The 94,508-nt window shown below is 64.4% G+C and carries 95 protein-coding genes and 3 pseudogenes (1 of these 98 running past the window's edge); 64 read left to right on the forward strand and 34 right to left on the reverse strand.

Going from position 1 to position 94,508, the window contains the following annotated elements; translation table 11 throughout:
• From AC27VQ_RS20130 to AC27VQ_RS20145, 4 genes are all read left to right on the forward strand, one after another.
• Positions 1 to 275, forward strand: partial view of a LysE family translocator gene (locus AC27VQ_RS20130; protein WP_488717687.1) — the end only. 361 nt of this gene lie to the left of the window's left edge; only the last 275 of its 636 coding nucleotides appear in the window; the start codon falls outside the window, past its left edge; the stop codon is at positions 273 to 275.
• A 122-nt stretch (positions 276 to 397) separates the two neighbouring features.
• The gene (locus AC27VQ_RS20135) at positions 398 to 841 is read left to right on the forward strand and encodes a c-type cytochrome (protein WP_421592619.1); all 444 of its coding nucleotides are present in this window, start codon (positions 398 to 400) and stop codon (positions 839 to 841) included.
• Between the two features lie 121 nt (positions 842 to 962).
• The gene (locus AC27VQ_RS20140; protein ID WP_488717688.1) at positions 963 to 1,871 is read left to right on the forward strand and encodes a c-type cytochrome; all 909 of its coding nucleotides are present in this window, start codon (positions 963 to 965) and stop codon (positions 1,869 to 1,871) included.
• Between the two features lie 113 nt (positions 1,872 to 1,984).
• A complete protein-coding gene (locus tag AC27VQ_RS20145; protein WP_488717689.1) occupies positions 1,985 to 2,458 on the forward strand; it encodes a VOC family protein in 474 nt (157 codons plus the stop codon).
• Between the two features lie 65 nt (positions 2,459 to 2,523).
• Here AC27VQ_RS20145 and AC27VQ_RS20150 read toward each other — a convergent pair whose 3' ends face one another.
• From AC27VQ_RS20150 to AC27VQ_RS20185, 8 genes are all read right to left on the reverse strand, one after another.
• Positions 2,524 to 3,348: an arginase family protein gene (locus tag AC27VQ_RS20150; protein ID WP_488717690.1), complete on the reverse strand. Its 825-nt coding sequence runs from the start codon at positions 3,346 to 3,348 to the stop codon at positions 2,524 to 2,526.
• 62 nt (positions 3,349 to 3,410) lie between these two features.
• Complete coding sequence (locus AC27VQ_RS20155; RefSeq protein ID WP_488717691.1) at positions 3,411 to 3,989, reverse strand: DJ-1/PfpI family protein; 579 nt, start codon at positions 3,987 to 3,989, stop codon at positions 3,411 to 3,413.
• 27 nt (positions 3,990 to 4,016) lie between these two features.
• Positions 4,017 to 4,517 carry a GNAT family N-acetyltransferase gene (locus AC27VQ_RS20160; protein WP_298100015.1) on the reverse strand — a complete coding sequence of 167 codons (501 nt, stop codon included), beginning with the start codon at positions 4,515 to 4,517 and terminating at the stop codon, positions 4,017 to 4,019.
• Positions 4,518 to 4,744: 227 nt separating this feature from the next.
• Complete coding sequence (locus AC27VQ_RS20165; protein WP_488717692.1) at positions 4,745 to 5,197, reverse strand: hypothetical protein; 453 nt, start codon at positions 5,195 to 5,197, stop codon at positions 4,745 to 4,747.
• A gap of 70 nt (positions 5,198 to 5,267) precedes the next feature.
• Positions 5,268 to 7,601 (reverse strand): glucose/quinate/shikimate family membrane-bound PQQ-dependent dehydrogenase, encoded by a 2,334-nt coding sequence (locus tag AC27VQ_RS20170; RefSeq protein ID WP_488717693.1) that lies wholly within the window; start codon positions 7,599 to 7,601, stop codon positions 5,268 to 5,270.
• A 145-nt stretch (positions 7,602 to 7,746) separates the two neighbouring features.
• Positions 7,747 to 9,228 carry a protein adenylyltransferase SelO gene (locus tag AC27VQ_RS20175; RefSeq protein ID WP_488717694.1) on the reverse strand — a complete coding sequence of 494 codons (1,482 nt, stop codon included), beginning with the start codon at positions 9,226 to 9,228 and terminating at the stop codon, positions 7,747 to 7,749.
• 91 nt (positions 9,229 to 9,319) lie between these two features.
• Complete coding sequence (locus AC27VQ_RS20180; RefSeq protein ID WP_488717695.1) at positions 9,320 to 10,462, reverse strand: GNAT family N-acetyltransferase; 1,143 nt, start codon at positions 10,460 to 10,462, stop codon at positions 9,320 to 9,322.
• Between the two features lie 43 nt (positions 10,463 to 10,505).
• A complete protein-coding gene (locus tag AC27VQ_RS20185; RefSeq protein WP_488717696.1) occupies positions 10,506 to 10,640 on the reverse strand; it encodes a hypothetical protein in 135 nt (44 codons plus the stop codon).
• A 57-nt stretch (positions 10,641 to 10,697) separates the two neighbouring features.
• On the opposite strand from AC27VQ_RS20185, the gene AC27VQ_RS20190 reads away from it, so the two are divergent.
• Complete coding sequence (locus tag AC27VQ_RS20190; protein WP_488717697.1) at positions 10,698 to 12,734, forward strand: caspase family protein; 2,037 nt, start codon at positions 10,698 to 10,700, stop codon at positions 12,732 to 12,734.
• A gap of 82 nt (positions 12,735 to 12,816) precedes the next feature.
• On the opposite strand, the gene AC27VQ_RS20195 is transcribed toward AC27VQ_RS20190, so the two are convergent.
• The 5 genes and pseudogenes from AC27VQ_RS20195 to AC27VQ_RS20215 all read right to left on the reverse strand — a co-directional run bounded on the left by AC27VQ_RS20195 (position 12,817) and on the right by AC27VQ_RS20215 (position 17,344).
• Complete coding sequence (locus AC27VQ_RS20195; protein WP_488717698.1) at positions 12,817 to 14,910, reverse strand: S9 family peptidase; 2,094 nt, start codon at positions 14,908 to 14,910, stop codon at positions 12,817 to 12,819.
• Between the two features lie 61 nt (positions 14,911 to 14,971).
• A complete protein-coding gene (locus AC27VQ_RS20200) occupies positions 14,972 to 15,427 on the reverse strand; it encodes a DUF6691 family protein (RefSeq protein WP_488717699.1) in 456 nt (151 codons plus the stop codon).
• Positions 15,424 to 15,830 (reverse strand): annotated as a pseudogene (locus tag AC27VQ_RS20205) (YeeE/YedE family protein). Before AC27VQ_RS20205 ends, AC27VQ_RS20200 begins: the two are co-directional and overlap by 4 nt.
• Complete coding sequence (gene bigR / locus AC27VQ_RS20210; protein WP_488717700.1) at positions 15,827 to 16,120, reverse strand: sulfite-sensing transcriptional repressor BigR; 294 nt, start codon at positions 16,118 to 16,120, stop codon at positions 15,827 to 15,829. The pseudogene AC27VQ_RS20205 and the gene bigR overlap by 4 nt, the downstream one beginning before the upstream one ends.
• 96 nt (positions 16,121 to 16,216) lie before the next feature.
• Positions 16,217 to 17,344: an AI-2E family transporter gene (locus AC27VQ_RS20215; RefSeq protein ID WP_488717701.1), complete on the reverse strand. Its 1,128-nt coding sequence runs from the start codon at positions 17,342 to 17,344 to the stop codon at positions 16,217 to 16,219.
• 149 nt (positions 17,345 to 17,493) lie between these two features.
• On the opposite strand from AC27VQ_RS20215, the gene AC27VQ_RS20220 reads away from it, so the two are divergent.
• On the forward strand, positions 17,494 to 17,919 hold the full coding sequence (locus AC27VQ_RS20220; RefSeq protein WP_117369061.1) for a DUF930 domain-containing protein: 426 nt from the start codon (positions 17,494 to 17,496) through the stop codon (positions 17,917 to 17,919).
• Between the two features lie 183 nt (positions 17,920 to 18,102).
• On the opposite strand, the gene AC27VQ_RS20225 is transcribed toward AC27VQ_RS20220, so the two are convergent.
• Together AC27VQ_RS20225 and AC27VQ_RS20230 are read right to left on the reverse strand one after the other, a co-directional pair.
• Positions 18,103 to 18,387 (reverse strand): GIY-YIG nuclease family protein, encoded by a 285-nt coding sequence (locus AC27VQ_RS20225; RefSeq protein ID WP_488717702.1) that lies wholly within the window; start codon positions 18,385 to 18,387, stop codon positions 18,103 to 18,105.
• 156 nt (positions 18,388 to 18,543) lie between these two features.
• Positions 18,544 to 19,410 carry a VOC family protein gene (locus AC27VQ_RS20230; protein WP_488717760.1) on the reverse strand — a complete coding sequence of 289 codons (867 nt, stop codon included), beginning with the start codon at positions 19,408 to 19,410 and terminating at the stop codon, positions 18,544 to 18,546.
• 303 nt (positions 19,411 to 19,713) lie between these two features.
• Between AC27VQ_RS20230 and AC27VQ_RS20235 the strand changes: the two genes are divergently transcribed.
• The gene (locus AC27VQ_RS20235; RefSeq protein ID WP_488717703.1) at positions 19,714 to 20,037 is read left to right on the forward strand and encodes a TraR/DksA family transcriptional regulator; all 324 of its coding nucleotides are present in this window, start codon (positions 19,714 to 19,716) and stop codon (positions 20,035 to 20,037) included.
• 101 nt (positions 20,038 to 20,138) lie between these two features.
• Complete coding sequence (gene trhA / locus AC27VQ_RS20240; protein WP_313531723.1) at positions 20,139 to 20,804, forward strand: PAQR family membrane homeostasis protein TrhA; 666 nt, start codon at positions 20,139 to 20,141, stop codon at positions 20,802 to 20,804.
• A 4-nt stretch (positions 20,805 to 20,808) separates the two neighbouring features.
• Here the strand turns inward: trhA and AC27VQ_RS20245 are convergent, their stop codons facing one another.
• Positions 20,809 to 21,342, reverse strand: a complete 534-nt coding sequence (locus AC27VQ_RS20245) for a hypothetical protein (RefSeq protein ID WP_488717704.1) — start codon at positions 21,340 to 21,342, stop codon at positions 20,809 to 20,811.
• 100 nt (positions 21,343 to 21,442) lie between these two features.
• Between AC27VQ_RS20245 and AC27VQ_RS20250 the strand changes: the two genes are divergently transcribed.
• Entirely contained in the window at positions 21,443 to 21,943 is a 501-nt protein-coding gene (locus AC27VQ_RS20250) for a GNAT family N-acetyltransferase (RefSeq protein WP_421592925.1), read from the forward strand.
• Between the two features lie 12 nt (positions 21,944 to 21,955).
• Here the strand turns inward: AC27VQ_RS20250 and msrB are convergent, their stop codons facing one another.
• The gene (gene msrB / locus AC27VQ_RS20255; RefSeq protein WP_488717705.1) at positions 21,956 to 22,363 is read right to left on the reverse strand and encodes a peptide-methionine (R)-S-oxide reductase MsrB; all 408 of its coding nucleotides are present in this window, start codon (positions 22,361 to 22,363) and stop codon (positions 21,956 to 21,958) included.
• Between the two features lie 119 nt (positions 22,364 to 22,482).
• Between msrB and AC27VQ_RS20260 the strand changes: the two genes are divergently transcribed.
• From AC27VQ_RS20260 to AC27VQ_RS20325, 14 genes are all read left to right on the forward strand, one after another.
• The gene (locus AC27VQ_RS20260; protein WP_117369711.1) at positions 22,483 to 22,734 is read left to right on the forward strand and encodes a type II toxin-antitoxin system VapB family antitoxin; all 252 of its coding nucleotides are present in this window, start codon (positions 22,483 to 22,485) and stop codon (positions 22,732 to 22,734) included.
• Entirely contained in the window at positions 22,731 to 23,126 is a 396-nt protein-coding gene (locus tag AC27VQ_RS20265; protein WP_421592927.1) for a type II toxin-antitoxin system VapC family toxin, read from the forward strand. Before AC27VQ_RS20260 ends, AC27VQ_RS20265 begins: the two co-directional genes overlap by 4 nt.
• Positions 23,127 to 23,175: 49 nt before the next feature.
• Positions 23,176 to 25,506 (forward strand): putative monovalent cation/H+ antiporter subunit A, encoded by a 2,331-nt coding sequence (locus tag AC27VQ_RS20270; RefSeq protein WP_488717706.1) that lies wholly within the window; start codon positions 23,176 to 23,178, stop codon positions 25,504 to 25,506.
• A complete protein-coding gene (locus AC27VQ_RS20275) occupies positions 25,503 to 25,922 on the forward strand; it encodes a Na(+)/H(+) antiporter subunit B (protein ID WP_488717707.1) in 420 nt (139 codons plus the stop codon). The genes AC27VQ_RS20270 and AC27VQ_RS20275 overlap by 4 nt, the downstream gene beginning before the upstream one ends.
• Entirely contained in the window at positions 25,922 to 26,299 is a 378-nt protein-coding gene (locus AC27VQ_RS20280) for a Na+/H+ antiporter subunit C (protein ID WP_421592930.1), read from the forward strand. The genes AC27VQ_RS20275 and AC27VQ_RS20280 overlap by 1 nt, the downstream gene beginning before the upstream one ends.
• Positions 26,300 to 26,316: 17 nt before the next feature.
• Positions 26,317 to 27,858: a Na+/H+ antiporter subunit D gene (locus AC27VQ_RS20285; protein ID WP_488717708.1), complete on the forward strand. Its 1,542-nt coding sequence runs from the start codon at positions 26,317 to 26,319 to the stop codon at positions 27,856 to 27,858.
• Position 27,859: 1 nt separating this feature from the next.
• Positions 27,860 to 28,333 (forward strand): Na+/H+ antiporter subunit E, encoded by a 474-nt coding sequence (locus AC27VQ_RS20290; protein ID WP_421592932.1) that lies wholly within the window; start codon positions 27,860 to 27,862, stop codon positions 28,331 to 28,333.
• Positions 28,333 to 28,695 (forward strand): cation:proton antiporter, encoded by a 363-nt coding sequence (locus AC27VQ_RS20295; protein WP_488717709.1) that lies wholly within the window; start codon positions 28,333 to 28,335, stop codon positions 28,693 to 28,695. The genes AC27VQ_RS20290 and AC27VQ_RS20295 overlap by 1 nt, the downstream gene beginning before the upstream one ends.
• Positions 28,695 to 29,051, forward strand: coding sequence for a monovalent cation/H(+) antiporter subunit G (mnhG, locus tag AC27VQ_RS20300; RefSeq protein ID WP_488717710.1), 357 nt, complete (start codon positions 28,695 to 28,697; stop codon positions 29,049 to 29,051). The genes AC27VQ_RS20295 and mnhG overlap by 1 nt, the downstream gene beginning before the upstream one ends.
• A gap of 422 nt (positions 29,052 to 29,473) precedes the next feature.
• A complete protein-coding gene (locus tag AC27VQ_RS20305) occupies positions 29,474 to 29,908 on the forward strand; it encodes a Ros/MucR family transcriptional regulator (RefSeq protein ID WP_313531748.1) in 435 nt (144 codons plus the stop codon).
• A 458-nt stretch (positions 29,909 to 30,366) separates the two neighbouring features.
• The gene (locus tag AC27VQ_RS20310; RefSeq protein ID WP_488717761.1) at positions 30,367 to 30,645 is read left to right on the forward strand and encodes a helix-turn-helix domain-containing protein; all 279 of its coding nucleotides are present in this window, start codon (positions 30,367 to 30,369) and stop codon (positions 30,643 to 30,645) included.
• Positions 30,638 to 31,426: a DUF6456 domain-containing protein gene (locus AC27VQ_RS20315; protein ID WP_488717711.1), complete on the forward strand. Its 789-nt coding sequence runs from the start codon at positions 30,638 to 30,640 to the stop codon at positions 31,424 to 31,426. Before AC27VQ_RS20310 ends, AC27VQ_RS20315 begins: the two co-directional genes overlap by 8 nt.
• Positions 31,427 to 31,580: 154 nt before the next feature.
• Positions 31,581 to 32,717, forward strand: coding sequence for a cache domain-containing protein (locus AC27VQ_RS20320; protein WP_488717712.1), 1,137 nt, complete (start codon positions 31,581 to 31,583; stop codon positions 32,715 to 32,717).
• Between the two features lies 1 nt (position 32,718).
• Entirely contained in the window at positions 32,719 to 33,801 is a 1,083-nt protein-coding gene (locus AC27VQ_RS20325) for a hypothetical protein (protein ID WP_488717713.1), read from the forward strand.
• Here the strand turns inward: AC27VQ_RS20325 and AC27VQ_RS20330 are convergent.
• Both AC27VQ_RS20330 and AC27VQ_RS20335 read right to left on the reverse strand, forming a co-directional pair.
• Positions 33,798 to 34,217 carry a SufE family protein gene (locus AC27VQ_RS20330; RefSeq protein WP_488717714.1) on the reverse strand — a complete coding sequence of 140 codons (420 nt, stop codon included), beginning with the start codon at positions 34,215 to 34,217 and terminating at the stop codon, positions 33,798 to 33,800. The two genes, AC27VQ_RS20325 and AC27VQ_RS20330, sit on opposite strands and share 4 nt — an antisense overlap.
• Before the next feature lie 133 nt (positions 34,218 to 34,350).
• Positions 34,351 to 34,776: a DUF5330 domain-containing protein gene (locus AC27VQ_RS20335; RefSeq protein WP_421592939.1), complete on the reverse strand. Its 426-nt coding sequence runs from the start codon at positions 34,774 to 34,776 to the stop codon at positions 34,351 to 34,353.
• Positions 34,777 to 35,280: 504 nt separating this feature from the next.
• Here AC27VQ_RS20335 and AC27VQ_RS20340 point away from each other — a divergent pair.
• From AC27VQ_RS20340 to AC27VQ_RS20360, 5 genes are all read left to right on the forward strand, one after another.
• Positions 35,281 to 36,807, forward strand: a complete 1,527-nt coding sequence (locus AC27VQ_RS20340) for a sensor histidine kinase (RefSeq protein ID WP_488717762.1) — start codon at positions 35,281 to 35,283, stop codon at positions 36,805 to 36,807.
• Entirely contained in the window at positions 36,779 to 37,510 is a 732-nt protein-coding gene (locus AC27VQ_RS20345; RefSeq protein ID WP_488717715.1) for a peptidoglycan-binding domain-containing protein, read from the forward strand. Before AC27VQ_RS20340 ends, AC27VQ_RS20345 begins: the two co-directional genes overlap by 29 nt.
• 64 nt (positions 37,511 to 37,574) lie before the next feature.
• Positions 37,575 to 37,949: a DUF1491 family protein gene (locus AC27VQ_RS20350; protein WP_488717716.1), complete on the forward strand. Its 375-nt coding sequence runs from the start codon at positions 37,575 to 37,577 to the stop codon at positions 37,947 to 37,949.
• Positions 37,950 to 38,048: 99 nt separating this feature from the next.
• Positions 38,049 to 39,701, forward strand: coding sequence for a hypothetical protein (locus tag AC27VQ_RS20355; RefSeq protein WP_488717717.1), 1,653 nt, complete (start codon positions 38,049 to 38,051; stop codon positions 39,699 to 39,701).
• Positions 39,702 to 39,791: 90 nt separating this feature from the next.
• Positions 39,792 to 39,923 carry a hypothetical protein gene (locus AC27VQ_RS20360; RefSeq protein WP_488717718.1) on the forward strand — a complete coding sequence of 44 codons (132 nt, stop codon included), beginning with the start codon at positions 39,792 to 39,794 and terminating at the stop codon, positions 39,921 to 39,923.
• Between the two features lie 65 nt (positions 39,924 to 39,988).
• Here AC27VQ_RS20360 and AC27VQ_RS20365 read toward each other — a convergent pair whose 3' ends face one another.
• Together AC27VQ_RS20365 and AC27VQ_RS20370 are read right to left on the reverse strand one after the other, a co-directional pair.
• Positions 39,989 to 40,966 (reverse strand): DUF2336 domain-containing protein, encoded by a 978-nt coding sequence (locus tag AC27VQ_RS20365; RefSeq protein WP_488717719.1) that lies wholly within the window; start codon positions 40,964 to 40,966, stop codon positions 39,989 to 39,991.
• Between the two features lie 254 nt (positions 40,967 to 41,220).
• A complete protein-coding gene (locus AC27VQ_RS20370; protein ID WP_488717720.1) occupies positions 41,221 to 42,033 on the reverse strand; it encodes a M10 family metallopeptidase C-terminal domain-containing protein in 813 nt (270 codons plus the stop codon).
• A gap of 478 nt (positions 42,034 to 42,511) precedes the next feature.
• Here AC27VQ_RS20370 and AC27VQ_RS20375 point away from each other — a divergent pair, with 478 nt between their 5' ends.
• A complete protein-coding gene (locus tag AC27VQ_RS20375; protein ID WP_313532207.1) occupies positions 42,512 to 42,700 on the forward strand; it encodes a hypothetical protein in 189 nt (62 codons plus the stop codon).
• Positions 42,701 to 42,836: 136 nt separating this feature from the next.
• On the opposite strand, the gene AC27VQ_RS20380 is transcribed toward AC27VQ_RS20375, so the two are convergent.
• The 3 genes from AC27VQ_RS20380 to AC27VQ_RS20390 form a co-directional block, all read right to left on the reverse strand.
• Positions 42,837 to 43,388, reverse strand: a complete 552-nt coding sequence (locus AC27VQ_RS20380; RefSeq protein ID WP_488717721.1) for a DUF1254 domain-containing protein — start codon at positions 43,386 to 43,388, stop codon at positions 42,837 to 42,839.
• On the reverse strand, positions 43,381 to 43,974 hold the full coding sequence (locus AC27VQ_RS20385; RefSeq protein ID WP_313532204.1) for a DUF1214 domain-containing protein: 594 nt from the start codon (positions 43,972 to 43,974) through the stop codon (positions 43,381 to 43,383). The genes AC27VQ_RS20380 and AC27VQ_RS20385 overlap by 8 nt, the downstream gene beginning before the upstream one ends.
• Positions 43,975 to 44,056: 82 nt before the next feature.
• Complete coding sequence (locus tag AC27VQ_RS20390) at positions 44,057 to 46,231, reverse strand: transglycosylase domain-containing protein (protein ID WP_488717722.1); 2,175 nt, start codon at positions 46,229 to 46,231, stop codon at positions 44,057 to 44,059.
• A gap of 178 nt (positions 46,232 to 46,409) precedes the next feature.
• Between AC27VQ_RS20390 and AC27VQ_RS20395 the strand changes: the two genes are divergently transcribed.
• Positions 46,410 to 46,895, forward strand: a complete 486-nt coding sequence (locus AC27VQ_RS20395) for a YcgN family cysteine cluster protein (protein WP_488717723.1) — start codon at positions 46,410 to 46,412, stop codon at positions 46,893 to 46,895.
• 1 nt (position 46,896) lies between these two features.
• On the opposite strand, the gene AC27VQ_RS20400 is transcribed toward AC27VQ_RS20395, so the two are convergent.
• Positions 46,897 to 47,229 (reverse strand): MmcQ/YjbR family DNA-binding protein, encoded by a 333-nt coding sequence (locus tag AC27VQ_RS20400; RefSeq protein WP_488717724.1) that lies wholly within the window; start codon positions 47,227 to 47,229, stop codon positions 46,897 to 46,899.
• A gap of 240 nt (positions 47,230 to 47,469) precedes the next feature.
• Between AC27VQ_RS20400 and AC27VQ_RS20405 the strand changes: the two genes are divergently transcribed.
• The 31 genes and pseudogenes from AC27VQ_RS20405 (at position 47,470) to AC27VQ_RS20555 (ending at position 77,260) form a co-directional block, all read left to right on the forward strand.
• A complete protein-coding gene (locus AC27VQ_RS20405) occupies positions 47,470 to 48,015 on the forward strand; it encodes a hypothetical protein (protein ID WP_488717725.1) in 546 nt (181 codons plus the stop codon).
• A 430-nt stretch (positions 48,016 to 48,445) separates the two neighbouring features.
• Positions 48,446 to 49,672, forward strand: coding sequence for a DNA-packaging protein (locus tag AC27VQ_RS20410; protein ID WP_488717726.1), 1,227 nt, complete (start codon positions 48,446 to 48,448; stop codon positions 49,670 to 49,672).
• A gap of 2 nt (positions 49,673 to 49,674) precedes the next feature.
• Positions 49,675 to 50,286 (forward strand): hypothetical protein, encoded by a 612-nt coding sequence (locus AC27VQ_RS20415; protein WP_488717763.1) that lies wholly within the window; start codon positions 49,675 to 49,677, stop codon positions 50,284 to 50,286.
• 209 nt (positions 50,287 to 50,495) lie between these two features.
• Entirely contained in the window at positions 50,496 to 51,635 is a 1,140-nt protein-coding gene (locus AC27VQ_RS20420) for a phage portal protein (protein WP_488717727.1), read from the forward strand.
• 379 nt (positions 51,636 to 52,014) lie between these two features.
• Entirely contained in the window at positions 52,015 to 52,323 is a 309-nt protein-coding gene (locus tag AC27VQ_RS20425; RefSeq protein ID WP_488717728.1) for a DUF6107 family protein, read from the forward strand.
• Between the two features lie 95 nt (positions 52,324 to 52,418).
• Positions 52,419 to 52,979: an HK97 family phage prohead protease gene (locus AC27VQ_RS20430; protein WP_488717729.1), complete on the forward strand. Its 561-nt coding sequence runs from the start codon at positions 52,419 to 52,421 to the stop codon at positions 52,977 to 52,979.
• Between the two features lie 14 nt (positions 52,980 to 52,993).
• A pseudogene (locus AC27VQ_RS20435) lies at positions 52,994 to 54,198 on the forward strand (phage major capsid protein).
• Positions 54,199 to 54,309: 111 nt separating this feature from the next.
• Positions 54,310 to 54,879 (forward strand): head-tail connector protein, encoded by a 570-nt coding sequence (locus AC27VQ_RS20440; RefSeq protein ID WP_488717730.1) that lies wholly within the window; start codon positions 54,310 to 54,312, stop codon positions 54,877 to 54,879.
• On the forward strand, positions 54,879 to 55,217 hold the full coding sequence (locus tag AC27VQ_RS20445; protein ID WP_488717731.1) for a phage head closure protein: 339 nt from the start codon (positions 54,879 to 54,881) through the stop codon (positions 55,215 to 55,217). The genes AC27VQ_RS20440 and AC27VQ_RS20445 overlap by 1 nt, the downstream gene beginning before the upstream one ends.
• Positions 55,214 to 55,615: a DUF3168 domain-containing protein gene (locus AC27VQ_RS20450; RefSeq protein ID WP_488717732.1), complete on the forward strand. Its 402-nt coding sequence runs from the start codon at positions 55,214 to 55,216 to the stop codon at positions 55,613 to 55,615. Before AC27VQ_RS20445 ends, AC27VQ_RS20450 begins: the two co-directional genes overlap by 4 nt.
• Before the next feature lie 25 nt (positions 55,616 to 55,640).
• Positions 55,641 to 56,048, forward strand: a complete 408-nt coding sequence (locus AC27VQ_RS20455) for a phage major tail protein, TP901-1 family (protein ID WP_488717733.1) — start codon at positions 55,641 to 55,643, stop codon at positions 56,046 to 56,048.
• Positions 56,048 to 56,404 carry a gene transfer agent family protein gene (locus AC27VQ_RS20460; RefSeq protein WP_488717734.1) on the forward strand — a complete coding sequence of 119 codons (357 nt, stop codon included), beginning with the start codon at positions 56,048 to 56,050 and terminating at the stop codon, positions 56,402 to 56,404. The genes AC27VQ_RS20455 and AC27VQ_RS20460 overlap by 1 nt, the downstream gene beginning before the upstream one ends.
• Positions 56,401 to 56,604 (forward strand): rcc01693 family protein, encoded by a 204-nt coding sequence (locus AC27VQ_RS20465; RefSeq protein WP_488717735.1) that lies wholly within the window; start codon positions 56,401 to 56,403, stop codon positions 56,602 to 56,604. The genes AC27VQ_RS20460 and AC27VQ_RS20465 overlap by 4 nt, the downstream gene beginning before the upstream one ends.
• 3 nt (positions 56,605 to 56,607) lie before the next feature.
• Positions 56,608 to 57,150, forward strand: coding sequence for a phage tail tape measure protein (locus tag AC27VQ_RS20470; RefSeq protein ID WP_488717736.1), 543 nt, complete (start codon positions 56,608 to 56,610; stop codon positions 57,148 to 57,150).
• A gap of 27 nt (positions 57,151 to 57,177) precedes the next feature.
• Positions 57,178 to 57,813 (forward strand): phage distal tail protein, Rcc01695 family, encoded by a 636-nt coding sequence (locus AC27VQ_RS20475; RefSeq protein WP_488717737.1) that lies wholly within the window; start codon positions 57,178 to 57,180, stop codon positions 57,811 to 57,813.
• Complete coding sequence (locus AC27VQ_RS20480; RefSeq protein ID WP_488717738.1) at positions 57,810 to 58,700, forward strand: DUF2163 domain-containing protein; 891 nt, start codon at positions 57,810 to 57,812, stop codon at positions 58,698 to 58,700. The genes AC27VQ_RS20475 and AC27VQ_RS20480 overlap by 4 nt, the downstream gene beginning before the upstream one ends.
• Positions 58,693 to 59,136 carry an NlpC/P60 family protein gene (locus AC27VQ_RS20485; protein ID WP_488717739.1) on the forward strand — a complete coding sequence of 148 codons (444 nt, stop codon included), beginning with the start codon at positions 58,693 to 58,695 and terminating at the stop codon, positions 59,134 to 59,136. Before AC27VQ_RS20480 ends, AC27VQ_RS20485 begins: the two co-directional genes overlap by 8 nt.
• A gap of 3 nt (positions 59,137 to 59,139) precedes the next feature.
• Positions 59,140 to 62,977, forward strand: a pseudogene (locus AC27VQ_RS20490) (baseplate multidomain protein megatron).
• Positions 62,978 to 62,992: 15 nt separating this feature from the next.
• The gene (locus tag AC27VQ_RS20495) at positions 62,993 to 63,202 is read left to right on the forward strand and encodes a hypothetical protein (RefSeq protein ID WP_421594545.1); all 210 of its coding nucleotides are present in this window, start codon (positions 62,993 to 62,995) and stop codon (positions 63,200 to 63,202) included.
• 93 nt (positions 63,203 to 63,295) lie between these two features.
• A complete protein-coding gene (locus AC27VQ_RS20500; RefSeq protein ID WP_298100716.1) occupies positions 63,296 to 63,547 on the forward strand; it encodes a hypothetical protein in 252 nt (83 codons plus the stop codon).
• Between the two features lie 53 nt (positions 63,548 to 63,600).
• Positions 63,601 to 64,272 carry a response regulator transcription factor gene (locus AC27VQ_RS20505; RefSeq protein ID WP_298100715.1) on the forward strand — a complete coding sequence of 224 codons (672 nt, stop codon included), beginning with the start codon at positions 63,601 to 63,603 and terminating at the stop codon, positions 64,270 to 64,272.
• Positions 64,262 to 65,680 carry an ATP-binding protein gene (locus AC27VQ_RS20510; protein WP_488717740.1) on the forward strand — a complete coding sequence of 473 codons (1,419 nt, stop codon included), beginning with the start codon at positions 64,262 to 64,264 and terminating at the stop codon, positions 65,678 to 65,680. The genes AC27VQ_RS20505 and AC27VQ_RS20510 overlap by 11 nt, the downstream gene beginning before the upstream one ends.
• Before the next feature lie 106 nt (positions 65,681 to 65,786).
• Positions 65,787 to 66,215, forward strand: a complete 429-nt coding sequence (locus tag AC27VQ_RS20515; protein WP_488717741.1) for an RT0821/Lpp0805 family surface protein — start codon at positions 65,787 to 65,789, stop codon at positions 66,213 to 66,215.
• 113 nt (positions 66,216 to 66,328) lie between these two features.
• A complete protein-coding gene (ccmI, locus tag AC27VQ_RS20520; RefSeq protein ID WP_488717742.1) occupies positions 66,329 to 67,456 on the forward strand; it encodes a c-type cytochrome biogenesis protein CcmI in 1,128 nt (375 codons plus the stop codon).
• Complete coding sequence (gene ccmE / locus AC27VQ_RS20525) at positions 67,453 to 67,902, forward strand: cytochrome c maturation protein CcmE (RefSeq protein ID WP_298100707.1); 450 nt, start codon at positions 67,453 to 67,455, stop codon at positions 67,900 to 67,902. The genes ccmI and ccmE overlap by 4 nt, the downstream gene beginning before the upstream one ends.
• Positions 67,899 to 69,884, forward strand: coding sequence for a heme lyase CcmF/NrfE family subunit (locus AC27VQ_RS20530; RefSeq protein ID WP_488717743.1), 1,986 nt, complete (start codon positions 67,899 to 67,901; stop codon positions 69,882 to 69,884). The genes ccmE and AC27VQ_RS20530 overlap by 4 nt, the downstream gene beginning before the upstream one ends.
• Positions 69,881 to 70,339, forward strand: coding sequence for a cytochrome c-type biogenesis protein (locus AC27VQ_RS20535; RefSeq protein ID WP_488717744.1), 459 nt, complete (start codon positions 69,881 to 69,883; stop codon positions 70,337 to 70,339). Before AC27VQ_RS20530 ends, AC27VQ_RS20535 begins: the two co-directional genes overlap by 4 nt.
• A gap of 134 nt (positions 70,340 to 70,473) precedes the next feature.
• Complete coding sequence (locus tag AC27VQ_RS20540) at positions 70,474 to 72,051, forward strand: Do family serine endopeptidase (protein ID WP_313522790.1); 1,578 nt, start codon at positions 70,474 to 70,476, stop codon at positions 72,049 to 72,051.
• A 116-nt stretch (positions 72,052 to 72,167) separates the two neighbouring features.
• Entirely contained in the window at positions 72,168 to 72,851 is a 684-nt protein-coding gene (locus tag AC27VQ_RS20545) for a response regulator transcription factor (protein ID WP_064329523.1), read from the forward strand.
• 4 nt (positions 72,852 to 72,855) lie between these two features.
• Positions 72,856 to 74,280, forward strand: coding sequence for a sensor histidine kinase (locus AC27VQ_RS20550; RefSeq protein ID WP_488717745.1), 1,425 nt, complete (start codon positions 72,856 to 72,858; stop codon positions 74,278 to 74,280).
• 31 nt (positions 74,281 to 74,311) lie between these two features.
• The gene (locus tag AC27VQ_RS20555; protein ID WP_488717746.1) at positions 74,312 to 77,260 is read left to right on the forward strand and encodes a bifunctional [glutamine synthetase] adenylyltransferase/[glutamine synthetase]-adenylyl-L-tyrosine phosphorylase; all 2,949 of its coding nucleotides are present in this window, start codon (positions 74,312 to 74,314) and stop codon (positions 77,258 to 77,260) included.
• A gap of 145 nt (positions 77,261 to 77,405) precedes the next feature.
• On the opposite strand, the gene AC27VQ_RS20560 is transcribed toward AC27VQ_RS20555, so the two are convergent.
• The gene (locus tag AC27VQ_RS20560; RefSeq protein ID WP_488717747.1) at positions 77,406 to 79,760 is read right to left on the reverse strand and encodes a PAS domain-containing sensor histidine kinase; all 2,355 of its coding nucleotides are present in this window, start codon (positions 79,758 to 79,760) and stop codon (positions 77,406 to 77,408) included.
• 183 nt (positions 79,761 to 79,943) lie between these two features.
• Positions 79,944 to 82,592: an aminopeptidase N gene (gene pepN / locus AC27VQ_RS20565; protein ID WP_488717748.1), complete on the reverse strand. Its 2,649-nt coding sequence runs from the start codon at positions 82,590 to 82,592 to the stop codon at positions 79,944 to 79,946.
• Positions 82,593 to 82,849: 257 nt separating this feature from the next.
• Here pepN and AC27VQ_RS20570 point away from each other — a divergent pair, with 257 nt between their 5' ends.
• Both AC27VQ_RS20570 and AC27VQ_RS20575 read left to right on the forward strand, forming a co-directional pair.
• Entirely contained in the window at positions 82,850 to 85,276 is a 2,427-nt protein-coding gene (locus tag AC27VQ_RS20570) for a hypothetical protein (protein WP_488717749.1), read from the forward strand.
• A 244-nt stretch (positions 85,277 to 85,520) separates the two neighbouring features.
• Entirely contained in the window at positions 85,521 to 86,459 is a 939-nt protein-coding gene (locus tag AC27VQ_RS20575; protein WP_488717750.1) for a DMT family transporter, read from the forward strand.
• Here the strand turns inward: AC27VQ_RS20575 and AC27VQ_RS20580 are convergent.
• The 7 genes from AC27VQ_RS20580 to AC27VQ_RS20610 all read right to left on the reverse strand — a co-directional run bounded on the left by AC27VQ_RS20580 (position 86,450) and on the right by AC27VQ_RS20610 (position 93,286).
• A complete protein-coding gene (locus AC27VQ_RS20580; RefSeq protein ID WP_488717751.1) occupies positions 86,450 to 87,736 on the reverse strand; it encodes an MFS transporter in 1,287 nt (428 codons plus the stop codon). The genes AC27VQ_RS20575 and AC27VQ_RS20580 overlap by 10 nt on opposite strands.
• A gap of 369 nt (positions 87,737 to 88,105) precedes the next feature.
• Positions 88,106 to 88,249, reverse strand: a complete 144-nt coding sequence (locus tag AC27VQ_RS20585; protein WP_158565446.1) for a hypothetical protein — start codon at positions 88,247 to 88,249, stop codon at positions 88,106 to 88,108.
• 52 nt (positions 88,250 to 88,301) lie between these two features.
• A complete protein-coding gene (locus AC27VQ_RS20590; protein WP_244760394.1) occupies positions 88,302 to 88,475 on the reverse strand; it encodes a hypothetical protein in 174 nt (57 codons plus the stop codon).
• Between the two features lie 211 nt (positions 88,476 to 88,686).
• Positions 88,687 to 89,544 (reverse strand): uracil-DNA glycosylase, encoded by an 858-nt coding sequence (locus AC27VQ_RS20595; protein WP_488717752.1) that lies wholly within the window; start codon positions 89,542 to 89,544, stop codon positions 88,687 to 88,689.
• Positions 89,545 to 89,588: 44 nt separating this feature from the next.
• Positions 89,589 to 90,881 carry an Hsp70 family protein gene (locus AC27VQ_RS20600; RefSeq protein WP_488717753.1) on the reverse strand — a complete coding sequence of 431 codons (1,293 nt, stop codon included), beginning with the start codon at positions 90,879 to 90,881 and terminating at the stop codon, positions 89,589 to 89,591.
• Positions 90,882 to 91,069: 188 nt separating this feature from the next.
• Positions 91,070 to 91,858: an SDR family oxidoreductase gene (locus AC27VQ_RS20605; protein ID WP_488717754.1), complete on the reverse strand. Its 789-nt coding sequence runs from the start codon at positions 91,856 to 91,858 to the stop codon at positions 91,070 to 91,072.
• A gap of 27 nt (positions 91,859 to 91,885) precedes the next feature.
• Positions 91,886 to 93,286, reverse strand: a complete 1,401-nt coding sequence (locus AC27VQ_RS20610; RefSeq protein WP_488717755.1) for an FAD-binding oxidoreductase — start codon at positions 93,284 to 93,286, stop codon at positions 91,886 to 91,888.
• Between the two features lie 262 nt (positions 93,287 to 93,548).
• On the opposite strand from AC27VQ_RS20610, the gene AC27VQ_RS20615 reads away from it, so the two are divergent.
• The coding region (locus AC27VQ_RS20615; protein ID WP_488717756.1) for an NAD(P)/FAD-dependent oxidoreductase at positions 93,549 to 94,508 on the forward strand (960 nt) is incomplete at its 3' end.

The raw sequence follows: 94,508 nt of genomic DNA on the forward strand, positions 1-94,508 counted from the left end.
TGATGAACCCGAAGGCCTATCTCTTCATGCTCGCCGTCTTCCCGCAGTTCCTGCGCCCGGAATTCGGCCCCGTCTGGCGCCAGGCGACGATCATGCTCCTGGTGATCTGGGTGACGCAGCTTGCCGTTTATGGCGGGCTGGCGCTGGCGGCGGCCCGCAGCCGCGATGCGCTGACCGGCAACCCGGCGATCACGCGCTTCATCGGCCGCGCTGCCGGCGTGCTCCTGGTCGTCATCGCCGTCGTCACCCTGTGGCGGGGCTGGGCCAGCGTCTGATCCGCCAAGATTTCGGCCGTCAAAAAGATTTTACTTTCATCGGGTTCCTAAAATGCAATCATGCCGGTGCATCGTCAAATCGGCGCGCGGAGGCAACCGCCTGCCATAATCGGGAGCAATCGATGAAGTTCAAAACCTTGGCGGCCGCGGCCGCGCTTGCCGTCATCGGCGCCGGCGCCGTCGTGGCGGCGGATGAACCCCAGGTCGTCCGCCAGGAAATGATGAAGAAGGTCGGCGGCGCCATGGGCGCGCTCGCCGGCATCGCCAAAGGCGAAAAGCCCTATGACGCCGAGATCGTCAAGGCATCGCTGACCACGATGAGTGAAGTCGCCAAGGCTTTCCCGGAACAGTTCCCGGCCGGCTCCGAAACGGGCCACGAGACGGAAGCAAGCCCTAAGATCTGGGAGCAGATGGACGACTTCAAGGCCCATGCCGCCAAGCTCGGCACGGATGCCGATGCGGTGCTGGCAAGCCTGCCGGCCGACCAGGCGGGCGTGGCGGCCGCGCTCGGCACGATCGGCAAAAATTGCGGCGGCTGTCATGAGGTCTACCGCGTCAAGAAATAAGCGGTAGACCGGACCATCCCTCACCAAAACGCACACTGTCCCGGCGCCGGCCGCCGGGGCGGTGCCTTTCCGTTACGGCGCGGCTGGAGGCGGATTTCGGATCAGCGAGAGGAAACGGCGCATGGCTCTCAAGAAACTCATCGGCGGCATCGTCGTGCTGGGCGCGATCGGCGCCGGCGCATTCCTGTTTATCACCAAGCCTGAGCGCCTTCCGGCCGAAACTTGGCTTGCTGCTGGCGAACCGGATCTGGCGAATGGCGAGCGCATCTTCCATGCCGGCGGTTGTTCCAGCTGTCATGCCGCACCGGGCGCGAGCGACGACCAGAAAACCGTGCTGACCGGCGGCCTTGCGCTGAAGAGCCCCTTCGGCACCTTCTACGCCCCCAACATTTCCCCCGACGAGACCGCCGGCATCGGCGCCTGGACGCTCGCCGAATTCGGCGACGCCATGAAGCGCGGCACGGGCAAAAACGGCGAGCACCTCTACCCGTCCTTCCCCTATGCCTCCTATGCGCGCATGACGGCGAAGGATGTCGGCGACCTCTACGGCTACCTGAAGACCCTGCCGAAGAGCGCGAATGTCGCACCCGAACACGACCTGCCGTTTCCCTTCAACATCCGCCTGTCGCTCGGCGGCTGGAAGTTCCTCTATCTCAACGACGCGCCGCGCGTGACGCTCGCCACTGCCGACGAGGTCGTCAAACACGGCCAGTATCTCGTCGAAGGCCCCGGCCATTGCGGCGAATGCCACACGCCGCGCAATGTTTTGGGCGGCCTGAAGGTCGACCAGTGGCTCGCCGGCGGGCCGAACCCGGAAGGCGAGGGGCGCATCCCCAACATCACGCCTGCCGAAGGCGGTTTCGGCAGCTGGAGCGCCGGCGACATCGTCAACTATCTCGAAACCGGCTTCACGCCTGATTTCGATAGCGTCGGCGGTGCGATGGTCTCCGTGCAAAAGAACATGGCCCAGCTGCCGAAGGAGGACCGCGAGGCGATCGCGGCCTATCTGAAGGCCATTCCCGCGCATTGAACGACAGGCCGCAGAATTTTTTCGGCTGGATGTCGGATCAACGGCAGCGCCTGCGTCTTCAAGCCATGGGATCGTCGCCGACGACCTGGAAACCAGAACGAGAGGATGCTGAAATGGCCAAGAACACGATCTGCCTGTGGTTCGACAAGGACGCCGAGGAAGCTGCCCGCTTTTATGCGAAAACCTTTCCGGACAGCGCGGTCGGCGCCGTCGTGCGGGCGCCCGGCGATTATCCCGATGGCAAGCAGGGCGAAGTACTCGTCGTGGACTTCACGGTCGCCGGCGTGTCCTGCATCGGCCTGAACGGCGGCCCGACCTTCAAGCACAACGAGGCCTTCTCCTTCCAGATTTCCACCGAAGATCAAGCGGAGACGGACCGCTACTGGGACGCGATCGTCGGCAATGGTGGCCAGGAAAGCGAATGCGGCTGGTGCAAGGACAAGTGGGGCATCTCCTGGCAGATCACCCCGCGCGTCCTCATGGACGCCATGAAGGCCGGTGGTGCCGAGGCCAAACGCGCCTTCGACGCGATGATGACGATGAAGAAGATCGATGTTGCCGTGATCGAGGCGGCGCGGCGCGGCTGAGCATCTTTGCGACTATTGCAGCCTCCGCCTCCTCAGGGGGGCGGAGCGTTTATTCTTGGCGGTGATCAGTCGCCGGCTTTTTCCAGAACCGGCTCAAGGGCATCGAGCAGCGCCGCCGGCGAGACGGGCGGGCCGTCCATTTCCCAGGCGTTCTGGAACTCCGCGATCTCGATCCCGACAAAATCGTGCTCTGCGATGACGGCGCAGCAGGCCCGAAGGTCGTCCAGCGAAAGCCCGCCGTCATGTCTGTAGTCGGTCGGGACGATGCCGGGCTCCAGCACATCGCAATCGAGATGCACATAGACCGGACGACCGGCAATCGCGGCTCTCAGTGCGTGCGAAAGGCCGGCGCCCGGCTTGATATGCGGGATGCCGTGCTGCGTGATGAGGTCTAGCTCGTAGGGATCGAGGTCCCGCTGGCCAACGAGGACGATCTGCTCGAAGCGCAGGCCCGCGCCCAGCCCCGACTCCCAAAGGCCAAGCGGTCCCGCTAGAGCGAGCCCGCCGAGATAGCCGGTCGGGCTTGCCTCGGGTGGATTGAGGTCACCATGCGCATCGAACCACACGATGCAGGCCGATGGATGATGTTTGGCGACGGCTGGAAGCGTCGCCAGCGAGACGGCGCATCGGCTCGTCGCGGCGATCGACACGGCGCCTTCCTCCAGAACGGCGTCAAACCGCGATTGCACATCTCGAAGCGCGGGAAGGGCGGCATCCAACTCCTCCCGCCAGCCGGTGTTCAGGGCGGGTTCCGGGGTGCCGATGGTGACAGGAACAATGCCGGTCCGGCGCTGCAACTCAGCGCCGATCGCCTTGGCGCCCGGCATGGCCAGATCATTGTGGTCGCCTGCGCGTCCTTGGAAGACGGTATATTCTGCGTTTCTTGCCACGCCTCGACCCTACGTTTGATGGTGACAAAGTCTCTAGCCGATTGTTCGGCGGGAGGCGAGGATCAGCCCTTGCGGTGCTCTTCGCCATACATGCCGAGATACTCGAACAGCTCCGGCGAGCCGAGCCCGATGGCGTCGAGGATTTCCCGCGCGAATGTCACGGGTGCGGCACCCGAAGCGCTGATGACGCCGCTGTCGCGCACCGCCTGCGGCTGGTCGCGGTAAAGCGCCGCGCCGCGATAGGTCGGGACGACGTCCTTGAGCTGGCTGGCATAGTTGCCGGTATGGGCGCGTGTATCGAGCAGGCCGAGGCGGCCAAGCGGCAGTGTGGCGTCACAGATGCCGGCGACCGGTTTGCCGGCTGCGATGAAGCGCCCGATCGGAGCCGAGAGGTCGGGCACGTCATCGCTCTGCCAGATCGTGCCGCCGCACAGCACCAGCACGTCGAAACCGGCGGGATCGGCATCCTCTGCCGCGCCCGCGGACTTGATGGAGACGCCGCCGAGCGAGGTGACGTCCTTGCCGCCGGGGGTGAGGATAACAGTCTCGGCGCCGCATTCGTGGCGCGCGGTTGCCATCAGGAGCCCGCATTCCCAGTCGGCGTAACCCTCGGTCAGCACGATTGCCAGTCGCTTCGTCATATCGGTATCCCCCTCGTATGTGGCGCCTTAGCCCAGCGCCTGCACGTAGCGCATGCCGGTGACGGGACCAGCGCGGAAATTCATCTGCTCGTAGAAACGGTGCGCGCCGAAATTGCCGGTGGCGGCGCTGACGGTGAGGTAGCCGCAGCCGGCAATGCGGGCATGTTCGCGGGCGCGGGACACGAGATGGCGGCCGATGCCGTGGCCGCGATGGTCCTTGCGCACGAAGAGCTGGTGCAGCTCCATACCGCGCATGCCCTCGGCGGCACGGTACATCGGCACGAGCAGCGCATAGCCGATCAGCCGTCCGCCGGCTTCGGCGACGAGCGCGGTGATCCAGGGATTGGTGCCGAACAGGTCGCGGTCGAGATCGACGGCGGAAATCTTTGCGGTGTCGCCATGGCATTCGGCGTGCAGCGCGATCATGTCGAGGATCTGCTGGAGATCGCCCTGGCGCGCGGCGCGAATGGTCAGCATCGGCGGTCGTTCGAGGGCGGCGGGTTCAAGCTTGATGACGGTATTGTGCATTTCGGGCTCCTTGGTTTTCTGCCATCAGGTGCCCTTAAAACAACAAAGCCGCCTGATGGCGGCTTGTTGACATGATCAAACAGCCGCTCCTATCGGAACAGCCAAAAATACGTCGCGGCGATGTGCGTGCTCTTGATCATGGTCGCGATATTCTCCGTTTCGCGGCGATTGTCAATCGGTTTAATCGCGGCCGTGAAAAAGAGAAGAGGAGATGAAGCGGAGGGCGGTCAGGCCTCCGCTTCCTCCGGTCCGGCGGTGGCTTGCCCTTCCACGGCGCCGGCATGTTGGGTTTCGTCGATGCCGAGCTGTTCCTTGATGGCGCGGCGGATATCCTCCTCGATCGCTTCGCGCTGCTCGTCGGGCAGGGCGGCGAGGCTCGTTTCGTCGAGGCCCATGCGGTCGAGGATTTCCTTCCGCAGACGCTCGGCGGGCGTCATCTTGGACAGTTCCATGAATTCTGCGATCAGGCTGTCGCTCTCGTCCTGCGCCTTTTCGAGCTTGGCATTGGTTAGCCACAGCGCATTGGCAAGGCCCGACGGCATCGTGCCGGCAGCGCTGACGGTCGGGATATTTTTGCGCGCGGAGGATTGTCCGTCCGTGCCCGAATAGACACTCTCGTCGCCGGTCGTGCGCTGTCTGGTGGTCGCATAAGCGGAAATGAGGCTGCCATCGATCTTCATGGAAAAGGTCTCCCTGAAAAATATTCAGGGAGACCTTTAGCGGTTGCAGCTTTTGCGAGACTTGTCGACGCTACGGCAGCGTATAGGCGATCACGTAATCACCGGGCTTGGTGCCGACGGAGCCATGGCCGCCGGCGACGATCAGCACATATTGCTTGTCGCCGGCCGTATAGGTCATCGGCGTCGCCTGGCCACCGGCGGGAAGGCGGCCTTCCCAGAGCTGGCGGCCGGTCGTCACGTCATAGGCGCGGATATAGTTGTCCACGGCCGCCCCCAGGAAGGCGACGCCGCCCTTGGTGAGCATCGGGCCGCCGATGCCGGGCACGCCGACCTTGAAGGGCAGCGGCAGCGGCGTCATGTCCATGACCGTGCCGTTCTTGTGCTTCCAGGCGGTCTTGCCGGTGGCGAGATCGGCACCCGCGACATAGCCCCATGGCGGCGCCTGGCAGGGAATGCCGAGCGGGCCGAGGAACGGTCCCATGAAGACGCCGTAGGGCGCGCCGTCATTGCGGTTGAGGCCCTGTTCGGAACCCTTCTCGTCCTGCCCTTTCGGCGGCACCTGATCGCGCGGCACCAGCCTCGAGGTGAAGGCGAGATAGGTCGGCATGCCGAACATGATCTGCCGTTCCGGATCGACCGCGACGGAACCCCAATTGAAGGTACCGAAATTGCCGGGATAGACGATCGTGCCTTCCAGCGACGGCGGCGTGTAGCGGCCCTCGTATTTCATCGACAGGAAGTCGATGCGGCAGGCGAGCTGATCGAACATCGTGACGCCCCACATGTTCTTTTCCGTCAGCGGCGGCGGCGAGAAGGTGAGGTCGGAGATCGGCTGGGTGGGCGCGGTGAAGTCTTCCGGGATCGCCCCGGTCGGTGCCGGTATCTCCTTGACGGGGATGATCGGTTCGCCGGTGCGCCGGTCGAGCACGTAGATGTCGCCCTGCTTGGTCGGGCCGACGAGAGCGGGAATAGTCGCGCCGTCCTTGGTGATGTCGATTAGCGCGGGCTGGGCCGGCACGTCCATGTCCCAGAGGTCATGGTGCACGGTCTGGCGCACCCAGCGCAGCGCGCCGGTCTTGATGTCGAGGGCCACGATGGAGGATGAGAACTTCTCTACATGCTCGCTGCGGCCCATGCCGAGCTGGTCCGGCACCTGGTTGCCGAGGGGGATGAAGACCAGGCCAAGCGCTTCGTCATAACTGAAGACCGACCAGGAATTCGGCGAGTTGACGGTATAGACCTGGCCGTCCGGCAGCGGCGTGGTGCTGTCCGGATTACCCGAATCCCAGTTCCAGATCAGCGCGCCGGAATTCACGTCGAAGGCACGGATGACGCCGGACTGTTCCTGTGTCGAATAGTTGTCGTTGACCGCCCCGCCGATGATGATCTTGCCGTCGGTGATGACGGGCGGCGAGGTGGAGTAATAGTAGCCGGCCGGATTGTAGGGCATGCCCTTTTCCAGATGCAGCACGCCGTTTTCAGCGAAGGTCGTGCAGACGTCGCCGGTGGCGGCATCAAGCGCGATCAGGCGGGCATCGGAGGTGGGCAGGTAGACGCGGGCGGCGCAGGCCGTGCCGGCAGCGGCTGCCGGGTCGGCGTAGTAGGTCACGCCGCGGCAGGTCTGGTGCTGGCGATCCGGGTTCATGCCGGAGTTGGAATCGTATTTCCATTTCTCCTTGCCGGTCGCCGCATCGAGCGCGATGGCCCAATTGTGCGGCGTGCACATGTAGAGCGTATCGCCCACCTTCAGCGGCGTCACCTGATAGGTGGTCTCGCCGACGTCGTCAGGCTTCTTCACATCGCCGGTCTGGTATTGCCAGGCGACCTTCAGCGTCGAAACGTTGTCCGTGTTGATCTGGTCGAGCGGTGAATAGCGCTGGCCGTATTGCGTGCGACCATACTGGTGCCATTCGCCGGCCGGCACATTGCCGCCGAGCACGGGCGTGGCATTGACGACATCCGTCGGCAGCGCGCCGGAGAGATCGTGCGGATCCTGCGTCATCGAATAGCCGGCGACGACGATGGCGACGAGGGAGGCTACCGCGAGCGGCAGGGCCGAGGCCGGATAGCGTATGCCGGTGGGGCTGGCAAAACCGAGCGGCCGGCGGATGGCCGGCAGCATCAGCCACAGGCCGATGAGCACGATGACGCCGCCGCGCGGGCCGAGCTGCCACCAGTCGAAGCCGACTTCCCAGACCGCCCAGCCGAGCGAACCGAGCACGATGAGTGCATAGAGCCAGAGCGCCGCGCTGGAGCGGCGGAACAGCAGGATGGCCGTGACAAGAAAGGCAAGGCCGGTAACGAGGTAATAGGGGCTGCCGCCGAGCGACAGCAGCCATCCGCCCCCGCCCGTCAGCACCAGACCGATGAGGGCGACGAGCGTGGCAGTGAGTGAAAGCAACATGATGGTCTCCGTGGCAATGCCGGCGGTGAGGGGCCGACATGACGTCCGGCTCAAGGAGGGACGAAGGAGAAATTAGGGCGGAACCGTGACGCTTCAATGCGCGCGGCCCCGCGATTTTGCATGGCTGCGATGCTCTGGATGCGTTTCAGGTGCCGCAGAATGTGGCCGTGATCTCCTCGCCGGGCTTCGGCGGCGCGGCATAGGCGGCAAAGGCCGGCTGGTCTGCGTAAGGCTTTGAAAGAACGTCGTTCAGCGCCGAAAACAGCGAGAAGTCGCTATCATCGATCGCTGCCGTCAGCGCTTCCTCGACCTTATGGTTGCGCGGGATGAAGGCGGGGTTGACCTTGCGCATCGCCGCCGCGCGGGCTTGAGGCGTCGTCGCATCTTGCGACAGCCGCTCGCGCCAGCCCGTAAGCCAGGGGCTGAGCGCTGCCGGGTCTTCCAGCAAGGCACCGATTGCGGCATCCGCGCTTGCGTCCTCGGCCGCATCGGCAAGGCGCCGGAAGGTCAGCGTATAGTCGGCTTTCTGCTCGTAGAGCGTGACGAGCAGGTCGCGGATCAGGTCCTGATCGCTCTCGCGCTCCGCATCCTCAAGGCCCAGCTTGGCGCTGATCACGGTTTTCCAATGGATCTGGAAACGCTCCATGAAACGGGTGACCGCTTCGTTCGCCGCTTCCAGCGCCTTGTCCTCGTTGTCGTCGAGGATCGGCAGCAGGGCCTCGGCAAGGCGGGCGATGTTCCACTGGCCGATGGCCGGCTGGTTGCCGAAGGCATAGCGGCCGTGCTGGTCGATGGAGGAATAGACGGTGCGCGGATCGTAGCGATCCATGAAGGCGCAGGGGCCGAAGTCGATGGTTTCGCCTGATATCGTCATGTTGTCGGTGTTCATCACGCCATGGATGAAGCCGACGCCGAGCCAGCGTGCGATGAGGCTCGCCTGCCGGTCCGCCACGGCGTCGAGCAGCGCGAGATAGGGTTTTTCGGCGCCCTTCAGCTCGGGATAATGCCTGCTGATGACATGGTCGGCGAGGATGCGCAGATTGTCCGTCTCGCCGCGTGCCGCAAAAAACTGGAAGGTGCCAACGCGGATATGGCTGGCCGCGACACGGGTGAAGACGGCACCCGGCAGCACGCGGTCGCGATAGACCGGCTGGCCGGTGGTGACAGCGGCCAGTGCGCGCGTGGTCGGAATGCCGAGCGCATGCATCGCCTCGCTGATGATATATTCGCGCAGCACCGGCCCGAGCGCCGCGCGCCCGTCGCCGCGGCGCGAATAGGGCGTCTGGCCGGCACCTTTCAGCTGGATGTCGCGGCGCTTTCCCGCCTGGTCGATGACCTCGCCGATCAGGATCGCCCGCCCGTCGCCGAGCCGCGGCACGAACTGGCCGAACTGGTGGCCGGCATAGGCCATGGCGAGCGGCAGCGAGCCGGGCAGGGCCACGTTGCCGGAGAAATAGCCGGCACCATGCCGCTCCAGCAGATCGGCATCGAGCCCGAGTTCCTCCGCGAGCGCCCGGTTAAAGGTGATCAGCTGCGGCGCCTCTACCGGGGTGGGATCAACAGGTGCGAAGAAGGCGTCCGGCAGGCGCGCATAGCTGTTGTCGAAAGGTATCGTCGCGGCGCTCATGATCGTCGGTCCCTGCTGGCAGTCCCCTAGAGATAGGGTCTTGCCGGCGGAAACGAAAGGCTCGTTCTGCGTCAGGACGGAAACCGAGGCTCTAACCGCCCTTGGCGAGCCGGCGCAGCCGGAAGGGCAGGCCGTAATAGAGCTTCTTGAGGCCGGGGCGCAGCCGCGCGGTCCAAAGGCCGGCATACGCCCTTCCGGCAAGGCTCGCGGGCAGGGCATAGGTCTGGAGGCCGAGCGTGCGGTTGCTCCAGTTCTCCTTGTAATCGGCCGGATTGCCGAGCAGATCGTAGGTTTTCACGCCATTTTCGATCAGCCAGCAGACCGTCATGTCCATCTGCACCTTGCCGGGCGAGGCATCGCGCAGCGCCCAGTCGAAGGCGCCAAGATAGGCGTGGTAATGGCCATGGTGCAGGAAGCCGATTTCACCGGCGATCACCCGGTCGCCGGCCTTCAGCATGGAAAGACAGGCGCCGGATAGCGCTGTGCGGTCGCCGGAAAGCGAAGCGAGAAAACGGTCGAAGCCTTCGAAGGCAAGCCCGGTGCCGCGCCGGCCGGTCTCGTGCAGCCATTGGCGCTTGTGCGCCACGCAGGCCGCGACACCCTCGGCAAAACCGGCATCGCCGGGAAACAGCATGGCAAAGGAAAGTGCGCCTTCACGGGCAAGCGCATTGCGTCGCCGGTTGCGGTTGCGGCGCTGCGTCTTGCTGAGCGTGGCGGCATAGGCCTCCGGCGTCACGAAGGCCGAGAGATCCAGCATGGCGGCGCTGTTGGCAAGCGAGGACAGCGGCGATGTTTCGCCAAGCAGTGCAGCGAGCGCGGAACCATCCGGCACGCCGTCGAGCACCATCAGGTCGTGGCCGGCAAGACCGGCCAGCAGCCGGCGCGTCGCCGTCACGCCATGGGCAGGATCGACCAGCAGATTGGCATATTGGCCGTGCGGCGCGCCGAGCGGTTCGAGCCGCTTGAGTACACCACCGGACAGCATCAGCGGCCATACGGCGATCAGCCGCCCGTTCTGCCAGAGCGTGTGCACCTGCGGCCGGCATTTCGGGCCGCCAAAGACCGCGATCCATTTCACGCACCAGTCGGCGCTCTGGAAATAGGTGAGGGGATCGCCGGCTCGGGCTTCGAGGTCGCGCCAGGCCGCCGCCGCACCGGCCATGGCGGTGCTGTCGCGGAGCACGCGGTGCTCCACGCCGGCCTCGCGGGGCTCGGGGCGCGTCAGAAGGGTCATGGCGCTTCCATTCGGTTCTGCGCGCGACGCTAGCAGCGGCGTCTCAACAAAACCTTTCGCTCCCGCTTTTGTCCCCGCCGCAGGCCTTGCCGGCCGGCGAAAGATGGAATTTCATCATCCCCTCAATAAGCAGCTGAATAAGCGGGCGGTTTCGTCCGTTCCCTTCTTCAGCAAACATGCGTGCATCCGGTCGGCAGGGCCGGCGCACCATGTCGTTTCCCGGAGGGAGGATAACGTGCAGCGCAGTGTTTATCGCATGATTTCGGCACTCGCCGGTTGTCTTCTTCTCCTCGCTGCCCCGGCAGCCTTCGCGGCAGAGCGTTATGCGCTCCTCATCGGCAATGCCGAATACGAGGATGCCGAGCCGCTGGACAATCCGCTGAACGATATCGACCTCGTCGGCGAGGCGCTGGAGCGGGCGGATTTCGACGTCACCCGCGTCACCGATGCCGATAATCTCGCCATGCTCTCGGCGCTCAACAATTTCACGCGCCGCGCGGAGAAGGCTGAGGACCCGGTGCTCTTCGTCTATTTCTCCGGCTATGCCGTGCAGCTCGACGGCGACAATTTCCTGCTGCCGACCGATGCCTCCGGCCGCACCTTGACGGGGCTTCGGAACCGCTCGCTGCCCGTCTCCCAGGTCAGCGATGCGCTGCGCGAGATCGGCAAGGGCCTGAAGGTCGTGCTGTTCGACGCCGCCCATGAAAACCCGTTCCTGACGCTGCGCGACATCCCCGAGGGTCTCGCCGAGCCGAAGAGCGGCACCGGCATCCACTATGCCTACGCCTCCGCGCCTGGCACGAGCTACGATTACGAGGGCACGCCGATCAGCCCCTTCGCCTCGGCTTTCGTCGACGCCATCAGCATTCCCGGCATCGCGCTGGAGGATGCCTTCCGCAAGGTCGGCGAGATCGTCAAGGAGCGCAGCAAGGGCAAGCAGCAAATCTGGCAGAGCGATGCCGATTACGGCAAGTTCGCGCTGAGCCCCAAGGACGAGAAGGTCGACGAGGCCGAGATCGCCTTCTACGAATTCGCCGCGCTCTCCGACAATCGCGAGGCCTATGACCGCTATCTCAGCCGCTACCCGCAGGGCATCTTCTCGTATATCGCGCAGCGCAAGATCGACCTGCTCGGCAAGCGTTTCGAGAGCACGCACGAAGACACCGGCAATCTGCCCTACCTGACCTTCTCCAACGACCAGCACGATCCCTGCGGCCGCTTCTCCTTCAACGACAGCGACCGGCGGCTCGGCGATCTCTACAAGGACGGCCAACTCGTTCTCGTCGATTTCCGCTTCTGGGCGCCGCCGGAAGGCTGCGACACCATTTCCTACTTCACGACGGTCTATTCGCATGAGCGGCTGCGCAACATCATCACCTCGGCCGGCATTCCCGAGCGTCGGATCTATGTCGCGACGCAGGATGACCTGAGCCCGAGCGAGGAACGGTCGATCTACGACTATTTCGACGAGGATCGCCATGGTTACGCGCAGTCGCTGATGTTCCGCGCGATCAACGACGAGCGCCGCCACGGCTTCGGCGTCGCGGTGAAGACACCTGACGACAATGCCCGCGAATATGTCGACGAGATCGACTGCGGCGACGGCTGCCTGCGCTTCCGCGGCCTGATGCGCCTGCGCGACAACAGCGTGCGCTCGCTGGAAGATTACGAGCTGGAATTCGTCGACGTGCGCCGCCTCGGCTATTTCGACCGCTACCGCGATCTGCTGCGCGATTTCCCGGTCGACGAGCATGCCTCCAGCGATCATTCCAACCAGTCGAGCCACGAGACGAAAAGCGACGCCTATGCCGACAACGGCAGCAGCACGAGCCACGACGACGGTTACGGTTCGGATGCCGATCCCTACCGCGCGTCGCGCTCGGTCGGCGGCTGGGATATCGTCGCCGATTTCGGCAGCGACCGCCGCTTCGTGAACTGCCGCGCCACCCGCCGCGGCGATGGCGACCGCACGGCGGCGTTCCGCTGGTACGACGACGGCCACGTGACCTTCGGCTTCCAGGACACGGCCTATGATTATGCCGACAGCTATGCGAGCGATGCGAAATACTGGATCGACGACGGCAAGGGCTACGATGTCAGCGGCAAGGCCTATGGCCGCCAGGAGATCGCCTACGATCTCGGCAGCGACCGCTCGGTCATCGAGGCCCTGAAACGCGGCAGCCGCCTGCGCATTGGCGATATCAGCACCAGCCTCAAGGGCTCCACCGCCATGCTGAACGACCTGCAGGCCTGCGTCGGAGCCTTCCGCTGATCCCAGTCAGGACACGACCCCCTGACTGGAAACTCGAAGGCCGGCGCGAACGTGGCGCCGGCCTTTCTTTTGCTTTTCAAATTTACATCTTCCCCGCCACCTTGATCGCAAACGCGTATTCGAAGGCGATCTCCTCCAGGCGCTGGAAGCGGCCGGAAGCGCCGCCGTGGCCGGCGCCCATGTTGGTCTTGAGGAGGATCGGCTCGGTGCCCGTCGTATTCTCACGCAGCTTCGCCACCCATTTTGTCGGTTCCCAATAGGTGACGCGCGGGTCGGTCAAGCCGGACAGAGCGAGGATGGCGGGGTAGGACTTGGCCTCGACATTGTCATAGGGCGAATAGCTCGCCATCAGCTGGTAGAAATCCTTGCTGTCGATGGGGTTGCCCCATTCCGGCCATTCTGGCGGGGTGAGCGGCAGCGTGTCGTCGAGCATGGTGTTCAGCACATCGACGAAGGGCACGGCGGCGATGATGCCGCCGAACTTTTCCGGCGCCATGTTGGCGATCGCTCCCATCAGCATGCCGCCGGCCGAGCCGCCCTCGGCGACGATGTTGACGTAGGACGTGAACTTCTCCTGATTCAGATAGTCGGCCGCGGCGATGAAGTCCTTGAAGGTGTTGGTCTTCTTGTCCATCTTGCCGTCTTCGTACCAGGCGAAGCCCTTGTCCTTGCCGCCGCGGATATGGGCGATGGCATAGACGAAGCCGCGGTCGACCAGCGACAGGCAATTGGTGTTGAAGGACGCCGGAATGGTGATGCCATAGGCGCCGTAGCCATAGAGCAGGCAGGGCGCGGAGCCGTCGAGCGGGGTGTCTTTGCGATAAAGCAGCGTGACGGGAACGGTCTCGCCGTCCCAGGCCGGCGCGAAGACGCGGCGGGTGACGTAGTCGTCGGGGTTGTGGCCTGAGGGTACTTCCTGCGTTTTGAGAAGCGTGCGCTCGCGCGTCGCCATGTTGTAGTCGAAGAGCTGTGAGGGCGTCGTCATCGAGGAATAGGAGAAGCGGATGACGTCGGTGTCGTATTCCGCAGCACCCGACAGGCCGAGCGAATAGGCTTCCTCGGCAAAGGCAATGGCATGTTCCTCGCCGCTCTTGCGGTCGCGCACGATGATGCGCGGCAGGCCCTCGTGGCGCTCCAGCCAAACGAGATGGCGGGCGAAGGCCATGTGGTTGAGGATGAGCGTGCCGGCGCGGTGCGGCACGACATCCACCCAGTTCTCGCGGCCGGGCGCCGTCACCGGCGTCTGCATGATCTTGAAGTCCTTGGCGCCATCGGCATTGGTCAGGATGTAGAAGACGTCGCCGCCCTCCGTCATCGAATATTCAAGGCCCGTCTGGCGCGGCGCGACGAGAACCGGGGTGGCCGTGAGATCCTTGGTCGAGAGCAGGCGGTATTCGCTCGTCTCGTGGTCGTGGATGTCGATATAGATGAAATCGTCGATCAGCGAGCCGCCGACCGATAGGAAGAAGCCCGCATCCTTCTCCTCATAGACCAGCCGGTCGTTTTCCTGGCGCTCGCCGAGGATGTGATGGAAGATCTTCGACGGGCGATGGTTCTCATCGAGCGCGGTATAGAAGAAGCTTTTCGCATCCGGCGCCCAAACGCCGTCGCCGCCGGTGTTGACGAGCGTGTCGTGGCGATCCTCGCCGGTCGCGAGATCGCGCACCTTCAGCGTGAAATATTCCGAGCCCTTGTCGTCATAGCCCCAGATGCCGATGGAATGATCAGTGGAATGGTCGATGCCGGAAAGGCGGAAGTAATCCTTGCCTTCGGCTTCCTTGTCGCCGTCGAGCAGAATGACGCGTTCGCCGCCGTCGCGCGGCTCGCGGAAATAGCGCGGCTGCTCGCCGCCGGTCACATAGGCGGTGCCATAGGCGAATGGGCCGTCCTTGACCGGCACGGAGCTGTCGTCCTCCTTGATGCGGCCGCGCATCTCGGCAAACAGCGCCTTCTGCAGCGCGTCCGTGTCGGCCATCGCCGCGTTCATATAGGCGTTTTCGGCCTCCAGATGCGTGCGGATTTCCGGCTGGAGGATCGAGGGATCCTTGAACATCGCCTGCCAGTTGTCGTCGCGGAACCAGGCATAGTCGTCGGTGCGGGTGATGCCGTGACGGGTATCCGTCATCGGCTTCTTGGCGGCGACGGGGGCGGTGGGCAGGGTCTTGAAGACGGGCAAGATGTCACTCCGGGGAAAATGCTAGGCGGGACACCAGAGATAGAGAGCCCCGCCGCTCGCATCAAGCCGGAAGCTTGCCATCATCTTGCGCGCGAGGCGCGAAAAGGCGGTCGTGCACGATCATGCCTGTGAGCATGAAGGCGACGAAGAGCAACGGCTCGAGGCGGCCGAGCGACAACGCCGCCACGGCCGGGCCGGGGCAGAAGCCGCCGATGCCCCAGCCGATGCCGAAAAGCGCGGAGCCGAGCACCAGCCGCCGGTCGATCACGCGGTTCTCCGGCAGATGGAACCGGTCGTCGAAGGCCGGGCGCTTGAAGCGAGCGATCAGCCGCAGGCCGAGAAACATCACGCCGACGGCGCCGCCGAGCACGAAGGCGAGGCTCGGATCCCATGCACCCGTCACATCGAGAAAGCCCTGCACGCGGGCGGGATTGAGCATGCCGGACAAAGCAAGGCCGAGGCCGAAGAGGGCGCCCGAGACGAGGGCGGCGAGCATTTGCGGGACAGAGCGGGTCACAGGCCGAACCCTCGCAGGATTGTCACGGCGAGAGCGCCGGCGACGAGAAAACTCGCAACGGCGGCAAAGGCGCGGGGCGATAGCCGGGCGAGGCCGACGACGCCGTGGCCGCTGGTGCAGCCCGAGCCCATGCGCGTGCCGAAGCCGACGAGCAGGCCGGCAAGGGCGATGAGCGGCAGCGGCGTGGTGACGGTCAGCGCCGGCCATCCGCCGGCAAAGGCGCGGTAGAGCAGGGGCCGGCGAGCAGACCGGTGACGAAACTCGCATTGATCGCGATGTTCGCGCCCTGCGCCAGGCGACCGAGAATGCCGCTGATGCCGGCGACGCGGCCGTTGAGGGCGAGCAGCAGAAAGGCGGACAGGCCGATCAGCATGCCGCCGAAGAGCGAGGGAAGATAGGTCATGCCGTGGCGGGCTCCGCGCAGAAAATGCCATGCAGGGCGGCGACGAGTTGGGCGGCCTTCTCCCCGGTCAGGCGGTAAAAGATCTGCTTGCCGTCGCGTCGCGTTTCGACGATGCCGGCCTCGCGCAGCACGTTGAGCTGCTGCGACAGGCTGGGCTGGTGCAGGCCAAGCACCGTTTCCAGCGCCCCGACGGAAAATTCGCCTTCGACGAGCGTGCAGACCAGCATGAGCCGGGCAGGGTGGGCGAGCGTCTTCAGCAGGCCGGCGACTTCGGCCGCTTGTGCTGCCATCGCTTCCGCGGTTCTTGGTTCAGGGGTAGGCAAGGGTGGCTCCGGCACGAACATTATACATTTTCATATAATGTATAATGTTCGTGCGCAAGCCCCTCAGCCCGGCAGAGTGCGCTTCGCCTTGCGCTTGGCGGGGCGCAGTTCGTCGGCGATGGTCATGCCGATGATGGAAAGCGGCAGCGCCAGCATGGCGCCGGCGGCACCCCACATCCAGGTCCAGAAGATGATGGCGGTGAAGATGATGAAGGCATTGACCTCCAGCCTTTTGCCCATCACGGCCGGCATGACGAGGTTTTCCATCGCGAGGTGCACGATGAAGAAGGCGAGCGCCGGCAGGAGGCCCATCATGACGGTCTCGTGCGTCAGCAGGCCGGCGGTGGCGAGCGCGATCGTCATCAGCGTCACGCCGAGGAACGGCACGAAGCTGGAGAGGAAGGCAAACAGCCCCCAAAGCGCCGGCATGGCGAGCCCGCCGCCCCAGGTGATGAGCGTGGTGACGACGCCAAGCCCGCAATAGACCAGGGCGGCGGTGGCGAAATAATAGCCGAGCGCGCTGTCAATGGCATTCATGATGCGGATGGTGGTGAGCCGCTGGCCGCGGCGCGGAAAGGCCATGATGATCATCTGGCGCAGCTTCAGGCGGGCCGAGAGAAAGAGCACGAGCGCGGCGAAGAAGATCATGCCCTGCAACAGCGCCGGCGTCAGGCTGGACGAGACGATGCCCAGGATGCTGCCGGTGTTTTCCAGCACTTTTTCCATCGACATCTGCCCCGACTGGAAGGTCTCGGGGTGAATGCTGAGCCAGCCGAGGCGCGAGAACATCGGCGTGATGCGATCATAGGCGCCACGCACCAGATCCGGCGCATTGGAGGCGAGCTGGGCGATGGGATCGGCAAGCACGCCCGCGATCAGGAAAAGACCGAAGCCGAAGGCACCGGCCAGAAGCAGGGCTGTCGGCAACGGCGGAATGCCGAACTCGGTGAGTTTCTCCGCGGCCACCCCGAAGATGAGGCCGGTGACGACGGCAAGACAGAGCGGAATGAGGATCGGCGCCATCAGGTAGACGATGCCCATGCTCATGATGAAGAAGATGCCGATGATCGCCCAGTCCGCGGCGATGCCGAGGCCCGGACGCCGCGGCGCATCCTCCACAAGCCCTTTCTCGATGTCGATGCCGCCTCTCAGAAGACGCCGCTCGGACGGTTTTGCCGACATGTCATGCATGATGATCCCCAATTCTCGCCCCAATTCCCGCGGTGAACGCGTGATGATGAGGGAAGTTCCATCAGCATGTGCCGTTGAAACCGCAGGTGGGTTGCGGGGTGTCTTCAAATCGACATATTGCGCGTTAACCCCGAATTAAGACGTCGGAAATGACGGCAAGAAGAGGAGCCACACCTTTGAAACGGCAGCTAACCGGGCTTTTGACCGCCTTCTGCGCCTTGACGCTGGCAACACCCGCCTTCTCCATCGATGCCCGCATCCGCGGCCAGCTGGAGAAACTGGCCCCGGACGAGCGGCTGGAGCAGCGCTGCGACATGGAGGCGATGGACAAGATCGGCGCAGCCAGGGACGGCTTTCGTCCCGACAAGGTAATCGCTTACGCCTTCGGCGATCCCAAGCTCGACGGCACCACCTTCAAGACGAAGGGCGCGGTTTTCCGCAGCAAGGGCGAATGGTACCGCCTGTCCTACAAATGCGAAGCCAGCCCCGACCGCCTGGAGGTCAACGCCTTCAAGTACAAGATCGGCGACCAGGTGCCGCACGAGGACTGGGCGGCGCACTATTTGTATGATTGAGCGGGATTTGTAAGATTGAGCGAATGGGCGCAGTGCGCCGGTAGATGGAGCGTTCTAAGCTCCAGCCTCTTGTCAGCCTCAGCTTTCTGTGAGCCTCTGCTATAGACGGATGGCCCGTGCGCGCCTTCCTCTCCTTCGTCATCCTCGGGCTTGACCCGAGGATCCACGCGACACGGCACACCCTCACCAAAGCTCCGGATACAGGTCCCGCCACTCGGGATTGATCGTCTTGATGAGATCGATCTTCCACTGCCGATACCAGCGCTTCAACGACTTCTCCCGCTGGATGGCGGTGCCAATGCTGTCGTGCTCCTCGTACCAGACGAGGCGCGTGCAGCCATAGGCCGAGGTAAAGCCCTTCGTCACGCTTTCCCGATGCTCGTAGATACGCCGCTCCAGATCGGAGGTTACCCCGATGTAGAGCGTGCCGTGCTTTTGGTTAGTGACGATATTGACGTATCCCGCCATGCGCGCAGAGTGCGTGGCGTGGATCCTCGGGTCAAGCCCGAGGATGACGGAGGAGGGTGGGGCTGCGTCACGCGTGAGCCCACGGATATCACCTCTTGCCCAACAACGTCGCCAAATGAAAACGGCGCTTTTTCACGCGCCGTTCCTGCTTAAACTTTATGCCGAAAGCTTCAGCCCGATCCCCCAGGGATCGATCAGCGAAACCGTGTCGCCCGAGCGGGTGGTGGGCAGTGCAAGCTCGTCCAGCTTGGCGACGGCGGCGTCTAGCTTGGCCTTGTCGTTGAAGCGGATCGTGTAGTCGGCAAGGCCGGTCATGCCGGTCTGGCGCTTGGGTTGACCGCGGGAATTCCAGACATTGGCCGCCACATGGTGGTGATACTTGCCGGTGGCGAAGAAGCTCGCGCCCGGATAGCTCGTCATGATGTCGAGGCCGAGCACGCCGTTGAAGAAGGCGTTGGCTTCCGGAATGTCGGAGACCTGCAGGTGGATATGGCCGATGACGGTGCCGTTCTCCTGATGCGTCCAGCCGTCCTTCGGGGCCTCGTCGTAAAGCGCCTGCAAATCGAACCGGTTCGTTGCCATCTTCACGGTGCCATCGGGCACATAGCTCCATTCCGAGCGGTCACGGTCGCGATAAATCTCGATGCCGTTGCCCTCGGGATCGTCAAGATAGATCGCCTCGCTGACGAGGTGATCGGACGCGCCGGTGAGCTGGACATTGTTGTGTGCGGCATGCGCCAGCCAGCGGCCGAGCTCCTTGCGGTTGGGCACGAGGAAGGCGGTGTGGAAGAGGCCGGGCGCATTGCGCGGCGCGCGGGCGGCATTGCTGCCCGTCGTCAGCGTCAGGAGCGGCCGGCCGGCGACGCCGAGCGTCTCGCCGGAGGCCGAGGTGTCGAGAACCGTCAGGCCCATGACCTTCTGGTAGAAGGCCGAGGTCGTCGGCAGGTCGACCACCGTCAGGTGCGAGTGATCGACGAAAGCCGGCATGTCGACGGCGTGGGTCTTGGTCGTTGCATCGGTCATAGAGGCGGTCTCCGCGTGCGTGGGGCCGGCCTTGGCGACGGCGATGCCGGCGGCGGCTGCGCCGAGGAACGTGCGTCTGTCGAGGTCCGTCATGATATCCATCCTGTAATCGGTTTCCCTCGGAAACCGCTGTGTTGGGGTGAATATGGCGGAAGCGCCGCGTTCACGAAAGAGGACGTTTCGGCGATTTACTGTCAACGCAGTGTTGACGATGCGCGCCCGCAGGCTTGATTCCGATCAATGCCGTTTGACAATGCCGATGCCATTTTCCGGGCAGGCTTTCCAACAAGGGAGACGGCAATCGTGACGGACCTGGCTGACTACAAGGACATTCTTCTCACCCGCAAGCGCGAGCTCCACCACCGCCTGAACAGGATCGAAACCGATCTGGATACGCTGAAAAGCGGCGACAGCGCCGACCGCGCCATCGAGCGCGAGAACGACGAGGTGCTGGAGGAGTTCGGCTCGACGGGTCTCAAGGAACTGAAGGCCATCGAAGCCGCCCTCGACCGCGTCGCTGCCGGCACCTTCGGCACCTGCGCCAAATGCGGCAATCCCATCGCGCCGGCGCGTCTTGCCGCCGTGCCGCATGCCGCCCTTTGTGAGGAATGTATCGCGCAGGCGTAAAGAACGGCAACCTTTCGTGATCCGCCGACGGCGCCGAAGGCCTTGTTTCAGAACGCCAAACACGCCACCATGGCCCGACGGACAAAACACGGAAGGCCAGCGTGGAAATCAAGGGCGTCAAGTGGACCTATGACCGGTCGGAAGTGATCGCCGATGGCATCGTGCATGGCGTCGGCGTGGTTTTCGCGTTGATCGGCGTCACCGCGCTGATCTTTTACGCCACGGTATGGGCGACGAGCGGGCAGCTCGCCGCGGCCTGGGTCTATGGCGTCGGCCTCGTCGTGGCGCTCGCCACCTCCTTCGCCTACAATCTCTGGCCGGCCTCGAAGGTGAAGTGGCACCTGCGCCGCTTCGACCATTCGGCGATCTTCGTTCTGATCGCCGCCACCTACACGCCCTTCCTGCAACGCGGCATGGACGATCCGCTGCTTGCCGGCATGCTGGTCTTCATCTGGGTGATGGCGGCGGCGGGCGTGGCGCTGAAATTCCTGTTTCCCGGCCGCTATGACCGGCTGGCTATCCTCATCTATCTCGCCATGGGCTGGAGCGGCGTCTTTGCCGCCGGCCCGCTCGCCACGCATCTGCCGATCGCCACGCTGGTGCTGATCGTCGCGGGCGGCGTGCTCTATTCGGTCGGCGTGATCTTCCATGTCTGGGAGAAGCTACGCTTCCAGAACGCCATCTGGCACGGCTTCGTCGTGGCCGCCGCCGCCGTGCACTATTCCGCCGTCGTTACCAGCGTGGTGATGGCCGGGCCCGGCGCTTGAGCATTTATTGCGCGGCGGGTGCCGCGTCCTGCGCCGTGGTGCAGCCTTCCGCCGGGTGCAGCGATTTCACCAGCTTGCCGACGAAGGGCGAGATTTCCGCTTTCATCGACACCGGATATTCCAGCACGAAGGATGCCACGGCGTCGTCACAGAGCCGGATGGTGCGGTGATAGAGGATGCGGTCGCCGCGCGTGCCCGAAAGGCTCGCCCAGCCCGCCTTCTGCCGGTCGTAGCTCAAATCCCAGCCTTCCTGCTTGTAGGTCGCGCGCCGGTCGGCGACGTCAAGCTCGAAGGGGCCGGCCGCAAGGTAGTGGCCCCAGACGGCCAGCGTCGCGCCACCATTGGCATAGGTGCGACCGTCGCCGTTGTCGGCTTCGCTCGACAGCGCAAAACCCGGCGGGATCTCCACGGCATAGCCGAAGCGGCCGTTGACATAGGGCTCCCAGCCGGCCGCGAAGGCGAGGGTCGGAAGGAGGACAAGGAAAACGGAAAAAAGCAAACGCTGCACGAAAAAACCCTTGAATGCCTGTGCTTTCATGACGGCTCAGCGCCGCGGTTTCATCGACCATGACAACACATGACTGGACAGGTTTCCCGCTCCTCCTGTAAGCGAAGGCAAACAAGTGGGGGGAACCACCATGGACATAACGATACGCGACGCCGTGGAAGCGGACCTCCCCGGCATTCTCGACATCTACAACGATGCCGTTGCCAATACCACGGCGATCTGGAACGAGGCGGTGGTCGATCTCGACAACCGCAAGGCCTGGTTTGCGGCCCGCCGCGAGCGCGGTTTTCCCATCCTCGTCGCGGTGCGTGGCAAGCAGGTGATCGGCTACGCCTCCTATGGCGACTGGCGCGCCTTCGACGGGTTTCGCCACACGGTGGAGCACTCCGTCTATGTGCGCGGCGACGTGCGCCGCACCGGCAGCGGCCGCAAGCTGATGAAGGCGCTCATCGAGCGTGCCACCTTCAACGGCATCCATGTCATGGTCGGCTGTATCGAGGCGGAAAACGCCGCCTCGATCAAACTGCACGAGCAGATGGGCTTTCGCATGGTCGGCCGCTTCAGCGAAGTCGGCATCAAGTTCGGCCGCTGGCTGGATTTGGCCTGCATGGAGCTGAAGCTCTCCAAGTAACGAGCCTGACGATCAGTCCGGGTCGAAGCTCAGCGCCACGCCGTTCATGCAATAGCGCAGGCCCGTCGGCGGCAAGCCGTCCGGAAAGACGTGACCGAGATGGGCATCGCAATCCGTGCAGCGGATTTCGGTGCGCGTCATGCCGTAGGAATGGTCCGAATGGTCCGTCACGGCGCTCGGCGCGATGGGCTGGTAGAAGCTCGGCCAGCCGGTGCCGGAATTGAACTTCGTCTCCGACCGATAAAGCGGCGCGTTGCAGCAGATGCAACGGTAGGTGCCCTTCTTGGAAAGATCGAAATCCGGGCTGGAAAAGGCGCGCTCCGTGCCGTGTTCGCGCGTGATGCGGAACTGTTCCGGCGTCAGTATCGCCCGCCACTCTTCCTTGGTCTTGTTGACCTTCAACGTCGTCGTGTCGCTCATGACGTCCTCCTGTTGGACCATAGATAGGATGCGGGGCGGGGGAAGACAATCGGCTCTGCGCGGCTTGAAAGCGCCTCGGTTTCCTCCTATCCTCCATATTGATGCAAAAGGAGGAAGTCATGCCTTTAAACATCAAGGACAATGAGGCCCACATCCTTGCCCGCAAGCTCGCGGAGGCGACGGGCGAGAGCCTGACCCAGGCCGTCAAGGTCTCCCTTGAAGAGCGGCTGGCGCGCATTCAGGTTGCCAATGCGCCACGCCTTGCCGATCTGTTGGACCGGATCGCCCTCGACTGTGCAAGCCTGCCCGTTCTTGATCCGCGCTCGCCGGAAGACATCATCGGCTATGACGAAAACGGCTTGCCGCGATGATCGCGCTGGACACGTCGGCGCTCGTCGCCATCCTCACGGACGAACCGGAGCGGCGTGCCTTCAATGAAGCCATCGAAGGCACCGCCGAACGGATCATGAGCGCGGCGAGCCTGCTGGAAACCAAGATGGTGCTGTTCGCCCGTTACGGCAGCGGCGGCGTGAACGCGCTCGATGCTTTTCTGCTGCGGGCAAATATCCGGATCGAGGCTGTTACGGCGGCACAGGCCGAGATCGCCTTCGATGCTTTCCGCCGTTTCGGTCGCGGCACCGGTCATGCCGCACATTTGAACTATGGTGATTGCTTTTCCTATGCATTGGCGCGTGAAAACGCCGCGCCCTTGCTGTTCAAGGGTGGTGATTTCGGTTTGACCGACGTAGAAAAGGCGCTCTGAATTCTTGCAAGACCAATGACGGGCGAAGCCTGCACATGAGGGGAGGGGCATGACAGCGGACACGATGGGCCTGACCTTCCTCGCCTTCTGCCTGCCGTTTCTCGGCGCGCTGATCGCACCCGCGTTGACGCGGCTCCTCGGCCATCGTGCCGCCTGGCCGCTGGCGCTCGTCCCCTTCGCCGTCTTCCTGCATTTCCTCGGCTTCAACGCAAAAATCGCAGCCGGCGAGGTCGTCACCGGCGGTTATGTCTGGGTTCCCTCGTACAATGTCAGCTTCTCCTGGCTGATCGACGGCCTGTCGCTCGCCTTCCTGCTGCTGATTTCCGGCATCGGCACGCTGATCGTGCTCTATGCCGGCGGCTATCTGAAGGGGCATGTCCATCAGGGACGGTTCTTCTCCTTCATCCTGATGTTCATGGGCTCGATGCTCGGCCTCGTCGCGTCCGACAGCTTCTTGATGCTCTTTGTCTTCTGGGAGCTCACCTCGATCACCTCCTTCCTGCTGATCGGCTTCGACCATGCGCGCGAGGCCTCGCGCCGCGCAGCCCTTCAGGCGTTGATCGTCACGGGCGGCGGCGGGCTCTTTCTTCTGGCGGGCCTGCTGCTGCTGTGGGACGTCACCGATGTCACGCAGTTCTCGCTTTTGATGTCCTTCGGCCCCGAACTGCGCACCAGCCCCTATTATCTCGCGATCCTCTTCCTCGTGCTCGGCGGCGCCTTCACCAAGTCGGCGCAGTTTCCGTTCCATTTCTGGCTGCCGAACGCCATGGAGGCGCCGACCCCGGTCTCGGCCTATCTGCATTCGGCGACGATGGTGAAGGCCGGCGTCTATCTGTTGATGCGGCTGAACCCGGTAATGGGCGCAACGCCCGCCTGGGAAACCATCCTGCCGGCTGTCGGCGGGCTGACGCTGCTTGTCGGCGCCGTGCTCGCCATCCGCCAGACAGATCTCAAGCTGATGCTGGCCTATACGACGGTTGCGTCGCTCGGCCTGCTCGTCATGCTGACGGGCTTCGGCTCGGAGCATGCGCTGGCCGCCGCAGCACTTTATCTCGTCGCCCATTCGCTGTTCAAAGGCGCGCTCTTCATGGTCGCCGGCCTGATCGACCACGAGACGGGCACGCGCGACGTCACGAAACTCGGCGGCCTCAGGCGCGCTATGCCCGTCACCTTTCTCGCCGCTCTTCTCGCCGCCTTCTCGATGGGCGGCCTGCCTCCGTTTTTCGGCTTCCTCGCCAAGGAGGAGGTCTATGCCGCCTTGGCCGGCGGAAACCTGCGGCAGATCGCCTTCACGGCCGCCGCCGTCATCGGCAACGGCCTGATGTTTGCGGTGGCCTTCGCCGTGGCGCTGAAACCCTTCCTCGGCGCGCCGGTGGAGACGCCGAAGCATGCGCATGAAGGTCCGGCACTGCTGTGGATCGGCCCGATGCTGCTGGCGGTCAAGGGCCTCGTCATCGGCCTGTTCTCCGCCGTCACCCATGCCCTGCTGATATCGCCGCTCGCCTCTGCCATGTCGGGCGCGCCGCAGACCATTACGATTTCCGCCATGCCGCATCTTAGCCTCGCCTTCGGCCTGTCGCTTGTGACGGTCGCCTTCGGCATCGGCGTCTTGCTGATGCTGGACCGCGCGCGGCAGGCGGCGAACCGGCTGATCGAGGATATCGGCTGGGGGCCGGATCGCGGTTTCGACCAGGCGATGACCGGGCTCGTGCGCGCCGCCGCCGCCATTAGTCGGCTCCTCCAGCCGGGCCGCATCGAAATCTACATGACCGCCACCTTCGCGGTGATCGCGCTGGCGCTGCTGGTGCCGCCGGTGGTCTATGGCGAATGGCCCCGCCTGCCGGTCTGGCCGGCCGGCATGCTGTTGCATGAACTGGCGGTGATGCTGCTCGCCGTGCTGGGTATCGGCGCGGTGCTGACCGCAAGCAACCGCCTGACGGCCATCGTCGCGCTCGGCATCCAGGGGTTCTGCGTCGCCCTGCTCTTCCTGCTGTTCGGCGCGCCGGATCTCGCCTTCACCCAGTTCATGATCGAGACGCTGTCCGTCGTCATCCTCGCTCTGGTCATGACACGCCTGGAACTCACGCCGCGCGACCACCGGCCGCTCCGGGAAAAGATCCCCGATGCGGTGATCGCCATCGCCTGCGGCCTCGGCTTCGCGCTCTATCTCCTGAAGGTCACGCAGGGTCGCTTCGATACCGCGCTGACGGATTTCTTCAATCTCTATTCGAAGACCATCGCGCATGGCGCCAATGTGGTGAACGTCATCATCGTCGATTTCCGCGGCACCGACACGCTCGGCGAAATCGCCGTGGTGATGGTCACGGGTCTCGCGATCCTCTCGATTATCCGCATCCGCAAGGGGAGGGCCGGCGCATGAACACCCTCATCTTCCGCACCGTCGCGCCCTTCCTCACCGCCTTGATGGCGCTGTTTTCCATCTTCGTGCTGCTGCGCGGCCATAACGAGCCGGGCGGCGGCTTCATCGGCGGGCTGATTGCCGTGTCGGCGCTCGCGATCTTCGGCATTGCCAATGGCATTGCGGCGGTGCGCCGGGCGCTGTGGTTCCACCCGATGGCGATTTCGGCCTTCGGGCTGTTCATCGCCTGCATCGCCGGCTTGCTTTCGGCGGCCTTCGGCGTGCCGTTCATGACGGGGTTGTGGATTTACCCCGTCGTACTCGGCGTCGAGATCCCGCTGTCGTCCGTGATGCTGTTCGATACCGGCGTCTATCTCGTCGTGGTCGGCGCGATCACCTCGATTGCGCTGGCGCTGGAAGCGGGGGACGACGTCTGATGGAATTTCCCTTCGTCCTCTTGATCGGCCTGTTCTTCGCCGCTGCCGTCTATCTGATGCTGTCGAAATTCCTGGTGCGCGTGCTGCTCGGCGTTGTGCTGCTCGGCAACGGCGTGAACCTTCTGCTCTTCACCAATGGCCGCATCCTGCGCGAGGTGCCGCCGATCATTCCCGCGGGACATGACGTGCCGGCGACGCTGACGGCCAATCCGCTGCCGCAGGCGCTGATCCTCACGGCCATCGTCATTTCCTTCTCCTTCTTCGCCTTCCTGCTGGTGCTGGTCTACCGTGCCTATCAGGACCTCGGCACCGACAATGGCAACGAGATGCGCCTGGCGGAGCCGGAGAACGATCCCCTTCCGCCGACCGGCTACTGACAGGAACCGCCCCGCCAATGGCCGCAAATCCCGCCGATCTTTCCGCAGCCCTCGTCCTGACGCCGCTTCCCGCCGCCGACTGGCTGGTCGTGCTGCCGCCCGCCTGGTGCATCCTTGCGGGCGCGGTGCTGCTGATGCTGCGCAAGTCGCTCCGCCTTCAGGCGCTGATCGCCATTCCCTCGCTTGCCGTGCTCGTGGTGGTCGATGCGCTGCTGCTTGCCCATGTCGCGGCAAACGGCCCGGTGACGATGGTGATGGGCCGCTGGCTGCCGCCCTTCGGCATCGCCTTCACGGCGGATTTGACGGGCGTGCTCTTTGCGCTGGCCGGCGCGGTCGTCGCCTTTGCCGGCAGCGTGCATGCGCTGGCCGATATCGATGCGAGCGGCCGGCGCTACGGCTTCTATCCGTTCCTGCTGCTGTTGATGGCCGGCGTCTCCGGCGCGTTCCTGACGGGCGACATCTTCAACCTCTATGTCTGGTTCGAGGTGCTGCTGATCTCGTCCTTCGGCCTGATCACGCTGGGCTCCGAGCCGCGCCAGATCGACGGCGCGATCAAATATGCCTTCCTCAACCTCATCGCGACGACGCTCTTCCTCGTCACGACCGGTTATCTCTACGGCCTGTTCGGCACGCTCAACATGGCCGATATCGCGGTGAAGGCGGCGGCGGGGCGTGCCGAACTGCCGCTGATGACGCTGGCCACGCTGTATTTCCTGGCTTTTGGCATGAAGGCGGCGGCGTTTCCGGTGAATTTCTGGTTGCCGGCCTCCTATCACACGCCGCGTGTCGTCGTGTCGGCGCTGTTTGCCGGCCTGCTCACCAAGGTCGGGATCTATGCGCTCCTGCGCACGCTGGTCATGCTGTTTCCCGTCGAACGGGAGGAACTGAGCTTCCTCATCGTGCTCGTCGGCGTCGCCACCATGCTCTTCGGGGCGCTGGGCGCGCTCGGCCAGAGCGATATCCGCCGGTTACTCGGCTATGTCGTCATTTCCGGCATCGGCGTGATGCTGGCCGGCTTGTCGCTCGGCAGTCCCGGCGGCATCGGCGGGGCGATCTTCTATGCGCTGCATTCCATGGTGGTGATGACCGCGCTCTATATGGCGGCGGGACTGGCCGGCCGGCTTGCCGGTTCCTTCGATCTCCATTCCCTCGGCGGGCTCTATGGCCGCTCGGCACTGTTTTCCGCCCTGTCGCTGGTGCTGTTCTTTGCCGCCGCCGGCCTGCCGCCGTTTTCCGGCTTCTGGCCGAAGGTCATGGTGGCGAAGGCGGCAATCGACATCGGCGCCTGGTGGCTGGCGGCGGCGGTGCTCGCCACCGGCTTCCTCACCACAATCGCGCTCGGCCGCGTCTTCGCGCTCGCCTATTGGCGCCCCGCGCCGGCGGCGCTGCCGGCACAAAACATTCCCGCCGGCGCGCTTTTGCCGCTTGCCCTGCTGACCGCTTTGACGGTCGGCTTCGGCCTCTTTCCGGAGCGGCTGATGGCGCTCGTCCAGCATGCCGCGCAGGGGCTTGCCGATCCCAGCGCCTATATCGGTTCCGTTTTTCCGGGGGTGAAGTGATATGCGTCCCGCCGTCATCATCGCCGTCTTCACGCTGGTCTGGCTTGCTGTCTCCGGCAGCTTCACCATCCCGAACCTGTTGCTCGGGATTGCCGCGAGCGCGCTGTCGCTCCTGCTCATCCGGGGCCATATCCAGCCGGACGGCCGGCGCTTCCGGCCGTTGAAGGCGCTGTCGCTGCTCGTTCTCTTCTTCAAGGAGCTGGCGCTTTCGGCCTGGAAGGTCGCGGTGCTGGTGGCAAGTCCGAAGATGAACCTGAAACCCGGCATCTTCGCCTTTCCGCTGACGGTCGACCGGGATTTCGAGATCACGCTGCTCGCCAATCTCATCACCCTGACGCCGGGCACGCTCTCCGTCGATGTCTCCGACGATCGCAAGCTGCTTTACGTGCATGCTCTCGACTGCTCCGATCCGGCCGGCACGCGGCGCGACATCGCCAATGGTTTCGAGAAGAAGATTCTGGAGGCCTTCCGCTGATGGCTGCTGACACGATCATTTCCGGCGCCTGCGCCATCGCGCTCTTCCTGATGTGCGCCGCCTTTTTCCTCACCGCCTGGCGCGTCATCAAGGGGCCGACCCTGCCGGACCGCATCGTCGCGCTCGACATGCTCACCGCCATCGCCATCGGCTTCATCGCCGTGATCGCGATCAAAACGGGCTTCAATCTCTATATCGACATCGCCATCGCGCTCGGCCTCGTCGGCTTCCTCGCCACGGTCGCCTTTGCCCGCTTCGTGATGCATCGCGGCATGCAGGCGGGCGAGGAGGGCGCGCCGGACGACGCACCGGCCGGCAACAGGACGCGGCGCAGCGGCGGCCATGCAAGGAGGCTGCACTGATGCTGGATCTTCTCTTCGCGCTCGTCGTTGCTGTCATGCTCGTCGCGGGCGGTGCCTTCACCTTCCTGGCCGCGCTCGGCATCGTGCGCCTGCCGGATGTCTATACCCGCATGCATGCGGCCTCGAAGGCCGGCACGGTCGGTTCGGGGCTCATGCTGCTGGCGGCCGGCATGCATGCTCTCGATGTGGCGATTTTCACCCGCGCGCTGGCCGGTTTCGTCTTCTTTGTGCTGACGGCCCCGGTGGCGGCGCATCTTGTCGCAAAGGCCGCGCATGCGGCCGGTTATCGTCTGACGCGCCTGACCGTGATGGATGAATTGCGCGAGCCGCGCGAACGGGCGGCCAAGAAGCGTTGAAAATTCGTTGAGGCCTACCCTTAAAATTTACAGTATCCCGTGTTTTCCAGTGGATTGTTTCCTTACTTGAAGCTCTCAAGTTTCTTTCCCAAAATATTTCTGGACTTTGATTTGCGGAATGGTATTTCAAGTAAAGTAAAGCATTCGGGTTGATTTAGCTTGTATGCGGATTTCCTGTTTAAGTTGAGTTGGTGGCGTATTCGCGCTCATCCGGTATATAAGCCGGTTCCGACATAACTGGTGCGGAGGCCGCAATACCAAAAAGTTATATTGACGCAAAATGTCCGTATTTCGTGGCGAAGCGTGTCTATAGACATTGATCTGGCCGCTCGATCTCCCGGAATGGTTGCTTTGCGCGAAATTCAATGCCCCCGGCCGATGGAGAGAGACATCGGCTTCCTTTCGTCCGACAGGAGAAACACATGACTGAAACAAATCTTGGCACCAGCTCCAATCTGCTTGTGGAGCTGACGGCCGATATCGTTGCCGCCTATGTCGGCAACCATGTCGTGCCGGTTGCCGAACTCCCGGGCCTGATCGCCGACGTGCATGCCGCGCTGAACAACACGACGCAGCCTTCGGCCGTCGTCGAAGCGCCCGTCGTCGCCGAAAAGCCGAAGCCGCCGGTTCCGGTCAAAAAGTCGGTTCAGAACGACTACATCATCTGCCTGGAAGACGGCCAGAAGTTCAAGTCGCTGAAGCGCCACCTGATGACCCACTACGGCATGACGCCGGAAGAATACCGCGAGAAGTGGGATCTGCCGGCAGACTATCCGATGGTCGCCCCGGCCTATGCCGAAGCTCGCTCGCGTCTCGCCAAGGAAATGGGCCTCGGCCAGCGCCGCAAGGGCAAATAAGCCTTCAAGGCTGGACAAGAATTGATGAAGGCCGGAGCGGTGACGCTCCGGCCTTTTGCTTTTGAGCGTGGTTGTCGCGGGTGCGGCCCGATTCGGCGCTCCTGGCTGGCAACAATCCGACGTGGTTTTCGCAATAAGGAATATAAGCCTACAAAGAGGATGCCGACGGCAAAATTTTAAACGTATTCAATGAATGGTTGCGGATTGGTGCTTCATTCATCCTCGCTTGTCCTCTAGGGTGTATGAATAAATTCCTATCAACGGAGCGGCCAGTCATGCATCAGTTCATCGTATCCCAGAGGCGGGCATCCCGAAACACCCGGCCGGCGGCGCTGGAAACAAAGGGAGAGGAGGCCGGGAGGGAGGGGCATGGGGTGCGACGGGTCATCGCCGGCCTGGATACGCCCACCGTGCCGTCGGGCACCGCCTGCCGTATCGTGCGCCAGCTCGTGCTCGAAATGACGGCGATGGCGAGCGAGCGGCCGCTCTGGCGCCGTGACAGCCGCCGCTCCACCTGCCATGTCCGCCAGATCTCCATGTATGTCTGCCATGTCGTGTTGCAGCTCTCCCTGTCGGATATCGGCGTGGCCTTCGGGCGGGACCGCACAACGGTCGGCCATGCCTGCAATGTCGTGGAGGACCGGCGCGACGATGCCGCCTTCGACGCCTTCGTTTCGGCGATCGAGCGCGTCGTGCTCTCGGTCTTCGGCCCGGCGGGGATCGGCAGCCATGGTTGAGGCAAAGAAGGATGCCGCGCTGGCAAAGGTTTTGCGCTTTTTGCTGACGGTCGGGTATGCGTCGTTCGACGGGGAGGGGTTTCTGGCCGCGAACGGCCGGAAGGAGGCGGCGTCCCGCGCGGTGCTCGAGGAGGCCGTGCGGCTCGGCCTCGTCACCCCCGTTGGCGACCGGTTGCGGGCGACGCCGGAGGCGAAGTCCCATCTCAGGCGCCGGCTGTGCGAGGCCGAAACGCCCTTCGCCGCCCAGCATCGTGATCTGGCGCCGGTCGTGGTGCTGCGCGAGGGAGGCCGGGAGACGGCGACGGCCAACCGGCTGGAATCGCCGCTGGCCGCGCTCGCCCGGCTGAAGGAGAAGACCGGGGAGGCCTGGCTGCCGCAGGATGCCCTTGCCGCCGGCGAGCGGCTCCATGCCGATTTCACGCGCGGCGGCCTGCAGCCGAAGATGACCATGTCCTGGGAGCCGCGCATCGCCACCCGCCAGAAGGGCGAGGCGGGTGCGGCGCGCGAACTGACGGACACCGCACTGGCCGCCCGCCTGCGCGTTGCCCGAGCCATCGCGGCAATCGGGCCGGAACTGTCCGGGGTTGCGCTCGATGTCTGCTGTTTCCTCAAGGGGCTGGAGACGGTGGAACGCGAGCGGCAATGGCCCGCCCGCTCGGCAAAGCTCATGCTGCGCGCCGCCCTGATGGCGCTTGCCCGCCACTATGCGCCGCCTGCGCCGCCGCCGCGCCGGACGCATGCCTGGGGTGGCGAGGGATATCGGCCGGACCTGCCGCGCTGACACTGCCCCATCGTGAAGGCTCCGGCCAAAACGGGGTCTTCACTCCGGATCGATGATCAAAAATGGTCGTCGAAAATCCTGCTATCCCCAGTTTAGAAAATGCTGTTAACTCCGCGTCAACCATTTCAGCTTTCTCAATTATTGCAGGCCGTTCATGACCTTCCGGCGCAGCGCTCCCGTTGCTCTCATCCTGGCTGTCGTCATCGTCGTGGCCGCCGCCGCGCTGGTGACCAGCCGCCTGTTTTCCGGCATGACCGATGCCGTCGAAAGCAACCAGTTCCAGACCATGCAGGCGATCGTCGAAACGGCGATCCGCGATTCGGAAAACAAGGCTTTGGCGCGCGCCGAGCTGATCGCCGAACTGCCGACCGTGCGCCGGCTCTTCGCCGCCGGCGACCGGGCGGGGCTGAATGCGGAACTCTCGGCGATGTTCGCCGGCCAGAAGGCGCGCCACGGCGTCGACCAGGCGCAGTTCCACACGGCCGACGCCATCTCGTTCCTGCGCCTGCACGATCCCGCGAAATTCGGCGATGATCTGACCCACACCCGCCCGCTTGTGGTTGCCGCCAACAAGGAGCGGGTGCCGATGAAGGGGGCCGCCGTCGCGCGCAACGGGCCGGGCATTTTCGGTGTTTCGCCGGTGCTGGACCCGGCCGGAAAACATATCGGCACCTTCGAATTCGGTATCGACTACGGCAGCGTGCTCGCCAATCTCAAGACCGCCTATGGTCTCGATCTCGCGCTGTTCATCGATGAAAGCATCCTCAGGGACTATGGGCAGGGCATCGATCCCGAGCGCATGGGCGAGCAGAACCGCGTCGGCAAATATATCCGCATCGAGGCGACCAATGCGCAGCTGATGGCCGAGCTTGCCGGCCCCGGCGATATCGCCGTCGTCAACGAGCCGTCGCATTATGTGCGCGAGGCCCAGGGGCTTGCCCGCGGCGTCGTGCTTTTGCCGGTCAACAGCGGGTCGGGCACGCCGCTCGGCGTCATTGCCGCGACGCAGGATTTCAGCGCCTCGCGCGCCGCCGTCAGCCGGTTGCTGATCTGGCAGGGGGTCGTCACCCTCGTCGCCATCGTGCTGCTCGCCGCCTTCATCCTCATCGTGCTGCGCGGCTTCCTGCTGCGGCCCTTGGCGGTGCTCGGCGATCGCTTCGAGGCGGTGAGCCACGGTGGGAAGCTGGCACCGATCGAAGGAGCGGAAAGCTTCCCCGCGGAAATGCAGCCGATGGTCCAGCTCTACGACCGTATCCGAAGCCGCCGCGCCGAGCCGGAAAAGGCGCTGTGACATGGGGATTTTCCGTTTCACGGCCGCCGGCCTCGCGGCACTGATCGCGCTCCTCGCCGCCTTCTGCACCCCGGCGCTGGCCAACCCCACCCTGCCACGCGACAAGGGCCTGCCGATTGCCGTGCAGGCGGCCGCGACCATATTGTCGATCGAGAGTTTCGACGAGAATGCGGGGAAATTCCGCGCCACGGTGGACCTGCGCCTGCGCTGGTCCGATTCGCGTCTGGCGAGCGGCCAGGACGGCAGCGGCACGCCGGAAACGCTGCGCGGCAGTGCAGCCGAGGCGCGCATGAAGGAGATCTGGACCCCGCCGGTGCGCATCGCCAACCAGGTCGGCGCGGCTGAGCGCTCAGAATACGGGCTGAAGATCTACCCGACCGGCCAGGCGGAACTGCTGCATCGGGTGACGGCCGATTTCACCGTCGACGTCAATGTCGAGCGCTTCCCCTTCGACCGTCAGAAACTCGCTGTCGAGATATCAGCCTACGGGCTGACGACGGCGGAGATGATCCTGCGTTTCGACCAGTCCGACATCGATTTCAGCCGTCCCTCGGCCCATGCGGAACTCGGCGGCTGGACCATCGGGTTGATCGACCTGAAGAGCGCGCCGCAGCCGGGCTGGTACAACGGCACCCATGCGCGCGTCGTCGCCTCACTGGATGTCCAACGGAAGCTCGGCCTCGTCGTCGCCTCGATCTTCATTCCGCTGCTTGCGTCGCTGCTCATTCCGCAGCTGGCGATTTGGCTCAACACCATGGAGGACGGCGTCTTCCAGGTGGATACCTATGAGATGGTCAACATCATCATCGGCGGCCTCTTCGCCATTATCGCGCTGAATTTCACGGTCTACAGCAGCTATACGGTGCTGTCGGTGGGCGACAACACGGTGAACCGGCTGTTTGCGCTCAACTATATCGGGCTCGCCTCTGCGCTCTTCGTGAACGTCGTCTTCTCGCGCTTCAATGTGGTAGCGCGGCTGTTCGGCCCCTATGTACAGGAGCAGGCCTATATCGCGATCATGTGGGCGATCCCGACGCTGATCTTCGTGCTGGCAATATCTTTCCTGTTCGCTGCCTATGTCTAGGCGGCGACCTTGATGGCGGCTTCCTCGCGGATGCGCTTGATCATCGAGCGCAGGCCGTTGGCGCGCTGCGAGGAGAGGTGCTCGACGAGGCCGATCGTGTTGAATGTTTCGATAGCGTCGAGCGCCGCGATCTCGGAGGCGCGCTTGCCGGAATAGATGGCGAGCACGATGGCGACGAGGCCGCGCACGATATGGGCGTCCGAATCGCCCTCGAAGGTCATGACGGGATCCGCACCTTCGCCGGTATGGCTGACGAGCCAGACCTGGCTGGCGCAGCCCTGCACCTTGTTGGCCGCCGTGCGCTTGTCTTCGGCGAGATCGGGCAGCGCCTTGCCGAGTTCGATGACGAAGCGGTAGCGGTCCTCCCATTCTTCCAGGAAGGCGAAGTCGTCGATGATCTCTTGCAGCGTGGCCATGGCGGGTCTCTCGAAGTTTGCCCTGATATAGGCGAGACCGGCACAAAAAGAAACGCCGTAGGGACAGGGTCCATACGGCGGTTGCAGGGCAACGAGTCAGGCAGGCAGTAAACTTTGAAACTTGGATCCGGCGTCAGCCTTTGTGGTCGGGGCGGCGGGTCGGGATGGCGATGGTGCCGGTGATGACCTCGGCGTCGGCATCGACATTGGCCGCCATCTTCGGCAGCGGCTGGTCGAGGGCTTCGCCTTCCGCCGGCTCGGCCTTGGCGACGGCGTCGTCTTCGGCAAACTGGGTATCGAGGAACTTGTAGGCGATATGCGCGCCTTCCCGTGCCCGGTGGCCGAGCGCCACGAAGGTTTCAGTCCCCTTCTGGCAGACGTCAGGCTTTTCCAGGCACATGGCCGTCACATAATTGAGCGCTTCGGTGGCGGCGCTGAACGTATCGCCGAGCTCGACGCTCGGCCCCTTTTCCAGTTTCGCGGACGAGGCCGGATCCAGGAAGGGCAGCAGCACCAGCACAAGTGAGAACCAGAACGTTCCCTTGATCAGAAACCACATCGCTTGCCATCCTCATTATACGCCTTGGCTCTTGGCGGCCTTCGGCTTGATTGGTCCTTGGCGAACCGTTGATGCGAGAATAGGGGCCGGAAGGAAATTCCCCTTTGCAGGAATCAGTCAGGTTTTGCCCAGTTTTAAGTAAAATTCGAACGATCGGCAGCTTTACCGGCATTTGAGGCAGATTTTAGCGATCCCCGTTAAGGATGAAGGCGGCCCCTCTGACCCCGAGGTGCCGGAATGCCGGGAGGCGGCTTTCGCGACCCTTGCCCCAGAAGTTAATACGAACAGAAAAATGCCGCAAAATGAGGCGCTTACGCCCCGTTAACCACGCCGGACGAATGGCCGTTGGATTGCCCCGAAATGGGACTTTTGGGGCTTTTTGCCCCCCTTTCAGACCCCTGCCGTTTATCCTTTCCTAAGTCGCCGGTGCGATTTTGGGCTCACAGAAAAGAACATGAACGACAGGGTTTTGCGTTGCGCCAATTGACCATCATCGCTGACAGAATGGCCGCCCGCCTGGGCGCCGTTGCTGGCGTTGCTGGCGTCGGCGCCGACGCGCGCCCGTCCGCTTCCCTTCGCGCGACGACGCTCGCGTTGATCGCCGCCGTTCCCGGCCTGCCGCTCGCCCTTTCCGCTGTTATGCCCGCCTCCGCCGCCCTGCCGGCCGGTGTCGCGCTCGCCGGCGCCGGTGCGCTTCTGGCCGCCGCCGTATCCTCCGTGCGCGCGCCGAAGCTCTCGCCGGTCAAGAGTTTTGCCGATGAGCTGGCCGCAACGGCGCCGCCCGCAATCTCTCCTTATGATCTCTTCGCAGGCCTCGTGACGCTGCATGATGCGCGCGGTTTCGTCACCGCCGTGCATGGCCGCGACCGCGCCGACATGCTCGCCTGGATGCGCGACCCGATGGGCCGCGGCTATCTCGACCAGATCCATGTTTCCGACCGCATCGGCTTCGTCGCGGCGATCGATCGCCTGCGACAGGGCGGCGCGCGCGAGACCGTCGATATCCGCATCGACCGGCCGCGCCTTGAGGCCCATGCCGAGCAGTTCATGCATATGCGCGTGGAAATGACGGCGATGACGGCGGCCGATGGTTCGCTTGCCGCCGTCGTTGCCCAGTCGCGCGATATGTCCGAAGAGGCGCTGCTGCGCAGCGAGACGGCCCGCAAGGCCGCCGAAGCCGAATCGGCCAACGACGCCAAGACGCGCTTCCTGGCGGCCGTCAGCCATGAACTGCGCACGCCGCTCAACGCCATTCTCGGCTTCTCGGATATCCTCACGGGCGAATATTTCGGCAAGCTGGAGAACGATCGCCAGCGCGAATATGTGGCGCTGATCCACCAGTCGGGCTCGCACCTGCTGTCGGTGGTCAACACCATGCTGGACGTTTCGAAGATCGAGGCCGGCCGCTACGAGCTGCTGACGGAACCCTTCGCGGTGGCCGACAGCATGCGCGCCTGCGAGCAGATGCTCGGTCTTCAGGCCCGCGACAAGGGCATCAAGCTGACGAGCCGCGTGCCGCGCGCCATCGGCGAGGTGGTGGCCGACCAGCGGGCGATCCAGCAGATCCTGATCAACCTCGTCGGCAACGCCATCAAGTTCACCGACCGCGGCGGCATCGTCACCATGGATGCGGCGCGCGAGGGGCGCGACCTGCTGCTCACCGTCAGCGATACCGGCATCGGCATTCCCGCCGACAAGCTGGCGTTGATCGGCCAGCCCTTCATGCAGGTGCAGAACGAATATACCCGCAAGTATGAGGGCACCGGCCTCGGCCTGTCGCTGGTCAAGGGTCTCGTCGCGCTGCATGGCGGTTCGTTCGTGATCCAGAGCAAGCCGGGTGAGGGCACCGTCATCACCATCCGCGTTCCCGCCGATGGCGCTGGCATCGCGCGCGAAAACGATCTCGCCGCCGCCGGCGCATCCACCGTGGATTTCCCGCCGCGCCTTGCGCCTGATATGGAGACCGTTTACCAGCCTTCGCTCGATGGCAAGGACAGAAAAGATGAACGCGCACGTCAGAAAACAGCCTGACCGGCGGCCGCAGGGCCAGGCCCGCAAGGGCCGTTCCAGCGCGCGCGCGCCCGCACCGCCGCCGCGCCGGCCGAACATCGTCATCACCGGGCTGGTTGCGCTCGGCGGGCTTGCCGCGCGCAATCCCACCCTGATCGGCGGCACCTGCGCCTTCATCGTCGTCTTCTCCTTCGTCGCGGCCAATGCGCTGTGGTATCAGCCGGGCGGCCATCCCTCGCCCTTCCTGAAGACCCGCTCGGCCGACAATTCCCTCGGCTTCACCGCCACCAATCCCGAGCCGCACGACGTGACGACCTTCGTCATCGAGCGCCAGGAGGAGGGCGAGGAACTGCCTGAAATCACCGACGTGACGCCCGGCGAGCGCCCGTTCGACGAGGTGGCGAAGGTCATCGAGCAGAAGCCGGCGACGACGGCCAAGCCCGTCGCCGAGGAAGAATCCGACCCCGTTGCCGCCGCGATCCTGCGGGCCGAGGCCGATCCGGCGGTCACCTCCGCCGTGGCCAAACCCGCGCCGAGCGACATGGTGATGAAGATCCAGAAGGGGCTGAGCAACATCGCCTATACGGATATCGCCGTCGACGGCCTGATCGGCGAGAAGACCCGCGTGGCGATCCGCCATTTCGAAAAGCACTATCGCCTGCCGGTGACGGGGGAGCCCAACCAGCAAGTTCTCGCCAAGCTCAAGGACATCGGCGCGCTGTAACGCCGGCAAGACACCCCAGACCTCGCGATTGCCCTTGAGGCCTGCGCCGTGTAGGAGGCGGGCCATGCGTCTTCGTACCGACATCTTCGTCTCCGCCCTGCTGCGCCGCGTGTTTGCCCGTGGCGATTTCGCGGCCGTCGAGGCGAAGGGGGCGGAAGAGGCCGGCGCGGTGTTCGTGCGGCAGATCTTTCGCGATGGCGCGGAGAGCCTGTTTGCCCCGGCGCCGCAAAGCTTCTTCGGCGAGGGTGACAGCAACCGGTCGCGGCTGTTCGAAACGCGGCTGGAGCGCGTCGAGACGGCGGCGGTGGCCGAGGCGATTGCGCGGGAACGGCGTTTCGACAGCGACCTCTGGGTCGTATCGGTCGAGACGGACGATCTCGGCGATCTCCTGGAATTCGCCGGGGTTGAGCCTGACGACGACGGATTTTTCCGCCGTTAACCTTGCAGCAAGGCTTTGCCGGCCCGGCCGCAATGGAAACGAATTCTTTGCCGATAAGGCGCTAGGACGTGGCTACGTCAATGATGGACGGCCGATAGAATGACCAAATATGTAATCAAGATCGACATGACGTCGACGCTTGTGGCCCGTAAGGCCAACAGCCAGTGGATCGTGGATCCCGGCGTCAAGATCACCACCAAGGGAACGGCCGTGGATGCCGGCGGTGTTTACACCAGCCGCTCGCTGGCCATTGATGGCAGGGTCACCTCCACGGCCGGCAATGGCATCGTCTTCGGCGATGCCGCGATCACCGCCAAGCCCGGCGATGTCACGATCAAGGCCGACGGCGTGGTTTCCGCCAAGCTGGTCGGGCTGACGACGTCGGGAACCGGGCTCATCCTCACCAATCTCGGCAGGCTCTCGGGCGGCACTGCGGCGGGCATCTTTGCCGGCGCCGGCATCAATTTCACCAATCGTGGCTCGACGCTTTCTTCCACCGGCCTCGGCATCAAGGCGACGGGTGACAAGGCGCTCGTCACCAATCACGGGACGATCAAGAGCGGCGGCGATGCCGTGACCGTTTCCGGCACGGCTGCGATCATCACCAATTACGGCATGATCAATTCGACCGCCGACGATGGCATCCGCAGCGCCGGCACGAAGGCGATCGTCACCAACAGCGGCACGGTCGATAGCAAGCTGGATGCTATCGTCGTGACCGGCAAGAGCGCCGTCATCACCAACAACGGCAAGCTCTTGTCGCGTGGCGACGAGGGGCTTGTGGTGACGGGCGCCAGTGCGGTCATTTCCAACAACGGCACGATCAGCGCCGCCAAGGATGCGGTGCGGCTCGATGGCAGCGCGGTCAATTTCGCCAACCACAAGACGCTGACCTCGACTTCCGGCGAGGGCATCGATGTCGGCGGCGCGAATGCGCAGGTCACCAACAACGGCACGATCAAGGGTGCCGCCGGCATCCTGATGGACGGCGCTTCCGCGACGCTGACCAACAATGGCAACGTGACGGCGACGAGCGGCATCGCCGTGGCGCTGCTCGGCAGCGGCAAGAACATCCTTTCCAACAACGGCTCGATCACCGCCACGGGCACCGCGCTCAAGGGCGGTAGTGGTGTGGAGATCATCACCAACAACGGCACGATCCGCGGCAATGTCGATCTCGGCGCCGGAAACGACAGTTTTGACACACGCGGGGGCAAGGTCATCGGGACCGTGGCCGGTGGCGCGGGCAACGACACCTATCTCGTCGGCGATGCCGCTTTGAAGCTCATTGAGAAGGCGAATGGCGGCACGGACACGGTGCAATCCACGGTGAGCTACACGCTCGGCGCCAATATCGAAAAGCTCGTGTTGCTCGGCACGGCCGGCATGAGCGGCACGGGCAACGGGCTTGCCAATGTGCTGATCGGCAACAGCGGCGGCAACACGCTATCGGGCCTTGGCGGCAACGACATCATCGACGGGCGCGCCGGCAACGACACGCTGACCGGCGGCGCCGGCGCCGATGTCTTCATCTTCTCCAAGGGCTCGGGCAAGGACATAGTGACGGATTTCGTGGCCGGCACCGACCGGGTCGATTTCTCCGGTCTCGCCGCCATCACGAGCTTTGCCGACCTCATGAAAAACCATGCGGTCCAGAGTGGCGATGACGTGCTGATCAAAGCCGGCACCGATGTGCTGACGCTGAAGCATGTCGATCTCTCGGATCTGTCGAAGGCGGATTTCCTGTTTTGACCGCCTGTTCCGGCGGGAACAGCGGCGAGAGCGGGCACATGGGAAAAGGGAGGCACAGGCAACGGCCTGTGAACCCTTGGAGAAACGCCCATGTTTATCGTGCTGCCCGCCCTTGCACTGCTAATTTCGGGAATGTTCGTCGTGACCATGCTGGCCGCGCTCTCCGCCGAGCGCCATGAAGGCACGGCTGTTCGCCTGCCGGCCAAGCGCCCAGTGTTCTGAAAAGCGTTCTGAAAACCGTTTCCGAAATCGATCGGTTCCGCGCGACGGAACCTTGAAGAAGCCGATCAGCCGGCGGCGCGATGCCGCCCGTCCCCAGAGGACCTGCCGTGGTAATCCTGCCCGTCCGCATTCGTGCTTTCACTGTTGGCCGCCTTCGGCAAGCCATCGCCGTTCGTGTAGCTATCCGCCCGTTGCCAGCTTTCGACCCTGAGGGTCGATTGGGCGGGGTCTAGCGACGCGATCAGCGCTTCAGCGCCACCCTCGGCCAGGTGCGGGTAGATTTTTCCCAGCACGAACAGGCAGTCTTGCGCCGGCACGGCGAGCGCCACCAGCGTCTCGGCCAGTTGCCGGCCGGAGACGTCGAGCAGGATGCGCTCCGACAGCCACTGGCTGGAGGCGAGCGCGTCGGCGAGCGTGACGGCGATCATGCCGATCTCGCCGGCGCGCGCAAAACGCACAAACAGCGCCTGGTGGACCTCGGTCGCGGCCTCGAGCTTGACCGGTATCTCGGCGGCGGGGAGCGCGGCCCGCATCAGCGCGCGCAGTTCCGCGCGCATGTCTTCTTCCCGCTCCAGCCGTGCAGCTTCGGCAAGGGCCGCGGCGCGGTCCTCGCCGGTGCGGCGGCTTGCATGATCCTGGTGGCTGCCGACGAGCGCCTCGATGACGGCGGGCGAGAGATCGTCGCGCTTGCCGATGGCGCGGGCATGCTCGGGACCGGCCACACGCAGGATCCGCATCAGAACGCCATCGGCGATCGCCTTGGAGCCCATCAGGAAGATGGCGGCGATGCTGATCGGCTGGCCGGCGATAAACAGGGCGATCTCATCGGGGATCTGCGGGCAGCGGGAGAGGGCGGCGACGGCCTGGCGGCGGGCTTCCTCGGTGGAGGCGGCGTAGAGCGGCTCGAAGAGTTCGCCGAACTGGCGCAGATCCGACTTCGACGGAAAGCGCAGGCTCTCGAAGCTCGACACCGTGGCCATCAAGACGATGTCCTTCGGCCGCCCTGCCTGCGGTCTCTCCAGTTCGCGAAACCTGTCCGCCACGAAACACCCTATCCCCGAAGCGGCAGCCCCTTGCCGCGTCCATCTGTCCTTGGCGAAACCAGCAAAACCCGAGCGGATCGCGGTATCTCCGCAATCAATCGGTTCTCGCTGCTTGAGCGCCTGTCGCGCGGGGCGACCGTAAACACAATCCTAACGGCGGTATGATTAACAGCCGGTAAAGGTGTGCGTCGCCTGTGCCAATAGAAGATGCCCGGTTGAGCCTGAACCGGGCATCCGCTTTTCCCTGACAAACTCTAGAAGATGAAGTGATCGGCGGTCAGATCGATCTTGCCGGTGAGGCGGATCATGATGTCGGCCTTGCCGTCGCCGTTCGTGTCGCCGGTGATGTGGGTCTCCGCGCCGACCTTCTCGTAGCGCAGCTCGCCGACGACCTTAGAGAACTTCTTCGTGCCGATGAATTTGAAATCCTGCACGCCGACAAAGTTGGAATTGCCGTCGTAGCGGCTGAGATCGATGACGTCGAATTCAGCCGGCTTGAAGTCCTTGATGAGGTCGGCGGCGGCTTTGGTTCCGCCGGTGTCACCGGTGGAGAAGATGAAATGGTCGGCACCCGTGCCGCCGGTCATGGTGTCTGCGCCGCGTTTGCCGAAGAAGAAATCGTCGTATTTCGTGCCCTTGAGCGTGTTGTCGGCGTTCGTGCCGTTGATGGGGTCGTACTGGAACTTCACCTTGATGAGCACATAGGTGTTGGTGTTGAACGACGTGCCGCGCCAGTCGATCCGCAATTCGTTGTCATAGACGGTGATGTCGCTGGCCGTGAGGCCCTTCATATTGGTCTGCAGGCTGAAGCCGATCATGCGGTTCAGCGTGTCGTTATAGTCGACGAAGGCCGGGCCGTTGCGCGAATAGTTCGAGAAGGCGCCGATATCCTGGAAGCGGATGGCGATCTCCTTGTCGGCGAAGTCGATCGAATAGATACCGTTCGTCTCGCCGAAGTCGATTTCGGTGCCCTTGCCGATGGTGACGAGGCCCCAGTCCCAGATATGCTTCGGGTCGAACGCCCGGAAATCGTAGCGGGTGTCGATGGTCTTGCCCCAAAAGCTCATGGCCAAATCCTTGCGTAAAACAAACGCTCACAGTCTACGCCATGCATGCTTGTCCATGCGTTAACGGAAGGCTTTGGCGGAGACCGGCCTCGTCCTGTGCCGCCGGGAACAGCGTGACGCGGCGGATCACGCTAGTGTTAACAGCATGTTAACCCAATCGTCGTTAGTTTTAGGGGTAAGGGTCTGCTCGTCTATTATTTGAGACGTGCTATGATTCGAGCATGGGAACGGTGGTTCGCCGAAACGGCTGCCGTTCCTGATGGGAAAGGTGCGATGTTCCGGATACCGGGCGGTCGCCAGACACATTCCCGTGAATGGGAAACTTCTGGCCCCCTATCGCCGTTTTCCACCCGTATGCGACTGGGATGACAATGTGCGTCGCAGCCGGGTGACGGAACCGGATGCACCGGCCCGAACAGGGCAGGGTGAGATTTGTAGGAGTGCTTCATCCGTCTCGATTCTTCTTTTGGAGGCGAGAATGGCAGACGTTGTTAGATTGAAGGAATGGCTTGCGCGCACCCCGAAACGTGCGCCCGTTCCGCATACGGCTCCGGCCCAGGTGCTTCTCTTCACGGGCGTGCGCTACGAGCGCCTGACCCCCGCCATGCTCGCGGCCCGCGGCAAGGCGGCGAAGGCGAGCGCCCAGGATGCCGCCAGCCGGCCCTGATCTATGATATCGCGCGCGGCGCCGCGATTGACGGCGAACACATGCGCGGCCGAACGACAGCATTCAGGCTGGGTGCACGATTGCGCCGCCCAGCGACATATGCTCTTGAGAGCACGATTTCCCACTTGAGTTGGCCCTATTGGGCAGGCGAGAACGTCTCGCAGCCAGCCTCGGCGAGGAAGCCGACGGCGGCCGGCTGGCGGCTTTGGGTGGGCACGAAGGTGCGCAGCACTGCGTAACCCTCGTTGCCGCGCATTTCGACGAGGATCGACTGTTCCAGCTCCGGCGGCAGCGCCTTGCGGATGCCGATGAGCTGGATAGGGGTGGCGATCAGGGTGTCGAGCGCGCCCGTCACGGAGGTGCGGTCGTTCATGCTGAACACCTCGTTGGAGGCGTCGTCATAGACGGCGAGCGACCAGAAGGGCACCTCGCCATCGGCGAAGAGGCGGATCGGGCCGTTTTCGACGGAGAAGGTGCAGACGGCGGTCTTCATTGCCGGGTCGTCGTTGAGCGGCGCGAGTGTGTCGCCGACGCTGGCGAGCGGGAAGAAGCGGTTGTTTTCGCCGAAGGTCTGGACGCGCGTATAGGCATCGCGGCCGGTGAAGCTCGGCAGCGAGAGGATGATGACGATGTGCAAGAGAGCCGCGCCGACAAGGCCGATGGCGATGGCATAGAGGAAACTACGCATCGGTGCAGTCCAGCCTTGTGATGCCGGGCATGGCAAGATCGATGACGCCGGAGCTGCCGGCGGTCGGCGTGTCGAGCAGCGTCATGACAAGGAGGAACTGCGCGTTGCCCTCGGGCACGGCGAGCCAGTTGCCGGAGGTCGCCGTCGCGGCGATGCGGATGACGAAATCGCTGTCGGCGCTGCGCAGGACCGACCAGGCGTTCAGGCCATCCGGCAGGCCGGGGCGCGTGCCGAGGAGCGGATTGCCGTTGCGGTCGGCGGCGTGCAGCGTCCAGAGGCGGGCGGGCGGCGTGATGCCCTCGATCTCGTAGCGGCAGTTTGCCGAAAGGCTGCGGTTGTCGCTGTCGGTGGCGGCGGTGAAGGTCAGGCCCTCGGCACCGCCGAGCAACAGCTTACCGTCACGGGCGCGGTGGGCCTTGGCATAGGGATCGGCATCGATCGTCTGGGCGCTCGGGAAGGCGGTCCAGGGGCCGAGCGCGATGGCGCCGAAGCCGACAGTTGCCCGCAGCGCATAGATCGAGCTCAGGATGCCGAGCCCGAAGGCGACGGCGAGCGCGGTGGCGATGACGAGGGGCGTTCGGAACAAGGCAATCGACCGTTGGAGTTGTGTCGAAACGAAGAGATAGAGCGTTTTGGCGATTCGGAGAAACGCGGAAACGCTTTATCGCTCACTCTGTCCGGTTGACCGGAGCCGCGTCAAGCGCAGCCACCCGGCCATCGGCCTTGAGGGGCTTGGCCTCGTTCAGCTGGCGGGCGACATCCTTCAGGAGTTTCGTGACATCGGTGGAGAGCGAACGAGGACGCACCAGCGCGGGCAGGGGATTGTTCTCATCCGTCGTCGCCGCCGCGACCTCCGTCGCCTTGGTGCCATCCGGCAGGGGGTTCTCGATGCCGGGAATGGGGCGCAGCTCGATGCCCTGATGGGCATAGTCCATCAGGCGCTTGAAGGTCATGGCGGGCAGCGAGCCGCCGGTCATGTTGTTGGTCGAGGTATAGTCGTCGTTGCCGAACCAGACGGCGGCGGTGTAATTGCCGGTGAAGCCGACATACCAGGCGTCGCGATAGGCCTGGGTCGTGCCCGTCTTGCCGCCCGAGACGATGCCGCGGTCGAGCGCGCCGCGGCGCGCCGTGCCGCTGACCGGGATGGTGACGAAGATGCGGTTCATCGACGAATCCGCTTGCTCCGACAGGATGCGCTTGGCCGGCGGCTCGTCGCGGCCGAAATCGTAGAGGATATCGCCGTCGTAATTGAGGATCTGGCTGATGCCGTGGCGGCGCGACTGGGTGCCGCCCGCCGGGAAGACGGCGTAAGCCGTGGCCTGATCGAGCACGGTCACTTCCGAGGTGCCGAGCGGCATGGTCTTGTCGGTGCGGATCGGCGTTTCGACACCCATGTCCTTGGCCATCTGGGCGATGCGCTTGGTGCCGAGCTTTTCCTTGGCGAGCCGCACCGGCACGGAGTTGATCGATTTCGCCATTGCCGTCATCAGCGTCATGCGGCCGGCGAAGCTGCGGCCGTAATTCTGCGGCGACCAGCCACCCCAGCTGATGGGGGCGTCGACGATGGTCGTCTCGGGCGTCATGCCTGACTCCATCGCGGCGGCGTAGGTATAGGCCTTGAAGGAGGAGCCCGGCTGACGCAGTGCGCGGGTGGCGCGGTTGAACTGGCTTTCGCCATAATCGCGCCCGCCGACCATGGCACGCACGGCGCCGCCGTTTTCGATCATCACAAGCGCACCCTGCTTGACGCGGTAGCTCTCGCCATACTGGCGCAGGCCGCTTTCCACCGATTCCTCGGCCGCGGCCTGCAGGCCCATGTCGATGGTGGTGCGCACGACGAGGGAATGCTGGGCAAAGGGTTTTGCGATGCGCTGCACTTCGTCGAAGGCCCAGTCGAGGAAGAAATCGGGCGCGGTCTTCTCGTTGCGGTCGATGACGCTGGCGGGGTTGCGCCGTGCGGCAATCACCTGGCCCTCGGTCATCAAGCCGCCCTGCACGAGATTGGTCAGCACCTCGTTGGCGCGGGCACGGGCGGCGGGCAGGTTGACGTGGGGGGCGTAGCGGGCCGGGGCCTTGAACAGGCCGGCGAGCATGGCGGATTCGGCGAGGTTCACATCCGTGACGTTCTTGCCGAAATAGAACTGTGCCGCCGCGGCCGCGCCGAACGTGCCGCCGCCCATATAGGCGCGGTCGAGATAGAGGCGCAGGATCTCCTTCTTGGAGAGGTTCGCCTCGAGCCAGAGCGCGAGGAAGGCTTCCTTGACCTTGCGCTCCAGCGTGCGCTCGTTGGAGAGGAAGAGGTTTTTCGCCAGCTGCTGGGTGAGCGTCGAGCCGCCCTGCACGACGCCGCCGGCCCGCGCGTTTTCGTTCATGGCGCGGGCGAGACCGAGGAAATCGATGCCGAAATGGCTGAAGAAGCGGCGGTCTTCCGTGGCGAGCACGGCCTTGATCAGGTGATCGGGCAGCTCGTCGATCGGCACGGAATCCTCGTGGATGATGCCGCGGTGGCCGATCTCGTTGCCGTAGCGATCGAGGAAGGTGACGGCGAAGTCGCTCTGCGCGCGCCAGTCGCCCTTGGTCTCCTCGAAGGCGGGCAGCGCCAGCGCGAGCAGCAGCACGAAGCCGGCGGTGCCGAGGTTCATGCCTTCGCCGACGATCTCGAAGACAGCCTTCTTCCAGCCCTTCACCTGGAAGCGGCGGAAGAAGATGGTGATCTCCTCCCAGATTTCGGCAGCGCGAAAACCGGCGTTCCAGACCGTGGAATCGATCCAGGAATCCAGACGCAGGAAGATGTGCCGTTTGCGGCGGCGCGGTTTTTGCGGCTTCGGGCTTTCGTCTTCCACGCTCGGTAACCTTGTCTCGGGACGGGCCGCAGCCTGCCCGCGTCCGGTTAACGTCTTCTGACCACGTCCTATTCGGGGACGATAGCAGTCTTTTGAAGGCAGCAGAACGGATTTTGCCGGGTACGGTTACCGGCCGGGCGGACTTGACCTTTGGGCGCGAGAGGTTCAGGGGTCAGGCATGACGACAAGCACTGCGCAGGAGCCGGGCGACCTTCCTTTCTGGAAGACGAAGACGCTCGCCGAGATGAACGACAGAGAATGGGAAAGCCTGTGCGACGGCTGCGGGCTCTGTTGTCTCAACAAGCTGGAGGACTGGGATACGGGCGAAATCGCCTGGACGTCCATCCGCTGCGTGCTGCTCGACGGCGAGAGCTGTCGCTGCAAGGACTATGACAACCGGCAGGCGACGGTGCCGGACTGCATCCGCCTGACGGTGGAGAGCGTGGAGAAGATCTCCTGGCTGCCGCCGACCTGCGGCTACCGCCTCATCCGCGACGGGCACGACCTCTACTGGTGGCATCCGCTGGTCTCGGGCGATCCCGACACCGTGCACCAGGCCGGCATTTCGGCGCGCGGCCGCACTGTCAGCGAAGAGGGCCTCGATATCGAGGACTACGAGGATTATCTCGTGACCTGGCCCATGGAAGTGGGCGAAGAGAAGTAACTCAGTTCATCGTCGCGGTGACCAGGGCCTTCGGCGCGACATTGCGCCAGGCGGTGCCGATGAGATCGCGCACCCGCTCGTCGTCGGCGCTGTCGAAATAGAGCGACGTCCAGCCCTTGGCGCCCCAGCCGCCCGGCACGGGCGCGCACAGCCCCGGATCGGTTTCCACCACCATGGCCTGCTGGTCCGCCGTGAGCTTCAGCACCGCGCGGCCGGCCTTCGGCAGGGACATGAAGATCTTCTCGCCCACCCGGAAGTCACGCTTCCCGAAATGGGCACTTTCCCGCGTCCCCGGCATGCCGAGCGCGATCGCAATGAGATCCTCCGAGGTCATGTTGGCAGAGTAGCACCCTTCGTGGCTTCGCAAAAGATTTCGCTAAATAGGAAAATAGTCCTTGACGGCGTGACGGTCGTTTGATAGGGTTATGGCATAGTCGGAAAGGTGCGGGCGGCGGGGTAGCTTGATTTTCCGCATATCTTTCGGATCGGCGGGTTCTGCCGGTCACGGATTTTGGGAATATATTGACAGGCGCTGGGTTCATCGAACCGGGCGCCTTTTTGTTTGGGGTTTGCGATGGACGCGGCGATCGATCTTGAGTTGTTCGGCCTCTCGCCGGAGCCGGCGGTTTATGACGGGCTTGGCGGGCGACGTTCGGAATTCGAGGGCGCGGCGGCGCTGGTGCTCGACACCAAGGCGGATGCGCCACTCGATCCCTTTCTCGATATGCAGGCGATGCTTCTGGAGATGACGAAGGAGCTGCGCGAGCGGTTCCAGCGCTTCCAAAGCCAGAAGGCTCTGGCCGAGCAGGATGCCGCCGGCGCGGAGGACGAGGCCGCGCGAAAGCTGGCGCAAAGCGATGCCAAGGCGGCCATCGAGGCGGTGTCGCTGATCGTGCGCACACTGGAAAAGATCGACAGCCTGCAGCGCACGCTGATCTCGGAACGTACGGAGGCGGAGGCCGCCCGCGGCGAGCCGGAGGACGAGGCAGCATTGGTGGCGGAATTCGACCATCTGGTCGAGACGCGCGTGATGGAGCGGTTGAATGCGGCGAGGGAAGACTGGCGGCGGGAAGCCGGGATTGGCGGGGATGCTGCCGCGCGAATGGAAAGCGGACCGTAGGGCGCGGCGGGCCTGCGCGGCGGTCGGCAAGACATTCGACAAGCAGGTGAAGACGGGGATCGCGCGTTTGAAGGTCGCCGAGAGCAAGCAGACGGGGCTGGAGATGCTTTCGGCGCTGGATGTTTTGGAAGCGGGAATCGTTGGCGCCGCTGCGGAACGAAGCGGACCGGCGCCCGCTCTTATGGTTTTCTCCGATGAGGATGAGGCCCTGCTACGGGAACAGGATGTCTCCTTCTCCCCCACGGGGAGAAGGTGGCCCGAAGGGTCGGATGAGGGGGCTGGCACGGTGGTTGATGTTTGCGCCACCCCGTCATCCGCCTGCCGGCACCTTCTCCCCGTGGGGGAGAAGGAACTGGAGGCACCGGCCGAACTTGTTGGCGGTGGTCCTGCTCACCCCGGTGAGATTGGCAGCGAACGGGAAGGTCCTGCGTTGGCTCTTCACAGCCGCCGGCAATTGAACCGCTGGCACTTCACCGGCCGGCTTGCCCAGATGCCGCCCTCCGGCGACTGGCGGGTCTGGCTGCTGATGGGCGGCCGCGGCTCGGGTAAGACGCGGGCGGGGGCGGAATGGGTGCATGCGCTGGCGCTTTCTCAGCCGGAGCTTCGCATCGCGCTGGTGGCGGAGACGCTGGGCGACGGGCGCGAGGTGATGATCGACGGGGTGTCCGGCATCTGCCGGATCGCCGGGCGGGCACGACCGGAATTCGAGGCGTCGCGCCGGCGGCTGGTCTGGCCGAACGGCTCGATTGCGCAGATCTTTTCCTCCGAGGATCCGGAGAGTTTGCGTGGGCCGCAGTTCCACTTCGCCTGGTGCGACGAACTCGGCAAATGGAAACATGCACAGGAGACCTGGGACATGCTGCAATTCGGCTTGCGTCTCGGGGCAGCACCCCGCGTGCTGGTAACAACAACGCCGCGGCCGGTGCCGCTGCTGCGGGCGCTGGCGGCCGATCCGAAGACGGCGGTGCGGCGCATCGCGACATCGGACAATGCGCAAAATCTCTCGCCTGGCTTCATCGCCGCCATGGCGGACCGCTATGGTGGTACGCGGTTGGGGCGGCAGGAGCTCGACGGCGAGCTGATCGCCGACCGTGAGGATGCGCTGTGGAGCCGGGCGCGGCTGGAGGCGATCCGGCTGCGCAACATCGGGCCGCTGTCACGCATCGTCGTGGCGGTCGATCCGCCGGCAACGGCGTCCGCGGCTTCCGTCTGCGGCATCGTGGTGGCGGGGCTGGATGGCACCGGGCGCGCGGTGGTGCTGGCGGATTGTTCGGTGACGGGCGCGAGCCCGGCCGGCTGGGCGGGGGCGGTGGTGCGCGCCTTCAGAAGATTCGATGCGGATCGTGTCGTGGCGGAAATCAACCAGGGCGGCGACATGGTGACGGCCATGCTGAGGAGCGTGGAGGCGGACCTGCCGGTCACAACGGTGCGGGCGACGCGCGGCAAGTTTTTGCGCGCGGAGCCGGTGGCGGCGCTCTACGAACAGGGGCGCGTGGCCCATGCCGGCGCCTTTGCCGAGCTGGAAGACCAGATGTGCGATTTCGGCCCGGACGGGCTTTCCGCCGGCCGCTCGCCGGACCGGCTCGATGCGCTCGTCTGGGCGCTGACGGCGCTGGTGCTCGACCGGCAGGGTGAACCACGGGTGCGGGGGATCTGATGATGGTAATCGATCGGAAGGTGTTTTTCGATGGCGTGCGCGGGGCGCTCTATAGCGGGCGATTGGCGGGGACGCAGGTCGCCGGGCTGGCGGCGCTCATCGACCGGTTCGAGGCGGGTGATGAGACCAAGGACTGTCGTTTTCTCGCCTATATGCTGGCGACGGCGCATCACGAGACCGGCGGGCGTTTGCAGCCGGTGCGCGAAACCTTTGCCGCGACGGACGAGGCGGCGATCGGCCGGCTCGACCGGGCTTTTACAGCGGGGAAACTGCCGCAGGTTTCCGAGCCCTATTGGCGGCGCGATGCGGCGGGGCACAGCTGGCTCGGGCGCGGGCTGGTGCAGATCACGCACCGGCGCAACTACGAGCGGCTTTCGGCGCTGACCGGCATCGACCTCGTCGCGCGGCCGGAGCGGGCCATGGAGATGGCGGTTTCGGTGGAAATCCTCTTCGTCGGCATGCTGCGCGGGGCGTTCACGGGGCGGCGGCTGGCGGATCATTTTTCGGCAGGCCGCGCCGACTGGGTGGGCGCGCGGCGCATCGTCAACGGGCTGGACAGGGCCGAGCGCGTGGCGGGGTACGGGCGGACGTTTTTCGCGGCGCTTGGCGGGTAGTGCTTTACCCGTGGCGTGGATCCTCGGGTCAAGCCCGAGGATGACGGAGGGGAGGATTGGTTTCCCCGTTTCTTGAGCAGATCGGCATAGGCGGCGGTGCGATAACAAGCCGTCCTCTCTTCTTTCGTCATCCTCGGCCTTGAGCCGAGGATCCACGCCACGGGTGCTGCGCCCACGGTGTTTTTCACATTCGACAAACCGAGGACATCATGAAACTCCCATCCTTCCTCTCGCGGCGGCCTCCGGTGCCGGCGGAAACCAAGGCGTCGGGCTTTTTCGCGCTGACGGCCGAGGGCCGGGCGCATTGGTCGAGCCGTTCCTATGCCTCGCTGTCGCGCGAGGGGTTCATGAAGAACCCGGTGGCGCACCGGGCGGTTCGCATGATCGCGGAGGCGGCGGCTTCCGTGCCCTGGCTGGCCTATGACGGCGAGGCGGAGCGGCCGGAGGCGCTGGCGCTTGCGCTGCTGCAGCGGCCGAACGGGCGCATGGCGGGCACGGATTTCTTCGAGATGCTCTATGGGCATCTGCTGCTGTCAGGCAATGCCTTCGTCGAGGGCGTGCGGGTGGGGGAGGACCTGCGGGAACTGCATCTTCTGAGACCCGACCGCGTGCGCATCGTCGAGGGGCGCGACGGCTGGCCGGAGGCTTATGAATACCGCACGGGCAACCATGTCCGCCGGCATGCTGCGGGCGAGGGGCAGGCGATCCTGCATCTCAGGCTGTTTCATCCGCTCGACGACCAGTTGGGGTTCGCGCCGCTTGAGGCGGCCTCGATGGCGCTCGATCTCTCCAATGCGGCGGCGATCTGGAACAAGGCGCTGCTCGACAATTCGGCGCGTCCCTCCGGCGCGCTCGTCTATCAGCCGAAGGAGGGCGGCAACCTGACGCCCGATCAGTACGACCGGCTGAAAAGCGAGCTGGAGGAAGGCTATTCCGGCCCGGCGCGGGCGGGGCGGCCGATGCTGCTGGAAGGCGGGCTCGACTGGAAAGCGATGGGCCTTTCGCCGCGCGAGATGGATTTCGTCGAGGCGAAGAACGGGGCGGCGCGCGACATCGCGCTCGCCTTCGGCGTGCCGCCCATGCTGATCGGCATTCCCGGCGACGCGACCTATGCCAATTACCAGGAGGCCAACCGCGCCTTCTGGCGGCTGACGGTGCTTCCGCTGGTGAGCCGCACGGCGGCGGCGTTCGCGGGATGGCTCGATGAGGACGGCGACGGTGCGCTGCGGCTGGTGCCGGATCTCGACCAGGTGAGCGGGCTTGCGGCCGAACGCTCGGAACTCTGGGCGCGGGTGGGGGCGGCGACATTCCTCAGCGACGAGGAGAAACGCAGCGCGGTCGGATACTGACAGAGATGTGCAAAGGGCGCAGTCCGAGCCGAAGCGGCAACGGACTGCTGGCCGCCATCATGGCGGTTGCGGAAACTATTTTTGCACCTGAGGGAACGTCAACCGGCAAGTTTTGAGGGTGGCCGCGTGTCGTGCCGTGCGAGCGGCGTCGTTTGTCGAAAAGCGGCTGAAAAACAAAGGTTTGGCACTGCGGTTTGAATCGACGTCGCCACGGCCGGAATCGCTTTGTGAAGGCGTTGAATTCCTTTGCAAGCCATCGGGCGCAAGCGATTCAAAAGACTCAGGGATTGGTGCTGCCTGACTCAGCGTGAGCCAGGGTGCGTGTGGCCGCGTTTGGCCTGACGGTCTCGATTTCCATAATAAACAGAAAGGCTTAACAATGGCTGACTTCGGAAACGACGGCGGGCTTTGGACGGCCCGGCTGGTCGGCGCGTCGGCGGGGGCTGCCGTCTCGCTCATCTATCTCCTGCCGAAAAGCCGCCGTGAGGCGGGATGCCGGTTCTTCACCGGGCTCGCCTGCGGCCTCGTCTTCGGCGGGCCGGCGGGGCTTTGGATCGCGGTCCGGCTCGGCATCGCCGGTTATCTCGGGCCGGCGGAGGTGCTGCTGACGGGATCGGCGGCGGCGAGCCTTTCGGCCTGGTGGGGGCTCGGCGTGCTGGCGCGCATGGCGGAGAAGATGAGGCAGTAGGCAATAGGCAGTAGGGGGTGGGCGGCGGTTGTGCGCCCCTATTGCCTATTGGCTACTGCCTAATTCCTCATTTCCAATCCACATCGGAGAAACCAATGACAACCACCGACCTGCCGGTCTGGCGGACGAAGAAGTATGCCGATCTGACGCTTGCGGGTGTCTCGGGCGACGGGGTGTTTTCCGGCTATGCCAGCCTCTTCGGCGAGGTCGATCTCGGCAAGGATGCGATCGCGCCGGGCGCTTTCGGGCGCTCGCTGGAAAAACGCGGGCCTTCGGGTGTGCGCATGCTGTTCCAGCATGACCCGGCCGAACCCATCGGGCGCTGGCGCACCATTCGCGAGGATGCACGCGGGCTCTATGTCGAGGGTGTGCTGTCGCCCGGCGTGGCGCGGGCCCGCGAGGTGCTGAACCTCATGAAATCGGGTGCGCTCGATGGGCTCTCCATCGGCTTCCAGACGGTGCGTTCGAAGACCGAGCGGGGAAGCGGCGTGCGCCGCATCCTCGAAGCCGATCTCTGGGAAATCTCGATCGTCACCTTTCCCATGCTGCCTTCGGCGCGGGTGTCGAACGTGAAGAATGCGCGGTGGTTCCGCGACAAGGAAACGGAGCTCGTGCGCACCATGCGCCGAGCGGCCCGGATGATGATGCAACGCTAACGGAGACGACAAGCATGACGCAAACCAGCAAGACCGCGCCGGAAATCAAGGCCGTGCCGGAAACGATGACCGCCGCCTTCGACGACTTCATGCAGGCCTTCGAAGCCTTCAAGGAGACCAACGACATCAGGCTCGGCGAGATCGAGCAGAAGCTGACCTCCGACGTGGTGACACGCGAGAAGGTCGATCGCATCAACCGTGCCATGGACGACCACAAGCGCGTGCTCGACCAGTTGGCGCTGAAGAAGGCGCGCCCGGCGCTCGGCGGCAGCGGTACGACGAGCCTGGAGGCGGCCGAGCACAAGGCGGCGTTCTCCGCCTATATGCGCCGCGGCGACGAAAGCGCGCTGCGCGCACTGGAGGAGAAGGCGATGTCGGTCGGCTCGGCGGCCGATGGCGGCTATGTCGTGCCGCCGGAAACCGACACGGAAATCGGCCGCCGGCTTTCGACGGTCTCGCCGATCCGGGCGCTTGCGACGGTGCGGCAGGTCTCCGGCATGGTGCTGAAGAAGCCGTTCGCGACCTCGGGCATGGCGACGGGTTGGGTGGCGGAAACGGCGGCGCGGCCGCAGACGAATAATGCGCAGCTCGCCGAGCTTTCCTTCCCGACCATGGAACTCTACGCCATGCCGGCGGCGACGCCCGCGTTGCTTGATGACGCAGCCGTCGATGTCGAAGGCTGGATCGCCTCGGAAGTCGACATCGTCTTCGCCGAGCAGGAAGGCACGGCCTTCATTTCCGGTGACGGCACCAACAAGCCGAAGGGCTTCCTGAACTACACCAACGTCGCCGATGCCAGCTGGGCCTGGGGCAATATCGGCTACATCGCCTCCGGTGCGGCGGGCGCCTTCAAGGCAAGCAACCCCTCCGACACGCTGCTCGACACGATCTATGCGCTGAAGGCAGGCTACCGGCAGAACGCCAATTTCGTCATGAACCGCAAGACGCAGGCGCAGATCCGCAAGTTCAAGGATGCCGACGGCAACTACCTCTGGCGTCCGCCGGCAACGGCCGGCCAGGCCGCCTCGCTGCCGACAGCTTCTCTCTCGCCTTCGGCGACTTCCGTGCCGGCTATCTCGTCGTCGATCGCACGGGCGTGCGCGTGCTGCGCGATCCCTACTCCGCCAAGCCCTATGTGCTGTTCTACACGACCAAGCGCGTCGGCGGCGGTGTGCAGAACTTCGAGGCGATCAAGCTGGTGAAGTTCGCGGTGAGCTGAGGCTTTCCGCGCTGCTTTCTCTTGCACCGGCGGCTTTCCCTGACGCCGGTGCCGCGGGCGCGGTTTTCCTCCCGGCCGCGCCCGCATCCTCCTTTCACCGGACAGGACCCCATGACGATAACCGAACTTTTGCCGCCTGCCGTCGAGCCGGTCACGCTTGCGGAGGTGAAGGCGCATCTGCGCCTCGAGACGACCGAGGAGGACACGCTGCTGGCGGGCCTGATCCGCACGGCGCGCCTTCATCTGGAAAGCCAGACGGGGCTCTGCCTGATTTCCCGGCTTTTGCGCCTCTATCTCGACGACTGGCCGGAGGGGCGGGTGATTCAGATTGCCAGGGCACCGGTGCAAACCATTGAGATCGTGACGGTTTACGATGCCTTGGGGACGCCTGTCGAACTCGATACGGCGGGCTATGTGCTGGATGGCGCGGCGCGGCCGGCGCGGCTCGTTCTGCCGGTACGGCGGGCGACGGGACGGGCGCTGAACGGTATCGAGATCGATTTCACCGCCGGCTTCGGCGAGAGCGGCGCGGATGTGCCGGACACGCTGAGACGGGCGCTCACGCTGCATGTCGCGGCGATGTTCGAGCTGCGCGGCGTGCTCTCGCTCGACGACCAGCCGGGGGCGGTGCCGCAGGGCTACGAGCGGCTGATTGCGCCGCATTGCCAGCGGAGGCTGTGATGGTGTCTGCGGGCGTAATCGATCCCGGCGCGCTTTCGGCCCGGCTCGTGCTGGAGCGGCCGGTGGAGACGCCGGACGGGCAGGGTGGCGTCGTGCAAAACTTTTCGGCGCTGGCGACGCTCTGGGCGCGCGTCGAGCCGATCTCGGCCCACGCGGACGAGGCGGCGGGCGCGCTGCCGGTGACGGTGACGCACCGTATCTGGCTCCGGCGGCGCGGCGACATTGCGGGTGGCATGCGGCTGCGCAAGGGCACACGCCTTTTCGCCGTGCGGGCTTTCCGCGATCCGGACGAGACCGGGCGCTACACGCTCTGCGACTGCGAGGAGATCAAGCCATGAGCGCGGCATCGGCCTTGCAGAAGGCGATCTATGAGCGGCTTTCGGGCGACGTGGCGCTGACGGCGCTGATCGGCGGCAATGCGGTGACCGACCGGCGTCCGAGCGCGCCGGCCGCCCCCCTCGTCGTGATCGCCGGCGTCGACAGCACGGACCATTCGACGGCGACGGAGCCGGGCGAGGAGCATGGCATCACGCTGGATATCTGGTCCGATGCGGCCGGGCATCGGCAGGTCCAGGCGATCGCCGCCGTGGTGCGCGCGGCGCTGCATGATGCGGCGCTCGCCCTTAACGGGCACCTCCTCGTTCTGCTCTTCCATCGCGAGACGCGCGTCGAGCGCGACGACCGTTTCCACCGCGCCAAAATGCAATTTCGCGCGGTGACGGAACCGGCAACCTGAACAATCCAACGGAAAGGATCCGGCCATGGTGGCACAGAAGGGGCGCGATCTGCTGCTCAAGATCGAGAATGGGGCGGGTTTTGCGACCGTCGCGGGGCTGCGCTCGAAGCGGCTGTCGTTCAATGCGCAGATCGTCGATGTGACGGATTCGGAATCGGCGGGGCGCTGGCGGGAATTGCTGGGTGGCGCCGGCGTGCAGCGCGCGGCCGTCAGCGGTAGCGGCATCTTCAAGGACCAGGCATCGGATGCGCTGGTGCGCTCGGTGTTCTTTGCCGGCACGATTGCCGCCTGGCAGATCGTCATTCCGGATTTCGGCACCGTGTCCGGGCCGTTCCAGGTGGCGGCGCTCGACTATTCCGGCGCGCATGACGGGGAGGTCCTGTTCGAGATCGCGCTGGAATCGGCGGGCGCGCTGACCTTCGTGGTGCTGTGATGGGCGCGCGGGCGAACCGGCGACGCGGCGAGATCGAGGCCTTTCTCGACGGCGAGCGGCGCGTGCTGTGCCTGACGCTGGGGGCGCTTGCCGAACTCGAGACGGCCTTTGCCGTCGACAGCATGGCGGGGCTCGCTGAACGATTCTCTTCCGGCCGGCTGAAGGCGGAGGATCTCATCCACATCATCGGCGCGGGGCTGCGCGGCGCCGGCAACCTGTTCAGTGACGAGGAGGTGGCGGGCATGGCGGCGGCGGACGGGTTCTTAGGCTTCGCGCGAATCACTGCCGATTTGCTGCAGGCGACCTTCGATGCGGAGGGCGGGGCGGCAAACCCTCCGGCGCCGCATCCGGCGTGAGCGCGGAGGCTGCCGCCTTCCCCTGGGAGGCGGTGCTTCATGCCGGGCTCTGCCGGATGCGGCTTGCCGCGAACGATTTCTGGGCCATGACGCCGCGCGAGCTAGCCTATGCGCTCGGCCTGCTGCGGCCGGCACCGATCGCGACGCAGCGCTCGGACCTGACGGCCCTGATGCTGGCCTTTCCCGACGAGAAGGAGTGAACCATGGCTGAGACGGACAACGGGTCGCTCAACGGCACTAAGGAGACCGCCGAGCAGCTTTCCATCATTTTCGACGACCTGGAGGCGCGTTCGCGCTCCTTCGGCTCGGCGCTGACGGGCGCGCTCAGGGGCGCGGTCGTCGATGGCAAGGGGCTGGAGGGCGTGCTGACCGGGCTTGCCCGGCGGATGAGCGATATCGCGCTTTCCGTCGGGCTGAAGCCGCTGGAAGGGGTGTTGTCATCAGGCGTGTCCTCGCTGCTGGGCGAGGTGACGCCCTTCGCCAAGGGCGGTGTCGTGGCGGCGCCGACCTATTTCGGCGGCGGCAGCGGCGGGCTTGGCCTGATGGGCGAGGCGGGGGCGGAGGCGATCCTGCCGCTGAAACGCGGGCCGGACGGGGCGCTCGGCGTGGCGAGTGAAGGCGGCGGCGCCGGTGCGCGCATCGTCTTCAACGTGACGGCGCAGGACGCGGCGAGCTTCCGTAAATCCGAGGGGCAGATCGCTGCCATGCTGACGCGTGCCGTGGGGCGCGGGCAGCGCAGCCTGTGAGGTCGCCTTTCAACATCGGAGACTGAGATGGCAGGATTTCATGAGGTGCGGTTTCCGCTGCGGGTGGCGCTCGGCACCAGCGGCGGGCCGGTGCGGCGCACGGATATCGTCAGCCTGTCCAACGGGCGCGAGAACCGCAACCGGCGCTGGCAGGATGCGCGGCGGCGCTACGATGCGGGCTCGGGCGTACGCTCGATCGACGATCTCTATGCCGTGCTCGCCTTCTTCGAGGCGCGGGCGGGGCAGTTTTACGGGTTCCGCTTTCGAGATCCCGTCGACCACCGGTCCGGCGTGCCGGGAGCCTTGCCGGCCGCAGGCGACCAGGAGATCGGCACGGGCGACGGCACGACGACGGCATTCCAGCTGGTCAAGCGCTATGCCGATGCGGGCGGCGCGACGGTGCGGGTGATCGAAAAGCCGGTGGCGGGTTCGGTGGTCCTCTCGGTGGCGGGGAGTGTCGTGCCGGTGGCTGATTACACGGTGGATGCCGGAACCGGCATCGTGACCTTCAAGCCGGGCAAGATCCCGGCCTCCGGCGCCATTCGCGCGGGGTTCGAATTCGATGTGCCGGTGCGCTTCGATACGGACCGCATCGATATCGATCTGGCGCAGTTCAATGCCGGGCGCATCCCTTCCATTCCGCTGGTGGAGATCAAGCCATGAGGACGATCCCGGCGGGGCTTCAGGCCCATCTCGACGGCGGCGTGACGACGCTCTGCCACGCCTGGCGGGTGACGCGGCGCGACGGCGTGGTGCTGGGCTTTACCGATCATGACCGCGGTCTCTCCTTCGGCGGAACGGACTATGTGGCGGCGAGCGGCTTCGAGGCGAGCGAGGCGGAGGACGGCAACGGACTTGCCGCCGAGAGCGGCGAGGTCTCGGGCGGCTTTTCCGCCGAGGCGATCCGCGAGGCCGACCTTTCGGCCGGGCGCTATGACGGGGCGAAAGTCGAGGTTTTCACGGTCAATTGGCAGGATCCTTCGGAACGGTTGCTGTTGCGCACGGCGGAGCTGGGCGAGGTCCGGCGCGAGGGCGGGCTGTTCCGCGCCGAATTGCGGCGGCTGACGCATGGGCTCGACCAGGTGCGCGGGCGTATCTACGGGCACCGTTGCGACGCGGTTTTCGGGGATAGCAGCTGCGGTATCGATGCCTCGGCGCCGGCCTATCGGGCCACGGCGACGGTGCTGGGGGTACTCGACGAGATGCGGCTGAAGGTCGGCGGTCTCACGGGTTTTGCCGAGCGGTTCTTTCGCTACGGTGTGCTGACGGTGACGAGTGGCACGGCGGCGGGGCTTTCGGCCGATATCGAGGATCATCGCAAGGCCGACGGGGCGGATGAGCTGGTGCTCTGGCTGCCGGCGCCGGCGGGGCTTGCCGCGGGCAATACGCTGCAAGTCACGGCGGGGTGCGACAAGCGCTTTTCGACCTGCAAGGCGAAGTTTGCCAACCAGCTGAATTTTCGCGGCTTTCCGCACATGCCGGGCAGCGATTTCACCTATGGTTATGCCGATGGCGACACCGTTCATGACGGAAGGCCGCTCTATGACTGACAAGGCAATGGGTGACCGGGTCGTCGCCGTCGCGCGCGGGTTCATCGGCACGCCCTATCGGCATCAGGGCGCGCTGAAGGGCGTCGGATGCGATTGCCTGGGGCTGATCCGCGGCGTCTGGCGCGAGCTTTACGGCGCTGAGCCCGAGGTGCCGGCACCCTATGCGCCCGACTGGGCGGAGCGGGCGGGCGAGGAGCGGCTCCTTCTGGCGGCCGTGCGGCATTGCGGGCCAGCGCTGCCCATCACGGCGCTTCGACCGGGGGATCTGCTTGTCTTTCGCTGGCGGACCGGGGTGGCGGCGAAACATGCCGGCATCGCGGCGCCCGAGGGACGGTTCATCCACGCCTATGAGCAGGCGGCGGTGATCGAATCGCCGCTCGTACCCTGCTGGCGCCGGCGCATTGCCGGCGTTTTTCGTTTTCCGGAGATGGTCTGATCCATGGCGACACTTCTTTTCCAAGCGGCGGGTGCGGCGCTCGGCAGCGTGTTCGGGCCGTTCGGCGCCATTCTCGGGCGTGCGGCGGGCGCGCTGGCCGGTTCGGTGGTCGATCGTTCGCTGCTGAACGGTGCCAGCAAGATTTCCGGCGCGCGGCTCGGCGACGGGCGTATTCCGGGTGCGGACGAGGGCACGGCGATGAGCCGCGTCTATGGCACCGCACGGCTCGGCGGCACGCTGATCTGGGCGACGCGGTTCGAGGAGGAAGTCTCCGTCGAGCGCGCGGGCGGCAAGGCGAGCGGGCCGCGCGTCGAGACGTTCCGCTATTTCGCGAATTTCGCGGTCGGCCTCTGCGAGGGGCCGATCGCCGGGATCCGGCGCGTCTGGGCCGATGGGCGCGAGCTTGACCTGACCGGGGTGGCGATGCGGCTGCATCGGGGCACCGCGTCGCAGGCGCCCGATCCGCTGATCGAGGCGAAGCAGGGGGCGGGCGATACGCCGGCCTATCGCGGGCTCGTCTATATCGTCTTCGAGCGGCTGCCGCTCGATACGTTCGGCAACCGTATTCCCGTGCTGCAATTCGAAGTTCTTAAGCCGGTCGGGTCGCTGGAGGAGAAGGTCCGGGCGGTGACGATCATTCCGGGCTCCAGCGAGCATGGTTACGATCCGCGGCTGGTGACGGAGAAGCTCGGCAAGGGTAAGGGGCGCAATATCAACCGCAACACGCTCGTCGCGGCCACCGACTGGGAGGCTTCCATCGACGAATTGCTGGCGCTCTGCCCGAACCTGGAGCGGGTCGGGCTGGTCGTCGCCTGGTTTGGGACGGATCTGCGGGCGGGACATTGCCGCATCGTGCCGGGTGTCGAGGTTTCGGCCCGCACGGATGAAAGCCGGCCGTGGCGGGTCTGCGGCATCGGGCGCGGCGCGGCACATGTCGTGAGCCAGAGTGGCGGCGGGCCGGCCTATGGCGGCACACCCTCGGATGCCAGCGTCGTGGCGGCGATCAAGGACCTGAAGGCTCGGGGGATCGAGGTCTATCTCTACCCCTTCGTTCTGATGGATGTGCCGGCGGGCAACAGCCTGCCCGACCCATATGGCGGCGCGGCGCAGGCGCCCTATCCCTGGCGTGGGCGTATCACTTGCCATCCGCAATCGGCCACCGGAACGGCGGCGGTGGGCGGTCAGATCACGGCCTTTGTGGGGAGCGCGGAGGCGGGCGATTTTTCGGTTTCGGGTGAGGCGGTTACCGGGCCGGCGAGCGATGAAGGCTTTCGCCGGCTGATCCTGCACTATGCGCATCTGGCGGAGGCGGCGGGCGGCGTGGACGGGTTCCTGATCGGCTCGGAGATGCGCGGGCTGACCTGGCTGCGCGACGGGACGGGTGGGTTTCCGTTCGTTTCGGCGCTGTGCGATCTCGCGGCGGATGTGCGCTCGGTGCTGCGGCCGGCGACGAAGATCACCTATGCGGCGGACTGGAGCGAGTATTTCGGGTTCCAACCGGGCGGAAGCGGCGAGGTGCGTTATCACCTCGATCCGCTCTGGGCGTCGGCGGCGATCGATGCCGTCGGTATCGACAACTATATGCCGCTCTCCGACTGGCGGGATGGCGATGTGCTCACGGGCAATCTCGACGGGTTTCGCCATGGTGAGGACATGGCGGCGATGCGGGGGCAGATTGCGGCGGGCGAGGGGTTCGACTGGTATTATGCCGGCGATGCCGCGCGGCGGGAGCGGGTGCGCTCGCCGATCACCGACGGGGCGGCGGGCAAGCCCTGGGTGTTCCGCTACAAGGACATCGAGAGCTGGTGGACGAATTTTCATCGGGAGCGCGGGCCTGACGGGGCCGAGCTTGCTGGGCATACGGCCTGGGTGCCGCGGTCGAAGCCGATCTGGTTCACCGAACTGGGGTGTCCTGCGGTCGACAAGGGGCCGAACCAGCCGAATGTCTTCGTCGATCCGAAAAGCGCTGAAAACGCCTTGCCGTACTTCTCCGGCGGGGCGCGCAGCGATGCGGTGCAGCGGCGATTTCTCGATGCGCATCATGGTTGGTGGCAGGGGAGCGGGCCGGAGGCGGGCATGGTCGATCCCGGCCATGTCTTCCTCTGGACCTGGGATGCGCGGCCCTATCCGGCCTTTTCCGGAGCAGACGGCGCTGTGGTCCGACGGTGGCAACTGGCAGCGCGGGCATTGGCTGAACGGCCGGCTCGGTGCGGGTACGCTCGCCGATGTGATCGCGGCAATCCTGTCAGATCACGGGTTTTCAGCGTTCGATGTCTCGGGTGTCGCGGGTGACCTGCCGGGTTTCGTGCAGGCCGAACAGTCTTCGGCGCGGGCGTTGCTGGAGCCGCTGATGGAGGCGTTTCAGGTCGATGCGCTGGAGGCGGATGGCAAGCTCATCTTCCGGTCGCGGCAGAAATCGGCACTGCCGCCGGTGGAGATCGACGTTCTGGCCGAGCGGCCGGACGAGGCGGCCATCGAGGAAAGCCGGGGGCATGCCGGCGATTTCTCCGGCGAGGCGATCCTCGATCATTTCGATGCGGCGGCGGCCTATGGACGCGCGACGGCACGCTCGCGCCGCATGGCCGACGGCAGCGACCGGGTGTTGCGGCTGGCCCTGCCGGCGGTGCTGCATGACGGTGCGGCGGCCTCGGCCGTCGAGGCGGCCTTGCGCGACCAGCGGGCGGGGCAGCGCCGCGTCACTTTCCGCCTTCCGCCGACGGCGCTTGGTGTGACGCCGGGCGATGTCGTGCGCCTTGCCGATGGACCGGAGGGACGTTTCCTCGTGACCGAGGTGACGGACGGCCTAGTGCGCGAAGTCGAGGCGCGGGGGATTGCGGCGGGAGACAGCCCGGCCTTCGCGCCGGCTGAAGGCGGACGCTCTCCGGCGGGCGGGGCGGGGCCGGCGGATGCTTTTGCGCCCGAAGTGGAGTTTCTCGATCTGCCGATTTTCGAGGCCGGCGCGGCGGAGGATTTCGCACGGGTCGCGGCCTATGCGAAGCCGTGGCGGGCGATGGTCGTGTCGAGTTCCGATGGCAGCGAGGGGTTTCGCGCAAGGGCGCGGCTGGAGCGGCCGGCGCGTTTGGGGTGGCTTGCGGCAGCGCTCCCGGCGGGCGTGCTCGGGCGGTTCGATCCCGAGCGCGAGATCGTGCTCGATCTGGCCTCGGGCGGGCTTTCCGCCGTCGATCCCGTAACGATGCTGAACGGGGCGAACCGGCTGGCGGTGCAGGCGCAGAATGGCGGGTGGGAGATCGTCGGCTTTGCCGGTGCGAGCGAAATCGCGCCGGGGCGCTGGCGGCTGACCACGCTGCTGCGTGGTCTGTTCGGCACCGAGGATGCGATGGCGTCGGGGCACCTTTCCGGGGCTCTGGCGGTGATGCTCGACGAGGCTGTGCTGCCGCTCGGGGTCGATGTCGATGAGGCGGGGCGTGTCTCCAACTGGCTGGTCGAGGCGGTGGGGGCGGCCGGCGGGCAGGCGGGTCCCTTCGTCTTTGCCGGCGGGGAGCGCGCGCTGACGCCGCTTGCGCCGGTGCATCTTCGCGGACGGCGCGGGGCCGATGGCGTGGTGCGGTTCTCCTGGGTGCGGCGCGGGCGCGTCGATGCCGATACCTGGCTTTCTGCCGATATCCCGCTCGACGAACCTTCCGAGGCCTATCGGCTCGACATTCTCTCGGGCGCCACCGTGGTGCGGCGCGTCGAGACGACAAGTCCGGATTTTACCTATGCGGCGGCAAGCGAGCTTGCCGATTTCGGCGCGGCGCAGACGGCGATTCGCATTCGGGTGCGCCAGCTTGGCCGGGCAATCCCGCTCGGCGTGCCGGCGGAAGCCAATCTCACAGTCTGACCGAAAGGAACAGCGATGAACGACGAGACGAAACCCTGGTACACATCGCGCACCGTCTGGGGCGCGCTGATCGCCATTGCCGCTTCGCTTGCCAATGCCGCCGGCATCGAGATAACGGCGGGTGACGAGGGAGAATTGGCCGATCTTCTGGTCTCCGCGGCGGGCGTGATCGGGGGCCTTATCGCCGTCTACGGCCGGATTTCGGCGCGCCGTCCGGTGCGCTGAATGCCGCCCGAAGTTCCGCTCCCCATTCATTTGCCATTCAGCGAGGATCGGTTATTGCTTGCAACATAGTGATCCGCACCTGAAAGTATGTTCATGGCCTCGCCACTTCTCATCACCGCCCTTGCGGCCAGCCTGACCCTGCCGGGTCCCGTTCTGACGGGCACCGGGAGCGATGTCGTGCAGGTTGCGGGCGACTGCAGCGCCGCCGCGGCGCAGGTGGTGTCCGAGACGGGCGGCGAGCTTCTCTCGGCGCAGCCGAAGGGAGACACCTGCGTGGTGACCGTGCTGGTTCCCGGCAAGGGCAATGCCCGGCCGCGCAAGGTGACGGTGCGCGTCCCGATGTAAAGCCGCCGGGCATTCGGCCCGGCGATGAAAAGCACAACGAAGAAAGAGGCCGAATGCGCATCCTGGTGGTCGAGGACGACGTCAACCTGAGCCGGCAGCTCAGCGAAGCCCTGAAGGACGCCGGTTATGTGGTCGATCAGGCCTTCGACGGCGAGGAGGGGCACTATCTCGGCGATACCGAGCCCTACGACGCCATTATCCTCGATATCGGCCTGCCGGAAATGGACGGCATCACCGTTCTCGAAAAATGGCGCGCCGACGGCAAGGGCATGCCGGTCCTGTTGCTCACCGCCCGTGACCGCTGGAGCGACAAGGTGGCGGGCATCGATGCCGGCGCCGACGACTATGTCGCCAAGCCGTTCCATGTCGAGGAAGTGCTCGCGCGTATCCGCGCGCTGATCCGCCGCGCGGCGGGCCATGCCAGCGCCGATATCGTCTGCGGTCCCGTCCGGCTCGACACCAAGGGCTCCAAGGCGACGGTCAATGGCGAGGCGCTGAAACTCACTTCGCATGAATACCGGCTGCTCTCCTATCTCATGCATCACATGGGCGAGGTCGTCTCGCGCACCGAGCTGGTCGAGCACATGTACGACCAGGATTTCGACCGCGATTCCAACACGATCGAGGTTTTCGTCGGACGCCTGCGCAAGAAGATCGGCGTCGACCTGATCGAGACCGTGCGCGGTCTCGGCTATCGGATGCAAGCGCCGGCCAATGGCAAATAACGCCAGGCGCTCCCGCTCGCTCACCTTCCGCGTTCTTTTCCTCGCCTCTTTGTGGGCGGCGCTGGCGCTCATCGTCATCGCCGTCGTCATTTCGACACTCTATCGCCAAAGCGCGGAAAAGAGTTTTCGCGATTTGCTGCGTGCCCAGCTCTACAATGTCATCAATTCCGTCTCGACGGACGAGGCGACGCGGCTTTCCGGCACGCCGCAGCTCGGCGATCTCCGGTTCTTCCAGCCGCAATCGGGCTGGTACTGGATCGTCGAACCGATCGGCGGGGCGTTGGCAAGCGAGATGCTGACCTCGGCGTCGCTCGGCACGGGCAGCATTCCGATCCCCGATACGGACAGCATTCCCTTCGATACGCGCTATGAGCGCTTCTACACCACCATCGATTCCTTCGGGAACGATGTGGAGGTGGGCGAGACGGAAGTGGTGCTGGACGACGAGGGACGCACGGCGCGTTTTCGCGTGGTCGGCAATCGCGACGTGCTGGAGAATGACATCGACGATTTCTCGGGCAGCCTCTATCTCGCGCTCGCCGGCTTCGGCGTGGGTAGTCTTATGCTCAATGCGGCGGCGATCCTCATCGGTCTCCGGCCGCTCGACCGGGCGCGCAAGGCGCTGGAAAAGATCCGGGCGGGCGAGAGCGAGCAGCTCGACGGCGATTTCCCGAGGGAAATCCTGCCTTTGGCGAGCGAAGTGAATGCTCTGATCGACAGCAACCGGCGCATCGTCGAGCGGGCGCGCATGCAGGTGGGCAATCTTGCCCATTCGCTGAAGACGCCGATCGCCGTGCTGCTCAACGAATCGCGGCTGATTTCGGCGCCGCAGGGCGATCTCGTGAAGACGCAGGCCGAGGCGATGCAGAGCCAAGTGCAATCCTATCTCAATCGCGCGCGCATCGCCGCCCAGCGTGAATCCGTGCTGGCGCGCACGGAGGCGCAGCCGGTTCTTGAGCGGCTGGTGCGCGTGATGCGCAGGCTGAATGCCGAAACGCAGTTTCCGCTGACGGTGGATCCGCCGGGGCTGGTGCTCGCCATGGAGCAGCAGGACGTCGAGGAAACCGTGGGCAACCTTCTGGAAAATGCGGCGCGCTATGCCCGCACGGTGGTGACGCTGCGCGTCTTCGTGGCGCCGGGGGATCTGCGCGGCAATGACGAGGGGCGCAAGAACTGGGTCGTTATCGAGGTGGAGGACGACGGGCCGGGCCTTGAGCCGGACCAGATCCGCGAGGCGATGAAGCGCGGCAAGCGGCTCGACGAGAGCAAGCCGGGCACGGGGCTTGGCCTTTCGATCGTCAGCGAGATCGCATCGGAATATCAGGGCACGTTCGGGCTTTCGCGCGGGGCCGGCGGCGGGCTTCTGGCGCGCCTCGTGCTGCCGGCCGTCACAAAGGATGTTGCCTGAGGCGGCGGACAATGCAACAAGAGACATATTCGCGATGATGAGGATCGCGGGACGAACGAATTGCCGGCGGTCTGCCGGCCTTGCAGGAAGAGAGACGGTCGAGCGGATGAAGACGGGTTTGCGCGGCGCCTTTTTCCCCCTCCTTCTGGCAGCAGTGACGGCCTCGGGATGCACGACCACGTCAGGCGGCAAGGCTTCGGCCGCTGCTACCACGGTGGCGGCAGGCCCTGGCGTCTATATCACAGCGCTTCAGGGCGGCCTCGTGAGCCGCAACACCGCGACACAGCTTTCCAAAGCCGACATGCAGCGCGCGCTCGAAGCCGAATACCGTGCGCTGGAAGCGGCGCCCGGCGGCCAGCCGGTCGTCTGGCAGGGGCAGGGCGTGACCGGATCGGTGGTGGCGGCGGCGCCCTATCAGGTCGGGTCGCAGAACTGCCGGCAATACAGCCAGACGCTGACCGTCAACGGTCGCGACACCGCGACACGCGGCGCGGCCTGCCGGAACGCCCAAGGGGCCTGGGAGCCGCTGTCCTGACGGAACGGGCGGTTTTCGCCCGACTGCTTGAGCTTGCGGCGAAACGCCTCAATTTTGCGTCATTGTTCCCAGGGGAATTGGAAACGCCGCGGCGTTCCAGTAATTGAACGGTCATGCTTTTCTGGATTCTCGTCGCCATCCTGACGGCAGCCGTGGCCGCTGTCCTCCTCCTTCCGCTGCTGCGGCGCCCTTCCGCGTCCGCTGACGATGCCGGCCACGACGTGGAGGTCTATCGCGACCAGCTGGAAGAACTGAAGCGCGACGAAGTGACCGGCTTGATCGGTGCCGGCGAAGCCGAGCTTGCCCGCGCGGAAGTCGCGCGCCGGCTGATCGCCGCCAGCAAGGCCGAAGCCGGTGAAAAGACACGTGCGAGCGGGCGCAATCGTCTCGCGCAGGCCTTCGTCATCTTGGTGCTTCCGGCCATCGGGCTCTGTCTTTATCTGGCGACCGGCCGGCCGGATCTTCCGGCCCAGCCGCTTGCGGAACGCCTTGCCAATCCGGGCAACGACATCAACATCCTGATCGCACGGGCGGAAAACCATCTGGCGCGCAATCCCAATGACGGCGCGGGCTGGGATTTGCTGGCGCCGATCTATTACCGCAGCAGCCGGATGGAAGATTCTGCGAATGCCTACGCGCAGGCGATCCGCCTGCTCGGGGAGAACCCCGAGCGGCTGGATGGTTATGCCGAGGCACTGATCGCGCTTGCCGATGGTGTGGTGACGGCGGATGCGCGCAAGCAGCTTGAGGCGTCGTTGAAGCTGAAGCCGGACAATCCGCGCACCCGCTACTACCTCGCGCTTGCCCTGGAGCAGGAAGGCAAGAAGCCGGATGCGCGGGCGGCCTTCGAAGCGCTCGCCAAGGATTCCCCTGCCGATGCCGCCTGGCTGCCGCTGGTCAACAAGCATATCGCGGCGCTGGGCGAGGGCGGCACGATCCCGGCACTCGGCAACCCAACGGCGGACGATGTGGCCGCGGCTCAGGACATGTCGACGGGTGACCGCCAGCAGATGATCGCCGGCATGGTGGAGAACCTTGCGGCGAAACTGCAGGAAAATCCGGATAATTTCGAAGGATGGATGCGCATCATCCGTTCCTATGTTGTGCTGGATCAAAGGCCGAAGGCCGAGGCGGCGTTACAGACGGCGCTGAAGAGCTTCCCGGCGGACAGCGAGAACGGCAAACAGCTTCTGACGCTGGCGCGGGAGCTGTCGATTGCGGTTGAGGGCAACACACAATGACGCGCAAGCAGAAACGTCTGGCAGTCATCGGCGGCGGCGTCGCCTTCCTCGTGGCGGCGGTGCTGCTCGTCATGTTCGCCTTCAGCCAGTCCATCGCCTACTTCTACGTGCCGGGCGATCTCGCCAAGGCGAACCTCGCGCCGGGCACCCGCATCCGCCTCGGCGGGCTGGTGGAGGCCGGCACGGTGAAGCGCGGCGAAGGCTCGACGGTGACTTTCACCGTCACCGATACGCTCTCGACGGTGCCGGTGACCTATACCGGCATTCTGCCCGACCTGTTCCGCGAAGGGCAGGGCGTGGTAGCGGAAGGCGCTTTCGGCATGGACGGTCTGTTCGTAGCTGATACGGTGCTGGCCAAGCATGACGAGACCTATATGCCCAAGGACGTGGCGGACCGCCTGAAGGCGCAGGGTGTGGAACTCTCCGGCAAGGAAACGATCAAATGATCATCGAGCTTGGACACTATGCCCTGGTTCTGGCGCTCGCGACCGTCATCATCCAGGCCGTGCTGCCGCTGGTCGGCACGATCCGCAACGACCGCTCGTTGATGGCCGTGGCTCCCGCCGCAGCCCTTGCCGGTTTTCTGCTGGTGCTTTTCTCCTTCTCGGTGCTGACCTTCGCCTATGTCGTTTCCGACTTCTCGGTCGCCAATGTCTGGGAGAATTCGCATTCGCTGAAGCCGATGATCTACAAGATCTCCGGCGTCTGGGGGAACCATGAGGGCTCGATGATGCTCTGGCTCCTCATTCTCGTCTTCTTCAGCGCGCTGGTCTCGACCTTCGGATCCAACCTGCCGGAGCGGCTGCGCGCCAATGTTCTCGCCATTCAGGGGCTGATTTCGACCGCCTTTGCGCTGTTCATCCTGCTGACCTCTAATCCGTTCATCCGCCTTTCGCCGGCACCGGCCGAGGGGCGGGACCTCAACCCGGTGCTGCAGGATGTCGGCCTCGCGATCCACCCGCCGCTGCTCTATCTCGGTTATGTCGGTTTCTCCGTCTGTTTCTCCTTCGCCATCGCTGCGCTGATCGAGGGACGCATCGATGCGGCCTGGGCGCGCTGGGTGCGGCCGTGGACGCTCGCCGCCTGGAGCTTCCTCACCGCCGGCATCGCCATGGGCTCCTACTGGGCCTATTACGAACTCGGCTGGGGCGGCTGGTGGTTCTGGGATCCGGTGGAGAATGCCTCGTTCATTCCCTGGCTTGCCGGCACGGCGCTGCTTCATTCCGCACTGGTCATGGAAAAGCGCGAGGCGCTGAAGATTTGGACGGTGCTTTTGGCCATCCTGACCTTCTCCATGTCGCTGCTCGGCACCTTCCTCGTGCGCTCCGGCGTGCTGACCTCGGTGCATGCCTTCGCGACGGACCCGACGCGCGGCGTCTTCATCCTTGCCATCCTCGTCTTCTTCATCGGCGGTGCGCTGTCGCTCTTCGCCTTCCGGGCCGCGACGCTGAAAGCCGGCGGGCTCTTTGCGCCGATTTCGCGCGAGGGTGCGCTGGTTCTGAACAACCTGATCCTGACGACGGCGGCGGCGACGGTGCTGACCGGCACGCTCTATCCGCTGGTGCTGGAAGCGCTGACGGGCGAGAAGATTTCCGTCGGCCCGCCCTTCTTCAACCTGACCTTCGGGCTTTTGATGCTGCCGCTCCTGCTGGCTGTTCCCTTCGGGCCGCTGCTCGCCTGGAAACGCGGTGACGTCTTTGCGGCCGGACAGCGGCTCTTTGCGGCAGTTGCCGTTGGTCTCGTCATTGCGGCTGGCGTCGTCTATGCGCATGGCGGCGGACCGGTTCTGGCCTATTTCGGCATCGCGCTCGGCTTCTACATGATTGCCGGCTCGGTCACCGATCTCTGGATGCGCGCCGGTATCGGCAAAGTGAAGGGCAATGTTGCCTTTCGCCGCTTCATCGGCCTGCCGGGCTCGGCCTTCGGTACGGCGCTTGCCCATATCGGTGTCGGCGTGACGGTGATCGGCGTGATCGCTGTGACGGCTTTCGAGACGGAGCATGTCGTGGAGATGAAGCCCGGCATGCAGGTGGAGGCCGGCGGCTATACGCTGACCTTTGACGGCATGCGCCGCGGGCAGGGGCCGAACTATTCGGAGGAATCCGGCCACTTCACGGTGGCGCAGGGCGGCGTGACGGTGACAGATATCTGGTCCTCCAAGCGCCTCTACACGGCGCGTCGCATGCCGACGACGGAAGCGGGCATCCGCACCTTCGGTCTCAGCCAGCTTTATGTCTCGCTCGGTGATGCCATGGCCGATGGCGGCATCGTCGTGCGCGTCTGGTGGAAGCCGATGATCCTGTGCATCTGGATCGGCGCGCTGATCATGATGGCGGGCGGTGCCGTATCGCTCTCAGACCGCCGCCTGCGCGTCGGCGTCCCGCAGAAGGCGCGCAAGGTGAAGCCCGTGCTGGAGGCGGCCGAGTGATGCGCCGCCTGCTGCTCGCTTTTGCCTTTCTGCTTACGGCGTTTCCGGCCTTCGCCGTCAATCCGGACGAGGTACTCGCCGACCCTGCACTGGAAGCGCGGGCGCGAACATTGTCGTCCCAGTTGCGCTGCATGGTCTGCCAGAACCAGTCTATCGATGATTCCAATGCCGAGCTTGCCCGCGATCTCCGTCTTCTCGTGCGCGAGCGCCTGAAAAACGGTGACAGCGACCAAGCGGTGATCGACTATGTCGTCTCGCGCTACGGCGAATTCGTGCTGCTGAACCCGCGCCTGCGCGGCGAGACGCTGCTGCTCTGGGGCGCGCCGATCGTGCTCTTCCTGGCCGGTGCGACGGCGATGATCCTCTTCGTGCGCAGGCGCGGCGGAAAGCCGACGGGTACGCCGCTGTCCGATACGGAAAAGGCTGAGCTGGAGCGTGCCCTCAAGGGCGAATAGCGCGTTTGCTCCCGGATTTTTCCAACATTACCAAAAATTCATGCGACGGATAGTGTGCCGTAATGTGCACCGTCCTATCTCTTCTCTCATCAGCCGCCGAATGCGGCCACGAAATGAGAGAAAAGGTGCAAAGAATGTCCAAGATTTCAGCATTCCGTCCGGGCCTCAAGACCGTCCTGAAGACGACAACCGTCGCCGGGCTTGCGGCCGTGATGCTTGCGACCGGCATTCCCGCCACTGTCAGCCAGAGCTTTGCGGAAGCCGTTTCCGTCGAAGGCCCGAAGGTCGCAAGCTTTGCCGATGTCGTTTCGGCTGTTTCCCCCGCCGTCGTTTCCGTCCGCGTCCAGTCCGATATCAAGCCGGCCAATGACGAGAGCAACTTCTCGTTCAATTTCGGTGGCCGCGGCTTTGACGAACTGCCCGACGACCACCCGCTGAAGCGTTTCTTCCGCGAATTCGGCGGCCAGGACGACATGCATGGCGACCGTGGTCCCGGCCGTCAGTTCGGCGATCGCGGCGATGACCGCCGCGGCCCCGGCCGCAAGCCGCATCTGCGCCCGACCGCACAGGGCTCCGGCTTCTTCATCTCGGAAGACGGCTATATCGTCACCAACAACCATGTCGTCAGCGACGGTTCGGCCTTCACTGTTGTCATGAACGACGGCACGGAGCTTGACGCCAAGTTGGTCGGCAAGGACAGCCGCACGGACCTCGCCGTTCTCAAGGTCGAGGAAAAAGACAAGCGCAAGTTCACCTATGTGGACTTCGCCGATGACAGCCAGATCCGCGTCGGCGACTGGGTCGTTGCCGTCGGCAACCCCTTCGGCCTCGGCGGCACCGTAACGGCCGGCATCATCTCGGCGCGTGGCCGCGATATCGGCTCCGGCCCGTATGATGACTACCTGCAGGTGGACGCAGCCGTTAACCGCGGCAATTCGGGCGGCCCGACCTTCAACCTCTCCGGCCAGGTCGTCGGCATCAACACCGCGATCTTCTCGCCCTCGGGCGGCAATGTCGGTATCGCCTTCGCCATTCCGGCGTCCGTCGCCAAGGGCGTCGTCGCCAACCTGATGAAGGACGGCAAGGTCGACCGTGGCTGGCTTGGCGTGCAGATCCAGCCGGTCAGCCGTGACATCGCCGACTCGCTTGGCCTTGCGGATGCCGCCGGTGCGCTGGTTGTCGAGCCGCAGGCCGACTCGCCCGGTGCCAAGGCCGGCATCAAGAAGGGCGACGTGATCACCGCGCTCGATGGCGATCCGATCAAGGACCCGCGTGACCTTGCCCGCCGCGTCGCGCAGATCGCGCCTGGCAAGAAGGTCGAGATTTCGATCTGGCGTGACGGCAAGTCGCAGAACGTCCCGGTCGAGATCGGCACGCTGGCTGGCGAGCAGATCCAGGCCGCGACGAGCACCGACGAGGCCGAGCCGGAAGCCGCACCGAGCGAACAGGCTTTGGCCGATCTCGGTATCTCGGTCACTCCTGGCGATGACGGGCTGACGGTTTCCTCCGTCGATCCGGACTCGGATGCCAGCGACCGAGGCCTCAAGGAAGGCGACCGCATCACCTCGGTCAACAACCAGGTGGTCAAGTCTGCCGCCGACGTCGTGAAGGTTCTCGACGGCGCCCGCAAGGACGGCCGCTCCAAGGCGCTGTTCCAGGTCGAGACCAAGGATGGCAGCCGCTTCCTGGCGCTGCCGATCGACCAGGGCTGATCGGCTCCATAGCCCTTTCCAATGGCGCCGCGGAATCGCAAGGTTTCGCGGCGTTGCCGTATCCAAGGCCTCGGCTTCTAGCCAAGGCGTGGCGAACATGCTGTAAGGTCCGTGCGATGAAGATATTGATTGTAGAAGACGATCTGGAGGCGGCCGCCTATCTCTCGAAGGCCTTTCGCGAGGCGGGCATCGTGCTCGACCATGCAAGCGATGGCGAGAGTGGCCTCTTTCTGGCGACCGAAAACAGCTATGACGTGCTGGTCATCGACCGCATGCTGCCGCGCCGCGACGGCCTGTCGCTGATCTCGGAACTGCGCCGCCGCAACATCCACACGCCTGTGCTGATCCTCTCCGCACTCGGTCAGGTCGACGACCGCGTGACAGGCCTGCGTGCCGGCGGTGACGATTATCTCCCAAAACCTTACGCATTCAGCGAGTTGCTGGCGCGCGTGGAAGTTCTCGGCCGCCGTAAGGGCACGCCGGAGCAGGACATGGTCTACCGCGTCGGCGATCTCGAACTCGACCGGCTGTCGCACACCGTCAAGCGCGCCGGCAAGGAGATCCTGCTCCAGCCGCGCGAATTCCGCCTGCTCGAATATCTGATGAAGAATGCCGGCCAGGTGGTGACGCGCACCATGCTGCTCGAAAACGTCTGGGACTACCATTTCGACCCCCAGACCAATGTCATCGACGTCCATGTCTCGCGGCTGCGCTCGAAGATCGAAAAGGATTTCGACCAGCCGCTGCTGCGCACCGTGCGCGGCGCCGGATATATGATGAAGGACGAGGCGGCGGGCTGACCCCATGAATGGACTGCTCGGCCGTCTGACCGTTCTCTACCGCACAACGGCGGTGCGCCTTTCCGCCGTCTATCTCCTGCTATTTGCCATCTGCGCGGCCTTCCTCGTCTTCTACGTCTCGACGATGTCGGAAGGCCTGTTGCGCCAGCAGATGCGCGATGCCGTGGCCCAGGAAGCGCAACAGATCGAAGCCATTTTCGAAAAGAGCGGCATGAACGGCCTGTTGCGCACGCTGGAGCGGCGCGCCCGCCAGCCCGGCGCCAATCTCTACATCATCGCAAGCCCGACGGGCGAGGTGCTGGCCGGCAACGTCGCCTCGCTGCAACCCGGCGTTCTCGACACCGAAGGCTGGACCGAGACGCCGTTCCTCTATCAGCGCTATCAGGAGGAGGCGCGCGGCAGCAAGCGGCCCATGGCCTATGCGCAGGTCGTGGTGCTGTCCAACGGGTTGCGCGTGCTTGTCGGCCGCGATCTCGGCGAGCCCGAGAATTTCCGCAAGCTGGTGCGCCAAGCGCTGATGGTGGCGCTCGGCGTCATGGGCATCGGGGCGCTGGCCATCTGGTATCTCATCGGCCGCAACGCGCTGAAGCGCATGGACCGCATGTCGGGCGCCAGCCAGCGCATCATGGCCGGCGATCTCTCGCAGCGCCTGCCGACCAGCGGCTCCGGCGACGAATTCGATCGCCTCTCCGAATCGCTGAACACCATGCTCGGCCGTATCGAAAAGCTCAATGAGGGCCTGAAGCAGGTTTCCGACAACATCGCGCACGATCTCAAGACGCCGCTGACCCGCCTGCGCAACAAGGCGGAGGCGGCGCTTTCTGGCGACGAAAAGGCCGATTACCGCACGGCGCTGGAGGAGGTGATCGGCGAGTCCGACCAGCTGATCCGCACCTTCAACGCGCTCCTCATGATTTCCCGCGTGGAGGCGGGGCAGGCGCCGGCGGAGATGAGCGCGATCGATATCAGCGGGATCGCCCGCGATAGTGCGGAACTCTATGAGCCCGTCGCCGAGGACAGCGGTCTGCGTCTCGTCACCGAGATCGCCGAGGCCATCGAAATCAAGGGTAACCGGGAACTCGTCGGCCAGGCGCTCGGCAATCTCATCGACAATGCGATCAAATATGCGGAAGGTGGTGAGGGCGAACCGGAAATCCGCGTCTCGCTTTCGCGTCGCGACGGTGATGTTGTGCTGGCGGTCGCCGATAACGGCCCCGGTGTGCCCGATGACAAACGCGACGATGTGGTGAAGCGCTTCGTCCGTCTCGATGCCAGCCGCTCGAAACCCGGCACGGGCCTCGGCCTGTCGCTCGTCGGCGCGGTCATGGAGATGCATCACGGCCGGCTGGAACTCGATGCCACCCATTCCGAGCGGGAAAACAATCGGGGGCTGACCGTCAGGATGGTTTTCCCCATCCGTCCGGACTGATACATCTCGTTCGATAAGACGAGGAGATATCATGAGCGTGACGGATACGACGCGGTTTTCCGATCTTTCGGCTTCCCCCATCCGGCCGCTCAGCCAGACCGAAGTCAAGTCGGTGCTGTCCGATCTCAAGGATTGGGCGAAGGACCACGCCGCCATCGCAAAGCTTCTTGGCGAGGACGGTCCGCTCAAGGATTTCATCGTCGCCGCCTTCACGCTCTCGCCTTATCTGCGCGATACCGCCCGCATCGATCCGCGTTTGTTGGTCCGTGCGCTGGAGGAGCCGATCGTCCCGGCAATCGACGGCGCCATTGCCCGCGCCCGCACGGCCTGGGAGGCTTCGAACGGTGAGGTGACCGAAGGCGTGCTGATGACCCGGCTGCGCGTTGCCAAGCGCGAGGTCGCCTTCCTCACGGCACTCGCCGATCTCGCCCGTATTTTCGATGCGCGCCGCACCACCGCGCTGCTCACGGCACTTGCCGAAGCGGCGACCTCCGCCGCCATCGACCATCTCCTTCTCTCGGCCCATCAGAGCGGCAAGCTGAAATTGCCCGACCCGACGAGACCGAGCGAAAAATCCGGCCTGATCGTACTCGGCATGGGCAAGCTCGGTGCTGCGGAACTCAACTATTCCTCCGATATCGATCTCGTCGTCTTCTACGATCCGATGGCCGAGGTCGCCGTCGATGCGAGCGAGGCGGTGGAAACCTTCTCCCGCCTCGTGCGCCGCCTCATCCGCATCATGCAGGAGCGAACCGCGGATGGATATGTCTTCCGCACGGACCTCCGTCTCAGACCCGATCCAGGCGCGACACCGCTCGCCATCTCCTTCGATTCCGCCATGCTCTACTACGAGAGCCGCGGGCAGAACTGGGAGCGTGCGGCCTTCATCAAGGCAAAACCCGTGGCCGGCGACATCAAGGCGGGCGAAGCGTTCCTCAAGGGCCTGACGCCCTTCGTCTTCCGCAAATATCTCGACTATGCGGCGATCGCCGACATCCACTCCATCAAGCGGCAGATCCATGTGCACAAGGGCCATGGCGAAATCGCGGTGAAAGGGCACAACGTCAAGCTCGGCCGGGGCGGCATTCGCGAGATCGAGTTCTTCGTGCAGACCCAGCAGTTGATCGCCGGCGGCCGTGTGCCGGCGCTGCGCCTGCGCGCCACCGAGCCGATGCTCGGGGAACTCGCGAAAGCGAACTGGATCGACCCGGCGACGGCGGAGGAATTGACGGAGGCCTACTGGTTCCTGCGCGATGTCGAGCACCGCATCCAGATGGTGCGCGACGAGCAGACCCATCTCCTGCCGGACACCGAGGCGGAGCTGAAGCGCATCGCCTTCATGATGGGTTTTGCGGATACCGCCAGCTTCTCGGCAAAACTCGTCGAGGTGCTGAAGACCGTCGAGCGGCGCTATGCGGCGCTGTTCGAGCAGGAGGCGAAGCTTTCCTCCGAAACCGGCAATCTCGTCTTTACAGGCCAGAAGGACGATCCCGACACGCTGGACACGTTGAAGCGCCTCGGCTTCGAGCGCCCGGCGGACATTTCCCGCACCATCCGCACCTGGCATTACGGCCGCTATCGCGCCACGCAATCCGTCGAGGCGCGCGAACGCTTGACGGAGTTGACGCCGCAGTTGCTGCGCGTTTTCGGCGAGAGCAAGCGGGCGGACGAGGCGCTGTTGCGTTTCGACAGTTTCATCTCCGGGTTGCCCGCCGGCATCCAGCTCTTTTCGCTGCTCGGTAACAATCCCGCGCTGCTCTCCCTCATCGTCAACATCATGTCCTCGGCGCCGCGCCTCGCCGAGGTGATTGCCGCCAAGCCGCATGTCTTCGACGGCATGCTGGACCCCGGCCTGCTTGCCGAGCTGCCGACACGCGCCTATCTTGCCGAACGCATCGAAGGCTTCGTCTCCGGCGCACGGCACTACGAGGAAATCCTCGACCGCCTGCGCATCATCGCTGCCGAGCAGCGCTTCCTCATCGGCATCCGCCTGCTGACGGGCGCAATCTCCGGCAAGCAGGCCGGCCGCGCGTTAACCCATGTCGCCGACCTCATCGTTGCCGCCGCGCTCAAGGCGGTGCTGGACGAGGTGGAGGCGGCGCATGGCAGATTCCCCGGCGGGCGCGTGGCGCTGGTCGGCATGGGCAAGCTCGGCAGCTTCGAGCTGACGGCCGGCTCCGACATCGACCTGATCCTGCTCTACGACCATGACAGCGATGCCTTCGAGTCGGACGGCGCAAAGCCGCTCGACAACATGAAATACTTTACCCGCATCACCCAACGGCTGATCGCGGCACTTTCCGCGCCGACGGCGGAAGGCGTGCTTTATGAAGTGGACATGCGGCTTCGCCCGTCCGGCAACAAAGGGCCGGTGGCGACCCGCATCACGTCCTTTGCCAAGTACCAGGCCGAGGAGGCTTGGACCTGGGAGCACATGGCGTTGACCCGCGCCCGCGTGCTGTGCGGCGACGAGAGCCTCACGAAGGAGGCGGACGACATTTTCCGCACCGTGCTCTCCCGCAAGCGCGAGACGGGGAAGGTCGCCAAGGACGTTGCCGAGATGCGCGACCTCATCGACCAGGAAAAGCCGCCGAAGGACATCTGGGACCTGAAGCTTATCGCGGGCGGGCTGATCGATATCGAGTTCATAGCCCAGTTCCTCGCTTTGGTGGCGCCGGCACGCGGCGCACCGCAGCCGGACAAGGCGCTGCCGACAAGCGACGCATTGGCGATGCTCGGCGCGATGATGGACCCGAACGATCTCGATACGGTCGAAAAGGCGCTGTCGCTCTATACGGAGATCTCGCAGATCGTGCGCCTCTGCGTCGATGGCGGGTTTGATCCGAAGGAAGCGCCGGCCGGGCTCGTCGATCTCGTATGCCGGGCCGGGGATTGCCCCGACCTGCGCACGCTGGAGGCGGAAATCCGGCGGATTTCGAAGGCGGTGCGCAAGATTTTCCAGGCGACGGTGAAGGGATAGCTACGCGCGAGGGCTGGTTCCCTCCCGCTTCCCTTTCGTCATCCTCGGGCTCGACCCGAGGATCCACGCATCCGCACCGCCTTGCCCGTAGCATGGATCCTCGGCTCAAGGCCGAGGATGACGTTGGTCTGTGGGGTAAGCGTTTTCACGCCGCCAGATGCAGCGCCGCTAGCCGTTCCCGGTCGGGGATGCGCACGGAGATGATCGTGCCCTTGCCCTCGGTGGACTGGATGCGCATCGCGCCGCCGTGCAGGTGCGCGAGCGAGCGGGAGATGGCGAGGCCGAGGCCGGAGCCGCCTTTGCTCTTGGCGTACTGGCTCTGCACCTGCTCGAAGGGCTGGCCGATCTTCTGGAGCGCGGAGCGCGGGATGCCGATGCCGCTGTCTGCGATGGTGAGCGTCACCGCGCCTTCCACCTTGCGTGCCCGCACGATGACCTTGCCGCCCTCGTTGGTGAATTTCATGGCGTTGGACAGCAGGTTCAGCAGGATCTGCTTCATCGCGCGGCGGTCCGCCACCGTCAGAAGATGCGCCGGGCAAGCTTCCTGAACTTCGATATGCTTCTTCTCCGCCTGTAGCATGGTGAGGCGCATGGTCTCCTCGATCAGCGGCGCGAGATCGATCGTCTCGCAGCTGATGCGCATATGGCCGGCCTCGATCTTCGACATGTCGAGAATGTCGCTGATGACGTTGAGCAGATGTTTGCCGCTCTCGTGGATGTCGCGCGAATATTCGCGGTACTTGTCCGAGCCGATCGGGCCGAACATCTGGTTCTGCAGGATTTCGGAAAAACCGAGAATGGCGTTGAGCGGCGTGCGCAGCTCATGCGACATGTTGGCGAGGAATTCCGACTTGGCGCGGTTGGCCGCCTCGGCGCGTTCCTTCTCCGCCTGATAGTTGGCGATGGCGACGGACAGTTCCGACTTCTGCCGTTCCAGCTTGGCGCGCGAGGCCGAAAGGTCGCCGATGGTCGCCATCAGGCGGCGCTCGGATTCACGAAGGCGCACCTGATGACGCTTCATCATGGTGATGTCGGTACCGACCGAGACGAGGCCGCCATCGCGCGTGCGCCGCTCGTTGATCTGCAGCCATCGCTCATCGGCCAACTGCACTTCGCTGGTCTGTGAGGCGCCGGTGCCGTCGGCATCCGCGATGCGCCGCTCGATGACCGGACGGGCCGCCGCTGCATACACAGCCGTGCGCTCGGTGCCGGGCACCAGCACGTCATCCGGCAGCCCGTAAGCCTGCTGGTAATGCGCGTTACACATGACGAGCCGGTCGCTCTTGTCCCAGAGAACGAAGGCTTCGGACGTGCATTCGATGGCGTCGGCAAGGCGCTGGTCGGCTTCCTGATAGCGCTGGGCAAGCCGATGCTGCTCGGTCACGTCCATGGCGATGCCGATCATGTGCATGCGGCCTGAGGACATGCGGATCAGCTGGGCGCGTGCGCGCAGCCAGACATAATGCCCCTCGGCATGGCGCATGCGAAACACTTGATCGACCTGTTTGGCTTCGCCGCGGGCGACGGCACGGGCCACCTGGTAGATGCCGTCGTCATCGGGATGCATCAGGCGCGCGGCGTCGCCGAACGAGAGCACGCTGTCGCGCGGCGGCATGCCGAGCATTTCATACATGGAGCGCGACCAGAACAGGCGCCGGTTCGACAGATCGAAATCCCAAAGGCCGCTGCGGCCGCGGGCGAGCGCCGTTTCCACGCGCAGGTTGGATTCCGCGAAGATCGCGTCGGCGTCGCGCGCCCGCTTCGCCTGGATGTAATAGGCATAGAGAATGACGAGCAGGATCGCCGAAATTCCGGCGAAGAGCGTCACGTTCAGCGCCACCTCGTCGCGCCAGAACAGCGCAACCTCGCCGAGTGGATTGGCGACGATGATGAAGCCACCCTTGCGCGGCATCTGCACAAGCGAAGCGTAATAGTCCTGCCCACCGATGCGGGTGCGGAAGACGCCGTCCGGATCGCCGAAATACTGGTTGGCCGCAAGCTCCGGCGAGAAGCGCGCGAGCGACTGGCCGACATAACGCGCGCCCGCCAGCGAGGCGCCGAAAATCTGCCCCTTCTCCGCGACGAACAGCACCAGCCCGCCCGGCTGCATGCGGTCCTGCGGCAGGTTGAGCGAGAGCGCCGCCTCGACGGCCATGCGATCGGATTCCGCGAGGCTTTCGGCCATGGGGCCGGAGAAGACCGCACCGACGGCGAGCGCCGTCAGCGAGGTCGTGTCCTTCACGCTCGCGTCCATCCGGTCGTGTTCGACTGTGATGCCGACCATGCGCGAGATGGCCACCACAAGCAGAAATGCGATGATCAGGATCGGTATCGACCGTTTCAGCACGGGCTCGGCCCGTGTCAAATGCCGTCCGGCAGGTCCGGCGAAAATCTTCGCCTGTCCCGTCAGCTCATTTTCCCAGGCCGAAAATCCCGGAAATTTGAGACGAGTCCACCCGCCGGATGCGCGTCCTCGTTGCGCGTCCGCCATAGTCTTCAAACCTTGTAACCCTCTCGTGATTCGGCGCGCCGCTCGCCCGAATCTGCCCTAATGAATCAATTGTGATTCGGCTTGTCCAGAGGAAAAGGTAAAAGTTTTTTAACCATATTTTGCCGGTGTAAACTTGTATTCCGAAACGAAAACGGGCGCCGAAGCGCCCGGAATCGTTCGATTTTCGGCATTTCAGCCCTTGAGCATGCGCTCCACGATATCCGAAACGTCCGAGGACAGCTTTTCGCCGGCCGCGATCGTTCGTAGCGCATTGCGCGCGTGATCCGAGCGGCTTTCCTCCAGTGCACGCCAGGAGCGCATGGAGGTGAGGATGCGGGCGGCAAGCTGCGGGTTCTTCGGGTCGATCTCGATGATTTGATCGGCCAGGAACCGGTATCCGGCGCCATCCGCCCGGTTGAAGCCGGTCGGGTTGGAGAAGGCGAAGGTGCCGACGAGCGCGCGCACGCGGTTCGGGTTCGCCTTGTTGAAATGCGGGCTCGTCATCAGCGCCTTGACGCGTTCCAGCGCGCCGTCGCCCGGAATGGTCGACTGGATGGAGAACCATTTGTCGATGACGAGCGCATTGTCGGCAAAACGCGCGCGGAAGGCTTCGAGCGCCTCGGCCGTCTCCGGCGCGTCCGGGAAACGGTGGGCGAGCACCGTGAGGGCGGCGCTCAGATCCGTCATGTTGTCCGCAGCCTTGAAGGCCGCCGCCGCACGGGCAGGCCTGCCATCGGAAACGGCGAGATAGGCAAGGGCCGCATTGCGCAGCGCGCGCTGGCCGGCGCTGGCAGCATCCGGCGTGAAGGCGCCCTTGGTGCCATGGCTTTCGAAGAGCGTAGCGAAGACGGCCGGATTGCGGTTGGCGATGAAGGCCAGCACGGCCTCGCGGCCGGCGCGGATGGCGTCCGGATCGTTGTTGCTGCCGAGCTCGCGGGCAATATCGGATTCAGAGGGCAGGGCCAGCGCCTGTGCGCGGAAAGCCGGTTCCAGCGCCGCGTCGCCGGCAATGGCGATCAGCGTGTCGGCAAGCACGGCGTTCGGCTCGACTGCTTCACCGGCGCGCGCCTTGCGCGCGGCGTCCACGAGGTTCGGCAGAGCAAGATCGTTCAGCGCCTGCCAGCGGGAGAAGAGATCGCTGTCGTTACCGGCGATCTGGGCGAGATCATCGGGCGCCTGCTCGAAATGCAGGTTGATCGGCGCCGAGAAGCTGCGGTTCAGCGAGACGACCGGGCGCGAGGCGATGCCGGAGAAGGTCACGGTCTGGCGGCGCTCCTTCAGATGCAGCACGTCGCCGGTGATGTCGGCGCCGCTGACCGAGATGGGCTTTGCTTCCGAGCCGTCGGCGAGGATCAGGCCGAAGCGCAGCGGAATGTGCATCGGCTCCTTGGTGCTCTGGCCGGGCGTCGGCGGGATCATCTGTTCGAGCGACAGCGTGAATTCGCCCTTCGCCTGGTCATAGCCGGAGGAGACGCTGACGAGCGGCGTGCCGGCCTGATGATACCAGAGCGAGAACTGGCCGAGGTCGATGCCGTTTGCCTCCTCGAAGCATTTGACAAAATCCTCGATCGTCGCGGCATCGCCGTCATGACGTTCGAAATAGAGGTCCATGCCCTTCTTGAAACCGTCCCGGCCGACGATGGTCGCGATCATGCGCGTCACCTCGGAGCCTTTTTCATAGACGGTCGTCGTGTAGAAGTTGTTGATTTCGCGGTATTTCGTCGGGCGCACCGGATGGGCGAGGGGGCCGGCATCCTCCGGGAACTGCTCCGATTTCAGGTGCCGCACTTCGGCGATGCGCTTGACGGCGCGCGAGCGCTGGTCGGCGGAGAACTCGTGGTCGCGATAGACCGTCAGGCCTTCCTTCAGGCAGAGCTGGAACCAGTCGCGGCAGGTGACGCGGCTGCCGGTCCAGTTGTGAAAATATTCGTGGGCGATGATCGCCTCGATATTCGCGTAGTCCTGGTCGGTCGCGGTTTCCGGGTCGGCCAGCACGTATTTGTCGTTGAAGACGTTGAGCCCCTTGTTCTCCATGGCGCCCATGTTGAAGTCGGAGACGGCGACGATCATGAAGATGTCGAGGTCGTATTCGCGGCCGAACACCTCTTCGTCCCACTTCATGGAGCGCTTCAGCGCATCCATCGCATAGGCCGCGCGCGCCTCCTTGCCGTGCTCGACATAGATCTTCAGCGTGACTTCCCGCTCCGACATGGTCGTAAACGTGTCTTCGACGACGCCGAGATCACCGGCGACCAGTGCGAAGAGATAGGACGGCTTCGGATGCGGGTCGAACCAGGCGGCGAAATGCTTGCCTTCGCCATAACCGGCGCCGCCGAGGAAATTGCCGTTGGACAGGAGGAGGGGGCAGCTCGCCTTGTCGGCGATGATATTGACCGTATAGACGGCCAGAACGTCCGGCCGGTCGGGGAAATAGGTGATGCGGCGGAAGCCCTCGGCCTCGCATTGCGTGCAGTAGATCCCGTTCGAGCGGTAGAGGCCCATCAACTGGGTGTTTGCTTCGGGATTGATCATTGTCGTGATCGTGATCTCGAAGGGTTCCGTCGCCGGAAGGTCGCGGATCGTCAGGCTGTCGGGCGTCGCGTCGTAGCGCGCCGTGTCCATTTCAATCTGGTCGAAGAGCAGGCCGGTCATGACGAGTTCGTCGCCGTCGAGCACCAGCGGGGCATTCGCATCGACGCCTTCGCGGCGATGGAAGATCAGCCGGGCCTCGACCTTGGTCTCCGTCGGGTCCAGTTCGAAGGTCAGGTCGACGCGCTCGAGAACGAAGTCAGTCTGGCGATAATCCGCCAGGTGGATGATCTGGCCGTTCTCTGTCCGCATGGATATGTCCTGCTCTATGCCGCCGCTGGCTGTCCCGTTTCCGTACAACGTGACACCTTTAAAAGGCGATCTGCCCCAAATTCCGCGAAAGATATGCTTATTCGCTTAACATCTCATTTCCATGGACCCCCGTTCACAATTTTGTTCCGCTGGCAGGACATCCGAATCGGGGGCAAAACCATTGAGTCTTCGGGGATGGAAGTTTTGCGTACGAAGTTGTAAGTGTTCCAACGCTGAGTTGAGGGCGAGGGATTGGAATGGCGACGATTAACGGTGGTGAAGGTAACGACACGCTCACGGGAAGCAGTGGCGGCGACAGTATCAATGGACGTGGCGGAAATGACACCATTGATGGAAAAGCTGGCAACGACACTATTTTCGGCGGGGGCGGCGACGATGTCATTTACGGCGGATCGGGAAATGATGTCATTTACGGCGGCCAGACCAATTCAAACGAGGTCAACAAAGATTTTGGAAGTAATACGATATATGGCGGGGAGGGTGACGACTACATAGTCGCGGACATAGACGTTACTCGCAATGGATACGGGACACCGTTGCAGTCTCTGAAGCAGATTGTCTATGGCGGTGCGGGCAACGACACGATTATCGGGGTCTCCTCTGCGGGGGAGTTTTACGGCGAAGACGGTAACGATCAGTTTATCGGCGCCGGCAAGATCATCGACATGGGTGCCGGCGACGACAATGTCATACTGACCAATGCGCTCAGTGACGATTCCTCCGTCGCCGGTGGCGCCGGCGCAGACACGATCACTTTCGAAACGGCCAGTTTCGGTCGCTTGGCCAGCATATCCGGCTTTGAGGTCTGGAGGCTGCTTGGACTGAACTATTTTTCCGAACTCTTTGTCGTCGATTCGAATTTTCAGGGCATCGTTACGCTGACCATCGACGGAGAGGACACCGCCTATGGCGACAACCATGTCGTCGATGCTTCGGCTGTTACGCTCGGTTCGGTCAATTACACCGGCGGCAAAGGAAACAACTCGTTTTTCGCTGGGGCCAAGGCGGACAGGTTCGTCGCGGGTGAAGGAAACGATACGTTCAAGGGAGGAGCCGGCAACGACTACTTCGATGGCGGCGATGGTGAAGACGTGGCGGTCTATTCGGGCAACTACGCCAACTATTCGATTGTCGAGATAACGTACAATAGGTTTTCCGTTCGGGATAATATCGGCACGGAAGGCACCGACACGATCATCGACGTGAACAAACTGCAGTTTGCGGATCAGACCGTGGATGTCGTGATCCGCGGTATGGAGATCATCGGTGACGAAACTGCCGAAGTGATCGAGGGGGGCGACGAGACCGACCATCTCGACGGAGCCGGCGGAAACGACGTGCTCGACGGCGGGAAGGGCAATGACTTGCTCGACGGCGGCACCGGCAACGACACATTGAACGGTGCCAAAGGCAATGACTTCATGAATGGAGGAACCGGCGCCGACGCGTTTTTCGGTGGCGCTGGCAATGACAGGCTGAACGGAGGATCCGGCGACGACCTGGCGAACTATTCCAGTGTCAAAGCTGACCTGGATATCGATCTTTCGGCCGGTCAATCTGTCGGCGACGGTGTCGACACCCTGATTTCCATCGAGGACGTCGTGGGCGGCAGCGGGAACGACACGATTATCGGCAGCGCTGCCAGCAACGAAATCAAAGCGGGTTCCGGCAACGACTACGTGGATGCAGGCGCCGGTGACGACCTTATCGTCGGCGGCGACGGTGCGGGCAACGACCGCTATATCGGTGGCTCCGGTATCGACACGATCAAATATACCAGCGCTAAATCCTCTATCACTGTGAACCTGTCTGCAACTAGCAATCAAGCAAGATCCACTCTCGCAGCGGATGCGGCGGGTATCGGCATCGATCAGCTTTCGGGAATTGAAAACGTCATTGCGGGCTCCTACGCCGATATCCTTACGGGCAACAGTGCCGCCAACACCCTGAGCGGCGGTGCCGGAAACGACGTCATCGATGGCGGCGCGGGTAGCGCGGCCGATGTTTTGGACGGCGGCAGCGACGTGGATACCGTTTCCTATCGCGCATTGACGTCAACAAAATCGACTGGTGTGATGCTCAACCTCTCCGGTGCCAAGGATGCCGACGGCTATTTCGTCGCCGCGGGCCTCGGCGGTGCGGACAAGATCAAGAATATCGAGAACATCACGGGCTCGGCTTATGCCGACACGCTGACCGGCAACGGCGCCGCCAACGTCCTGAGCGGCGGTGGCGGAAAAGATGTCTTGACCGGAATGGCTGGAGACGACGTTCTCAAGGGCGGCGAGGCAGACGACCTGCTTGTCGGAGGCGCCGGCGCTGACGATCTCTACGGAGGCGCCGGTGCCGACCGCTTTGTCTTCAAAACCTTGAAGGATTCCGGGGGCGCTACGTCCACGCGAGATACTATCTTCGATTTCTCGGCCAAGGAAGGCGACAAAATTGATCTTCGCACACTTGATGCCGATACGAAGACGGCCGGCGATCAAAAGTTTGCGTTCATTGGCAATTCTGCATTTACGAAGAAGTTCGGTGAACTCCGATACGAAATAAAAAATGGCGACACTTTCGTGCACGGTGATGTCAACGGGGATGGAAAAGCGGATTTCAGTCTCCGCTTTGATGCTTCCATCAAGTTTTCCGGTGGGGATTTCCTCCTCTGATCCCATCGCGGAACCATCGAGCTTGTAAAAAGATTCCGCTCCTGAATTGTCTCGGACAACTTCAGGAGCGGAGACTGCCTGGTCCGCTTTATTCCTGAGGTTATTTTCACTTGGTGTAAAAAACGATGAGAGATCGCCGCTGGCATCCGGCGGCCAATCCCGCTAGACTCGCAGATCTCTGGATCGGTTCTCTGGTCTTCTTCAACGCCTTATGCCATGGCCTTCCGGTCGTGACGAGTTCCCCATGGATACGCAGTCTTCCGATCCCATGAAGGGGATTTCTCTTAAGGTCGCCTCGGTTGTGGTCTTTCTGTGCATGTCGACGCTCATCAAGGCGGCCGGCAAGGATCTTCCGGCGGGGCAGATCACCTTCCTGCGCTCCGCCTTCGCCATGGTGCCGATCCTGGTTTTTCTCACCGCCCACGGCCAGTTGCGGGATGCCTTCCGTACGGACGACATTTTCGGCCATTTCAAGCGCGGCTTCGTCGGCATCCTCTCGATGGGCTTCGGCTTCTACGGCCTCATCCATCTTCCACTGCCGGAATCGATTGCGCTCGGCTATGCCCTGCCGTTGGTCACGGTCGTCATCGCCGCCATCTTCCTCAAGGAGCGGGTGGGCGTCTATCGTTGGACGGCCGTGCTGATCGGCCTTGCAGGCGTCGGCATTATCAGTTGGCCGCGGCTCACGCTGTTCCGGGAGGGCGGGTTCGGGTCCTCCGAGGCGATGGGGGCGCTCGCCATGATGGCCTTCGCCGTGCTCGGCTCCTGCGCCATGGTTCTGGTGCGCAAGCTGGTGCAGACCGAGCGCACGCCGACCATCGTGCTCTATTTCTCGCTCTTCGCCTCGATCTTCTCGCTCGCGACGCTGCCTTTCGGCTGGATCGCGCTTAGCTGGCCGTCGCTCGGCCTGATGGCGCTGGCCGGCTTCTGCGGCGGCATCGCACAGCTTCTGCTGACCTCGAGCTACCGTTACGCCGACGTCTCCACCATCGCACCCTTCGAATATACCTCGATCGTGCTCGGCCTCATCATCGGCTACTTCCTGTTCGGCGACGTGCCGACCGGCGCCATGCTTGTCGGCACAGCCATCGTCGTCAGCGCTGGCATTTTCGTGATTTTCCGCGAGCATCGCCTGGATTTGAAGCGCCGCGCGGAGCTGCGCGACAAGTTGCCTCAGGGCTGACGCCATTCCGGTGTCGTCGTGTCTTCGACGCGTTCTTCCGTCACGGCGTCGGGCTGCAATGCTGCGGCCGCAGCATCGGCGCCGAGCGGCTGGGCGGCCATGGCTTGAAAATCCGTCTTGCTGACCAGTCCGTCATTGGCCTCGCGCCGGCTGATGCGCCAGGCGGCATAGGCCCCGTAGAGCGCGAAATAGACGGCGAGAACCACGAAGAGCGAACCGGGGCCGAAACGATCCATGATCGGGCCGACGACGATCGGGCCGGAAATGGTGCCGACGCCATAGACGATCATCATGCCGGAGGAGACCTCGACATACTCGTCCGGCTGGGCCCGGTCGTTGGCATGCGCCACGTTCAGCGCATAGATCGGGAAGATCACTGAGCCGACGCAGGCGGCGGCAATGTAGAGCACGACCGGCGGGCCACCCGCGACGAGGGCCATCGCAAGGCAGGAGATCGTGCCGACGATGCCGCAGGCGACCATGACGAGGCGCCGGTCCATACGGTCGGAAGCGCGACCGATCGGGATTTGCGCGATGGCGCTGCCGATGAGCACGGACGCGAGAAGCGTCGCGCCCTCGGCGGTGGAAAGCCCAGTGCGTTGGGTGAAGACGCCGCCAAGATTGAGCCATGCCCCGGACAGCGCCCCCGCCAGGAAGGCGCCGACCACCGCCACCGGCGAACGGCGATAGAGGGCGTGCACGTTGAAGCGGGCCTGCGTCGGCGGCGCGGGCAGCGGCGAGGATGTGAGCGCCGTCGGCATGAGCGCGATCGAAAAGATGATGCCGCAGACGATGAAGAGCGAGGTGTTGGAGGGATCGCCGAGCGGCACGAGATATTGCCCGCCAATCGTGCCGACCATCGTCGTGATGAGGTAGATGGAGAAGACCGAGCCGCGGTTCTCGTTGGTCACGCGTTCGTTCAGCCAGCTTTCGATGATGAGATAGCTGCCGGAAATGGCAAAGCCGGAGATTGCCCGGAACAGCATCCAGGCCCGCCAGTCCACGACGATGGCGCAGAGCAGAATGCCGATAGAAAGCAGCGTAATCAGCGCCACGAAAACGCGCACATGGCCGACGAGCAGAATGAATTTCGGCGTCACGATGCAGGAGAGCGTGAAGCCGATCGTATAGCCCGTCGCGATCATCGAGATCGTCTGCGTCGACCATCCCTCGGCAACCGCGCGCACCGGCACGACATAACTCTGCAGCCCGAAGGCCACCATCATCAGCAGCGTGGACAGCATGAGGCTGAAAATGGAGACGAGGGTCGCCAGCATGGGAGCTCCGGGAAGAGGGGCATTCGGTTATCGAATGTCGCTCTATTGCGGGAACCGTGCTCTGTCCACAGCGACAGAGGCTGGCGTAATTCAAGAAGAATTTCGGAGGACCCGGAAATTCCCGGAAGGGTTGTGCTATGAAGGCGTGTCGGGTGCATGCCCGGCATAAAGAAAGGAGGTGAGACGTTTGAAAATCCGGCTTACGCTGACGATCAGGTTCAGGACTTGGCGGTTCACCCTGACCATCAGCTAAGAAACGGAGACCGGGCTTCGGCCCGGTCTCCACCGGAGGAAAGGCGTCTCACCTCCTCACGATCAAGATCATACCACGGCGCGCGCCGTGGTCCAAGCCTGCTCAGCTGGGCCTGCTTAGTTGGGCAGGAAGGCCTTGAGCGGGTCGCGGCGCTGGGCGGCATCGCGCGGCAGCGAGGCCAGCACGGAATATTCCCGGGCGGCGTTCACGGCGGCGCGAATGTCGGCAATGTCTGAAATCAGCTTGCGAAAGGCGGCCATGGTCTGCTCCTGGTGGTTTGTGTGCGCACGGGCATATCTGCCGGTGGACGCCTCAACGCTGGATGAAGTCGGCGTAGAGTTGGACGGGGCGGATGATGCGGGCGAAGCCGGTGGCCGTGAGTTGCTCATTGGCCGGAGCGGCGATGCCGAAGCCGTGGCCGGCGCGGCGACCGGTGTGGCGGAGCGTCTCAAAGCTCGAATGAATGGGCCGAAAGCGGGCGGTCATGGGTCGTTTCCTTAAATCCTGTCCTCCCGTGTTGATATATTGCGACGCAACATAGTTTTTGCAATGCGACGTTCTGCCCGGCAGATATGTGTAATTCGCATGGCTGTTGAAACATTTTGTTCATGCTGAAGGCAGATTTGCGGCGATTCTGCGCGCCGCTTTGTGGTTCAAGAGCGCAAGCTATTGAAAATATTGTGTGTGCGTCTGTGCCCTAGCCACGCAGCCCTGCACGAAAAGCGAGCAGGTCCTGCCAGGCGAGCCGCTTGCTGATCGGTGCCGTTGCCAAATCCTGCGGGTGCAGTGTCGCAAAAGCCGGCACTTTACGGCCGGAAATCTCGATTTCCTGCCATGCGCCGCGCAGTTGGTGGATCGTATCGTTGGAGCGGAACAGGAATCGGGCGGCGAAATTGCCGAGAACGAGCAGCTGATTCGGCTCGGCAAGCGCGATTTGGCGCTCGATGAAAGGCCGGCAGATATCCGCTTCGCGTTGCGACGGCGGGCGATTGCCCGGTGGTCGCCACGGCACGATGTTGGTGATGAGCAGATCGGCACGCGCAAGGCCGATACCGGCGAGCATGCGATCGAGCATGGCGCCCTGCCGACCGGAAAAGGGCTGGCCGTCGCGGTCGTCATCGGCATTCGGCATGGCTCCGATCACCATGACGGATGGCTTGGCATTGCCCTCCGCAAAGATGAGGCAGCGGGCGCTGGCCTTCAGGTTGCAGCCGTTGAAGCTTTCCATAGCCGCGCGCAGCTCGTCCAGCGAACGGGCGCTGCCTGCCGCAAATTCGGCTTCGGCAATCGCCTGGCTGTCCGGGATCGCAACATTCGGCATGGGGGCGGGGGCTGCGGCCCGCGGCTGTTCCTGCCGAATGGGCGCCTGCCGAGCGGCTTGCTGAACCGGTGCCGCCTCCCGCTGGGCGGGGGCGCCCCGCGCCGCACGCATCGCCTCGAATTCGGCGATGCGATCGACCGCTCCTTCCTCCAGCAGCCATTCCACGCCCGCATCCGCATAGAAATGCAGGAGCGAACGAAGCTGCTCGGGATGAAGGTCGTTGGCGGCGGTCATGGTGCTACCTTAACGAAGCCGGCCGCCAGAGGAAAGCGCCGCCGTCACGCCGCCCATTGTGCTATGTCGTCGCTTTCGCCGATCAGCGCCAGACCATGGGCAATGGAGAGCAGTTCTCCGCCGGTCTCGATCTTGCCAGCATCGAAGCGGTTGGTGAAAATCCGGCGTACGGCCGGCACGAAGGAGGTGCCGCCGGTCAGGAACACCTTGTCGATGCCATCAGGCGTCGTGTTCGTCTTCTCCAGCACCTCATCCAGCGCGCCCTCGATGCGGGCAAGGTCCGGCGCGATCCACGTTTCGAAATCCGAGCGCTTCACCGTCTTGCGGCCGGCGGCGCCAAGCGGCTTGAAGTCGAACTCGGCTTCTTCCGCGCCTGACAAGGCCATCTTGGTGGCTGAAATCGACTGATAGAGCGGATAACCCTCGTCGTGCTCGACCAGATCGATGAACAGTTCCAGCTTTTCCGGCTCCAGCGCCGAGCGCACGAGCGACTTGAGGTCGACGAATTCGCGCGTCGTCTTGAAGATGGAGAGTTGGTTCCAGCGCGCGAAATTGGCGTAGTAGCCCGAGGGCACTTCCAGCACCTTGTCGAAGCTCTTGAAGTGCGAACCCTTGCCGATTTCCGGCGCGACGAGATGCTCGATCATGCGGGAATCGAAATGGTCACCCGCGATCCCGACGCCCGAATGGCCGATCGGCGTCGCCGTCAGCCGGCCGGCCTGCCGCTCGAAGCGGATCAGCGAATAGTCGGTCGTGCCGCCGCCGAAATCGGCGACGAGAACGGTGGCGTCGCTCTTCAGTGTCTGCGCGAAATAGTAGGCCGCAGCGACAGGCTCATAGACATAGTGGATTTCCGGAAAGCCGAGCCGGGTCAGTGCCTCATTGTAGCGTTCGAGTGCGAGATTGGGATCCGGGCTCGCACCGGCGAACTGCACCGGGCGGCCGGCGACGAGGCGCGAAACCTCGCCCGGCCATTCCGTGCCGGCATAGGCCTTCAGCCGCCGCAGGAACACTTCCATCAGGTCGTCGAAGGTGTGTCGGCGGGCGAAGACCAGCGTGCCCTGGAAGAGGGCGCTCGCCGCAAAGGTCTTGATCGACTGGAGAAAACGACAGTCGCCGGGATTGTCGATGAACTGGCGAATTGCTGCCTGTCCGGCTTCCACCTTGAGGGCCTGCGCGCCGACCACCGGATCCTTCATGAAGGAGAGCGCGGTGCGCATCGTGTCGGTCTCGCCGACACTGCTGGTAAAATGCATGGATTGCGTTTCGCTGCCGCCGGAAGCGAGCGCGAGAACCGTGTTCGTCGTGCCAAAGTCAAGCCCGAGTGCCCGTGCCATCGCCGTGCCCCTCTCATCTGTCGAAATGGGTTGAAGCGGCGCAAATGGCGCCGCGCGAAAGGGCGCATCAGATGCGCTCTGGAATGAAGAGGGCGCGAGATGCCACAGGCGAGGGGGAATGGCAAGGGCGGAGGGCTGTTTGCCTCCGCAAAAACGGCGGGCCGAAAGGCGGCCCGCCGGAGGGAGGGTCAGACCGAATGCGCCGCGCCGCCGTCGCAGCGCACCAGGCTGCCGGTGACGTAGCTTGCCGGGCCGCTGCACAGGAAGGCGGAGGTGGCGGCGAATTCCTCGACGGTGCCGTAGCGGCGGGCGGGAATGGCCTTTTCCGAGGCGGCCTTCACATCGTCCACGCTCTTGCCGCTGCGCTCGGCGGCGGCGGCATCGAGGCTCTTCAGACGGTCGGTGAAGATGCTGCCGGGCAAAAGCATGTTGCTGGTGATGCCGTATTGCGCGACTTCCGTCGCCAGCGTCTTCGACCAGCCGGCAAGGGCCGGGCGCAGCGTGTTGGAAAGCGCGAGGCCGGAGATCGGCTCGATCACGCCGGAGGAGGCGACGGTGAGGATACGCCCCCAGCGCTGTTCCTTCATGCCGGGCAGCAGCCGGTTGGTGAGCGTGATGAGACGCAGCACCATGGAGTGGAAATAGGTCAGGAGCTTTTCCTCGCTCATGTCCTCGGTGGAGCCCGGCGTCGGCCCGCCGGAATTGTTGACGAGGATGTCGATGCCGCCGAGTTTTTCGGCAACGGCGGCGACAACGGTCTCGACAAAATTTTCATCGCCGAGATCCGCCTGCACCCAGTCAGCGCGACCAAAACCTTCCGCATTGATCGCCGCGCAATTGGCGGCGAGCGTTTCGGCGCTGCGGCCGCAGAGCAGGACATGGGCGCCCTCGCGGGCGAGCGCCACGGCGATGCCCTTGCCGAGGCCGCGGGAGGAGGCGAGAACGAGGGCGCGCTTGCCGGCGATGCCGAGATCCATGGGACTTATCCTTTGACAGTCGGGCTGTCAGGCGCCGTACGGCACCTTGCCCGGATTGAAGAGGTTTTTCGGGTCGAGCGCCGCCTTGATCGCCTGTGCGACCGCCCGGCGGGCCGGATTGCCGAAGGTCAGATAGGCACGGCGCTTCTCCGTTCCCACCCCATGTTCGGCGGAAAAGCTGCCACCGGCCTCCGCGACGCCGGTATAGACGGCATCCTCGATCGGCTCTTTGACGCTTGCGGCGGTCACACCATCGCCGATCACGGAAATATGCAGGTTGCCGTCGGCGATATGACCATAGACATAGGCATCGAAAACCGCATCGACGGCTTTCAGCCGCGCCTTGAGGCCGGCAACATAGGCGTCCAAGGCACCTGGCGGCACGGAAACGTCGAAGGAGGGCGCGCCCGGCTGGACGCGGTAGATAAAGTCGCTCTCCTCTCGCAACGTCCAGAAGCGTCGCGCCTGATCCAGCGAGGCGGCGACGATGCCGCTTGTCAGGCGATGCTCCTCCCAGAGCGCGGCGAGCCCGTCTTCCAGCGCGCTGCGGGCGTCTTCTTCGCTTGCCGCCGAAACCTCCATCAGCAGAACGGCCGGTGTCTCTCCGTCCAGCCAATCCAGGTCGAAACCGCGCTCCCGCGCGCTGTTGACGAAGAAATTGCGCCACATCAGCTCGGCGCCTTCGAGCTGCAAGGCAGGCTGCGCCCGGAAATGGCCGATAAGGGCAAGCGCCGATGTGGCGTCCTGAACGCCGACAAGGGCCGTGGCGCGCTGCGGGTTGAAGCTTTCGAGCTTCACGACGGCGCGGGTGACGAGGCCATAGGCACCCTCCGAGCCGATGAGCAGCTGCTTGATGTCGGGCCCCGCGCTCACCTTCAGCACGTGCGTGAGATCGCTGACGAGGCTGCCATCCGGCATGACGGCCTCGATGCCGAGCACCTGATGGCGCATGACGCCGTTGCGGAAGGCAAGGATGCCGCCGGCATTGGTGGCGATCATGCCGCCGATCGTGGCGGTGCCCCGCGCGGCAAGGTCGATGCCGGGCGTCAGTCCGAACTCCGCCGCTGCCTCCTGCAGGGCCTGCAAGGTCACGCCGGCGCCGACGGTCGCGGTGCGGGCCAGCGGATCGATCGCCTCGATTCGGTTGAGCTTGGCGGTCGAGACGATCAGCTCGCCCGGCCGGCTGATGCCGCCGCCGACGAGCCCGGTGCGTCCGCCCTGCGGCACGAGGGGCACATTTTTGTCCACGCACCAGCGCACGATGGCCGCCGCCGCCTCCGGCGTTGCCGGCTGGGCCATGACGCCGGCGCCAAAATTGTCGGGATGTTCGCCGGGATGCCGCCCATCAAGCGTGTCGCTTCCGATAAGGTGAAGATCCGCACCGAATTCGTTCAAGTCGTGCTGAAGCGATCGGATAATCTCGGACATGGGTGACGATCCTCTCCCGGTGGCTGCTGTCGAATGCCTAGCCCCGCGCGGTATCGGAATCAAGCGATCGTATAGCAAGCGCCCGGCGATCGATTGACGTTTACGTATTAGTCAATAAACTTTCGGCGCTGTCATGAGGTCATGCGCAAAAGCCGGAAAGTCTGTCGCAGAACGGCTCGACAAGATTTCCGCTATTTGTCATGACAGGATCGACCCTGAGGGATTTTCCGCGGCTTTTGAGGGGTTGCGGTTGGAGAGAACAATGAGCGAAGAAATGGAACTCCCCGAACGCGAGTCGATGGAATTCGACGTTGTGATCGTCGGTGCCGGCCCGGCTGGCCTGTCGGCGGCGATCCGGCTGAAGCAGGTCAATCCGGATTTGACGGTTGTTGTGCTCGAAAAGGGGTCGGAAGTCGGTGCCCATATCCTGTCCGGCGCGGTCGTCGATCCCATCGGCATCGATCGCCTGCTGCCCGATTGGCGCGAGGATGAGAGCCATCCGTTCAAGACCGAGGTGAAGGACGACCACTTCCTGTTGCTCGGCCCGGCCGGCTCCGTGCGCCTGCCGAACTTCGCCATGCCGCCCTTGATGAACAACCACGGCAACTACATCGTCTCGCTCGGCAATGTCTGTCGCTGGTTGGCGACCAAAGCGGAAGAGCTTGGCGTCGAGATCTATCCCGGCTTTGCCGCCTCGGAAGTGCTCTACAACGACGAAGGTGCCGTCATCGGCGTGGCTACCGGCGACATGGGCATCGAGCGCAACGGCGAGCCCGGCCCGAACTATACGCGCGGCATGGCGCTGCTCGGCAAATACACGCTGATCTCCGAGGGCGTGCGCGGCTCGCTCGCCAAGCAACTCATCCAGAAATTCGATCTCCAGAAGGATCGCGAGCCCCAAAAGTTCGGCATCGGCCTCAAGGAACTCTGGCAGGTCAAGCCGGAGAACCACAAGCTCGGTCTCGTACAGCACTCCTTCGGCTGGCCGCTTGGCATGAAGACCGGCGGCGGCTCGTTCCTTTACCACCTCGAAGACAACCTCGTCGCCGTCGGCTTCGTCGTGCATCTCAATTACAAGAACCCCTATCTCTTCCCCTTCGAGGAATTCCAGCGTTTCAAGACGCATCCAGCGATCAAGGGCACGTTCGAAGGCGGCAAGCGTCTGTCCTATGGTGCCCGCGCTATCACCGAGGGCGGCTACCAGTCGGTGCCGAAACTGTCC

The sequence above is a fragment of the Shinella sp. 20P9.1.1 genome (genome assembly GCF_057798995.1).

Bases quoted from the DNA above. Each gene is read 5' to 3' on its own strand.
- AC27VQ_RS20220 (WP_117369061.1), top strand. From the start codon at position 17,494: ATGACGGCAAGAAGAGGAGCCACACCTTTGAAACGGCAGCTAACCGGG.
- AC27VQ_RS20485 (WP_488717739.1), top strand. From the start codon at position 58,693: ATGACTGACAAGGCAATGGGTGACCGGGTCGTCGCCGTCGCGCGCGGG.
- AC27VQ_RS20350 (WP_488717716.1), top strand. From the start codon at position 37,575: ATGCGTCTTCGTACCGACATCTTCGTCTCCGCCCTGCTGCGCCGCGTG.
- AC27VQ_RS20340 (WP_488717762.1), top strand. From the start codon at position 35,281: ATGGCCGCCCGCCTGGGCGCCGTTGCTGGCGTTGCTGGCGTCGGCGCC.
- AC27VQ_RS20595 (WP_488717752.1), bottom strand. From the start codon at position 89,544: ATGACCGCCGCCAACGACCTTCATCCCGAGCAGCTTCGTTCGCTCCTG.
- AC27VQ_RS20580 (WP_488717751.1), bottom strand. From the start codon at position 87,736: ATGCTGGCGACCCTCGTCTCCATTTTCAGCCTCATGCTGTCCACGCTG.
- AC27VQ_RS20510 (WP_488717740.1), top strand. From the start codon at position 64,262: ATGGCAAATAACGCCAGGCGCTCCCGCTCGCTCACCTTCCGCGTTCTT.
- AC27VQ_RS20275 (WP_488717707.1), top strand. From the start codon at position 25,503: ATGAACACCCTCATCTTCCGCACCGTCGCGCCCTTCCTCACCGCCTTG.
- AC27VQ_RS20245 (WP_488717704.1), bottom strand. From the start codon at position 21,342: ATGAAAGCACAGGCATTCAAGGGTTTTTTCGTGCAGCGTTTGCTTTTT.
- AC27VQ_RS20575 (WP_488717750.1), top strand. From the start codon at position 85,521: ATGGATACGCAGTCTTCCGATCCCATGAAGGGGATTTCTCTTAAGGTC.
- AC27VQ_RS20480 (WP_488717738.1), top strand. From the start codon at position 57,810: ATGAGGACGATCCCGGCGGGGCTTCAGGCCCATCTCGACGGCGGCGTG.
- AC27VQ_RS20450 (WP_488717732.1), top strand. From the start codon at position 55,214: ATGAGCGCGGCATCGGCCTTGCAGAAGGCGATCTATGAGCGGCTTTCG.
- AC27VQ_RS20425 (WP_488717728.1), top strand. From the start codon at position 52,015: ATGGCTGACTTCGGAAACGACGGCGGGCTTTGGACGGCCCGGCTGGTC.
- AC27VQ_RS20310 (WP_488717761.1), top strand. From the start codon at position 30,367: ATGACGGCGATGGCGAGCGAGCGGCCGCTCTGGCGCCGTGACAGCCGC.
- AC27VQ_RS20170 (WP_488717693.1), bottom strand. From the start codon at position 7,601: ATGTTGCTTTCACTCACTGCCACGCTCGTCGCCCTCATCGGTCTGGTG.
- AC27VQ_RS20530 (WP_488717743.1), top strand. From the start codon at position 67,899: ATGATCATCGAGCTTGGACACTATGCCCTGGTTCTGGCGCTCGCGACC.
- AC27VQ_RS20320 (WP_488717712.1), top strand. From the start codon at position 31,581: ATGACCTTCCGGCGCAGCGCTCCCGTTGCTCTCATCCTGGCTGTCGTC.
- AC27VQ_RS20505 (WP_298100715.1), top strand. From the start codon at position 63,601: ATGCGCATCCTGGTGGTCGAGGACGACGTCAACCTGAGCCGGCAGCTC.
- bigR (WP_488717700.1), bottom strand. From the start codon at position 16,120: ATGGCAGCACAAGCGGCCGAAGTCGCCGGCCTGCTGAAGACGCTCGCC.
- AC27VQ_RS20165 (WP_488717692.1), bottom strand. From the start codon at position 5,197: ATGAAGATCGATGGCAGCCTCATTTCCGCTTATGCGACCACCAGACAG.
- AC27VQ_RS20290 (WP_421592932.1), top strand. From the start codon at position 27,860: ATGCGTCCCGCCGTCATCATCGCCGTCTTCACGCTGGTCTGGCTTGCT.
- AC27VQ_RS20515 (WP_488717741.1), top strand. From the start codon at position 65,787: ATGAAGACGGGTTTGCGCGGCGCCTTTTTCCCCCTCCTTCTGGCAGCA.
- AC27VQ_RS20540 (WP_313522790.1), top strand. From the start codon at position 70,474: ATGTCCAAGATTTCAGCATTCCGTCCGGGCCTCAAGACCGTCCTGAAG.
- AC27VQ_RS20265 (WP_421592927.1), top strand. From the start codon at position 22,731: ATGATCGCGCTGGACACGTCGGCGCTCGTCGCCATCCTCACGGACGAA.
- mnhG (WP_488717710.1), top strand. From the start codon at position 28,695: ATGCTGGATCTTCTCTTCGCGCTCGTCGTTGCTGTCATGCTCGTCGCG.
- AC27VQ_RS20610 (WP_488717755.1), bottom strand. From the start codon at position 93,286: ATGTCCGAGATTATCCGATCGCTTCAGCACGACTTGAACGAATTCGGT.
- AC27VQ_RS20440 (WP_488717730.1), top strand. From the start codon at position 54,310: ATGACGATAACCGAACTTTTGCCGCCTGCCGTCGAGCCGGTCACGCTT.
- AC27VQ_RS20445 (WP_488717731.1), top strand. From the start codon at position 54,879: ATGGTGTCTGCGGGCGTAATCGATCCCGGCGCGCTTTCGGCCCGGCTC.
- AC27VQ_RS20355 (WP_488717717.1), top strand. From the start codon at position 38,049: ATGACCAAATATGTAATCAAGATCGACATGACGTCGACGCTTGTGGCC.
- AC27VQ_RS20600 (WP_488717753.1), bottom strand. From the start codon at position 90,881: ATGGCACGGGCACTCGGGCTTGACTTTGGCACGACGAACACGGTTCTC.
- AC27VQ_RS20590 (WP_244760394.1), bottom strand. From the start codon at position 88,475: ATGACCGCCCGCTTTCGGCCCATTCATTCGAGCTTTGAGACGCTCCGC.
- AC27VQ_RS20315 (WP_488717711.1), top strand. From the start codon at position 30,638: ATGGTTGAGGCAAAGAAGGATGCCGCGCTGGCAAAGGTTTTGCGCTTT.
- AC27VQ_RS20360 (WP_488717718.1), top strand. From the start codon at position 39,792: ATGTTTATCGTGCTGCCCGCCCTTGCACTGCTAATTTCGGGAATGTTC.
- AC27VQ_RS20470 (WP_488717736.1), top strand. From the start codon at position 56,608: ATGGCTGAGACGGACAACGGGTCGCTCAACGGCACTAAGGAGACCGCC.
- AC27VQ_RS20395 (WP_488717723.1), top strand. From the start codon at position 46,410: ATGACGACAAGCACTGCGCAGGAGCCGGGCGACCTTCCTTTCTGGAAG.
- ccmI (WP_488717742.1), top strand. From the start codon at position 66,329: ATGCTTTTCTGGATTCTCGTCGCCATCCTGACGGCAGCCGTGGCCGCT.
- AC27VQ_RS20430 (WP_488717729.1), top strand. From the start codon at position 52,419: ATGACAACCACCGACCTGCCGGTCTGGCGGACGAAGAAGTATGCCGAT.
- AC27VQ_RS20180 (WP_488717695.1), bottom strand. From the start codon at position 10,462: ATGACCCTTCTGACGCGCCCCGAGCCCCGCGAGGCCGGCGTGGAGCAC.
- AC27VQ_RS20280 (WP_421592930.1), top strand. From the start codon at position 25,922: ATGGAATTTCCCTTCGTCCTCTTGATCGGCCTGTTCTTCGCCGCTGCC.
- AC27VQ_RS20460 (WP_488717734.1), top strand. From the start codon at position 56,048: ATGGGCGCGCGGGCGAACCGGCGACGCGGCGAGATCGAGGCCTTTCTC.
- AC27VQ_RS20570 (WP_488717749.1), top strand. From the start codon at position 82,850: ATGGCGACGATTAACGGTGGTGAAGGTAACGACACGCTCACGGGAAGC.
- AC27VQ_RS20375 (WP_313532207.1), top strand. From the start codon at position 42,512: ATGGCAGACGTTGTTAGATTGAAGGAATGGCTTGCGCGCACCCCGAAA.
- AC27VQ_RS20400 (WP_488717724.1), bottom strand. From the start codon at position 47,229: ATGACCTCGGAGGATCTCATTGCGATCGCGCTCGGCATGCCGGGGACG.
- msrB (WP_488717705.1), bottom strand. From the start codon at position 22,363: ATGAGCGACACGACGACGTTGAAGGTCAACAAGACCAAGGAAGAGTGG.
- AC27VQ_RS20270 (WP_488717706.1), top strand. From the start codon at position 23,176: ATGACAGCGGACACGATGGGCCTGACCTTCCTCGCCTTCTGCCTGCCG.
- AC27VQ_RS20380 (WP_488717721.1), bottom strand. From the start codon at position 43,388: ATGCGTAGTTTCCTCTATGCCATCGCCATCGGCCTTGTCGGCGCGGCT.
- AC27VQ_RS20185 (WP_488717696.1), bottom strand. From the start codon at position 10,640: ATGTTTGCTGAAGAAGGGAACGGACGAAACCGCCCGCTTATTCAGCTG.
- AC27VQ_RS20605 (WP_488717754.1), bottom strand. From the start codon at position 91,858: ATGGATCTCGGCATCGCCGGCAAGCGCGCCCTCGTTCTCGCCTCCTCC.
- AC27VQ_RS20145 (WP_488717689.1), top strand. From the start codon at position 1,985: ATGGCCAAGAACACGATCTGCCTGTGGTTCGACAAGGACGCCGAGGAA.
- AC27VQ_RS20285 (WP_488717708.1), top strand. From the start codon at position 26,317: ATGGCCGCAAATCCCGCCGATCTTTCCGCAGCCCTCGTCCTGACGCCG.
- AC27VQ_RS20555 (WP_488717746.1), top strand. From the start codon at position 74,312: ATGAGCGTGACGGATACGACGCGGTTTTCCGATCTTTCGGCTTCCCCC.
- AC27VQ_RS20455 (WP_488717733.1), top strand. From the start codon at position 55,641: ATGGTGGCACAGAAGGGGCGCGATCTGCTGCTCAAGATCGAGAATGGG.
- AC27VQ_RS20330 (WP_488717714.1), bottom strand. From the start codon at position 34,217: ATGGCCACGCTGCAAGAGATCATCGACGACTTCGCCTTCCTGGAAGAA.
- AC27VQ_RS20415 (WP_488717763.1), top strand. From the start codon at position 49,675: ATGGTAATCGATCGGAAGGTGTTTTTCGATGGCGTGCGCGGGGCGCTC.
- AC27VQ_RS20345 (WP_488717715.1), top strand. From the start codon at position 36,779: ATGAACGCGCACGTCAGAAAACAGCCTGACCGGCGGCCGCAGGGCCAG.
- ccmE (WP_298100707.1), top strand. From the start codon at position 67,453: ATGACGCGCAAGCAGAAACGTCTGGCAGTCATCGGCGGCGGCGTCGCC.
- AC27VQ_RS20475 (WP_488717737.1), top strand. From the start codon at position 57,178: ATGGCAGGATTTCATGAGGTGCGGTTTCCGCTGCGGGTGGCGCTCGGC.
- AC27VQ_RS20250 (WP_421592925.1), top strand. From the start codon at position 21,443: ATGGACATAACGATACGCGACGCCGTGGAAGCGGACCTCCCCGGCATT.
- AC27VQ_RS20495 (WP_421594545.1), top strand. From the start codon at position 62,993: ATGAACGACGAGACGAAACCCTGGTACACATCGCGCACCGTCTGGGGC.
- AC27VQ_RS20295 (WP_488717709.1), top strand. From the start codon at position 28,333: ATGGCTGCTGACACGATCATTTCCGGCGCCTGCGCCATCGCGCTCTTC.
- AC27VQ_RS20305 (WP_313531748.1), top strand. From the start codon at position 29,474: ATGACTGAAACAAATCTTGGCACCAGCTCCAATCTGCTTGTGGAGCTG.
- AC27VQ_RS20160 (WP_298100015.1), bottom strand. From the start codon at position 4,517: ATGCACAATACCGTCATCAAGCTTGAACCCGCCGCCCTCGAACGACCG.
- AC27VQ_RS20420 (WP_488717727.1), top strand. From the start codon at position 50,496: ATGAAACTCCCATCCTTCCTCTCGCGGCGGCCTCCGGTGCCGGCGGAA.
- AC27VQ_RS20225 (WP_488717702.1), bottom strand. From the start codon at position 18,387: ATGGCGGGATACGTCAATATCGTCACTAACCAAAAGCACGGCACGCTC.
- AC27VQ_RS20370 (WP_488717720.1), bottom strand. From the start codon at position 42,033: ATGAGCTTTTGGGGCAAGACCATCGACACCCGCTACGATTTCCGGGCG.
- AC27VQ_RS20545 (WP_064329523.1), top strand. From the start codon at position 72,168: ATGAAGATATTGATTGTAGAAGACGATCTGGAGGCGGCCGCCTATCTC.
- AC27VQ_RS20585 (WP_158565446.1), bottom strand. From the start codon at position 88,249: ATGGCCGCCTTTCGCAAGCTGATTTCAGACATTGCCGACATTCGCGCC.
- AC27VQ_RS20500 (WP_298100716.1), top strand. From the start codon at position 63,296: ATGGCCTCGCCACTTCTCATCACCGCCCTTGCGGCCAGCCTGACCCTG.
- AC27VQ_RS20155 (WP_488717691.1), bottom strand. From the start codon at position 3,989: ATGACGAAGCGACTGGCAATCGTGCTGACCGAGGGTTACGCCGACTGG.
- AC27VQ_RS20335 (WP_421592939.1), bottom strand. From the start codon at position 34,776: ATGTGGTTTCTGATCAAGGGAACGTTCTGGTTCTCACTTGTGCTGGTG.
- AC27VQ_RS20230 (WP_488717760.1), bottom strand. From the start codon at position 19,410: ATGACCGATGCAACGACCAAGACCCACGCCGTCGACATGCCGGCTTTC.
- AC27VQ_RS20325 (WP_488717713.1), top strand. From the start codon at position 32,719: ATGGGGATTTTCCGTTTCACGGCCGCCGGCCTCGCGGCACTGATCGCG.
- AC27VQ_RS20175 (WP_488717694.1), bottom strand. From the start codon at position 9,228: ATGAGCGCCGCGACGATACCTTTCGACAACAGCTATGCGCGCCTGCCG.
- pepN (WP_488717748.1), bottom strand. From the start codon at position 82,592: ATGCGGACAGAGAACGGCCAGATCATCCACCTGGCGGATTATCGCCAG.
- AC27VQ_RS20215 (WP_488717701.1), bottom strand. From the start codon at position 17,344: ATGCATGACATGTCGGCAAAACCGTCCGAGCGGCGTCTTCTGAGAGGC.
- AC27VQ_RS20405 (WP_488717725.1), top strand. From the start codon at position 47,470: ATGGACGCGGCGATCGATCTTGAGTTGTTCGGCCTCTCGCCGGAGCCG.
- AC27VQ_RS20135 (WP_421592619.1), top strand. From the start codon at position 398: ATGAAGTTCAAAACCTTGGCGGCCGCGGCCGCGCTTGCCGTCATCGGC.
- AC27VQ_RS20140 (WP_488717688.1), top strand. From the start codon at position 963: ATGGCTCTCAAGAAACTCATCGGCGGCATCGTCGTGCTGGGCGCGATC.
- AC27VQ_RS20550 (WP_488717745.1), top strand. From the start codon at position 72,856: ATGAATGGACTGCTCGGCCGTCTGACCGTTCTCTACCGCACAACGGCG.
- AC27VQ_RS20260 (WP_117369711.1), top strand. From the start codon at position 22,483: ATGCCTTTAAACATCAAGGACAATGAGGCCCACATCCTTGCCCGCAAG.